Below are 82,887 nucleotides of genomic sequence, written 5' to 3' on the forward strand. Positions count from 1 at the left end.
ATCTTCACCTTCTGGATTGTTAGCATCATCAACGATAGCACTCACTGGACACTCATCAATACAAGAACCACAAGCAATACATATATCTGTAATTTTTACAGCCATTTTTTCTCCTTTTTAATATTAATATTTAAAAGATTTTAGCATAAAATTCTTAAATAATGTAAATTTTGATAATCAAAAATTTACATTATTTGATAATAATTATAACTTTCTTAAATTTTTAATATTATTTTAGATATTTAAAAAAAAATAAAGATTTAAACGATATAATTTCGTTATCAATAAAATTTATTATTTAGGAGAAAATATGATAGTTACTAAAAAAGCTTTAGATTTTACTGCTCCAGCAGTATTGGGAAACAATGAAATTGTTCAAGATTTTAATCTTTATAAAAACATAGGTCCAAAAGGAGCGGTAGTATTCTTTTATCCAAAAGATTTTACTTTTGTTTGTCCTTCAGAAATTATAGCTTTTGACAAAAGATATCAAGAATTTAAAAATCGTGGCATTGAAGTAATTGGAATTTCAGGAGATAATGAATTTTCACATTTTGCTTGGAAAAATACTCCAGTAAATCAAGGTGGTATTGGTCAGGTTAAATTTCCGCTTGTTGCTGACTTAACTAAGCAGATTGCTAGAAATTTTGATGTACTTTATGCAGAAGCAGTTGCCCTTCGTGGTTCGTTCTTGCTTGATGCTGATGGAACAGTTCGCCATGCTGTGGTTAATGATTTACCACTAGGTAGAAATATAGATGAAATGTTAAGAATGGTTGATACCATGCTTTTTACAAATGAGCATGGTGAAGTTTGTCCTGCAGGATGGAATAAGGGCGATGAAGGTATGAAAGCTAACCCTAAAGGCGTGGCTGAATATCTTGGCAAAAACGAAGCTAAACTTTAATTTCTTAGTATAAAGCCTCTTTACGAGGCTTTTTCTTCATTTTTATTCTTTAATTGAAATTCATAAATTTTCTACTATAATTTTACACACATATTAAAATTTTTATTTAGGCTAAAATATGGCAGGCGAAGATCAAGAAAAAACAGAAGAACCCACGTCCAAAAAGATAGAAGATGCGCGTAAAGAAGGTAATGTTCCAAAGTCTCAAGATGCGGCAGCTATTGTAACTTTGATAATTGGAGTAACTATAACTTTATTTATGATGAGTTTTATGGGCGAGAGAATTGTAAATTTATATAGATACTATCAAAGTTTTATTGGTGTTGAATTTGATTTGCGTATTATTCAAGCCATTATGATTAAAAGCATTTTTGAGGTTTTAATTATTCTTGCACCTATTGTTTTAAGTATTATGATTGCTGGGGTTTTGGGAAATATTATGCAATTTGGTTTTATTTTTACAACTAAACCTATTATGCCAAATTTAGGAAAAATCAATCCTCTAAAAGGTTTAAAAAACCTTTTTTCATTGAAAAAAATTGTTGAAAGTATAAAAATTATTTTAAAAGTGGGTATTGTTTTTACTATAGCTTTTATAGTTTTACTTAAATTTATGCAAGAGCTTCCAAGAGTTGAGCTTTATACTATGGTTGCACAGCTTACTTGGCTAAGAGACAGAGCTATTGTTTTAGCAGCTATTGTTATAGTTGCTTTTTTAATTATTGCTGTTTTAGATGTTTTTTTGGTGCGTTTTCAGTATTTTAAAGGTTTGCGTATGAGCAAACAAGAAATAAAAGATGAGTATAAACAAATGGAAGGAGATCCTCAGGTTAAAGGTAGAATTCGTAGACTTCAAATGGAAGCTGCGCGTCGTCGTATGGTTCAAGATGTTGCAGGTGCGGATGTGGTGATCACAAACCCAACGCATTATGCCGTAGCTATTCGTTATGATACAAGTAAAGAACAAGCCCCTAGGGTTGTTGCCAAAGGAGTGGATTTTCTCGCTCTTCGCATAAAACAAGTAGCCTATGAAAATAATGTTGTGGTTTATGAAAATCCTCCTTTAGCAAGAGAGCTTTATAAAGCTTGTGATGTTAATGATCTTATTCCTAGGGAAATGTTTAAAGCTGTAGCTGAGGTGCTAGGATTTGTTTATAATACAAATAATAAGAGTCGTTTAGCTGATCAAGTAAAAAAAGGAAACTAAAACTTTTAAGGTGTTTTAGTTCCTATTTTGTTAATAAGCTCAAGAACCGATTTTTGAGTACTTGTATCTGCTGTATCGACTTTAAAATATATTTCTACTCTATTATTTTCTAAGGCTTGCGGATTTCCATTGATGGGATTATTAAGCCCGTAGCTTTTAATGCTAATATTTTTCAAATTTGCTCCACCTTCTATAAAATATTTCAATACATTTTCTGCTCTTTGGTAGGCGAGTTCATAACTTCTTATAATAGAGTCGCTATTGTCTGTATAGCCTCTAATTTCTATTTTTGCTTGAGGTGGCAAATATGTTGTTAGTTCAGCCATACGTTTTAAGTAATCTTGTATATCAGCTGAAACGATTTGAGCACTACCTCTTTCAAATTCAACTTTAGATGGAAGATTAAGAGCAATCTGATTGTCGCTTTGATCTAGAGCCGCTTGAAGACGTTTGATGGTTTCTTGCTGTGTCATAGTCATTTGTTTTAACGATTTGAGTTCATCGCTTTCTTCTTTTGCTGCACCCTTGTATTTTTCTTGAGTTTTACTCTCTTCTTTGACTGTTTGAGTAGAGGTATAATCAAAGATTTTAACAAATTCGGTTTTTAAAGCCTCTACTTTAGCAGGATTTGTTTTAGAAATTGCCCAAAGAGCAATAAAAAGTGCCAAAAGCAAACTTAGAAAGTCTGCATAAGGTACAGCCCATTTTTCACCTGCGGGACATTCTGGACATTTATGTTTCTTGGCCATTTTTAACCTTTGTCAAATTGTGAAATTTTTGGATCATCGTGACTTAAGAAATTAAAAAGCTTAGCTTCCAAATCTCTAGGATTCGCACCTTCTGCAATTCCTTTTATGGCTTCAGTGATGACAATTTGCTCTTTTACAAGATCCATTCCATTAGCTTTCATTTTTCTTCCCCAAGGTGCAAAAAGCGCATAAGCACCAAAAATCCCAGTAACCGTAGCTGTAAAAGCACCTGAAATACCCGCTGCCATTGCTTGGGGATTGTCTAGCAATTTAAGAGCTAGAATAAGACCAAAAACCGCTCCAACAAGTCCCATGGTAGGGCAAGTTTCTCCAAATACTATCCAATATTCTGCACATTCTTTATAATGCTCTTCAAGTTGTTCGGTTTGTATTTCCATGCTTTCGTGAATTTCTTCAAAGCTTTTACCATCTACAAGCATCATCATAGCATTTTTTAAAAATTCATTTTCAATCTCATTGGTTCTTGATTCTAATGCTAAAAGCCCATCTCTTCTTGCAATAATGGCAAATTCTATTAACTGGGCTATCCTTTCAGGTAGATTTACTCCAGAACCTTTAAAGACAACTTTGAGTTCTTTATAAGCTGCTTTTACGATTTTTTTATGTGTAGAAGTCATTGCACAAAATGCAGCCGTTGGCATAACTATAAGAAAGGAAGAAAGATGCACAACATGTAAAGGATTACCACCTTCTAGTATATCTCCTACTGAAATACTAGTAACTGCAAGCACCATTCCCAGTATGGTTGAAAGATCCATATAAATATCTCCTTGATTATTTTAAATCGCCCCAATTTTTGGCAATACTTGAGCTTGTTTTTAATTTTACTTTTAATTTTACTATATTTTCCATAATATCTCTAGTTTTTTTTACAAAATTTTCACATAAATCATCTTTTACTTCAAAAATTAATTCATCATGAATTTGTAAAATAAGCTTTTTGTCTTCATTTAATTCTTTATCGATTTCTAACATAGCAAGTTTAATTACATCTGCTGCTGAGCCTTGTAAGATTGAATTAATACTTTCTCTTTCATACATGGCAATTTGCATAGGTTTTGCATTTTCAAAATCAAAATAACGCTTGCGACTGTTTAAAGTAGTGATAAAACCATTTTGTTTAGCTTCGTTTTTAACTGTTTCAAAATATTTTTTAATGCTAGTAAAATTTTCAAAATATTTTTCTATATAAGATTTGGCTAAATGAGCTTCTATTTTTAAATTTTGACTTAAAGTTTTATAGCCCATGCCATAAATAAGTCCAAAATTTATACTTTTTGCAACACTTCTGGTTTCATAATTGCTTTCTCCAAAAATCATTATAGCTGTTCTTGCATGTATATCTTCATCGTTAGCAAAAGCATTTAAAAGTTTTTCATCTTCGCTAAAATGTGCAAGCATTCTCAGTTCGATTTGAGAATAATCAAGAGAGATAAAACTAAATCCATCTTTAGCTACAAAGCAAGATTTATAATCTTTTGCGTATTGTCCGTGTGCAGGAATATTTTGCAAATTTGGATCTTTAGATGAAAGGCGACCCGTTGCAGTTCCAGTTTGTAAAAAACTTGAGTAAATGCGTGAATTTTCATCTTTTAACGCTAGTTTTAACAAAGGTTCGCAATAAGTGGAATAAAGTTTGGCAAGTTCTCTATAATCTAAAATTTTGGCAATTACAGGATGTTTATCTAAAAGTGCATTTAAAACTTTTTCATCGGTAGAATATCCTGTTTTTCCTTTTTTTCCACTTGGAAGTTTAAGTTTTTCAAAAAGTATATCACCTACTTGTTTAGGTGAGTTTAGGTTAAATCTATCCTCACAAAGAGTATAAATTTCTTCACTTAAATTTTTGATTTCATTTTCAAATTTTTTCATAAGGGCTTCAAGTGCATTTGTATCAAGCTTTATGCCATTTTCTTCCATCATCATAATGATTTTAATGAAATTAAATTCACAGTTTTTAGCAAGTTCTAATAAAGGAGTTTCAAGATTTTTTAAAAAATAAAGATAAAATCTTAACGTGATATAAGCATCTTCTGCGGCGTATTTGCAAGCTTTTTCAAGTTCTACACTTGCAAAATTTTCTCCTTTTTTAACAAGGCTTTCAAAATGTAAGGTTTCATAATTAAAAAGTCTTAAGGCTAAATCATCCATATTTACTCTTAAAGAAGGATTTTTAAGCCATGCTAAAATCATTGTATCTGCGTATTTTTGAGGTAAATTTAATCCAAAATTGTTTTGAATGATTTTAAAATCATATTTGAGATTGTGTCCTATAACAAAATGATTAAAGATTAGCTCTATAGCTTTTTTGGCACTTTGCAATGAAATTTGCTCACCTACTCCAAGATAGTTATGAGTTAAAGGCACGTAAAAAGCTTCATTTTCACTCATGCAAAAACTAAAACCAACAATTTTTGCTTCTTTTGTATCAAGTCCTGTGGTTTCGGTATCAAAAGCAATAATACTTTCTTTATCAAGGGTATTTAAAATTTCAAAAAGTTTGTTTTCATCTTGTATTAAAGTGGCTTTAAAACCTAAATTTTTATCTTTATTATCAGGATTTTGACGCAGTTTTTTAAGTAAAGTATTAAGTTCGTAATGTTCTAAAATTTCAAGTATTTTTAAAAGAGGTTCTTCATTAGGATAAGTTGCTTTTTCTATAAGATCTTGCACTTCTAAATTTTCATACAAAGAGGCTAATTTTTTGCTTAAAAATGCATTTTCCTTACCCTCTAAAAGCAAGTTACGACTTCTTTCATTGCGTATTAGAGTTAAATTTCCATAAATTCCTTCTATGCTACCAAATTCATCAAGTAAGGTTTTAGCCCCTTTTGCACCTATACCTTTAACGCCTGGAATATTATCAGAACTATCTCCGCAAAGAGCTAAAAAATCTCTGATTTGATGAGGTTTTACTCCGTATTTTTCTAAACACGCTGCTTCATCATAGTCGTTTTTAGAAATAGGGCTATAAATGCTCGTTTTGCCATCTTTTATGAGCTGATAAAGATCTTTATCTTGAGTGATAATGCGTACAAAAATATCCCTATCTTCACAAGTTTTTACAAAAGAAGCGATGATATCATCGGCTTCATAACCTTCCCTAGAAACGCTTATAAAACCCATTTTTTCTATCATCTCTATGCAAATTGGAATTTGTTCTAGAAGTTCAGGTGGTGGTGGAGTGCGATTTTGTTTATAGTTTGGATCAATTTCGCTACGAAAAGTTTTTCCTTTGGAGTCTAATGCAAAAACAATATAATCACTTTTATGTTCATTTTTTAAGCTATAAATAAAATTTGCAAAACCGCTAATCATTCCACTAGCTTGTCCTTGTGAATTTTTAAAACCTTTTAATGCGTAGTAAAGTCTGAAAAAAAATCCAAAAGTATCGATAATAGTTAAAGTTTTCATAATAATTTCTTCTTTTGATAAAATATATTTTTAAGTTGTATTATTTCAAAATTTTGCTTAAAATGTCTACAATTTAAGATCTTTAAGCAAAAACACTGCAATTTTTAGCCATAATTACAAATTATTTATAAAAAAATATATTAAAATATAAGGATAATGTAATGACAAATCAGCAAATTGATGGAATTGCGGATAAGAATTTTAACACACCTGAAGGTAGGAAAGTTTTTAAAAAGGCAGTTTTTTCTTGCTGGTTGGGAACTGCTATGGAATATGCAGATTTTGCACTTTATGGTTTAGCAGCTGCAACAATTTTTCAGAAGTGTTTTTTCCTGAGCAAACTCCAGTAATTGCACTTTTGCTTAGTTTTGTAACTTATGGCATAGGTTTTATTGCAAGACCTATTGGGGCTTTGTTTTTTGGCTATTTAGGCGATAAACATGGAAGGAAAAATGTTATGATGGCTACAATAGCTTTAATGGGAATTTCAACTACTCTTATAGGTTTTATCCCAAGCTATGCAGTAATTGGTGTTTGGGCGCCTATTTGTTTGGTTATATTACGTTTTATGCAGGGTTTTGGTGCAGGAGCTGAACTTTCAGGTGGAACAGTTATGCTTGGAGAATATGCTCCTAGCAAGAGAAGAGGGCTTGTTTCTTCTGTGATTGCTTTAGGATCAAATAGCGGAACTTTGCTTGCGTCTTTTGTATGGCTTTTGATGGTACAAATGGATGAAGCAAGTTTTAAAGAATGGGGTTGGAGAGTTCCTTTTATGGGAAGTATTTTAATCGCTCTTTTTGCTGTATATATTCGTTTTCATGTCAAAGAAACCCCTGTTTTTGAAAAGCAAAAAAATGAAATGATGAAATTGCGTCTTAATAACGAAAAGCATATAAAAAAAAGATGAAAGAAGTTTTTGGCAAAGAAGTCGTGCTTTTTGGACTATGGTGGGTTTAAGAATAGGCGAAAATGGACCTTCTTATCTTGCGCAAGGTTTTATTGTAGGTTATGTGACTAAAATTTTACTTTTAGACAAATCAGTTGCTACTACAGCGGTAATGATAGCTTCATTGGTAGGGTTTTTAGTTATTCCTTTGGCGGGTTATTTAAGTGATAAATTTGGAAGACGTATTACTTATAGAATGTTTTGTTTGCTTTTAATGATTTATGCTTTTCCTGCTTTTATACTTTTAGATAGTAAAAATGAAATTATTGTGATTTTAACTATTATTGTAGGTATGTCTTTAGCATCTTTAGGGATTTTTGGTGTGCAAGCGGCTTGGGGTGTGGAGCTTTTTGGGGTAAAAAACCGTTATACAAAAATGGCTTTTGCTAAGGAGCTAGGTTCTATTCTTTCAGGAGGAACAGCGCCTATGGTGGCTTCTGCTTTACTTGCGTATTATGGCACTTGGTGGCCTATTGCAACATATTTTGTATTAACTGCAAGTATAGGTTTTGTGACTACATTTTTTGCGCCAGAAACTAGAGGTAGAGATTTAAATAAAATAGAAGATGCGATATGAGACTTATTTTAGACACGGACATAGGCAATGCTATTGCAGGAGCAAATACTGATGATGGTTTAGCACTTGCTTTGATTTTGTCATCTAAAGAAATCAAACTTGAAATGCTAAGCACAGTTTGCGGTAATGTTCCAAGCCTTGTTGCCTATAGTGTGGCTAAGGATTTATTTAAATGTTTAAATTTAAATATCCCCGTTTATTTGGGAGCGAATGAAGCCTTAAAAGAATCAAGTAAAGCTTGGCGTCAAAGACTTGATGAAAGTGTAAAAAATTTTAAACTTGAATATCTTTGGGAAAATATAAAAAGTCCTGAAATTTTAGAAAATATAAATCCTGATGCGATTTTTAAAATGGGTGAGTTAGTGAGTAAAAATCCTAAAGAAATTTCTATTTGTGCGATAGGACCTTTGACAAATATCGCTATGGCTATGAAAATTTTTAAAGATTTTGATATAAATCTTAAAGAGCTTTTTATTATGGGAGGCAGTTTTGATATGCCTTATTACACTAAAGATACAAATTTTGGTTTTGATCCTGAGGCGGCTAGTATAGTGCTAAATTCAAGAGCTAAAATTACACTTGTACCTTATAATGCAACCATGCAGACTTTATTAACACACGAGGATTTAAAAGAGTTGCAAGGTAAGAATATTTTATGTGATTTTATCGTTGAAACTTTAGGTGTTTGGATTGATTATGCCTCTAAAACACGTGGTACAAAGGGAACTTGGATACATGACGCTTTAACGATAGCTTACGCACTAGATTCTAGTATTGCAGATTTTGATGAGTGTTATGCTGATATTATTTGCGATAGTTCTTTGGCAAGAGGTATGAGTTGGCGTTGTTTTAAAGAACCAAAAATGAGTATGGGGGTGGATTTAAGCACTAAAAATTGTGTTAAAATTTTAAAAAATGTTAATAATGCAAAGCTTTTAGAGTTGATAAAAATGAGGCTTTTAAAAGGAGTTTGCTATGAAAATTATGAAAGCATAACGACTTAATTTTCCAAGTAAGATAAAAAATATAGTTTTTAAAAAAGAATATTTTGCAAAACCAAGTCCCAAGGCAAAAAGATCTCCTACTAAAGGCAAAAAAGTAAAAAAAGCAAATATACTTCCAAATTTAGCAAAATTAGCATTGAAATTTTCTAATTTTTTCAAGGATTTGCTAAAGTATTTTTCTAAAATTTTTTCTTTTCCAAAATACGCTAAAGCATAAGTACTTAAACTTCCTAAGGTATTACCCAAAGTGGCTACGATAAGTACCAAATTTGGATTAAAATCAAGTTTTATAAAGCCTAAAACAAAGGCTTCACTTGCTAAGGGTAATAGTGTGCTTGAAAGAAAACACACTATAAAAAGTCCTAAATAACTTATATCACTATATAAAAAATCAAACATTAAAACTCTTTTTTACGCATTAAAATAAACAAAATAAAAAGATGGATAGGAAATAAAAAAGATTTGATAATTTCAAAATACAAATTTAAATTTCCAAGATCTAATCTTAAAAAAATAGCACCTATAATGATAAAAATAAAATAAATTTTGAAAAGATGGCTTTGAAAAAATTTATCTAAAAGAAATATATAAATAAAAGAAAGAATAAAAGCTAAATAAATGAAAAATTGCCATAAGTTAGCGTTTTCTAGATGAAAATACATATCAATACAACAAGCAAACATTATATAAATAAAACAAAAAGCCAAAGGAAATATCAATTTTTCTTTTCTAAAAAGAAAAAAATAAAATAAATGTATAAAACAAAATAAAATTAGCAGTAAAAAAGTTAAAATAGAATTTAAAAAATGCAAATTTTCTCTTAGATAAAGCTTTTGATCGGCTAAATTTAGCATTTGAAGGTTTTGCGGTGGTAATTCATAAAGGCTATAATCAATGGTTAAATAGTGATTAAAAACAAAAACTAAGGTGATTTGACTTAGGCTTAAAAAGATAACAAATAAAATACTATAGTTAATTATTTTCTTTTTCATTGGATAAAAGCTTTAAATTTGGGATAAATTTGATATTTTGGTTTTTACTAAGTGCGAAAGCAAATAGGGCGTAATAAATGACAAACAATAAACCTGTAAAGAAAAAAAACATAAACAAAGTTATGGCTAAAGCAAGTGAAGGCTTGCTATGAATTAAAAAAAACATAAATATAAAAACAATTATCAAAATCATACTTTTAAAAATAAAACATAAGAGAAAATAAATTTGATTTTCACATAAAGCTCTTAGTGTTTTAAAAAATATAAAAGTACAAAAAATGGCTACTATAAGACATAAAAAAGAAAAGCTATATAGAGCAATACGCGATATCTGACTGAGAGGATAAGAAGCACTCATAATAAGAATTAAGTTAAACAAAGTGATAAATTGAGTGCTTGCACCTATAAAAAAACTTATCAACAAAACTTTACTTTTACTTGTAAAATAAAGTTTTAAAATCATAATTGAATAAGAAATTAAAAAAATCACACAAAAAATTATAGTTAGAATGTTAGCGATAGAATCAAAATTATACAATTTTAAATCATAGATAAAATCAAGAACGATAGGTAAAAAATAAAAACAAATTGAAAGTAAAAAACTTATAAAAACTATCCAAGCAAACTTTTTAACGCTTTTAAAATCATTTTGTCTTCGAATTTCAAACATTTGATGAAAGTTTAAATTTGACACTTTTCTTCTTTAAAATATTTCAATCTAGCTTTTTTAAAATTTTATACCTTTCAAAGGCATAAGCAAAACTCAAAAAATGCAAAGTAAGGAAAAGAAATAAAAGGCTTGATTTATAGACAAATATAAAAGATAAAAATGCCAAAAGCATGCACAAAAATGCAAATAAAAAAGACATTTTCACCTCTTTAAAAAGCAAAGCAAGGGTAAGTGAAAATAAAAAATAAAAAACGAAAAATAAAGCTAAAAGCCCTAAAAATAAAATTTTATTTTCCAAAAGAAAAAAAGATGCACCAAGGTTTATAATGGCAAGCAAAAAATAAATTAAAATCTTATTAGAAGAAAATAAAAAATGAATTCTGACCACCATAAAAATAAAAGCAAGAACTATGTAAATACAAGAAAAGAAGCATAAAAATATACCGCCAATATAAAGAATTTCGTTCCCAGCTTCATATGAACTTGTCACCCCTTCATAAGAAAAAAAGTAATAAAAATTATATAAAGCACAGAAAAATATATAAACACTTAATCTTTTAATCTTAAAAAATGCAATTTTTTGTTCGTGTGTCATTTCAACTCCTTGCGTTTTTAAGCTCTAGATCTAAATAATATCCTGTATAGGATTTTGTTTTCTTATGCTCTTTAGCGACTTTTTCCACGCTTCCTGTGCTTATAACTTTTCCACCTTTAACTCCGCCTTCAGGCCCCATATCGATAATATAATCAGCATTTTTAATCACATCTAAATTATGTTCTATCACAAAAACAGAATTTTTAAGATCAACCAAATGTTGTAAAACTAAGATGAGTTTATTGACATCTTCAAAATGTAGTCCTGTTGTAGGTTCATCAAGTATATAAAGAGTTTTTCCTGTATCGCTACGGCTTAGTTCTTTAGCAAGTTTGATTCTTTGTGCTTCACCCCCGCTTAAGGTGGTGGCATTTTGTCCTAGGGTTAGATAGTCTAAGCCCACTTTTACTAGAGTGTCTAATTTTTGTTTGATTTTAGGAACGGCTGTAAAAAATTCACTCGCTTCTAAAACACTCATATTTAAAATTTCGCTGATATTTTTACCCTTATATTTGATTTCTAGCGTGGCATCATTGTAGCGTTTGCCCTGACAAGTATCGCAAACTACCATAACATCAGGTAAAAAATGCATTTCTATTTTGATTTCTCCATCTCCACTACATTTCTCACATCTTCCACCCTTGACATTAAAAGAAAAGCGTCCGGCTTTATAACCACGCATTTTGGCTTCTTTAGTGGCGGCAAAAAGATTTCTGATTTCATCCATAGCGCCTGTATAGGTGGCAGGATTTGAACGTGGTGTGCGCCCAATTGGGCTTTGATCAAGATAAATGACTTTATCAAGTTTTTCAAGTCCTTCTATTTGCACTCCACCAAGTTTTTTAACTTTTTTCGCACGGTTTAATTCCTCTTGCGCAAAAGGAAGTAGGGTTTGAAGTATCAAAGAACTTTTTCCAGAACCTGAAACTCCCGTTATAGCGACTAAATTTTGCAAAGGAAATTTTACGCTTAAATCTTGGATATTGTTAATATTTACATTTTTAAGCTCTAGCCATTCTTTTTGCTCTCTATTTTTAAGCTGTGAAATTCGCTTTTTACCATTCATATAAAGTGCAGTTTCGCTTTTGCTTTTTAAAAGTTCTTTATAAGTTCCACTAAATACAACCTCACCCCCAAATTTTCCTGCTTTTGGACCAATATCTACAATAAAATCTGCTTCTTCTATAGTCATTTTATCATGTTCTACGACAATTAGGGTATTGCCCTTTTGTTGTAAATTTCTTAAAGTTTTAATCAGTTTTGCAGTATCTCTTTCATGAAGTCCTATGCTAGGCTCATCTAAGACATACATCACTCCGCTTAAACCACTGCCAATTTGTGAAGCTATGCGGATTCTTTGTGCTTCACCCCCACTAATCGTTCTTGCATCGCGCCCTAAGGAAAGATAGCCTAGCCCCACATCATACAAGAAAAACAATCTTTCGTTGATTTCTTTTAGGATAGGTTTAGAAATAAGTTTTTGTTGCTCGCTTAAATAAGAAAAATTTTTCTCATCTGCAAAAAAGGCCGTACTATCTTCTATGCTCATATCTAAAATTTCACCCAAGCCTTTTTTGGCTACTTTCACGGCTAAACTTTCGGGTTTTAAACGATGCCCACCGCAGTCTTTGCAAATTTTTTCACTCATATATTCGGCTAAATCTTTTTCATCTTTTAGCATTTCATAAGCCATTTTAACCACGCCTTCAAAAGTGCGTTTTAGACGATTTCTTTTCCAAAGAAATTCTATAGTTTTGGCATTACCATACAATACAAGGCGTTTTTGTTCTTCGCTTAATTGCATAAAAGGTATTTTGATAGGAATTTCATTTTGTTCGCAAAAGGCGATTAGGAATTTATAATAATAACTTTTATTAAAACCATACATGATTTTAACAGCACCGTTTTCGAGACTTAAATTTTCATCGATGATTTTTTTCATATCTAAAGTATAACGAATTCCAAGTCCATCGCAAGCTTCACATGCTCCTTTTGGAGAATTAAAAGAAAAGCTTAAAGGCTCGAGTGGAACAAAAGAAATTTTACAATCAAAACAAGCGCAGTGCTCGCTAAAATGATAGTGTTTATTAAGATTTATTTCTTCGTGATTTAAAACTTCTATTTCTATTTCTCCAAAGCTTTCTTGTAAGCCTTTTTCTATATCGCTTGCAAGGCGAGAGAGTAAATCTTCTTGAATTTCAAGCCTATCTATGACAAGTTTAATGGTGTGTTTTTTGGTTTTAGCCAGTTCAATTTCTTCATCAAGCCTTACTAAAACTCCATCAATTTGAGCTCTTACATAGCCTTTGTTACGTAAATTTTCAAGTAAATCTGAATAAGTTCCTTTTTTTTCTCGTATGAGTGGAGCGTAGATAATGATTTTTGCACCTTTTGGAAATTTTAAAATTTCACTGACTATATCACTTACGCTCATAGATGAGATTTTTTGTCCACATTGATGACAATGTTGAATGCCAACTCTTGCATATAAAAGTCTTAGATAATCATAAATTTCAGTGATGGTTCCTACAGTAGAGCGTGGATTTTTAGAAGTAGTTTTTTGATCTATAGCAATGGCTGGAGTTAAACCTTCGATTTTATCGACATCAGGTTTGCCTACCTTATCTAAAAATTGTCTGGCATAAGCACTTAAACTTTCTATATAACGGCGTTGTCCTTCAGCATAAAGAGTGCCAAAAGCAAGGGTTGATTTTCCACTTCCACTCAGTCCTGTAAAAACAATGAGTTTGTTTTTGGGAATTTCAAGGTGGATATTTTTTAGGTTATTTTCTCTTGCACCAATGATTTTGATGGTATCGTTCATAGTCTTTCCTAAACATTAAAATAAATTTAAGATTTTAGCATAATAATATTAAAAGAACTTGGATAAATCCAAGTTAAAAATTTATAAGATTTAGCTTATTAAGCAAAGAGTGGGTGGTTCCAAGTATTGATAAGGCATATACGCAAAGTAAAATTTTTCTATGAGCTGAAATATGCATTTTTTCTATGATTTTAATTCCTATAAAAACTCCAACCATAGAAGCTATACCTACTAGTATTCCTTTATGAATAACTTCAGAGTCTATAACTCCAGAATTTGAAAAAGATATAATACCAGAGACTGAAGCAAAAATAACAAAAAACAAGGATAAGGAAACAACTTTTTTACTATCATAGCCTAAAAAATAAGCTAAAATTGGAGCAATTAAAAGTCCACCACCAATTCCCAAAGAAATAGCAAAAATACCAGTAAAAGCTCCAGCAATAAATAAAATGATATTCTTTACCCAAACGCTTCTTTGAATTTGCATAATGTTTTCTTTAATTCCAAAAGCATATTTGATAAAAAATATACAACTTACCGCCAAAAATACGCTAGTAAGAGCTACATCGCTTAAAGCTTTTAAAAGCATTCCGCTAAAGCTTGCCCCTATGAGCCCTCCAAAACCTATCATAACACCATCTTTAAGATTTAGATTTTTTTTCTTATAATTAATATAAGAGCCAAAAACTGCTGCAAAAATCATTTGCAATACTGAAATTCCGATAGCATGGTGAGCGCTTGCTCCAAGTGCGAACATAGAAGGAACGATAATCATACCTCCACCAATGCCAAAAAGTCCAGAAGCAATACCTGAAATGATTCCTATGATTAGATAAGGTAAATCTGTGATTTCCATAGCTTTTCCTAAAAAATATTAAATATTTCAAATACGGAATAATTTTATCTTATTAAGCTAAGTATTATCTTAGTTTTTTAAAACAATAGAATATTTTTTTGGTAACTTTAAGCATCGTAAAAATGTTTCAAAATATTATAAAATATAAAGATTTTATAATATTTATTTTAAATTTAAAGCAAAATTTATATTTATTGATTAAAATTAACTTAGACTTTAAAAATTTTCATAAAAGTCTTAATTTTTGAAATATTTTATAAGAAAGGTAAAAGATGAGTGAAAATGATTTTTTTGGTAATTCTTTGATTTTAAAACTTACACACACTCTTCGCTCTTGGCGTTTCTAAACTTCTTTTTATCTAAATTTTTTCTTTAGTATTATTTTTATTTATTTTATTTTTTTAAAAAAGGCCTATTATGTTTGTTAAAAATGTAAATTTTTATTACAGACAAATCCTTGAAAAATTTGAAAATTCTTATTTTGCAGAGGATTTGACTAAGGTAATTATAGGGATTGATTGTGATTATTTAGATGCTAATGAATTATCATTTAGCGAGTTTAAGGCAAAATATTATGAAGCTTTAAGTAAGAATAAAATTTGCGACTTTGCTGGATTTTTTGGAGTTTTTAGTGCGAATTTTGTATCTTTGTTTGAGAAAATTCCACTTTCTTCTAAGAAAAATTATGATTTTCCTTTATTTTTATTTGCCAATGCTAAAGCTTATTTGATTTATGAGAAAAATAGTAAGATGTTTTTTAAATTTGGCGCTTCAAAATATTTTGAATATTTAAAAGATGATATTGAACCAATTAAAAAGAAACAAAAAAATGCTTTTGAAATTTTAAATTCTTTAGAAGATGAAAAAAATGATTTTTTAAAAATGTGTGAAAAAGCTAAAGAATATCTTTTAAGTGGAGATATTTTTCAAGTGGTCTTAAGTAAGCAACTTTGTATCAAGCATCAAGTAAATGCTTTTGATTATTATGAGAGTTTAAGTGCTTTAAATCCAAGCGCTTATATGTATTATTTTCCAAGTAAATATGGTGTTGTTTTGGGTTCTTCTCCAGAGTTTTTATTGAAAATTAAAAAAAGAGAGATTTATTTAGCCCCTATTGCTGGAACTAGAAATTTGGAAAATAACTGTGATCTTTTAGCTTTAGAAAAAGATCTTTTAAGTGATGAAAAAGAACTTAGTGAACATAAGATGCTTGTAGATTTAGCAAGAAATGATGCTTGTAAATTTGGCGCTCAAACAAGAGTGGAAAATCTTTTTTCTATTATTAAAAATAAATTTGTAATGCACATAGTGAGTGAAGTGTATGCCAATATGAAAGAAGATGCGAGTATTTTCGATGTGATTGAAGCAGTTTTTCCAGCGGGAACTTTAAGCGGAGCTCCTAAAATAAGAGCTTTAGAGATCATTAGTGAGCTTGAAGATTGCGATCGTGGAATTTATGGTGGTGCGGTAGGATTTTTAAATTTTAACGAAGACATAACTTTAGCGATTTTAATTCGTTGCGCTTTTTTTACTCAAGATAAGGCTTATTTGGCAAGTGGGGCGGGTATTGTTTTGCAAAGTGAGAGTCAAAAAGAATATGCAGAAATTTGTGCTAAACGCAAGGCGCTTTTGGTAGCTTTTGAAAATTTAAAAAAGGAAAATCAATGATACTTTTAATTGATAATTATGATTCTTTTGTTTTTAATGTCAAAAGCATGTTAGAGCAACTCAGCAATGATGAAATTTTAGTAAGAAGAAATGATGAAATTTCTCTGAGTGAAATTAAAAATTTAAATCCTACTCATATTATTTTAAGTCCTGGTCCAAAGCATCCAAGTCAAAGTGGGATTTGTCTTGAAATTTTTAAAGCAAGGCTTAATATCCCTGTTTTGGGCATTTGTTTGGGACATCAAGCTTTAGCTTTAGCTTTTGATTCTTTAGTGGTTAAGATGCAAGAGCCTATGCATGCAAAAAATTCTTTGATAAAACAGTGCAGGGAAAATGAATTATTTTCTAATTTACCTTTAAATTTTAGCGTGATGCGTTATCATTCTTTAGAGGTTAAACAGCTTAGTGATGAGCTTGAAATTTTAGCCCTTGATGAGAAGGGTGTGATTATGGCTTTGGGACATAAAAATTTACCTTATTATGGTGTGCAATTTCATCCTGAAAGCTATTTTAGTGAATATGGCTTACAACTTTTTTCTAATTTTTTAAAACAAGATATAAAAAAATCACAAAAACAGGAAAATCCTTTAAGTTTTTATTTGCAAAAAATGAGTGAAAATCATTTTTTACAAAGCGATGATTTTGAGCAAATTTGTAAGATTATTATGTCTAAAGATTATGAAATTTTGCAAGTGGCGGCTTTGTTGATTTTAATCACTGAAAAGTCTTTAAACGAAAAATCTTTAAGTGCTTTTGTAAGACAAATTTTAAGATATTCTCAAACTTTTAGTGATGAGAGTGAGATGATTGATATTTGTGGAACAGGTGGAGATGGTTTTAAAAGTATCAATGTTTCTACGACTAGTGCTTTTATTTTAGCAGCTTTAGGAGTAAAAGTAGCCAAACACGGAAATCGTGCCATTTCAAGTTCTAGTGGAAGTACAGATGTGTTAGAAGCTTTAAATATAACTACTCCAAACACTTTAGAATCAGCTTTAAAACAACTAAACAATCAAGGGCTTAGTTTTTTACATGCTCCATTTTTCCATCCTTTAGTAGGAGAACTTAAAGAGATCAGATCAAGGCTTGGAGTAAGAACGGTTTTTAATGTTTTAGGTCCTTTATTGCACCCTAATTTAAAGTTAAAATATCAACTTATGGGAAATTATCACGCACCTGTGCATAGGCTTTTGATAGAGGTTTTAAAAAATTTAGGACGCAAAAAAGCTTTAGTGGTAAGAGGAAATGATGGTATGGATGAGCTTAGTATTTGCGATGAAAGTAAAATTTATGAGCTTTGTGAAGGAGAAATTTTAGAGTATTCTATCTGTCCTGAACAATTTGGTTTTAAAAGAGCTTTTCATAGTGAAATCATAGGATCTAGTGCATATGAAAACGCTAAGGATTTAAAAGATATTTTAAGTGGTAAAATGCAAGGGGCAAAATTTGATTTAGTAGTTTTAAATGCTATGTTTGCACTTTATACAGCCAATAAAGCAAGTTCGCCTTTAGTGGCTAAAGATATGATTTTAGAAGCCATTTATTCAGGTAAAGTTATAGAGTATTTTAAGGAGTATCAAGCTTATGCTAAAGCTTAAAATTTGTGGCATTAAAGATGAAAAAAATGCTAAAGATTTAGCTTTTTTAAATATTGATTTTTTTGGACTTATTTTTGCTAAAAGTCCAAGAAGAGTGAGTTTAGAACAAGCAAGAAATTTAAGTGCAATTTTTCATGAGAAAGATAAAAAAGTTGTCGGTGTTTTTGTAGATGAAAATTTGGAACAAATTTTAAGATGTATTAAAGAAGTTAAGCTTGATGGGATACAAATTTATCGCACTATTACCAAAGAAGAATTTGAAATTTTAAAGGTGCAAAATGTTTTTGTTTGGCAGGTGATAAGTGTGGAAAATAGTTTAGATTTAAAAAGTGAAATTTTTGCTGATTTAGTGCTTTTTGATGCTAAGGGAATTTTAAAAGGCGGTAATGGAATAAGTTTTAATTGGACTTTATTAAGTTCTTATACTAAAGATTTTGCATTAGCTGGAGGCATAGATTTGGATAATATTCATAAGGCTGTAAAAACAGGAGCTAAAATTTTAGATCTTAATTCAAAACTTGAAGATGAAAAAGGCTTAAAAGATATCAACAAAATAAAACAAATTTTAAAGGAGCTGAAAAAATGAAAAAAGCGTATTATGGGGATTTTGGTGGGCAGTTTTTGCCTGAAAGTGCAATGTTTGCTTTAAATGAGCTAGAAAGTGCTTTTTTGAAATTTTCTAAAGATAAACTCTTTAAAAAAGAATTAAACGATCTTTTAAAAACTTATGTGGGGCGTCCTACTCCGCTTTATTTTGCTAGAAATTTAAGCAAAAAATATCAGCATGAAATTTATTTAAAACGCGAGGATTTAAATCATACTGGAGCACATAAAATCAATAATGCTATCGCTCAAGCCCTTTTAGCAAAAAAAATGGGAAAGAAAAAAATCATAGCAGAAACAGGAGCAGGTCAACACGGGCTTGCAACAGCCACTGCAGCAGCACTTTTAGGACTTGAATGTGAAATTTATATGGGGGCAACCGATGTGCAAAGACAGGCTTTAAATGTTTATAAAATGGAGCTTTTGGGTGCTAAAATTCATGCAGTACAAAGTGGGCTTAAAACTCTAAAAGAAGCTACTACTGCAGCTATTCAAGCTTGGGTTGGAGATATTAAAAATATTTTTTATGTGGTTGGAAGTGCGGTAGGTCCTTATCCTTATCCTAAAATGGTAACCCATTTTCAAAGCATTATAGGAAAAGAATGCAAAATGCAACTTCAAAAACTCAATAAAAAAGTAGATTATATTATCGCAGCTGTTGGGGGTGGAAGCAATGCAGCTGGGATTTTTTATGATTTTATCAAAGATGAAAATGTTAAACTTATAGGTATTGAAGCAGGGGGGCTTGGCATTGATACGCCTTATCATGCAGCGACTTTAAATAAGGGAAAAACAGGCATTATTCACGGTATGAAAACCAAGGTTTTACAAGATGATTTAGGCAATATCTTGCCTGTACATAGTGTTTCTGCAGGGCTTGATTATCCAGGAATTGGGCCTTTGCATGCTTTTTTATTTGAAAGTAAAAGAGCGCAATATCATGCTATAAGTGATGAAGAATGTATGCAAGCTTTAAAATTACTTTGCAAAGAAGAAGGTATTATTGCAGCGATTGAAAGTTCGCATGCTTTAGCGTTTTTAGAAAAACTTTGTCCAACTTTAAAAAAGAAAAGCGTGATAGTAGTAAATCTTTCAGGCAGGGGAGATAAAGATATGCAAATGATTAGAGATTATAAAAAAGGGGTGATTTATGGTTGATTTTAGAAAATTTTATAAAGAAAATGCAAATGTGGCTTATACGGTTTTAGGTTATCCAAATCTTCAAACAAGTGAAGCTTTTTTGCAAAGATTAGATCAAAGCCCTATTGATATTTTAGAACTTGGTGTTGCTTATAGTGATCCTATTGCCGATGGTGAGATTATTGCAGATGCGGCAAAAATAGCTCTTAATCAAGGCGTGGATATTCATAGTGTTTTTGAGCTTTTAGTTAGGATAAAAACTAAAAAAGCTTTGGTTTTTATGGTTTATTATAATTTAATTTTTTCTTATGGCTTGGAAAAATTTGTGAAAAAAGCAAAATCTTTAGGGATTTGTGCTTTGATTGTGCCTGAATTGAGTTTTGAAGAAAGTGATGATTTAATTAAAGAGTGTGAAAGATATAATATAGCTTTAATCACACTTGTAAGCGTTACAACCCCTAAAGAAAGGGTTAAAAAATTAGTAAAACATGCTAAAGGTTTTATTTATTTATTAGCAAGCATAGGTATTACAGGTACTAAAAGTGTCGAAGAAGCAGTCTTACAAGATAAAGTAAAAGAAATCAGATCTTTTACAAATTTGCCTATTTTTGTAGGTTTTGGCATTCAAAATAATCAAGATGTAAAAAGAATGAGAAAAGTTGCTGATGGAGTGATTGTGGGAACTAGCATAGTAAAGTGTTTTAAACAAGGAAATTTGGATATAATAATGAAAGATATTGAAGAAATTTTCAAAAAATAAAATTTTAAAACATATTTTTATTTTATATTTACTATAATTTTAAATTAAGTTTTTTATAAAGGTGGTAGCTATGTTAAAGATTCTTGAGTATTCCATCACTCATTTTTGCGAGCATATCTTAAGACTTCGCATTGAAGCAGCTCAAGATATAAGCGGTGAACTTTATGGAGCGAGTATTTCTATCATGGGCAAAAGCGAAGGAGAAAGTAATTTTTATTTATTTTTTCCAAAAGAATTTTTAAAAAAAATTGCAGAAATTTTAATTAATGATGAAAAATTTAAAGAAGATGACTGGTGCGATTTAACTAAAGAATGTGCCAATCAGATTATAGGTTATGCTAAAAATTTGTTAAATGATGCCAAGGGTGATGACGAGTATAAACTCGGAATTCCGGAATATTTAGGAAAAGTTGATTTTTCTGAAATAGTTCTAGATGAAGCTTTAACTTATAAATTTGAAAATTGTTATTTTAGAATAGGATATTGCAAATAATGAGCGATGATATAGAGTTTAACATTCATCATGGGCTTTTACAATCTTATGAAGATATCTTAGATATTACAGTAGATTTTGTAAGCGAGCTTGGAACTACAAATATGAGTGTAGCGGAGCTTTTAAAACTTGAAGTAGGTTCGGTTATTGATCTTGAAAAGCCTGCTGGAGAAAGCGTTGAGCTTTATATCAATAAAAGAATTTTTGGCAAAGGCGAGGTTATGGTTTATGAAAAAAATCTCGCTATAAGAATTAATGAAATTTTGGATTCTAAGACTGTGCTTCAATACTTTAAAAAAGAAATTTAAATGAGATTACTAGTATTATTTTTTTTAATTTTACCTTTATATAGTGTTGAGTTGATTAGTTATAATATCTACGATAGAAATGACCGAGTAGATTTAATGCTTTCTTTTGATAATGCTTATAATGGCAAGATTTCTCAAAAAAAAGAAAAAAATTTAACTCTTTTAACTTTTAGTGATTTAACGTATTCTAAAGATGAATTAAAAGAACTTAACTCTCAACTTGTAGATAAAATTAGTATTAGTTCTAAAAATAATAATACCTATATTATGCTACAAAACAAACAAAATATTAATTTAGAACTTAGCTCTATCAATGATAAATTTGGAGTAAGAATACGAGCTATAGAGCAAGGAAAAGCAAATATCGAATCTGTACCTACAACTACTGCGAATAATTCTCAAGAATTAATGCCTAAACCAAAAAGTACAAGTTTAGAAGGGTATGATTATACAAATTATATCTTGGTAATGCTGATTTTAGTTATTTTGTTAATAGTGCTTTGGTGGTTTAAAAAGACTATGGTTTATAAAAATAACAATGTTTCTAGAGATTTTACTATGATTTTCCAGAGATTTTTAGATAAAAATAATCAACTTGTTGTTTTTGATCACGCTAATAAACGTTATACAATGATAATAGGTAATTCCAATGTGCTTTTAGAAAGTGTTGAAATTCCAGAGGAACAAACAATAAAACATACAGAAAAAACAGAGAAAAATTTTGACTCTTTTTTTGAAGAAAATAAAAAAAGAATTCAAAATCTTATAGAGCAGCGTCAAAAAGGTAAAAAATCTTAAATTTTTTGATTGATTGCTAATGCTATGGTAGCTGGTTTTGCAATTTTTTTGAGCTCATCTTTGGGTAAATTAAGAATTTTGTTTTCTTGATATATATAAAGAGTATTGTTTGCAAAAGCAAAATCAATCTTATCTTCATTTGTGCTTAAAGTTTTAGCTAAGCACAAAATAAAATTAAGCCATGAAATGGTATGAATATTGGGTAAAAGTTGTTTATAGGGTTCAAGATTATAAGGATTAACTTTTTTTCCATTAAGCTTAATAATGCTAGCAATTAAAGCTTTTTCTTTATGCGAAAATCCATAATTTAATCCACCTAGTACAAAATGAGCAGAGTGTTCATTAGCAAAATAGAAATTTAAATATTCTCCAATATGGCATAATTTAGCAGCATTTAGTAAAGTATGTTTGTAGTTATCGTTAAGTCTATGAAGATTTTTAAGGGCTGTAAAAATTTGCAGAGCAAAATGTGGAGTTTTATTTTTTTGTTTTGATTGTAAAAATTTATCTTGTAAACATTTTAAACTAGGATTGAAATTTGATGGAAATGTGATTTTAGGACGAAGCAAATCTTGTAAATAAACTCCTTCTCTGATTCCAACTCCACTCGTGATAACTTGTTTGGCTTTTATTTTTTCCGCAATCTTTAAAAAAATAAATATACCTTCTTTAATGGTATCAAAACGATCCTTTTTTATGCCAAAATTGATTAAAGAGTCTAAGTTTGAATTAAAAATTTTTAAAATATGTCCTTTTTCTTCATCTAGCATATAGCGAAAATCATGTAAATTTTTCAGTGGATAGGAATTTTTTTGCATGATGGAATTAGATATTGCTCTTAAGCTTCCACCTATTGCAATAAGGTTTTGATTGCAAAATTCTTTAGGAATTTGTTCTAAAATTGGTTTTATAAATTCTTCTAAAGAATCTATTTTTCCAGTATCATAGAATAATTCTTTTAGCCTAACAGTGCCAATATCAAGAGATATGCAAGAAATAATTCTATTATTTTTTATTAAACACAATTCACTAGAACCACCACCTATGTCTAAAGTGGTTCCATCCTTAAAAGGACTTAATAAATTTAAAGCCGCAAGACCACCTAAGTAGCTTTCGCTTTTTCCATCTATACAGCGTATATTTAAAGACAGATTATCTTTGATTCTCTTAATGAAATTTTTTGAATTTGGGGCATCTCTTAAGGCTGATGTGCCTACTATAAATATTTTTTTGCACTTATGCTTTAAAGCACATTGTTTGAAAAAAGCTAAGGCATCTTCGGCTCTTTGCATGGCTTCTTCTTGGAGAATTTTGCCATTATTATAAGCATTTTCTCCAAGTCTTACTTTGCGTTTGTATTCGCAAGTTGTATAAAAACCATATCTAGAAGTTTTTTCAAAAATCACCATTCTAATGGAGTTTGAGCCAAGATCAACAACGGCTGTTTTTTTTGCCATTAAAATTCTCTATCTCTATGTTTGAGTTTTAATTCTTCTATAGTTTCTACATTATCAGGATCAGGAATGATACATTCATATGGGCAAGCAACAATACAGGCAGGCTCTGAAAAATCATTAACGCACTCTGAACAAAGATCAGGGTCTATTACATAAATTGGACTATTTTCATAAATAGCTTCATCAGGACATTCTTCTCTGCAAGCATCACAACATACGCAGTCTTTTGTAATTAAAAGAGACATCATAACCTTTCAAAAATTTAAAAAATAATTTTAGTTTATACAATAACCAAACTTAAATAAAATATAAAAATAGAAATAAAGATAAATTTTTTGCACCGAAGGTGCAAAATTGTTAAGATTTTTTAGGGAAGCAGAAACGGTATCCTCTACGACGAACTGTTTCTATGGTAGATATGTTTAATGGTTTATCCATTTTTTGACGAATTTGATTGATAGCTACTTCGATAACATTTGGAGTTACTAGCTCAGGTTCTTCCCAGATAGCATCTAAAAGTTGTTCTTTGGATACAATTTGATCCGAATGTCTTGCTAAGTGCGTTAAAACTTCAAAAGGTTTTCCTTTAAGTTCTATATCTTGACCTTTATAAGTAATTTTTTCCTCATCTGGATCAATAACTAAGTCTTCAATTTTAATAACATTGGTTCCGCCAAGTCTTAGTCTTGCTTCAATTCTTGCGAGTAGAATATCAAAATCTAAAGGTTTTTTAACAAAATCATCAGCTCCAGCTTTCAAAGCTTTGATTTCTGTTTCTTTGTCTGTTTTTGAAGACATAATCATAACTGAAGTTCTTGGAGATTTATGTTTAATAGTGTTAACAAGTTCCGCTCCATCTCCATCAGGTAAAGTCCAGTTTGCTAAAACTAAATCATAATGTCTAATGCCGATAAAGTATTCTCCATCTTTAAAATTTTCAGAAGAATCGGTTTGATAACCAAATTCATTAAGATTGTCTATAATTGTTTTATTTAGGCTAATCTCATCTTCTATAACTAAAATTCTCATTTGTTCTATCCTTATTAAGAAAAATTTAAAGAATTATATCATAGCTTAAGTAAATGTTTAGATATCTTTAAAAAAAAATTAATATTTTTTTTTCAATTTAACCCCAACTGTAGCATTTTTTATTATATGGGGTTTGAAAATTTTTATGTTAAGATTGGTTAAATTAGGAAAATCTTTTTTTAAATTTAAGCTTACAAAGTCTAAAGACTCTTCAAGGGTGTAAAATTCTTCTTTTTTATACCATTTTTTAATTTTGGTAATTACCTCTGCATAATTTAAAAATTCATTTGCTTTAGCTTTAAGCTTGATAATAATTTTTTGTTTTTTTCTTCTTTCGAAATCTAATATACCAATGATACACTTAAAGTGAAATTTTATTTTTATATGACTTTGCATTCTTCTTTAAAAATCAATCTTTTAATATTAGGTAGATGTTTATATACTATAATAAAAGCGATAATAAAAACGGGTGCATGTGTATGAATTTCTAAGTCATAATTAAATATAAAAGAACTTACAACAAAAGCAAGTAACGCTGCTAAAGAAGCTAGCGAAGATATTTTAAAAATTTTTCCAATAACTACCCACACAATAAATGCTGTAAGCACTTCCAATGGAAGTAAAACTATCATAGCGCCTGCTCCTGTTGCTATGCCTTTTCCTCCTTCAAATAACAAGTAAATTGAAAAACAGTGTCCAAAAATAGCCAAAACTGCCACGCTCCAAAGCAAAGCTTGATCATAATGAAGAAATTTCAAGATTAGTAAAGGAATAGCTGCTTTTGCAAAATCTAAAATTATTGTAGCAATGGCAAGTTTTTTTGCTAGTTTGGGATTTTTTTCTTTTACTACTCTTAAAACATTGGTTGCCCCTATACTTTTTGAACCTTCTTTTTTGATATCAGTTTTAGCAAAAAATTTAGCTAGGATTAGCCCAAAAGGGATTGAACCTAAAAGATATATAAAAGCGTAAATTATTAAATTTTCCATAATATCCTTTTCAAATCATCTTAAAATTTTAAGATTTATAACTAAAAATTATATCTTATGAAAATAAATAAACAAAAAATAATTTTTAAGATAAAAATAGTATTAATTAATTATAAATATTTTTTAATAATATTTATTTTTATTTAAGCTCTAAATGATTATTATTTTATTTTAATTTATCTTTAATAGGAGTTTGTAAATGAAAGTAAAATCATTGCTAATCGCATCCTTAGTTGCTTTTTCAAGCTTAAATGCTGCAAGTCTTATAGATGAAGCTAAAAATTCAGGTCTTGTTGCCTTACCAAAAGATCAAAAAGGCGTTGATGAAATTTTAAAACAAAATGGAGTAAAGGTTAGTGAATTTACTCTTGAAAAAGCAGAGCTTGGTAAAAAGCTTTATTTTGAACCACGCCTTTCAAAAAGTGGTATCATTTCTTGTAATACCTGTCATAATGTAGGACTTGGTGGAACAGATGGAGTCAGTACTGCAATAGGTCATAAATGGACAGCAAATCCTCATCATTTAAATTCACCAACAGTTTATAATGCAGTTTTAAATAATACTCAATTTTGGGATGGTCGTGCAGGAACATTAGCCGATCAAGCTAAAGGTCCAATCCAAGCTGATCCTGAAATGGCAACTCCTGCTAAACTTGCAGTAGAAAAAATTTCATCTTTGCCTGAATACGTTAGTGAGTTTAAAAAAATCTATGGTAAAAGCGGTGTAAATTTTGACAATATTGCTGATGCAATTGCAAATTTTGAAAGAACTTTGATCACTCCATCTCGTTTTGATAAATTTTTAGAAGGCGATGAAAAAGCTTTAACAAAAGAAGAACAAAAAGGCTTAAAGCTTTTTATAGACAAGGGTTGTGTAGCTTGTCATAATGGTGTGAATTTAGGTGGCAATATGCAAGCGTTTGAAGTTGCTGGTAAATATAAATTTGCAAATTTAGGTGATTTTAAAGGTGATGCAAATGGCATGGTAAAAACTCCAACTTTAAGAAATGTTGCTGAAACTGCTCCATATTTTCATAATGGCGCTATTTGGAATCTAAAAGATGCTATTAAGGAAATGGGTAGTGTGCAACTTGGCATTAAAATTTCTGATAAAGAAGCAAAAAGTATTGAAACTTTCTTAAAATCTTTAACAGGAACAAAACCAGCAATTGTTTATCCACAACTTCCTATTTCTACTGAAAAAACTCCTAAACCTGAACTATAAGGTTCCAAACAAGCTCTATTTTTAGAGCTTGTTTAAATTTCTTTATCTTAGCTTTGTTATAATTGTCTTTAAATTTTGCTAGAAAGGTTTGCAATGAAACTTTTTGGAACCGATGGAGTTCGTGGAAAAGCGGGTGAATTTTTAGATAGTTTTTTGGCTATGCGTTTAGCAATGGCTGCGGGTATTTATTTTAAAGATAAAAGTATTACTAATAATATCTTAGTAGGAAAAGATACAAGAAGAAGCGGCTATATGATAGAAAATGCTATTGTTTCAGGGCTTACTTCTATAGGATATAATGTTATACAAATTGGTCCTATGCCAACTCCTGCGATTGCATTCTTAACTGAAGATATGCGTTGTGATGCAGGGATTATGATTTCAGCTTCTCACAATCCTTATTATGATAATGGTATTAAATTTTTTGATGCTCATGGAAATAAACTCAGTGAAGATATAGAGAAAAGAATAGAAGAAATTTATTTTGATGATAAGCTTATACAAGCCTCTAAGGTGGATATGGAAAAAATTGGTCAAGCAAAAAGAATTGATGATGTTATAGGAAGGTATATTGTTTCTATTAAAAATTCTTTTCCAAAAGATCTTACTTTAAAGTCTTTGCGTGTGGTTTTAGATGTGGCTCATGGGGCAGCTTATAAGGTAGCACCTACTGTTTTTAAGGAATTAGGTGCTGAAGTTATAGTAATGAGCGATAAACCTAATGGACTTAATATCAATGAAAATTGTGGAGCTTTACATCCTGCAAATTTAGCTGCTGAGGTAAAGCGTTTGCGTGCAGATGTGGGCTTTGCTTTTGATGGTGATGCAGATCGTTTGGTGGTTGTAGATGAAAAAGGAGAAGTGGCTAATGGAGATAGTTTATTAGGGGTTTTAGCGCTTTATCTTAAAGAACAAGGTAAATTACAATCAAGTGTTGTGGCTACTATAATGAGTAATGGTGCTTTAAAAGAGTTTTTAAATAAACATGGCATAGAACTTGATACTTGTAATGTGGGCGATAAATATGTGCTTGAAAAATTAAAAGCTAATGGTGGAAATTTTGGCGGAGAGCAAAGCGGACATATTATTTTTAGCGATTATGCAAAAACTGGAGATGGTTTGATAGCTGCTTTGCAATTTAGCGCTTTAATGCTTTCTAAGAAAAAATCTGCAAGCTCTATTTTGGGTCAAGTCAAACCTTATCCTCAGCTTTTAACCAATCTTAAAATTGCAGAAAAAAAAGATTTAGATAAAATTAAAGGTTTAAAAGAATTAAAAAAAGATTTAGAAAATAAAAATATTAATACCTTATTTCGCTATTCTGGAACAGAAAATTTGATAAGACTTTTGCTAGAAGCTAAAGATATTAAGCTCTTAGAAAAAGAAATGAAAAATGTTGTGGAGTTTTTTAAGAAAGCTTTAAATGGCTAAAACTTTTAAATTTATTTTTTATTTTTGGGGTGCCTTTGTTTTGGTTTTTACTCTTGATCAATGGGTAAAATCCTTAACTTTAGCAGGACTTAGATGGCAGAGTGAATACTTAGATTTAACTTATGCTCTAAATACAGGCGTAGCTTTTTCAATGTTGAGTTTTTTAGAACATAATTTAAAATATTTACATCTTGCTTTAATTGGCGTGCTTTTTATTTATCTTTTTTGGCAAAAAACACTTTTAAAAACTCATAATATAGCTTTTGGAATGATGCTTGGTGCTGGTGTTTCAAATTTATTGGATCGTTTTATACATGGAGGTGTAGTGGATATGTTTTTTTGGCATAAATGGTTTAATTTTGCTATTTTTAATGTTGCAGATGTCATGATAAATATAAGTGTGGCTTTGATTTTAATACAAGAAATATTTAAAAAAAGGAAAAAAGATGACAGAATGGATTAATGATTATTATTTTTGGATTAAATGGGTGCATTATTTGGCATTTGTTTCTTGGATGGCGGGTCTTTTTTATTTACCTCGTCTTTTTGTGTATCATGCTGAACATAAAGACAATAAAGGTTTTGTCGAGATTGTAAAAATTCAAGAAAGAAAACTTTATTTTTATATACAAACTCCTGCAATGATTGTGACTTTAATCACAGGAAGTTTAATGTTGCATGCTCATAAGGAAGTTTTAATGGTAGGTTCGGGTTTTATGCATGTTAAACTTACCTGTGTTACACTTTTGATTATTTTCCATATACATAATTATTATTGTTTAAAAGCTTTAGCAAATGATACTTCTGCTAAAAGCGGGAAATATTTTAGAATTTATAATGAATTTCCAACCATAATGTTTATTATTATCGCTCTAATGATGGTTGTTCGCCCCTTTTAGTTTGCCTCCGCTTTAAATTCCATACTAGCGGAGTTAAGCGGATCAATATTTTCTTTCATGATATCGATATAATCTTTATTTTTAAGACGCTTATCATCTCTAAATACTGCACGCACAAGATCCATTCCTGTGTAAAAATCTTTCATTAAAACCACAAAAAGATATTGACCAAATTCGGTTGCGATTAAAGCATTTTGATCTTTTATGATGGCACTGCTTGTTTTAAGCCCTAAAAGTTCTATGAAAAGTTCTTTTTCGAGATTGCAATTTAGAGTTTTATTAAATTTATCAATTTCTATTTTTCCTGAAAAAATTTCAGTTAAAAAGACATATTTGATAATCTCTTTTTTATCAAAACAAGCTTTGGCTATATTAGCATTTTGTTTTTCTTGTATAAATTTAGCATAATCATTTAGATTAAATGCATTAATTAAAAGCTCCCCATCTAAAAAGCTAAAAGCCCCACTGCCCACTCCTAGGTATTCATGATGAGAACTGACATATTCGTCATTAAGCTTGTTTTTTTCTAAAGAAAAACTCCAACCATTGTTTTGGGTATAGTCTTTAAAAAATTCGCGTATGATTTGATAATAAGTAAATTCATTATCTTTAATGCTCACTCCTAGACTTTTAGCGATATTATCTTTGGTAAGATTTGATTTCATTAAAGGATAGGTTGTGATTTGTTGCGGGGCTAAATTTTTAGCAATTTCTAAGTCATTTAAAAGTTGTTTTTCGCTTTGTCCTGGAAGATTGAAAATAAGATCTATACTAAAAATAGGTAAAATTCCTAAAGCTTTTGAAATTTTTTCTTGAAGTTCTTTAGATGAACCAAATTTATTATATCTTGCCACTTTTTTTAAAGTTCCATCATCAAAACTTTGAATTCCGCAACTTAAACGATCAATTATACCTTTAAACATAGAAAGCTTATTTGGATCAATATGATTTGGATCACTTTCGCATGAAATTTCTTTTATATTAAATAATTTTTTACAAAGTTCTAAGGTTTTTAATAATTCCTCTTCGTTAATCAGTGTTGTACCGCCACCCACATACATGGAAGTAAAATCAAAACCTTTATCTTTCATGATTTTAATTTCTTCTCTAAGATTTTGAAAATACACTTTGGCTAAATTTTCATCATAATAATATTTATGAAAGCTACAATAAGGACAAAAAGTATGGCAAAAAGGTACATGAGCATAAAGCATATAGCTTTTGTCTTGTTTTGGAATTTTTTCTTTGGGTTGTTTTAAAAGTTCGACATTGAAACCTTTTTGGAGGGATTTTTCCATCATAGTATGAGAGTATTTTAAAGCTAAATTTTGAAATAAATTCATAAGTGGCCTATATATTAAAATATTTAAGATATAACTTTATCAATTTTTAGCTAAAATAGGAGTAAATTTTTTATTTCTTAAATAAAAAATGGGATTAAGTTTTTAAATTATTTAAAAAGGATATAAAATGGATAAAGCCAAAATTGTTCAAAATTTAAATGCTTTGTTTAAACAAAGAGCAGAGTTTTACTCTTATTTTGATGAAAATATTGCCAAAATCAATAATACTGAAGTATTTGATTTTAAGAATGCTAAAAATTTAAATCCAGAAGAGGTATATAGGCAATTTTATCATTTTGATTATGCTATAAGAAAATTATTGCCTGCTATTTACAAGGCTTATGAAATTACAGATGCAGATTTAGACAAAGATTTTTAATTTATTTAGAGAATAGAATAAACTATTCTCTAAAAGACATATCTAAATTTTTTGATTCTTCTTTTATATTTTTGCCTGTATCTTCGCTTTGCTCAAATCCTCCACCAAATGCTTTGATTACATCTACTATGGAATTAGCATAAGAATATTTAGTATTATTAAAAGCAACCGCAGCATTAAGCCAATTTTGACGTGACTCTAAATAATCTTGCAAAGACATTTCTCCTATATCATAGCGTTCTTTAGCAATTTCATAGATTCTTTTGTAAGATTGTTCGCTTGCTTGTGCATTATCGTATTGTAAGCGTATAGTTTTTCTAGCTACTAAAGCATAGCGAATTTCTCCAAAAGCAGTAATCAAAGTATTTTGATAATTTACAAAAGCTTCATCTTTATTAAGCTTAGCTAAATTTACATTTTGGTAAATTTCACCCCAATGAAAAATAGGCAGAGTAAAGTTTCCACCTATATTCCAAGTCTTAGAACCTCCTTTAACCAAGGTATCTAAATCCCCACTTTCAAATCCCAATAATCCTGTTAAAGAAAGGCTAGGTAAGAAAGCCGTGCGAGCTACTCCAACAAGATAATTTTGCTGAGTTAATTTTTCTAAAGAAGAGCCAATATCTGGACGTTGAAGCAAGATGGTACTTGAAATTCCAGTTGGAATGTCAAATTCTTTAAGATTAAAAACTTGATAGTTTTGATTTTTGTAAAGTATGTCATTTAAATCATTTGAAGTTAAAATTTTTAAAGCTTTAAGGTAATTTTCTTTATTTAATTTTGCTTCATTATATTGCAAAGCCATACTTTCTAAGTTGGCTCTTGCTTGAGCAAGTTCATATTCACCTACAGCGCCAACTTGAAATTTTTCATCATTAATCCTATAAATTTCTTTTGCAGATTCATAGGCTTCTTTAAGAGCATTTTCATTTTCATAAGCATTTACAAGATTAAAATAAGTTTGAACCGTATTTGAAATAACAGAAAGTCTTGCAGCTTCATAATCATACTCACTTGCTTTAAAGCCTGATTTTGAGGCGCGATATGTATCGCGATATTTTCCCCAAAGATCGATTTCATAGCTTAAATTAAGCCCCATTTTAAAATCATTACCGTAACTTACCTCCCCAGTTCGATTGCTTGGAGCATTTATAGCTGTTTTTGCACGATTACCGCTTGCGTTACCATCAAATTTTGGCAACAAACTGCTAAAATCTATGCCTAATTGAGCAGCAGCTTGTTCCATGTGTATGAAGGCAAGTTTTAAATCATTATTATTTTTAAGTGCTAAATCAACCACTTTATTTAAATTTTCATCATCAAAATCTTTCCACCAATTTTTTGTGATAGAGCTATTGTTTTCTTTTTCCCAGGATAAGGCTCCAAACTTATTATCAATGCTATAGTTTGCTTCGGGAATATTTAAATTTGGACTTAAAGAGCAAGCTGAAATCAAAAGAGTAAAACTTGCTATAGCGCTAATTGAAATTATTTTATTCATGAACCTTACCTCTTTTTTTATCTAGCCATTCATTAAAATTTTCTAAAAGATAGAAAAATAAAGGCACAAAGAATATCGCTAAAGTTGATGCTGCGATCATTCCACCAATAAGCCCTGTTCCTAAAGAGTGTCTTGAAGCACTTCCTGCTCCTGTTGCGAAAATCATTGGCAAGACCCCAAAAGTAAATGCCAAAGAAGTCATTATGATAGGACGAAAACGAAGTTTTGCTGCTGCAACAGCTGCTTCAAAAACTCCTTTGCCTTTTTTAAAGCGCTCTTCCATTGCAAATTCTACGATCAAGATAGCATTTTTAGCTGAAAGTCCAATCAAGAGCAAAAGTCCTGTTTGAAAATATATATCATTGCTAAATCCTCTTAAATATACCAATAAAAATGATCCAAATACCGCAAAAGGCACAGCTGTTACAACTGCTAAAGGTATAAGCCATCTTTCATATTGGGCAGCTAGAATTAAGAAGACAAATATCATCCCTAAAGCAAAAGCATAGCTTGCTGTTCCTTTGCTAGAAACTTCTTGATAGGCTGATCCACTCCAAGCTATGGAATAATCATCCCCTAAAGTTTCTTTTGCTACTTGAGCAATCGCTTCTATAGCTTGACCTGAAGTATAACCTGGTGCGGGTTGACCTTGAACTTGTGCCGCTGGGAAAAGGTTGAATCGTTTTACATCATCAGGCCCTGAACTTCTTTGTAAAGTTAAGAAAGAATCAAGTGGTATCATTTTTCCATCGTTTGATCTTACAAAAATATTTTTTAATGCATCTTGTGTATTTCTAAAATCACCTTTTGCACGGATATTTACTTGGAAGTTTTTGCCTAACATAGAAAAATCATTAACATAATAAGTGCCTATAGTTGCATTCATTGTGTTAAAAACATCTTGCATGTTAAGATTGTAGTGTTTTAATTTATCTCTATCAATTATAAGCTTGTATTGAGGGAAAGTTGTATCAAGGGTTGTTCTTACTCTTGATAGTTCTTTTCTTTGGTTGGCTACAGCAACAAGTTTATTTACATCTTTTTGTATTTCATCATAACTTTTTCCACTTTTGTTTTGAACATACATTTCAAAACCACCTGTGATGCTTAATCCAGGTATAGGAGGTAGGCCTATAAATATACTTGAAGCGTTGCGATCAAAAGCAAATTTTTTATTAAGTTCCATGGCGATTTCATCAGCACTCACATTTCTATCTTTCCAATCTTGCAAGCCTATAAACATTGCAGCAGCGTTTTCTTTTAATGAGCTTGTAAAAAGATCAAATCCTATCATAGCCATTGCATCTTTAATTCCATTGGTTTTTAAAACTTCTTGACTTATATGATCAACTTCTGAGATTGTTCTATGAAGTGCTGAAGCCGAAGGAAGATTAATAATGCCAATCATCAAACCTTGATCTTCTTCAGGAACTAAAGAGCTTGGTACAGCTTTATAAAGATAAAAAATTGCCCCAAGCATAATACAAAAAATTAAAACAAAGCGAATGGTTCTTTTTAAAATATATGCTACTCCTGTGCTAAATACAGAAGTACTCCAATCAAAAAAATCATTAAATTTCTTTACAAATTTAAATGGCTCTCCTTCATTACGTCGTAAAAAGAGTGCACATAAAGAAGGTGTTAAAGTAAGAGCAACAAAACCTGATATGGCTACAGATATTGCTAAGGTAAGGGCAAATTGTCTTTGAATTTCTCCAACAAAACCTGATATAAAAGAAACGGGTATAAAAACAGCACAAAGTACAAGAACAATTGAAATAACCGGAGAGCTAACTTCTTGCATCGCTTGGATAGCAGCATCTTTTACGCTTATTTGTTCATTTTCGTGTAAAATCCTATCGATATTTTCCACAACTATAATCGCATCATCTACAACAATCCCTATAGCTAAAATCAAGGCAAAAAGCGTAAGCAAGTTAATACTAAAGCCTAAAACATAAAGTCCAGCAAAAGTTCCTAATAATGAAACAGGTACTGCTATCATAGGAATAAGCGTTGCACGGAAATTCTTTAAGAACATATACATAACAATGATAACTAAAATTAGAGCTTCAACAAAAGTTTTAATTACTTCTTTGATTGATTCTATCACAAATTTTGTTGTGTCGTAAGGAATTTTATATGTTAAACCTTTTGGGAAATTTTTTGAAAGTTCTTGCATTTTAGCCTGGACAAGTTCTGCTGTATGCAATGCGTTTGCCCCTGATTGAAGATTGATTATAATCGGAACTGCATCATTGCCATTTAATCGTCCTTGTGAGCTGTATTGCTGTGATCCTATTTCTACATCAGCTATATCTTTAAGTCTTAAAAATGATCCATCATCATTTGTTCTTAAAATAATATTTTCAAATTCGCTAGGATTTTGTAGTCTTCCTTGCATAGTGATTGAATAAACATAAGGGGATTTTTGAGTTACGGGCTCTTCGCCAATTTTACCAGTTGCGTATTGAGCATTTTGGTCATTAACCGCAGAAATTACATCAGTAGCTGTGATTCCAAATTTATTTAATAAATCAGGTTTTAGCCAAATTCTTAAAGAATAATTACGATTTCCTATAGCGTTTGCATCCCCAACTCCCGGAACCCTTTTTAACTCATCTAAAACATTTAAAGCGATGTAGTTGTATACATCCACTGCACTCATTGAACCATCATTTGAATACATAGAAATTGCAGCAAGTGTTGCTGAAGAAGTTTTTCTAACAGTTACTCCAAGTTTTTTAACTGCATCTGGCATTTTTGCAGTTGCAGCTGAAATTCTATTATTAACATCTATAGTGGCTTGATCGGGATCTGTGCCGATATCAAAATAGACAGTCAAACTCATAGTTCCTGAAGAACTTGAAGTTGAATCCATATAAATCATATTATCTGCACCATTGATTGCATCTTCGATAGGACTTGCAACCGTTGAAGCAATGGTTTGTGCATCAGCTCCTGTGTAAGTTGCGCTTACCTTAACTGTAGGAGGAGTTAAAGAAGGATATTGTTCTATGGGTAAATTTGTAAGACCGATGACTCCAGCTAAAGAAATGATAATTGCAACAACTGAAGCAAAAACAGGTCTTTCGATAAAAAATTTAGAAAACATTATTGTGCTCCAATTTCTTTAACTTCGCTACCAACTTGAATTTTTTTAAAGTTATCTAAAATGATTTTATCGCCATTTTGTAATCCTTTGTCAATGATAGCGTATTCATTGTTTTGGTAGCTTATATGTACAGAAGATTTTTCTACTTTTCCATTTTTAACAAGAAGAACATAAACATCATTTTGATCTTGTTTAATAGCTATTTGAGGCACTTTAAAGCCATTTTTTTGTATAAAACCTTCTGAAGTAATTGTTGCAAAAGCACCCGGTAAAAGTGTTGAGTTGTTGTTATCAAATACAGCTTTGGCTTTTACTGTTCCACTATTAGCATCTATAACGGAATCAATAAAATAAAGTTTGCCTTGAACGGTTTCTCCATTAAGATTTAAATTTGCATGAATGCTGTCTAAATCCCATTTTCCACTTTGAGTATTGCGGACTAAATTTAGTTTATCTGTATCTGAAATAAAGAAATCTGCGTAAATAGGATTTAAATTTGTAACTCTAACTAGTTCAGTTGTTGAAGCACTTACATAATCCCCTATATTAACTAAAGCATCTCCTATAGTACCATCAAAAGGAGCTTTTATTTCGGTATGATCTAGATCAATTCTTGCATTTGCAAGTTGTGCTCTAGCAGTTGTTAGACTAGCTTTTGCATTATTAAATGTAGCAAGAGAAGAGTCGTATTCTTTTTGAGAGATTGCATTTTTGCTAAAAAGAGCCTTGGAACGATTAAAATCCTTGCTCGCGTTTTCAAAAGTTGCCTTAGCCATTAAAGCTTGTCCGTAAGCTGAATCAACGCTAGCTTTAAATTTATCTTGCTCTACAATAAATAATGTTTGTCCTTTTTTTACCTTATCTCCAGCCTTAAAAAGTTTATTTACTATTACGCCACTAACTTGAGGTTTTATAATAACATCATAATCACTGACAAGTTTAGCAGGATAAGTAAAACTAAGTGGCAAATCTTCAGATTTAGCACTCATTGTTGTTACAGGTTGAGGCGGCATTTGTATTTTTGGTGCTTCTTCTTTGCTACAAGCAGTGAGTAAAAGCACAACACTTAAAGCTAAAATAGTATTGTTTTGAAATAATTTCATGGTTTTGCCTTGAAAAATTAAATTAAAAATTGTAATATTTATTACAAAAATTTTTGGCTAATTATATCTTAATTTTGGTTAATAAAATTATTTTTTAAGCTTTGGAGCCATTGATCCCATTTAGAAAAACGTTTACAACAAATTCAACATGTTCTTTTTGTTCTTTTTTATTTTTCACAGGAGCATTAATTAAAACATTAAGATGATGATAAGGTTCTTTTAACATAGTACAAAAAAGAACAGCAAGTTTTTCTGCATTTTTTTTCATGTAAGAATTATTTTGTTGCTTAAAAAAATCCATAAGTATGTTATAGGAAAAATTTTGTTGATTGTTTTCTATCCAATTAGCAAGATGTCTGTCTTTATCATAAACTTGAGAATAAACAATTTTACCAAAAGCTACAGCTTCTGGTTGATTAAAAATTTCTATAAAAGTTAAACCAAAAGAAGTTAAAATTTCTTTTAAAGTGCCATTTTCAATTTCTTGTGTTTTGGAATAAATAAGATGAAAATGTTTTTTACATATGTCATCTAAAATTTCAAAGAATAATCCTTCTTTGCTTTTAAAACTATTATAAATATTAGAATAAGATCCTCCGGATAATTTAATAATATCACTCAAACTTGTTTCTTGGTAACCTTTTGTTAAAAAAAGCTCTAAGGCTACTGCTTTGATTTTTTCTTGTCTGGCTAAAACTTTTTGTGACGGTGTTTTATTTGAGTTCATTTTTTATCCTTTGTAAGAGTGTTTTTGGGGTATACAAATATACTTTTTCTAAAAACCGAAATTTTTTCATTATCTTTTGCATAAGCTTTTATATGTAAAGGAAAGATTACATCTTTTTTATCGTTGTTTGCTAAATTTTTTGTAGCTTTGATAACAACTATTTTTTTAACTTGCTCTCCCGCTTTTAATTTAAAAGGTTTGTTTGGTCTTATGATTTCAATTCCATCATTTATTCCTTCTAAATTTGCTGTAAAATAATATTCATGAGGTTTAGAATCTGTATTTTGAAACAAAAAGGTATAAGCATTTGAAATGACTAATTCACCTTTAACATTTGAAATATTATATAATTCACTGCTACGATTGATATTTAAAAGCATGCTTTCTTTTTTGCTTCCCATGATAATTAAAGCCAATAAAGCAATTAAAAGAACTATAAAATATGCTATCGTTCTAAATCTTAAATAATGAACCTTAGAACGCATTTCAATAGCTTTTGCACTTGTCCAATTAATCAAACTTGGACGATTAAATTTGCTTTGTACCTTAGAACAAGCATCGGCACATTCAAGACAATTAATACATTCAAGTTGCATTCCTTTGCGTATGTCAATATGAGTTGGACAGATGCTAACACAGGCTTCACAACCTATGCATTCTCCTTCAGGCGGTTTTTTATGAAGTTTGGTGTGTCCATCATAAATCAAACCCCCGCGTTTTTCATCGTAGATAACTTGCATTGTATCATGATCAAACATTACAGATTGTATTCTTGCATAAGGACAGACATAAACACAAAATTTTTCTTGTAAATAGGTAATATCCAAAGTAAAAAGTAAGCTAGCACAAGATAAAATTCCAAGTAAAAGTAAATGCTCGCCAGGATTTTGAATATAATTGAAAAAATCTTCAGGAGGAATAAAGTACCAAAGTAAATTACTAATAGCAACTAAAGATATAAAATAAAAAATTATTACTCCAAGAAATTTTTTAAAATATTGTCCCTCATATTCTTTTTGTTTGTTATTAATATTTTTGCGAATTTTAAGAATTTTAGTTTGTATGATATCTCTATATATAACTCTAAAAATTGTTTGTGGACAACTCCAAGCACACCAAATTCTTCCACCTAAAGTTGTAATAAAAAAAATAAATAAAAAAAGAAATATAAGAACAAAAGGCATGAGATAAAATTCTTGTGTTGAAAAAGAAATAAAAAATAGGTTTAATTTAGAGTGATCAAAACTTAAAAGAAAAAAACGATTTTCATTAATTCTTATGAAAGGTAGAGCAAATATGATAATACTTGCAATTAAATATACAAAATATCGTTTTTTTGTATAGTTTGTAATGTGTCCTTGCATTTTTAGACCTTAATTATAATTTTTAGCACTTTGTAACTAAGGATTATAGCCGATAAAAACTAAAACAATTTTTAAATGCTTTCTAAGTTAGAATTAATAAGAAGTGTTTTATAATTATATTTCACAACAAAAATTTACACAGAAAGGTGGTGAGGACTGTGCCAGGAATCAAGGTGCATCCTAACGAGTCTTTTGATGAAGCGTATCGTAAATTCAAAAAACAAGTAGATAGAAATCTAGTTGTGACTGAAGTAAGAGCAAGAAGATTTTTCGAGCCTATGACTGAAATTCGCAAAAAACAAAAAATTTCAGCACGCAAAAAAATGCTTAAAAGACTTTATATGCTTAGACGCTACGAGTCAAGACTCTAACCCAAAAGCCCGAAAGGGCTTTTTTTATACCTACAAATCTTCATTCGGTATTAAAAAGTATTTATTATTTTTTGTTAAAATTTCTAATTTAAATTTTCTGTTTTTAGGATAAACTTATGAAAAAAATCAAAAAAATCATTCAAATTGGTATGATAGGTGGTTTAGCAGCTGTTGCTGGAGGTGCTTTAGCAGGTTGTGGAAGTAATAATGACAATGCAGATACTTTAAATCAAGCAGCTAATGTTCAAGGAGCTTTTGTAATTATCGAAGAAACAGCTCCAGGGCAGTATAAAATCAAAGATCAATATCCAAGTGATGAAACAAGGGTAGTTTTAAAAGATCTTAATGGTACAGAAAGAATTTTATCCAAAGAAGAAATGGATGCTTTGATTAAAGAAGAAGCAGCTAAAATTGATAATGGAACTTCAAATTTAACTAAAGACAATGGACAAATCAGTAGTGGAGGATTGAGTTTGGGAGAAACTTTACTCGCAAGTGCTGCAGGCGCTATTTTGGGAAGTTGGATAGGTTCAAAACTTTTCAATAATCAAAATTTTGCCAACCAACAACGCGGTGCTTTTTCAAATCAAAGTGCTTATCAAAGGAGTGTTAATAGTTTTAATAAAGCAGGTACAACAAGCTCCGCTTCAAGTGCTAAAAAATCAGGTTTTTTTAGTGGAGGCTCTAAAGCCACAAGTTCTAGTTCTTCTTTTGGTTCTTAAGGATAAATAATGCAATTATTACAAGTAGACAAACTTCAAAAAGATTATTTAGAAAATATAGGTTTTTCTTGGCATACAGATGAAGATGGAAGTGATTATATTAGCAATAAGTTAGTTTGTGTTAAGGAAAGTGAAGCTAATGCTTATTATGAAGCGGTAAATGAGCTTTATGATATGTTTATTGCTGCAGCGCAAGAAGTGATTGACAATGATCGTTTTGATGAGCTTGGAATCCCTTTTAATCTTATTGATGCGATTAAAATGAGTTGGGAAAATGAGGTTCATTGGCATTTATATGGGCGTTTTGATTTAGCGGGTGGGCTTGATGGTAAGCCTATAAAACTTATAGAATTTAATGCTGATACCCCTACTGCTCTTTTTGAAAGTGCGATTTTACAATGGGCACTTTTAAAACAAAATGGAATGGATGAAAGCGCACAATTTAATAGCATTTATGAAAGTTTGATGGATAATTTTAAAAGACTTATTACCCTTGATGAAAGTGTTGAAGGGTTTGAAGAGCATTACCAAGGGTGGAAAATTCTTTTTTCAAGTGTTGCAGGAAGCAAAGAAGAAGAAATCACTACAAAATTACTTTCCCATATAGCCAATGAAGCAGGTTTTCAAACTAATTTTTCCTTTGTAGATGAGGTAGAATTTAGTGAAGAAGGAATTTTTAAAGAGGGTGAAAATTATGAGTATTGGTTTAAGCTTATTCCTTGGGAAGATATAGCTATAGAAGAGGGTGAACTTGCTATGCTTTTAACTCAGATCATGCGTAATCAAAGAGCGATTATTTTAAATCCTGCTTATACGCTTTTATTTCAATCTAAGGGAATTTTAAAAATTTTATGGGAGCTTTATCCAAATCATCCATTACTTTTAGAAACAAAAGATACTCCTTTAGAGGGTAAAAATTATGTTAAAAAACCTGTTTTTGGTAGAGAAGGCGCAAATATAAGTATAATTAAAGATGGAAAAACTTTGCATGAAAATGTAGGTCCTTATGGGAATAATAAGGCTATTTATCAAGAATATGTAGAGTTTAATTCATGTGAAAACGAATACTATCAAGCAGGTGTTTTCTTTGCCTATGAAGGGTGTGGCTTAGGATTTAGAAAAGGTGGTCTTGTGCTTGATAATTATTCTAAATTTGTAGGACATATTATAAAGGATTAGAAATGAAAATTGTTTGTTTAGATGCGGCAACTTTAGGGGATTATGATTTAAGTGTTTTTGAAAAATTTGGTTCTTTACAAATTTATACTACAACAAATAAAGAGCAAACTATAGAGCGTTTAAAAGATGCTAATGTTGCCATGACAAACAAGGTTGTAATTGATAAAGATGTGATTGATGCTTGTAAAAATTTAAAACTCATTTTAGAAACTGCCACAGGGGTTAATAATATCGATATTGAGTATGCTAAAGAAAAAGGTATTATTGTAAAAAATGCTGCTGGGTATTCTACTATGAGCGTTGTGCAACATACTTTTGCGTTTATGTTTGCTTTTTTAAATCAAGTGCTTTATTATGACAAATGGAGTAAAGAGGGTAAATGGTGTGAAAGTCCTATTTTTACAGATTATAGCAGAATTTTAAATACCTTAAGCGGTAAAAAACATGGTATTATAGGCTTAGGAGCTATAGGTAAAGAAGTGGCAAAAATTTCAAAGGCTTTTGGAGCTGAAATTTATTATTATTCTACGAGTGGAGCTAATAAAAACGCAGATTTTGTACATTTGGAATTAAAAGATTTATTAAAAACTTGCAATATTATAAGTATTCACGCACCTCTAAGTGAAAAAACTAAAAATTTACTCACCTTTGAAAAATTAAAGCTTTTAAAAGATAATGCGATTTTGATTAATGTAGGAAGAGGTGGGATTATCAATGAAAATGATTTAGCTAAAATCATAGATGAAAAAAATATTCGTGTAGGGCTTGATGTTTTAGAAATTGAACCTATGATGAAAAATCATCCGCTTTTAAGCATTAAAAATAAAGAAAATCTTATTATCACCCCTCATGTTGCATGGGCGAGCAAGGAAGCTTTAAATGCTTTAATGGATATAGTTTATAATAATTTAAAAGAATGGATAGAAAATGGCAAGTGAACATAGTTTTGATATTTCAGCAGCTTTAGATAAGCAAGAATTAAAAAATGCTTTTGAACAAGCTAAAAAAGAACTTGATAGTCGTTATGACTTAAAAGGAATTAAGTGCGAGATTGATTTAAGTGAAAAAGAGAGTATTTTTAAACTCAGTTCTTCTAGCGAAGGAAAGCTTGATGTTTTAAAAGATATAGTGATTTCTAAACTTATCAAAAGAGGAATTAATCCTAATGCTATTAAAGAGCTTTCTCGTGAAAGTGGAGCAATGTTTCGTTTAAATTTGAAAGCAAACGATGCTATTGATAGTGAAAATGCTAAAAAAATCAATAAAGCTATTAAAGATAGCAAGCTTAAAGTTAACTCTTCGATTCGCGGTGAAGAAATTCGTGTTGTAGCAAAACAAATCGATGATTTACAAGCTGTGATGAAGCTTGTAAAAGAGCTTGATTTAGAGTTAAATATCAGTTTTAAAAATCTCAAATAAGGTTAAATTTGAAACATTGTTTAGCTCTATGTTTTGTTTTTTTTCTTTGTGCTTGTAGTGTGAAAAATCAAAATTTTTCAAGTCAAAGCTTGATGGTTTTGATTGCTTCTCCTATGATAAAAATCAATGATGCAGCTTTTTTAAAAAAAGAAAATAATGCTTTAAATTTAGAAGTTTATAAACTAGGGCAAGCTTTTTTTGAACTCAAAATCAAAGATAAAATTTGCATCAATGCAGTGTGTTATGATAAAAAAGTGTTTAATCAAAAATTTTTTAAAAATGTATATTATGATGATATTTTAAGTGATGTTTTAAAGGCAAATGCTTTATGGCAGGGTAGAAATTTAGAAAAAACTGATTGTGGTTTTGAACAAAATTTAAAAGCAAAAAATTATGAAATTTTTTATCAAGTTTGTGATAATAAAGTAAGTTTTTTTGATAAAATTTCACATACTAAAATCATCTTAACGCATATTCAAAATTGAAGGATAGAGTTTGAAATTTTTTTTACTGGTATTTTGCTTTGTAAATCTAGCTTTAGCGCAAGTTTATAAAGGCGAATTGTATTTTTATCATTTACAGGATAAAGAAATTTTTGCCATAGTTTATGATAATGCGCCTATGACTCCACTTTTTGACAGGGATAAAAATCAAACAAGTTCTAGCTTTTTAATTGTTGATGATATAAATGGAAATTTAGAGATTCCGCTCGTTAAGACAAATGATTTTTGGCAGGATGAGCGTAAAAAATATAAAATCAATTCTTCTAAAATGCTTACATATGATAATAAAAATTTTCAAGGAGAAAATTTAGGAACAACTACTTTAGAACTTATTGAAACGCAAGATGGTGTTCGTATAAAGCGTAGTCTTGATTTTATAGGTTTTAATGATGATTTTAAAGAATTTCATCCTATTCATAAGGGTGTATTTAGTTTTGAACAAATTCGCCAAAAACCTATTTTTTTACAAGATGGAAAAATTAGTTTTGAAGAATGGTATTATTTTTATGAAGATGGTATGAGTCGTGCTATTTTAGAGTTAAATAATTTTGTTTATGATATTAATACTCACACGTTTGTAAAACTAAATGATTTGTATAATACTGAAAATCAAAAATTTCAAAATCTTTTACATGGGAGGCTTAAAAATACATGTGATGAGTGTTTTGAAGATCTGCAAAATTTACAATTTAATAATAATTTTTTGCTTAATAATGGAAAACTAAAAATTTGTTATCTACCTTTTGAAGGTCATTTTTTAGATGAAAATATTTGCGTAGAATTTAACGAAGATGAGCTTAAGGAATTTAAAAAATAATGGAAAAATTAAAAAATTTTTTAAGTTTGAAAAATATAGAAGATACTCAAATTTATAAAGAGCTTAAGTGTGCTAAAAATGAGGCTTTGATTCTTAGAGAGCTCTGTAGAAATTATGTCGTTTCTATTTCTTCTATCAATGCCTTTACTTTATTATCGACAATTTTTGGAAATGATAAGTATCTTTATCTTGATGCTTTGGAGGATTTAAAAAAACTTATCGAAAGAGGTTTTGTAAATCAAAATTCGAGTTTTTTTAAAAGTTTAGAAAATAATAAAACTCAAACATTAACTCTTGCCTTATTGCAAAGTGAGCTTAGTCTAAGTGAATATTTTTTAGAATTTTTAGAAGCAAAACCTCGTTTAAACTTTGAGAAACAAGAGGCTTATGCAGATTATTTAGAATATTTAAAAGATGAATTTGTGCGTATTCAATTATACGAAAGATTAAGTTTTATACAAAAAAGTGCTTATAATAGTGAAATAAAAAACCAAATTAAACTTTATGAAAAACATATCAAAGAAAGACTAAAAAAAAGTAAATTTTATAATGTATTAGCTGATATTTTTAAAGAATACAATCTTGAACATAAAGAACAAATTATTTTTCTAGCACTTTTAAAAGAAGAATACGCCTTAAGTAATGAAAGTTCGATTTCTAGAGAAATGAATTCTTTACTTTCTTTAATCAGTGAAAATGATTTAGAAAGGCATAAAAATAAAAAACTATTACAAGAAAATGCTCCTCTTTTAAACTTAATCGAGTATGATGAATATTTAAATGCTTTTGGAGATATTTCTAAAAGTTTTTTTATTATCGATGAAATTTTACAAAGAATTATAAATTTTGAACCAAAACAAAGTAAAAAAATCAAAATTGAAAGTGTTTTAAAAGATCAAGATATTTTCGAGCTTATAGAACCAAGCACTGACATCAATGATATTATTATGCCTGAAAATACAAAAGAGCTTTTAGAAAATATTTTAAAACAACAAGATAAAAAAGTCCTAGAAAGACTTCATTCTTGGGGTATAAAGAGTAATAAAAATATAGAAGCTAAAATTATTTTTTATGGTCCTGCTGGTACTGGAAAAACTATGTCAGCTTTAGCTATGGCTAAATCAATGAAAAAATCTGTTCTTAGTTTTGACTGTTCTAAAATTTTGAGCAAATGGGTTGGAGAGAGTGAGCAAAATGTAAGAAAAATTTTTGATACTTATAAAAATATCGTGCAAACTTGTAAACAAAGTCCTATTTTACTTCTCAATGAAGCCGATCAGTTTTTAAGTACGCGTGTAGATGGAAGTAGTGGTAGCGATAAAATGCATAATCAAATGCAAAATATATTCTTAGAGCAAATTGAGCGTTTTAGTGGTGTGATTATCGCTACGACAAATTTTTTAGAAAGTTTAGATAGTGCATTTTCAAGAAGATTTGATTATAAGATAGAATTTAAAAAACCTGATTTTAAAGATAGGCTTAAAATTTGGGAAAAATTTCTACCTAAAAAAGCATTATTCGAAAAAGATTTTGATATAAATATTTTATCAAATTATGAATTAAGTGGAGCACAAATTTTAATGGTAGTAAAGAATACAGCTTTGAAAGTAGCTGTATCACAAGATGGGGTTTTTAAAATGCAAGATTTTATAGAAAGCATACAAAAAGAATTAAATTCAAGTTTTGATAAAAGTAAGATTGTTGGATTTTAACTTTTTTAATGTTTTTGTATAGCGAACTATAAAATAAAACAAAGCTATAATTAAAGCACTCCATTCCCAAAACATAGGAACTTTTGGGGTTAAAAAATAATGATAACTTGCCAAAACTAAGCATAAATATCCTAGTTTTCTGATTTTACTAAGTTTTTTAAAGATTTTAAAAGAACTTAAAAGCATTAAAAATATGATTAAAAATGCGATAAATCCACTTGCTTCTAATAAACGATGTGAAATATCATCGAAAAGCCTTGAAATTTGAGCATTTCTATCAAAAATAAAATAATTTAAAAAGTGCAAAATCGCCCAAAAAACTGCAAAAATACCTAAAATTTTAGGATAATTTTTTGTTTTTTTAAATTTAAGTAAAGAAAATAAAAGACTTAAATTTAAAAAGATTAAAGCAAATATTCCGGTGTAAATATAGGCTTCTTTTACAAAATCAAAGGCTTTTATGATATGATAAAATCCATAGATTAAACTTATGATGAAGCTAAAATAAGCAAGAAATTTAAAGTATTTTGTCTGCATTAAAAATTCACTTTCAAGTCCATGTTTTTATATAAACTTGCCACTTCTTTTTCATAGCCATTAAACATTAAAGTAGGTTTGGTAAAGAAGTCTCCTAAAGCCCTCTCGTTAGCTTGAGACCATCTAGGATGAGAAACATTAGGATTGACATTGGCATAAAAACCATATTCACTTGGAGCGTAACTTTCCCAAGTGGATTTAGGCTGTTCTTTGGTAAATTCTATTTTAACTATAGATTTAATACTTTTAAAGCCATATTTCCAAGGAACAACAAGGCGTATTGGAGCGCCATTTTGAGGCTTTAAGGCTTTTTTATACATTCCTACTGCAAGCAAGGTAAGAGGATGCATAGCTTCATCCATGCGAAGTCCTTCTACATAAGGATAGTCTATAGTTGGAAATAAAGCGTCTTGATCGGGAAATTGACTCTTATCTAAAAGAGTGGTAAATTTAACAAATTTTGCTTCGCTTGTAGGCTTTGCCATTTCAATCAAACGACGCAATTCAAAGCCTACCCAAGGTACCACCATAGACCAAGTTTCAACACAGCGAAAACGATAAATTCTTTCTTCTAGAGGGAATTTTAAAATATCTTCCATGCTTAGAGTTAAAGGTTTTTCTATTTCTCCACTGATATCGATTTTCCAATTTTGAGTGTTGAAATTTTGTGCTAATGATACAGCCTTTTTTTTGTCTGTTGAAAATTCATAAAAATTGACATAATTTGTAGCCAGTTCTTCATCGCTGATTTCAAGTTTGTTTGGATTAGTATCGTTTGTGAAATTTAAAGCAGATAGTTTAGAAGCAAGCACACTTGAACTTATTAAAGCACCTGCTCCAAGTTTTAAAAAATCTCTTCTTTTTTTATATAAATTCTCAGGAGTTATAATCATAATTTTTCCTTATTAAAAATTTTTATTATTAAAATATAACAAGGATAATGATTATTAAATTTCTTGTAGAATTTTTTCACAAATTTTTCTAGGGTTATTATCTTTATAAATAGGGCGTCCAACTACTATAAAATCGCTTAAATTTTCTCTAGCCATTGTTAAATTAGCGACGCGTTTTTGATCATCATTTTTCTCTCCAAATGGACGAATTCCTGGAGTGAGAGTTAAGAAATTTCTTTGGGTGTGTTCTTTGATGATTTTACTTTCAAAAACAGAGCATACCATACCATCAAGTCCATTTTCATAGGATATTTTTGAAAAATTAATTACAGCTTCTTCGATTTTTTGTCTATAAATACTAAAGAAATTTTCTTCATTAAAACTCGTAAGAGCAGAAACTGCTAAAACTAATGGTCTTTTTGAAAATTTGCTAAGCCGTGTCATAACTTCTTGCATGGCTATTTTTCCAGCACTTGCGTGGATATTGATCATATCAACACCAAGTTTTGATATTTCTTCGCAAGCATCTGCCATAGTGTTGGGAATATCATGAATTTTAAGATCAAGAAATATTTTAAAATCATCAACTTTTTTAAGTTCTTCTATGAATTTAAAACCATCTCTTAAATATGCTCTTAAACCTACTTTTAACCATATGTCTAAATTTTTTAATTCTTTAGCAAGTTGTAAGCATTCTTCTTTTGTAGAAAGATCAAGTGCGACACAAAGCTTCATTTTTTAGCCTTTATTAAGGCATCTAAAACTCCATTTATAAATTTTGGAGAATTGTCATTAGCAAGTTCTTTGGCAAGTTCTATAGCCTCATTGATGACAATAGCACTAGGAGTATCGGTAAAAAGTAACTCATAAGCTCCAAGTCTTAGTATAGCTCTTTCTACATGTCCTAAAGCTGTAATTTGATTATCATTTAGAAATGAATTTAAGGTTTCATCAATATTGTTTAAATTATCTAAAATTCCATGATATAAATTTAAAGTAAAATTTTTTTGTTCATTGCGTATTTTTTTTTCATCTAAAATTTCATCTACAAAAACGTTGTTTTGAGAATTTAATTCAAAAGCATAAAGTAAGGAGATGACGCTTTGGCGAACTTGATGACGCGTTGCCATTAAAGCTCCTTGCTTAAATTTAACATCTCAATTACAGTTGCCATAGCTTCAAAGCCTTTATTACCTGCCTTGCTTCCAGCTCTTTCTATGGCTTGTTCTATTGTATCTGTAGTTAAAACACCAAAGCTTACAGGGATATTATAATTTAAACTCACATTGGCTATGCCTTTGGTGGTTTCTGCTGAAACATAGTCAAAATGCGGAGTTGAGCCACGAATTACTGCGCCTACGCAACAAATTGCATCAAACTTTTTGCTTTCTATAGCTTTTTTTAACGCATACGGAAGCTCAAAAGCACCAGGAACAAGTATAAGGCTTAGATTTTCCTCTTTGCCTCCGTGTCTTAAAAAAGCATCTTTTGCTCCTTCTACAAGGCGATCTGTGATGATATGATTAAATCTTGCATTAATGATAGCAATTTTTGTATTTGAGTCTAAATTTAATTTTCCTTCAATAATATTCATTTGTTTTCCTTTATGATATTTTGTATTTCTAGTAATGTATTAACGCAATTTTTAAGGCGTGTAAGATTAAGCATATTAGGTCCATCGCATAAAGCCTCGCAAGGATTAATATGTGTTTCAAAGAAAAAGCCATCTATGCCTACGGCTGCTGCCGCTCTTGCTAAAGGTTCTACAAATTCGCTTTTCCCTCCGCTACTTCCACCTGCAGCCCCTGGCGTTTGTACGCTATGGGTAGCATCAAAAATAACTGGAGCAAATTCACGCATGATAACTAAAGAACGCATATCTACTACTAAATTTCCATAGCCAAAGCTAGCTCCTCTTTCAGCTACAAAAACACCATTTTTTTGAGCAGCTTCATAGCCTTCATCTTCTATACCACGGGTTTGTAGAACTTTTTTAACGCTGTATTTGATATCGCTTGGGTTTAAAAATTGTCCTTTTTTGATATTAACTTTTGCCTTAGTTTTTGCTGCGGCTATAAGTAAATCGGTTTGACGACATAAAAAAGCAGGAATTTGCAAGACATCAGCTACTTCACTTACAGGGTTTGCTTGATTGCTTTCGTGTATATCGGTTAAGATTTTCATACCAAATTCATCTTTTACGCTTTGTAAAATTTTTAATCCTTCTTCAAGACCAGGACCTCGAAAAGAATTAATACTTGTGCGATTGGCCTTATCAAAACTTGATTTGAAATAAAATTCTATATTTGGGTTTTCATTAAAATTTTTTAATTGTTCGGCAACTTTAAAAATCAAATCTTTGCTTTCTATCACGCAAGGACCAGCAATGAGTATCATTTTTTTCATTTTTTTCCTTTGTTCTTAACTAAAATTAATCCACCAAAAATAATGCCTATTATACCTAAAAAAACCATAGTACTTGGTAAATTATCTCCTAAAATTATCCCAACTATCATACTAAATACCACATCAAGATAACTAACTCCAGCAACTACTCCTGCTTGTTTAGCGATACCATAAGCTTTAGTGATATGAATTTGATAAATGGTGCCTAAAGTTCCCATAATGGCAATGATAAGCCAAGCTATAAGACTTGGCATCACAAAAGGTGCTAGAATGAAATCTAAATGTAAAGAATCAAGATGCTGTGGTTCAAAAAATTCAGCACTGATCATAGAAATTAAAGGCATTAAGGTTCCTAAAAGGATAAAAGAAAAGGCAATTTGTTCTGTAGTGTAAGATTTTCTAAGTTCTCTTACACTTGTAAGAGCTAAAGCGGCTAAAAATCCACTCGTGATACCTATAACTGAATTTTTTAAATCAAAGCCTGAATGATTTAAATTATGAGCCCAAGGCTGAGCAATTAAAAGTACTCCACTAAATGCTATTAAAATTCCTATCCAGCCTTTGATGCCAATATTTTCTTTAAAAACAACAAAAGCTATTAAAGTAATAAAAATAGGAGAGGTTTTTTGAAAAGCAAAAGCTCCACCTAGTGTAATATTTGAAACATTATAGAAAAACATATATAGTGAAAGCGTGCCTACTACTCCACGAAATACCAAGAGCCAAAAATGTCCCCCTTCTTTATGTGCCTTAGATCGTTTTAAAAGATAGACTATGAAAAAAATTCCTATGATATTTCTAAAAAACATAATTTCTATAGAACTCATTTCCTTGCTAAGAATTTTTGCACAAGCTCCCATAAGTGCAAAATCCAAACATGCTAAAATCATGAAATAAATTCCTAAATTATGCTTGATTACTTTTAGCATTTTTTTTCCTTGACTAAAATCTGGGCTAATTCTAGTCTTTTTTTGCTTAATATTAAGCCAAATTTTATATAATTTTAAAAATATAATTTTCTAGGAAAAAAATGCAAAGCATTATACTTATAGGTAAGCCAAATGTGGGAAAATCAAGTCTTTTTAATAGAATGGCAAGACAAAGAATAGCTATTACAAGTGATATTTCAGGCACAACTAGAGATACAAATAAAACAGAAATTCATATTAATTCAAAAAAAGCCATGCTTATTGATAGTGGAGGGCTTGATGAAAGTGATGAACTTTTTAAAAATGTGAAAAAAAACACTTTAAAAGTAGCCAAAGAAAGCGATATCATACTTTATCTAGTTGATGGAAAATTAGCACCTGATGATGAGGATAGACAGTTTTTTTATTCTTTAAAAAAACTTGGAAAACCTATAGCCTTAGTGATTAATAAAGTAGATAATAAAAAAGATGAAGAAAGGGCTTGGGAGTTTGTAAATTTTGGCGTAAAGGAAATCTTTAATCTTTCAGTAACTCATAATGTAGGCTTAGATGAACTTTATGAATGGCTTGAAAAATTTTTACATGAAGAGTTTTTAATCCCCGATGAAGAAGAAAATTTAGAAGATTTTTTAGAGCATTATGAAGAAGGAAAAGAATTTCAATTTAAAGAAGTCGATCAAAATCATATCAGAGTGGGTATTGTAGGGCGTGTAAATGTTGGAAAATCAAGTCTTTTAAATGCTTTGGTTAAGCAAGAACGCAGTGTTGTAAGTTCTATCGCAGGAACTACTATAGATCCTGTTAATGAAAGTGTAGTTCATAAAGATAAAGTGATAGAATTTGTTGATACTGCAGGTATTAGAAAAAGGGGTAAAATTCAAGGACTCGAACGCTTTGCCCTAAATCGCACGGAAAAAATTTTATCTCATTCTCAAATAGCACTTTTGGTTTTAGATGTGCATGAGGGCTTTAACGAGCTTGATGAACGCATTGCTGGGCTTGTGGCTAAGCATTATTTGGGTGTGATTATTGTTTTAAATAAATGGGATAAAAGTGAGATGGATTTTGATAAGACTGTAAAAGAATTGCGTCTTGATCGTTTTAAATTTCTAGCTTACGCACCCGTGATTAGTGTATCAGCTTTAAGTGGAAAAAGGGTGCATGTTTTACTCGATAAAATTTTGCAAATTTTTGAAAATTTCACTCAGAAAATCCAAACTTCTAAGCTTAATACCTTGATAGAAAATGCCACAAGATCACATCCTTTGCCGCATGATTATGGGAAATTGGTTAAAATTTATTATGCAGTACAATACGACTTAGCACCGCCAAAAATTGCACTTATTATGAATCGTCCTAAGGCCTTGCATTTTAGCTATAAGCGTTATTTACAAAATCAAATTAGAAAAGAATTTAATTTTGAAGGTGTGCCTTTAGTGATTGCTTCGCGTAAAAAGGGCAGTAAAGAAAATGATGAAAGCTAAAAATATCGTTTTTATAGGATTTATGGGTTCTGGAAAAAGCACTTTAGCAAGAGCTTTAGCTAGGGATTTAGATCTTGTTTTTTTAGATAGTGATTTTTTAATAGAACAAAAATTTAATCAAAAAGTCAGTGAAATTTTTGCGCAAAAAGGGGAGAATTTTTTTAGAGAACAAGAGCAAAAAATGGCTGATTTTTTTAGTTCTTGTGAGAAAACTTGTATTGCTACAGGTGGGGGTTTTGTTAATGTTTCAAATTTAGAAAAATCAGGTTTTTGTATTTATTTAAAAGCAGATTTTGAATATTTAAAAAAGCGTTTAGATGAAAATGAAATTTCTAAAAGACCTTTGTTTTATGATGAAATTAAAGCAAAAAAATTATATAATGAGCGTTTAAGCAAGTATGAACAAAAGGCAAATTTTGTTTTAAATATAGAAAATAAAAATATAGATGAGCTTTTAAGCGAGATTAAAAAGGTGATAAAATGAGAGTATTAACAGGGCTTCAGCCAAGTGGCGATTTGCATATAGGTAATTATTTTGGTGCGATTAAACAAATGGTAGGTGCACAAGAAAAAAGCCAAATGTTTATGTTTATTGCTAATTATCATGCCATGACTTCTTCTCAAGATGGAGAAAAACTTAAACAAAATTCCTTAAAAGCTGCTGCGGCTTTTTTAAGCCTTGGTATAGATCCTCAAAAAAGCGTTTTTTGGTTGCAAAGTGACGTTAAGGAAGTTATGGAGCTTTATTGGATTTTATCGCAATTTACTCCTATGGGTTTATTAGAGCGTGCGCATAGTTACAAGGATAAAGTTGCCAAGGGGCTTAGTGCTTCACATGGGCTTTTTTCTTATCCTGTTTTAATGGCAGCTGATATTTTACTTTTTGATACACAAATTGTCCCTGTAGGAAAAGATCAAATCCAGCATGTTGAAATCGCACGCGATATTGCTTTAAAAGTTAATAATGAATGGGGTGAAATTTTTACCCTTCCAGAGGCTAAAGTTAATGAAGAAGTAGCTGTAGTTGTAGGCACTGATGGAGCAAAAATGAGTAAATCTTATCAAAATACTATAGATATTTTTAGCAGTGAAAAAACCTTAAAAAAACAAATTTCTTCCATAGTTACAGATAGTACCGCTTTAGAAGATCCAAAAGATCATGAAAACTGCAATGTTTTTAAAATCGCAAAGCTTTTTTTAGATGAAGCAGGGCAAAAAGAATTACAAATACGCTATGAAAAAGGTGGTGAGGGTTATGGACATTTTAAAATGTATTTAAACGAGCTTGTAAATGCTTATTTTAAAGAAGCAAGAGAAAAATACAATGAGCTTTTAGAAAAGCCTTCGCATTTAAAAGAAATTTTAGATTTTGGTGCGACAAAAGCAAGAAAAATTGCCCAAGAAAAAATGCAAAAAATTTATGAAAAAATCGGATTTTAAGGAGTAGAAAATGCTAGATTTAAAAAATTTGCAAAATAATTTTGATGAAGTGGCTAAAAAGTTAAAAAATAAAAAAGTTGATGAAAATATCTTAAAAAAACTTGCTGAACTTTTTGCAAGTTTAAAAAAAGAAAAAACAGCTTTAGAAGAATTTCAAGCTTTTCAAAATAAATTCAGCAAAGAGCTTGCTACAGCCGAAGATAAAGAAAGTTTAAAAGCAAAATTAAGCGAAAATAAAAGCAAAATTAATGAGCAAAGCGCTAAAGTAAATGCTTTAGAAAATGAGCTTGAAGAAATCGCTCATGCCATCCCAAATATCCCTGATGAGTCTGTGCCTGTAGGTGAAGATGAAGATGAAAATGTGGAGCTTAAAAAAATATTAAATCCGCCTAGCTTTGATTTTATTCCAAAAGAACATTTTGAATTGGGTGAGAGTTTAAATTGGCTTGATTTTGTGCGTGGGGTAAAAATTTCACAAAGTCGTTTTTGTGTACTTAAAAACGAAGGAGCTTTATTAAGCCGTGCTTTGGTAAATTATATGATAGATTTTAATAGAAGTCGTGGATTTGAATTTGTTAATGTGCCTTTTTTGGTAAATGGTGCTACTATGTTTGGGACAGGTCAGTTGCCAAAATTTAAAGAAGATATGTATAAAGTAGATGATGAGGATTTATATTTGATCTCAACTTCTGAAATTCCAGTAACCAATCTTTATAGTGGAGAAATTTTAGCGAGTGAAACTTTACCGATAAAAATGACTTGTTATAGTGCTTGTTTTAGAAAAGAAGCAGGCAGTGCAGGGCGTGATACAAGAGGTATTATAAGACAACACCAGTTTGAAAAAGTAGAGCTTGTAAGTATCACTAAACCTGAGCAAAGTGATAGCGTGTTTAATGAAATGCTTGAGTGTGCAAGTGATTTACTGAGTTCTTTAGGTTTAGCGCATAGACATTTGATGCTTTGTACCGGAGATTTGGGTTTTAGTGCAGCAAAAACTGTAGATCTTGAAGTGTGGCTTCCAGGACAAAATAAATATCGTGAGATCAGCTCGGTTTCAAATTGTCGTGATTTTCAAGCAAGACGCGCTAAAATTCGCTATAAAAACGAACAAGGAAAAAATGAACTCGTCCATACTCTTAATGGCTCATCTTTAGCGGTAGGAAGAACTTTGGTAGCAATTATGGAAAATTATCAAGATAAAGAAGGAAAAATTCATATTCCTGATGCTTTGAAAAAATATTTTTAAAGAGTATAGATGGCTGAACAAGAAGATATAATACTAGAAAAACCTGAAGATGGCTTAAATCAACCAAGACTCGATGAGAGTTTAGAGGGATTTAAGGGGCAAGAGGGGCAAGCTCCAGAAGATGAAGAATTTGCATCATTGCCAGAAGAATTACCTCAAGAAAATAGTGAGAGTGGTTTTAAATTTACAAGAGAAAGTGCGCCTGAAGATGTATCAACTTTTGAAGAAGTTGAAAGTCAAGAGCTTACGCCTTGGTATAAAGATCGTAAGTTTATGTCTCTTGTGGGTTTATCTTTGGGGATTATTTGTATTTTAGTTTTTACACTTTTTTATTTAACTTTTAGTGAAGGAAAAATTAAACCAGATATTATAGCTTCTAAGCCTTTAGAACAACCTGTTGTTATGCCTGATGAATCATATAAATACAATGATATGCAAAGAATTGATGGTATGATCCAAAAAGCAAATGCTTTATATTTAAAGGGTGAAGTTGAACAGGCTTTAAAAGTTTATGAGCAAGTTGCCGTATATAATGAATCTTTATCTAATTATAATTTAGGCGTTTCTCAAATGAATGAGAATAAATTCCAAGAAGCTTTTGAAAGCTTCAAGAAAGCTATAGCCAATGGAGAAAATCAAAGTGTAGCTGCTATCAATGCTGCTGTTTGTGCTTTAAAGCTTAATGATAAGGAAAAATTTAGATATTATATTGATTTAGCTCAAGTGTATCTTCCAAAAGAAGGAAAATCAAAATTATATGATTATTATTTAAGCTTGATTAATTATTACAAAGGATATTACCCTGAGGCCTTACAAATGTTACAAAGAACAGATGTGGAGCCGTATTCTGATGTTGCAAAGTATTTGTCTGCTAAAATTTATGCAAAAATGGACTTTGATTCCAAGGCTATACAGCAATTAAATTCTCAAGGCAATTTTGAATCTAGTTTATCTTTAGGTCTTTTATACGCTAGAATAGGAGAATATGCTAAAGCTAAAGTCGCTTTAAGTACAGCGATGAAAATTGAAAGAGATTTTAATCAGAGTTTGGCGGCTTTAACATTGGTTGATATTAAAACAGGAAATTATCAAGATATGTTAGCACGCTTGCAAAATTCTTATGATAATGATAAAGATAGATATAAGATTTTAGATACTTATAAAATTCAAGTTCGTTTAAATAAGGATCTTTTTAATATAGCAGTTGCTCAAAATTCTTTTTCAAAAGATTTGTTAAAAAAACAAAAAGATCAATTCGATTTACTTTTTTATTTTGCACCTTATCAAGTGTTTGATAGTAAGCAGGCTGCTTTGTATATTAAAAAAGCTAATGTTACAGATTTCGTAGATGATAGTACTGATGCGGGAATTTATCTTAATGCAAGCAAAGCTCTTTCATCTACCAATGTAAAAATTGCCAATATTATTAACTATGCATTAAATCAGAAGTTACGCCTTGCTAACCAAGAATTTCAAAAACTTATCAAGGATTATCCAGAACATAGTATTTTACATTATAATTTGGCTTTAACCTATGCCCAAATGCAAAATTATGAACTTGCTTATAAGCATTTTTCAAGTTCATATCATCTTAATCCTAAAAATTACTTAGCAGGTGCTTTTGCTATGTTTTGTGCAAAATTAATTGATATTGATACAACTAAACTTTACAATGAAATTCTTGATAATATAGCTGCTGATTCTAATTTTAAAGCTAATATGCAAAAAAGTATGTTGTTTTTAGTTAATAATAATTATATTTCTATGCTTCCTTATTTAGATGAAACAAAAAAAGACACGCCTTTGAGTTTGATTTTTGAAGCTATTGTTGCTAAAAATAATAACCTTAATAATCAAGTAGATGTGAAAATTGCTAAATTGCGTTCAGAGTTACCTGAAGATATTTTGGCAAATATTTTGTATTTTAATTCTTTAAATTCAAATTTAAATATTAAAGAATATGCTCAAAATGCTCAAATTCATTTTAAAAATTTAAAGCTTGATTATCGTAGTGTTTTTGGTGGGCCAAATATAGCTAGGGAATTTTATGTTAATTTAATGCATATTGCAGGGCTTTTAAATTTAGAAAGACAGAAATTTAAAGAGTTGATTAATGTTTCAGGAGCAAAAGATGAGGGTATTTTACAAACTTTAGCTTATTTGGATATTTTTGCACAGCAATACGAGGAGGCTTATGCGCTTTATAATTCTTTGATTGATGATTATGGAGCTAAAGATACTAAAACTTTATTTTTAGCAGCCGTAGCAGCCGTAGGTGCAAATAATCCAAATTCAGCTATAGCGCTTTTGCAGCTTTCTAAACTTACAGATAAAAATAACAAAGAAAGTAAAGCAGCTCTTGGTATGTTGTATCAAGAAGTAAAGAACTATGAAGCTGCGATATCTCAGTATAAAACTTTACCTAATAATTTTAAGAGTGAATTTTTTACTTTTGATATCAATAACAACTAAAAATGCTTAGAACTTTCTAAGCATTTTTAGTTAAGCTTGAAGATCTAGAGTTTTTCCGCCTAGTTCATCGATGCGATCGCTAACTTTTTTAAGTGCCGCATCTATTGTATTTTGACTGATTTGAGGAAGTTCTCCGCCCCACATTTTTTCTGCTTGCTCAAATCCTTTTTTCATACCTTCAAGACCTTTTTTCAATTTTTCAACATCATCGCCACCGCCTTTAATAACAAAATCCGCGATGCGACTGGCTGTATTTTCCACTCCAAAAAAACCATCTTCACTTACAAGTTGTTGAAGTTCATCTGTATTCATATCAAGTGGATTTTTGCCACTGTAGCCCAAGGATGCAAAATCAATATTTTTAAGTATAGATTTCGCAGTATCTAAATTGGCACCATTTAAAAGACTATCTAGTCCAGTTTGGGCATTGCTCGAACCTATTACAGTATTCATTGTTTGCTGTTGAAACTGAACTAGGTAAATTTGTGTAATGCCCTTTCCACCAAGTGCATTTAATTTTTCAAGGGTATTTTTATCTACATCCTTGCTAGAATTAGCACTTTGAACATTTTTGTCTTTTGTGTTTTCCTTAGCATCATCTGCCTTCTTATTGCTAACTTGTGTTTGTGCCATGCTAGCGATATTTGAAAAAGTATTCACTTGCATATTTGCTCCTTTGTGTGAGGCTTTAATTTATATCGACTTTTGACTTAAAAAATTTATAAGGACATTAAATTCCTTATTTTCAAAGGAATTTAATGTTTTATTGTAGATAATAAGTAATTTGCTCTTTATTGAGAATGCGGATAAGATTGCTAGTGCCTTCTACTCCTGCTGGAAAGCCTGCGGTTAGAAGATAGCATTTATCTTCATTCACAAAACCTTTTTCAACACTTGATCTTACAGAGTCTTTTAATAATTCTGTAAGTTCATTACTTTTGTTAACCAAGATCGCAGGATTAACTCCCCAAACTATACTTAAAGAGTTTAAGGTTTTTTCAGAATGTCCTACTGCTATGATTTCTATATTTGGACGATATCTTGCAATCTTAATAGCAGATTTTCCGCTACTTGTTAAAGAAAAAATAGCATCAGCGTTAAGATCTGTTGCAAGATGAGCTGAAGAACGCATGATTTTATCTGTATTGTCTAAATCATTAAAATCATTAAATTTGTTATATGGATAGCGTTTTTCTGTTTCTATTATAGTTTGGCACATTATATCAACAGCATTTGCAGGATCTATACCAACGGCACTTTCTTCACTTAGCATTACTGCATCTGTTCCATCTAAAACAGCATTTGCAACATCTGAAATTTCAGCTCTTGTGGCGGTTTTGCTTTTGGCTAATGAAAAAAGCATTTGAGTCGCAGTAATAACAGGCTTAGAGGCATTGTTTGCTTTTTGTATAATTTCTTTTTGGATATTAGGAACTTTATAATAAGGCACCTCAATACCTAAGTCTCCTCTTGCAACCATTATACCATCGCTAGATTTAATAATCTCATCAATATTTTCTACTGCATCAAATTTTTCAATTTTTGCAAAAATGGATATTTTTGCGTTATTTTGTGCTAAAATTTCACGAACTTCATCAATATCGTGCGCATTTTGTACGAAAGATATTGCTAAAAAATCTACTTCATTTTTTATACCCCAAAGTAAATCATTTTTATCTTTTTGTGTAATAACATCAATATTGATTTTAGTGTTCGGAAAATTAATACCTTTATTTGAGTTTAAAAAACCATCATTTTCTATAATGGTTTCAATTTTTTGATCATCTATGCTTACTACTTTAGCACGAATTGATCCATCGTATAGATAAATATATTCATCAATTTTTAACATATCTAAAATAGATTTTTGATTGATACTGATTTTATAATGATTTTGAGCAATCTTCTCCCCTAAAATTGTTTCACGATAAAAATCAATTCTATCACCCTTTTTTAATTCAAATGGTTCTTTAAGTTCGCCTGTACGAATTTTAGGACCACTAATATCTTGTAAAATTCCAATACGAGTATGCAATTCTTTAGCTACTCTTCTTATGGTATCTAAGTTTTTTTTATGATACTCATGTGTTCCATGAGAAAAGTTTAAACGGAAAACATTTACACCATTGATAATCATTTGGCGTAGAATTTCTTCCTTTTCACTTGCTGGACCTACTGTGGCTACAATTTTTGTTTTTTTAAGCATAGCAAACTCCTTTTGAAATTATTGTAGCTAAAAATAGAAACAAAATGATTACAATAATTCTGAAGAAAATTTATCTTCGTTAAATTCCATTCCTAAGTAATTACATATAAGTTTTGCGTCTCTTTCAGCATTTCCTAAACAACTTGTTGCCCCAGGACTTGGAGTCATATTGAAAATAATACCAGGGGTTTCTGTGATGCTTGCTTCACCTAGCATTAATTCTCCTTTAGTTTTATCAATAACTTGTGGTCTTACGCCTCCAAAACCTTTTGCATAATAAATATCACTTGCTTTAAGACTTGGGACTATTTTTTTGGCATCTTTAACAAATAAGCTTTTATCAATAAAAGGTAGTTCAAAAAGATAATTATAAAAGATGTAATTTCTAATTGTTGCATCTTTAAACATATTAAAAGTTACTTTAAAAACAGTTTTATCAAGTTTTAGTGCTTCAAAAAATTCTGGAACTGATTTTAGACCATGATAACGTTCTAGTTTTGGAATAACAAGTGCGGTAGGTCCAAAGCGAGTGTTCATATCAGCAAGTAAATCAGGATCTCCATGAAGAGCTGCAAATGGAAGTTTAGGATTTTGCACCATATAAACCTTACCGTTTAAAAGTTTTTGTTTGGTTAAATAAAAACTTCCTGCAACAGGCCAACAAGACTTATCCATACCTAAGTTCATTTTATGTGCTAAATATAAAGAGTGTGCCCCAGCATTGACAACTACGCTTTTGGCATGGTATTCTTGATGATTTGAGGTTTTTAATATAAAAATATCTTCCTTTTTTTCTATGTGAATAATTTCTTGATTAAAGGCAACAAAAGTATTTTTATTTTGTTTTTGCGCTTGTTCTATTAGATTTATACTCATTTTCCCAAAATCTACAGTTGTAAAAACCTCGCCGCTTTCAACACCCATGGCACAGATATTTTCAGGTCTATCTTGATTGCAATCTTCTCCTAAAACAACCTTGGGTTCAATTTGTTTGATTTTTGCTTTATCGAAAAATTTTATATAAGGATAAAGTTCTTTAAATTCTTCATAGCGTTTTTTCATATAATCACATTCTATATCTCCAACAGCTAGGGCCATTTTTTGATGAGAAAACATGAAATTATTTTGCGCATTTTGCATGAGTCCATATTTAACTATCATATCAGCTGTTCTTTTTACTTTTCGCGCTTTTTCTAAAGTATAATTGGTTTCAATATCTCCACAATGAATGGTTTGAGAATTACTCGTTCCCTTAGAATTTAATGTTGCAGCTGTATTATATTTTTCTATCAAAGCAATATTTTTAATATTTGTATATCTTGCAAGCTCGTAAAATAATGCTGCTCCTGAAATTCCAGCTCCGATGACAAGCACATCAAATTCTTGTTGGCTCATTGTTTTTCCTTTTTTTATTTTAATAAACTTTTTTCTAAATAGAAGTTTAATTGAATTTGTTTTACAAAAAGTTAAATTTCATTAAGGTTTGATATCAATGAGAATTTTTGTAACATTTTTAATAAAGTAAATTGGGATTTTCTTTTATAATCTTTTTCATTCCTCGAAAGATTAAAAGTTTATCATAAATTGCGTGATCGAAAAAATTTGCTAAAAATTGTCCATCTCCACCAGTGAAATAAAGCTTTTTATTTTGAGTGGCATCTTTTATCAGTAGGTAAATTCCTTTAAAAACACCATAACTTAAAGCATCCATGGTTTTTTGTGGGAATGCATCAAGACTAACTTGAGTGTTAAATTCACTTTTTAATCGTGGTGAAATATGGCTATAAATTTTTTTATAATTTGCAATACCTGGCAAGATAAAACCACCAAGATGTATAGAATTAGAAATAATATCAATTGTAATAGCACTACCTGCATCTACAACAACTCCATCTTCAATAGTATAACAAGCTGCTATGCGATCGATTCCTAATCCTTGATAAATTGTGTCAAATAAAAAATAAGGTTCAAGATTGATAAAATTTTTTTGATTTTTTAAATGTTCTTTGAGATGTTCATTGACATTGATATAAAAAATTTTTTGTTCATTTTTAAATTCTAAAAACTGATCTATACTAAGAGTAAAATATTTGTTATCATCTAGGAAATTAGCATTTGAATTCCCAATGTCACAGAGCAGCATAGATATTAAATCCTTTCATTTCTAGATGATTTTTTGCTTTAGAGCAAAGAGAAGCCATGCTAAAAAAATATTTGTTATTTATGTTAATTTGCTGTGCTAGATTTTCTAAAAATAAGGCATCTTTCATTAAAAATTTTGTTTTTCCTGTATACATAAAAAGAATGTTATTTTGATCTTTAGCGCAAATATAACTTTTTTTTCTAGTCAACATACTTAAGTCATAGGGCTTTAAATTTAATTTTAAAGCCTTTATTGTTTGTTCTAAAATTTTTATCATAGCAAATCTAAAATTTTATCTCCGTAGTAAAATTTACCATTCCCCATGAAAGAAATTTTATCAACAGCTTCTGAAAGTTTAAATACTTGCGTATTATCTAAATTTAGATTCATTTTGATAAGATAGCCTGTTTTTTCAAAAATATATAAATAATTATTGTATATATTGCTTTTTACAAAAATAGCAAATTCAAATTTTTTTTCCGCAATTTTTCTTAAGTTATAATCAGTTTTAATAATAGTGCCATCTTTTTCTAGAATAAAAATACTATCATCACTAAGTGCAACATCTTTTATGTCAGCGTCAAGATAAAGAGTTCTAGCAGGGCTTACAACAATGATTTTTTTAGCTGTTGCTGCTATAAGTTTATCTCCGATTACGCTTAGATGGATTACATTGTTGAAAAAATTTTCTGCTGAAATAACCACATCTTTAATGACTTGAAGATTGTTTCTTGAAAGAATTAAAATTTTGCCATCCAGTGTTGGATATACGATGATATTGTCTAAAAATATAGGATTAGCGGTACGACTATCTTGAGCTGGAGCTGAGGTTAGGGTTTGAGTGAATTTAATACCCAAAGAACGATTTGCAAGAACTATAGTATTGTTTGCAAGTACAAGGGCTAAATCATCTCCATTAGAAGCTACTCCTACAACACTAGCGTCAAATTGAAAATTATAAATTTCATTATAAGAATTGTCAAAAATTTTTAAATTTCCATTATTATCTGCAGTAAAATATTCCCCATCTTGATAAGCTAGAAGCATATAATTTTTAGGAAGTTTAAACTTGTCTATGGAGATATTATTTTTTAAGATAGCTGTATTATTGCTAAGTTTTGCAGAAACTAGATTCCAATCAACAATTTTACTTTTTAAATTGCTATTATGACTTAAATCTCCATCGGTTTGTTTTGGTTCAAAATATTGTCTTTTGGTGCCACAAGCACATAGAAATATTAAACAAAATAGTGTTAAAAATATTTTTTTCATTGTGTAATGCCTTGATAATGTTTGAGGTTTTTAGCTATTTGATTTAAACTTGAATTTTCTTTTATCTGAGAAAGTAAAACATTAGCTTCTTCGATTTTATTTTGCTCTAAAAGTTTGTAAGCTTCTAATAATTTATCATAATTTTTTAAAAATATCGATTTATCTCCTAAAGATAATGCGATAATATTTTTAAGTAAAGTGTTTGTTTGAGCATTATTATAAATTTGTTTTAGTTCATTTTGGAGAGTTGTATTATTGAAATCATTAATATTTTCTTTTAGTAAAAAGATAGCGTAAAGATTGGTATTTTTATTTTTAAGTTGTTCTAAAAGATTTTTATTGCTAGGATCTTGTATTAGATTGGCATAAATTTCATTTGCTTCTTTTGTTTTATAATCGTTTATTTTTGAGATTATAAAATTTCCAGCAAACCAAGCAACTAAAATTATCACAACAGCAGATATGTAAAATTTATACTTGCGTATAAATCTCTCTCCTTTGATAAAATTTTCTATAAATTGTTCTTCTGTGTTAAGTTCGTTTTTAACAACTTTTAAATTATCTTTTAGTCCCAAAATTTATCCTTGAAAAAAATATTTTTATTTTTGTATAGAAAAATTATGATATTGTATCATATAAATTGCAAAATATCCTAAACAATTTAAAGCTTTTTATGATATAATTTTCAAAATTTTAACTTTTTTATTAAGGTTTAAGAAATGCAAATAGATGAGAAATTATTAAGCAAGCTTGAAAAATTAAGTGCTTTACAAATAATAAAAAACAGAAATGAAACCATTGCACAGTTAAGTGAAATTGTGAATTTTGTTGAAAAGTTAAACGAACTTGATTTAAACTCCCAAGAGATTACTGTGAGTACTATAAAAGGTGGAGCTCCTTTGAGGATTGATGAGATAAGAAATAGCAATGTTATTGATGAGGTTTTAGATTGTGCTCCAAAAAAACAAGAACATTTTTTTGTTGTTCCTAAAATCATAGAATGATTAACTTAGCATTTAGTGCTTATTTGTAGAATAAATTTAAAACAAAAAATCAGAGAGTGTATTGAAATGAATTTTTATTGGTTTGATGCTTTTATTTTAGGATTTACCTTGCTTTTAGGGCTTAAGGGTATTATCAATGGTTTGATAAAAGAAATTTTTGGACTTTTGGGTATTATTGGTGGTGTTTTTATTGCTTCAAAATATGCAACTCAAGCAGCTGAATTTATACAAAGTACTTTTTATAAGATAGAAAATCAAAGCTTAGCTGGATTTGCTGGATTTTTAGCCATATTAATTATTTTTTGGATAGTTTGTTTATTGGTGGGTAATTTTCTTTCTAAGTTGATTAAATTAAGTGGCTTAGGTTTTTTAGATCGTATTGGTGGCTTTATATTTGGCGGAGCAAAAATCTTTTTAATTTTTGCAATTTTGGTTTTTTGTGTAGCAAGAATCGATTTTTTAAATGACAAATTAGGTAATTTTGCTAAAAATAGCTATACTTTAAATTTGCTTAAAGAAACGGGATCTTTTATTATGAATCAACCTTTAGCAGAAAATAGTCTAGATCATGCTAGTGAAAAGTTGCAAGATATTGTAAGTGATTTAAACAATACTCAAAAAGGGGAGTGATATGCTGATAGAAAATGTGGAATATGATGTTTTACTTGAGAGATTTAAAAAAATATTAAGACAAGGCGGACTTAAATATACCAAGCAAAGAGAAGTGCTTTTAAAAACCCTTTATCACAGTGATACTCATTACACGCCCGAAAGTTTATATATGGAAATCAAACAAGCTGAACCTGATTTAAATGTAGGAATTGCAACTGTTTATCGTACTTTAAATTTGCTTGAAGAAGCAGAAATGGTAACTTCCATTTCTTTTGGTTCAGCAGGTAAAAAATATGAGCTTGCCAATAAACCTCATCATGATCATATGATATGTAAAAATTGCGGAAAAATTATAGAGTTCGAAAATCCTATTATAGAAAGACAGCAAGCCTTGATTGCAAAAGAACATGGTTTTAAACTTACAGGGCATTTGATGCAGCTTTATGGTGTTTGTGGCGATTGTAATAATCAAAAAGCAAAGGTAAAAATATAAATGTTTGATAATATTTTAGAGCAGCAAAGAATAGAAAAAGCTAAAGAGTTAAAAAAATTAGGGATTAATCCTTATCCTCATTTTTTAGAAAAAGAAATGTCTTTAAAGACTTTTAAGGATAAATTTTCTTATATTTTAGAGCAAATTGAAAAAAGAGATGAAAGTGTCAATGCTGTTGTTGCAGGACGTTTGAAACTTTTGCGTATAGCTGGGAAATCGATTTTTGCAAACATTGAAGATGAGGATACAAATTTACAAATTTATTTTAGTAGAGATAGCGTAGGTGAAGAACTTTATACGATTTTAAAAAAGAATTTAGAGGTGGGTGATATTGTTTTGGTTAAAGGTTTTCCTTTTGTAACTAAAACAGGTGAGTTTAGTTTGCATGCAAGCAAAGTAAAACTCGCTACAAAAGCTATTGTTCCTTTACCTGAAAAATATCATGGATTAACAGATATTGAGCAAAGATATCGCAAACGTTATGTTGATATGATAATGAATGCAGAAGTTAGAAAAGATTTTTTAGTGCGTTCTAAAGTGGTGAGTTTGATTCGTCATTTTTTTGAAAATAAAGGCTTTTTAGAAGTAGAAACTCCTATGATGCATCCGATTGCAGGTGGAGCAAACGCTAAGCCTTTTATAACTTTTCATAATTCTTTAGGTGTAGAAAGATTTTTAAGAATTGCTCCAGAACTTTATCTTAAAAGACTTATAGTGGGTGGTTTTGAGGCGGTTTTTGAAATCAATCGTTGTTTTAGAAACGAAGGTATGGATTTAACTCATAATCCCGAATTTACAACTATAGAATTTTATTGGGCTTATCATAATTATAAAGATTTAATGGATTTAACTGAAGAACTTTTTGCTTTACTTTTGGATAAACTTAATTTAGGAAAAACAATAGAATTTGATGGAAAAATGATAGATTTTTCCAAACCTTTTGAAAGAATAACCTATAAAGATGCACTTTGTAAGTATGGTGGTTTAGATAGGGATTTAATCGAAGATAAGGAAAAAATTCTTACTAAATTAAAAGCAGATGGTTTTGAAGCGAATGAAAAGCTTGAACTTGGACATTTACAAGCTGAACTTTTTGACAATTATGTGGAAGAAAAATTGATCAATCCTACTTTTGTGATTGATTTTCCTATTTCCATAAGTCCTTTATCAAGACGTAGTGATGAGGATTCTCAGATTGCTGAGAGATTTGAGTTGTTTATTTGTGGAAGAGAATTGGCAAATGGTTTTAATGAGCTTAATGATCCTCTTGATCAATATGAGAGATTTTTAAAACAAATTGAAGCTAAAAATGCAGGCGATGAAGAGGCTTGTGAAATGGATGAAGATTTTGTAAATGCTTTGGGTTATGGAATGCCCCCAACGGCAGGGCAGGGCATAGGCATAGATAGACTTGTTATGCTTTTGACAAACAAAAAATCTATTCGAGATGTGATATTGTTTCCTGCAATGCGTCCATTAAAATCAGAACTAAAGGAGAAGGAATGAGTTTAGAAATGTTTGATAAAGAAATTTTTGATTTAACAAACAAAGAGTTAGAGCGTCAATGTGAAGGTCTTGAAATGATAGCGAGTGAAAATTTCACTTTACCTGAAGTAATGGAAGTTATGGGAAGTATCTTGACAAATAAATACGCAGAAGGTTATCCGAGTAAAAGATATTATGGTGGTTGTGAATTTGTTGATGAGATTGAAACTCTAGCCATTGAAAGATGTAAAAAACTTTTTAATTGCAAATTTGCTAATGTTCAGCCTAATTCGGGTTCTCAAGCTAATCAAGGTGTTTATGCGGCTTTGATTAATCCAGGTGATAAAATTTTAGGAATGGATTTAAGTCATGGTGGACATTTAACTCATGGCGCAAAAGTAAGTTCTTCAGGTAAAATGTACGAAAGTTGTTTTTACGGTGTAGAACTTGATGGAAGAATTGATTATGAAAAAGTAAGAGAAATTGCTAAAAAAGAAAAGCCAAAACTTATAGTTTGTGGAGCTAGTGCTTATGCAAGAGTGATTGATTTTGCTAAATTTAGAGAAATTGCCGATGAAATAGGTGCTTATCTTTTTGCTGACATAGCTCATATTGCAGGCCTTGTTGTAGCAGGGGAGCATCCAAGTCCTTTTCCGCACGCTCATGTAGTAAGCTCAACTACACATAAAACTTTGCGTGGTCCAAGAGGTGGTATTATTATGACAAATGATGAAGAGCTTGCTAAAAAAATTAATTCTGCGATTTTTCCAGGTATTCAAGGTGGTCCTTTGATGCATGTAATTGCTGCAAAAGCAGTAGGATTTAAATTTAATCTTAGCGATGAGTGGAAAGTTTATGCAAAACAAGTAAGAACCAATGCTCAGGTTTTAGCTAATGTTTTAATGGATAGAAAATTTAAACTTGTTAGCGATGGAACAGATAATCACCTTGTTTTAATGAGTTTTTTAGATCGTGAATTTAGTGGAAAAGATGCAGATTTAGCTCTTGGAAATGCAGGTATTACTGCAAATAAAAATACCGTTCCAGGAGAGATTAGAAGTCCTTTTATCACAAGTGGATTAAGACTTGGAACTCCAGCCCTTACTGCCAGAGGTTTTAAAGAAAAAGAAATGGAAACTGTGTCAAATTATATTGCAGATATTTTAGATGATATTAATAATGAAAAATTACAAGAGAATATTAAACAAGAATTAAAAAAACTTGCAAGTAATTTTATTATTTATGAAAGGGCTATGTTTTGATTACACCAATGGATATGTCGCTAATTAAAATAATTGGCGATCATTATTATATAAGACGCGATAAAATTGTAAATAAAACTACACATAGAGGTCGCTTATTTTTTGATAAATTTGAAAGAGTTGATGCTCCTTTAAATTTAAATGTCATGAGAGAACACGCTGCTAAAAAAATTGTTGTCGCTCATGATTTAATAACAAAAGATAATAAAGTAGAAAATATTGTCTTTGATTATAATGGTTTTAATGCTGAAAGATTTTATCACCGTGCACAACTTATTTTAAGAGAAGAAGGTTTTATAAATTTCACAGCCTATAAGACTAAAACTCCAGGACATTTACATCTTTATATTCACAAAGGACACACGGCGTTAAACGAAGGTTATTCTTTAGCGTCTAAACTTTCAATGATGTTTGCAAGTAAAATGCCAGTAGAATGGAAGGTGTTTCCTAGTATGGATGTACCTAGGGAATTTAATATTTTAATATTGCCTTATGAGGTTTATCAAAAAGAACGAGGAAGTTCTTGGTCTAAGCACATGTAAGAAAGGACAAATTATGGAAAATCAAAAAAATGAATTTGATGATATTATTTTAGAAAAAAGTAATAAAAGTGAAAAAGTAAAAAAAATTCTTTTACGAGTTATTGCTTTAGTTATTTTGTTTTTAGCTATCATGATAGTTATGAAACTTATTAATGGTAGTGGTGATGAAAATACGCAAAATCAAAGTGTATTACCAAGTGAACCTATAGCAACTCAAGACAATAACAATGATACTTCTTTTGAAAGTATGCCAATTACAGATAATACTTCAGCAGAAGATCAATTTGAGGCATTAAGAAAACAATTTCAAGATGAACAAAATACAACTCAAAATACAACAACCTCTAGTTCAAATAACAATGATACTACAAATTTTGCTATGCCTGATCAAGAAGTTCCAGCAGAACCAACAGCAACTACTTCAGAAAATACCACTCCGCAAGCAAGTGCTCCCAAACAAGAAGTAAAACAAACTGCAAAACCTAAAGAAGAAGTAAAAAAACAAACAGAAAGCACAAAACAAACTCCTAAAAAAGAACAAAATGCAAATGATTTATTTAAAAATGTTGATGCTAAACCTGTACATCCAAGTGGTTTAGCATCGGGTATTTATGTGCAAATTTTCTCAGTAAGTAATTTGGATCAAAAATCAAAAGAACTTGCTTCTGTAAAACAAAAAGGTTATGATTATAAACTTTATAAAACTACAGTTGGAGGTAAAGAAATTACTAAGGTTTTAATAGGACCATTTGAAAAGGCAAATATTGCAGTAGAACTTGCTAAAATCCGTAAGGATATTGCAAAAGATGCTTTTTCTTTTACTTTAAAATGAAATTTTTAGCAGTTATAGGCGATCCTATTTCTCACTCTAAATCGCCTAGAATGCATAATAATGCTATTAAAGCCTTAGGGCTTGATAGTATTTATACACGCTATCATTTAAGAAATGCTAACTGTTTAAGAGAAGATTTTTTTAAATTAGGACTTAGTGGAGCTAATATTACTTTGCCTTTTAAGGAAAAAGCTTTAGATATTGCTGATGTGAAGGATGATTTTGCTAGAAATATTGGCTCTGCAAATACTTTATGCTTAAAAGAAGACAAAATTTACGCTTACAATACTGATGCTTTAGGTTTTTTAGAAGCTATTAAGGATTTTGATAATATAAAAAAAGCTTTGATTTTAGGTGCTGGAGGTACAGCTTTGGCACTTGCTTATACATTAAAACAAAAAGGCATAGAGGTGTATATAGCTAATCGCAGCAAAGAAAGATTTAAAGATTTTTTAGCTTATCGAACTTATCTTTATAAAGACTTGCAAGATTTTGATTTTGATTTGGTTATAAATTCAACTTCTGCTGGATTAAAAGATGAAAATTTACCTTGTGATAGGGAGCTTTTAGGTAGAATTTTACCTAAAGCTAAATTTGCTTTTGAGGTAATTTATGGCAGAGAAACACCTTTTTATAGATTGTGTAAAGAGTATCATTTAAAAATTAAAGATGGACTTGATATGCTTTTATGGCAAGGGGTTTTTGCTTTTGAGCTTTTTTTTGAAATACAAGATAAAAGAGAGATGATAAAAAATGCAATGCAACAAGCATTGATTTTAAAGTAGAATGATAGTTATTTTTTTGTATGAGAAAATTTAATTTTCTCACAAGTTTTATCATTCAAATATTTCTACCCCATCTTGATTTTTACTTTGATTATTTTGATTTGTTGAAGACGGATTTGTAGGAATATTTTGCGTAGGTGTGTTTTCAATTGTATTATTTTGATTAAAATTTGTTTGAGGTAAGCTTTCTTCAAAGGTAGCATTGCCATCAAAACTATTAAAACTACTGTTTGTATTAGGTATAGTTTTGCCTATGTCTGTTGCTTTTGGAAGATTGTTATAAAGTGTATTTAATGTATTTTTATAAAAAGCTAAAATACTTTTATCAATTTCAAAAGCAGGTTGCTCCAAACCTTTATTGAGTTGAGTTGGTACGGTGGAGATAGTAGTTTTAAACATATTAACCCCATCATCATTTTTAATAGGATAGTTAAGCGCAACTAAAGAATCCAGTTTGGTGCTGCTTGAAAGATTGGTTGAATTTTGTGGATTGTGTGCATCTATAAAATCTATTTTACCTTTAAAATTTATACCTAAATTGGATTTTACATAATCTCCACTCATAAAATTGCTTGTTTTTTGTGCATTTTTTTCTTCTGTATAAATACTGATTGAACTTTTAAGAGTGTAGTCTGGATTAGTAGTAACTATTTTATAGCCTTTTAGTTGAGCGATGGTTTTGATCTGCTCTTCTAAATTTTGTTTTAAAAGATCAATTTCTTTTTCTATGCGAATTTTAAGCACTGAATTTTCAAAATAATCAGAATAATTGTTATTTTGTTCTATATTAATAGGCTCAAGAGCAATGCTTACTCCAGAATCAATAGGTTCAACCTTTGTTGGAACTTGGGGTTTAAAATTTGGCATAGAAACATTGACAAAATTACTACTTGTGCCTCCACAAGCTGCTAAAATTAACATACTGCTAGCAAGTAAAATATATTTTTTCATTTTTTACCTTTATTTAATGTGTTTGTGTTAATTATAGCAAGTTAAAGTTTTTTTGTTATATTTTTATAAAAGAAAATTAGGAAAGATATATGGAATTTTGGCAGCATATTTATTCAAATTTTAATGTTATAGCTTTTAGCATCTTTGGTTTAAAGGTGCATTGGTATGGCATTATGTATGTTATAGCTTTGCTTTTAGCTTTGCTTTTAGCTAAATTTTTTGTAAGAAAATTTCAACTAGACATTAATGAAAAACATTTGGATAGTTATTTTATATGGGTTGAAATAGGGGTTATTTTAGGTGCAAGACTTGGATATATTTTGATTTATGATGCAAATACTATGTATTATATTACTCATCCTTGGCAAATTTTTAATCCTTATATTAATGGTGAATTTGTAGGTATTCGAGGTATGAGTTATCATGGAGCAATTATAGGATTTTTGATAGCTACTTTATTGTTTTGTAAAAAATATAAAACAAATCCTTGGATTTTTCTTGATTTGGTTGCTTTAAGTGTTCCATTGGCTTATGTTTTTGGTCGTATAGGAAATTTTTTAAATCAAGAGCTTTTTGGTCGCATTACAAATGTGCCTTGGGGAATTTATGTTGATGGAGTATTGCGCCATCCATCGCAACTTTATGAAGCATTTTTAGAAGGTATTGTTGTTTTTATTATAGTTTATTTAGCAAGATTTAAGCAAAGTTTTCAAGGGGAATTGATTCTTGTGTATGCTGGTGCTTATTCATTGGCAAGATTTATATGTGAATTTTATCGCGAGCCTGATTTTGGTATAGGTTTTGTTTTATGGGGTATGAGTATGGGGCAAATTTTAAGTTTTATAATGTTTATAACAACTTTGTTAGTTTATATTTGTATAAAGTTTAAAAAAGTAAATATTTAATCTATCTTAAAGACTTTTGTAATATAATGAAATGGATTTTTTTAATTTCTTTTTACAAAGGAGTAAAGATGCGTGAGCTTATCGAAGGTTATTTGGGTAAGAGCATTGAGGGCAAAAAAAGTAAAATGCCTGCGAAATTAGACTTTATCCAAAGTGCCTCAGGGCTTTTTTTAGGTCTTTTTATGTGGGTGCATATGCTTTTTGTTTCTACAATTTTAGTCAGTGAGGATTTTTTTAATTCTGTGGTACATTTTTTAGAATTAAAATTTGTTTACGATAATCCTGTTATGAGTTATCTTACTTCATTTTTAGCCGCCTGTGTTTTAGTGGTTTTTTTCGTTCATGCTTTACTTGCAATGAGAAAATTTCCTATTAATTACCGTCAGTATCAAATACTAAGAACACACAGTAAAAAAATGAATCACAGCGATACTTCGTTATGGTGGGTTCAAGCTTTTACAGGTTTTATTATGTTTTTCTTAGGTTCTGCTCATCTTATTTTTATTGTAACCAATGCAGATAAAATCAGCGGCGATATGTCAGGAGATAGGGTTGTAAGTCATTTTATGTGGCTTTTTTATGCTGTTCTTTTAGTCTGTGTTGAACTTCATGGAAGCATAGGGCTTTATAGACTTTGTGTTAAATGGGGTTGGTTTGAAGGAAAAAATGTAAAAGAAAGTCGTAAAAAGCTTAAAACTGCTAAATGGATAATCAGTATTTTCTTCCTAGTTTTAGGTGTGTTAAGTCTTGCAGCATTTATAAAAATAGGTTATGAAAACTACCAAAATCAAACCCAAACTACTGCGATGATAAAAAACTACAATGGAGCAAATTATGAATATACAATATAGTGATGCTTTAGTAATAGGCGGAGGATTAGCAGGTCTTAGAGCGGCTATTGAAGTAGCAAAGAGTGGCCAAAGTGTAACACTTTTAAGTATTTGTCCAGTGAAGCGTTCTCACTCTGCAGCGGTGCAAGGAGGTATGCAGGCAAGCTTAGCAAATGGGGCAAAAGGTGAGGGTGATAATGAAGATCTTCACTTCGCAGATACAGTAAAAGGAAGTGATTGGGGCTGTGATCAAGAAGTAGCAAGAATGTTTGCTCAAACTGCACCAAAAGCAGTGCGTGAACTTGCGGCTTGGGGTGTGCCTTGGACTAGAGTTACTAAAGGTCCAAGAACTGTTGTAATCAATGCACAAAAAACTGTGATTGAAGAAAAAGAAGAAGCGCACGGGCTTATTAATGCTAGAGATTTTGGTGGAACTAAAAAATGGAGAACTTGCTATATCGCAGATGCAACAGGGCATTGTATGCTTTATGGTGTAGCAAATGAAGCTATTAAACATCAAGTAAAAATTATTGATAGAATGGAAGCAGTAAGAATTATCCATGATGGTAAAAAATGCTTAGGTGTGATCGCTAGAGATTTAACTAATGGACAACTTATTGCTTATATTGCAAGAGGAACCATGATAGCAACAGGGGGCTATGGTAGAATTTATAAGCAAACTACAAATGCGGTAATTTGCGAAGGAACGGGCGCAGCCATCGCTCTTGAAACAGGGCTTTGCAGACTTTCAAATATGGAAGCAGTGCAATTTCATCCAACTCCTATTGTACCAAGCGGTATTTTGCTTACCGAAGGTTGTCGTGGTGATGGCGGAATTTTGCGTGATGTGGATGGATATCGTTTTATGCCTGATTATGAACCAGAGAAAAAAGAACTTGCAAGCCGTGATGTGGTAAGTCGTAGAATGATGGAGCATATTCGCAAAGGTAAAGGTGTAAAAAGTCCTTATGGGGATCATTTATGGCTTGATATTTCTATATTGGGTCGTGCTCATGTGGAAAAAAATCTCCGCGATGTACAAGATATTTGCAAAACTTTCAATGGTATTGATCCAGCAGATGAAGGTCCAAAAGGTTGGGCGCCAGTTCTTCCAATGCAGCATTATTCTATGGGTGGAATTAGAACTAAACCAACAGGTGAAAGTCAATGGTTAAACGGACTTTTTGCTTGTGGAGAAGCAGCTTGCTGGGATATGCACGGATTTAATCGTTTAGGTGGAAATTCATGTGCTGAAACTGTTGTAGCAGGTATGATAGTGGGAGATTATTTTGCAGATTATTGTAAAAATAATGGTGAAGTAATTGACACAAATGTAGTAAAAGACTTCTTAACTAAAGAGTATCAATATTTAAAATCTTTAGTAGATAAAGAAGGTAAATATAATGTTTTTGAAATCAAAAACAGAATGAAAGAAATCATGTGGGATAAGGTGGCCATCTTTAGAACAGGTGAAGGTTTGAAAGAAGCAGTAGATGAACTTGAAAAACTTTATAAAGATTCTCAAGACGTTAAAGTACATTGTAAAGAACTTGATTGTGCAAATCCAGAGCTTGAAGAAGCGTATAGAGTGCCAAGAATGTTAAAAATAGCACTTTGTGTAGCTTATGGAGCGCTTTTAAGAACAGAAAGTCGTGGGGCGCATTATAGAGAAGATTATCCAAAAAGAGATGATTTAAATTGGATGAAAAGAACCAATACTTTTTGGGTAGAAGGCGAAACCTTACCACGCATAGAATACGAAGAGCTTGATATTATGAAAATGGAAATTCCACCAGCATTCCGTGGATATGGAGCTAAAGGAAATATTATAGAAAATCCTTTAAGTGAAAAACGCCAAGCTGAAGTGGATGCTATCCGTGAAAAAATGGAAGCTGAAGGCAAAGGTCGTTATGAAATTCAAAACGCTTTAATGCCTTATGAATTGCAAGCTAAATATAAAGCACCAAACCAAAGAATAGGAGTTGATTATGAGTAGAAAATTGACAATAAAGGCATTTAAATATAATCCTTTAAGCAAAATTTCTAAACCACATTTTGTGACTTATGAGCTTGAAGAAACTCCTTTTATGACAGTTTTTGTATGTTTGACTTTGATCCGTGAAAAAATGGATGCGGATCTGAGTTTTGACTTTGTTTGTCGTGCAGGGATTTGCGGATCTTGTGCAATGATGATTAATGGAGTGCCAAAACTTGCTTGTAAAACTTTAACTAAAGATTATCCTGATGGAGTGATAGAGCTTATGCCTATGCCTGCATTTAGACATATTAAAGATTTAAGCGTGAATACAGGCGAGTGGTTTGAAGACATGTGTAAGCGTGTTGAAAGCTGGGTGCATAATGAAAAAGAAACTGATATTTCTAAACTTGAAGAACGCATTGAGCCAGAGGTTGCGGATGAAACTTTTGAACTTGATCGTTGTATAGAGTGTGGAATTTGTGTAGCTTCTTGTGCAACTAAACTTATGCGTCCAAATTTCATAGCTGCTACAGGACTTTTAAGAACAGCTAGATATTTACAAGATCCGCATGACCATAGAAGTGTGGAAGATTTTTATGAATTAGTGGGCGATGATGATGGTGTTTTTGGTTGTATGTCATTGCTTGCTTGTGAAGATAATTGCCCTAAAGAATTACCTTTGCAAAGTAAAATTGCTTATATGAGAAGACAACTTGTGGCTCAAAGAAATAAATAAATCTTTCCCCTTTTTAAGGGGAAGATTATGAAAGAATTATTCCAAAAAATTTGGCAAAATGAACTCCAATTTTTAAATTTTGATGCTAAATTTCAAAATAAAAGCAAACTTGATACGGCCGAGTGTGCGATTATTTTAAGTGTCAATAAAGACAATTATGAAAGATATTTTCTCTTAAAAGAATTTCAAGAGCTTTGCAAAAAAATTGATTTAAGAGTGGATATTTTTAGTATACAAAATGCTCAAATTTGTATTTTAAATCTTTTTAAATCAGGTTTTATTTCAAAGCAAGATTTGCTTAAGGCTCTAAAAATTTTAGAAAAAATTTCAAAAAATACCGAAATGCTTGATTTTATTTCACAAGAAAAAGTTCAAAGTATAGATCAAAAAGCTTTATTTCAAAATGATTTTAAAGAATTAAACACCATTAATTTAGAGCTTCAAAAGCTAAGTTTTGATGAAAATTTAAAATCAAGACTTCAAAAAACTTTGGAAAAATTTCAAAATTTAGAGTTTAATATAGCCATCACTGGCGTGATGAATGCAGGAAAATCAAGCCTTTTAAATGCTCTTTTAAAAGAAGATTTTTTAGGGGTTTCAAACATACCTGAAACAGCTAATTTAACAGTATTAAGTTATGGTAAGAGTGAAGAAGCAAAGATATATTTTTGGGATAAAAAAGAATGGCAAAATATACTTGAAAGTTCGCACTTTAATGCAGATTTAAAAGAATTTATTGATAAGCTGGATAAGAGTGTAAATATAGAGGATTTTATCAAAGATAAACCTTTAATACAAAATATCGCACTTTGTGAGCTTAAAAATTTCAGTTCAGCTAAAAATAAAATTTCAGCTTTAATTAAAAAAATAGAAATTAAAAGTCATTTAGATTTTTTAAAAAATAATATTTCTATAGTTGATACTCCAGGGCTTGATGATGTTGTAGTTCAAAGAGAAATTGTTACAAATGAGTATCTTAGAGAAAGTGATTTTTTAATTCATTTAATGAATGCTTCTCAAAGCTTGACTCAAAAGGATGCGGACTTTTTGGTGCATTGTCTTTTAAACTCAAGGCTGAGTAAGTTTTTAATTGTTTTAACTAAAGCGGATTTGTTAAGCAAAAAGGATTTAGAAGAAGTCATTGTTTATACCAAAGAAAGCTTAAAATCAAGACTTGTGGATTTAGATGAAAATTTGGTGGAAAAGATTGATTTTTTATGTGTGAGTGCTAAAATGGCAAGTGATTTTTATAAGGGTTTAGCGCCTAAGGAAAGTTTGCAAAAAAGTGGTATGCAAGAATTTGAAAACTATCTTTTTAACGAGCTTTATGCAGGAGAAAAAAGTAAGATTGCCTTAAGAGCTTACAAAAAAGAATTACATTTAGAGCTCAAAAATATTCTAAGCGAATATGAAATGCAAAATCGTCTTATTAAGGAGAATAAACAAGGTGTAAGTGAAGAAAATCAAAAGCTTTTACTTGAACTTCAAAAGCAAAATACCTTGTTAAAAGAAGCACAAGATGAAATTTCAAATTCCATTGCAAAACTTAAAAATATAGATAGTGGCATAGATAATCTTGTTTTACTTTTGGCTAAAAAATTAAAAGAACGCTTGATAGATGAGTTTAAATATCTGAAAAATAATGCACAAAAGCTTAATCTTTCTCGTATTTTAAATATAGTTGATATTACTACAAAAGATGGAATTAATGATATTTTAAGAGAAATTAAATTTGAAAATATTAAAAAAATCGAGGAGCTTAAAACAAATTTATCTTTAAAATATGATTTTTTAAAAGATGATTTTGATAATGGTTTTGAAGGTTTTAAAGATGGAATTTCAAAAAATATAGATAGTATTTTTCAAAGCGAAAAATTTGCACTTTTAAGATTGAAAATTGAAAAATTAAGCAATCTAAAATCAGATTTATATGAGCTTGAAACGAATTTAGATACGGTTATTTTTGATACTTTTAAAGAATTTAAAATGAGCGAAATTTTAAATTCTTTAAATATCAATGGAGTATTTTTTGAGTTTTTAAATGATAAATTAAAATATTATGAAAAAAATCAAAAATCAAAATTAGAAAGTCTTGAAAAAGTTTTACAGAGTCTGAAAAATCAAGATATTAATATTTTAAATTCTTTTGAAGAAAATTTAGAAAAAATTGAAAAATTAAAACAACTTGAAATGGGGCTTTTAAATGCAGATTAATCTTTTAAATGATTTTATAAAAGCCTATGAAAATACTTATAGTGTGAGTTTTGATGATAGTTTTAAAGGTCGTATTCAAGAGCTTTGTAAGGAACTTAATGAGCCTTTTATGCACGCAAGTTATGCTTTAGAAAATGAATTAAAAGAGCTTGTGTTTTCTTTAGATAAGAATGTTAATATTGCTATTATAGGACAGTTTTCAAGTGGTAAATCAAGTTTGCTAAATTTGATCTTGGGGTGTGATTGTTTGCCTACGGGTGTTGTTCCTGTTACTTTTAAACCTACTTTTTTACGCTATGCAAAAGAATATTTTTTAAGAGTAGAATTTGAAGATGGAAGTGATATTATCACAAATATAGAAAAATTAGCCTTTTATACGGATCAAAGAAATGAAGTAAAACAAGCAAAAAGTTTGCATATTTTTGCACCCATTCCTTTACTTGAAAAAATTACTCTTGTAGATACTCCAGGTTTAAATGCAAATGAAAATGATACTTTAACAACTCTTGATGAGCTTAAAAATATTCATGGGGCGATTTGGTTAAGTTTGATTGATAATGCAGGAAAAAAAAGCGAAGAAGATGCCATAAAAGCAAATTTAGAACTTTTAGGAGAAAATAGCATTTGTGTATTAAATCAAAAAGATAAATTAAATACAGAAGAGCTAGATAATGTTTTAAATTATGCAAAAAGTGTATTTTTAAAATATTTTGATAAGCTTATTGCCATTTCTTGTAAAGAAGCTAAAGATGGGCAAAGCTATGAAAAATCTAATTTTCAATCTTTGCTTGATTTTTTAACTCAGCTAGATACAACAGCTTTAAAAGAAAAATTTGTTAAAAGAAAAATTTTAAATTTATGCGAAATTTTAGAAGATGAAAACCAACTTTTTGTAGGTATTTTTGATCGTTTATTAAATCAATTTCAAAGTTATGAAAAGCATTTACTTTTAGCGTATGAAAATTTTTTAAAAGAGATTGAAATTTTAAACCATCAGATTTTAGAACAGCTTAAAAGCATTAGCGAAAGAATTTCTAGTGAAATTTTTGCAAGTGTTAAGGAAAAAGATGCTTATTTTTACAAAGAAAGCAAAGGATTTTTAAAGAAAGATTTATACACAAGATATGATTATAAAGCGCCTTATATTTCAAGTGACGATGCTTTTTTGGCAATGTTTTATAATTGTGATGTGATGAGTAAAGAGTTTAAAAAAATCAAAAATGAACTTTATAAATCTTTTGAAGAAATCAAGATGAAATTAAAAGACTTTGTAAACATACTTGAGAGAGAAATTTTGCTTTTTAAAGCAGAATTTTCAAACATACAAAAAGATCACATTTTCCAAAGTGATAAAAATTTTAGTGAATTAAGAGCTTTTTGCAATGCAAGTGATGAGTACTTTTTGAAAGATTTTAAAGAGCTTTTATTTAGAAGTATTTTAGAGCTTGATTTATTTTTTGAAAAATTAAATCTTAAGGCTTTTACAAATTATGAAAATGCTACGAAACTAAGCCTTGCATTTTTTAGTCGTAAAATCAATGAAAGCCGTGTTCTTTATGAGCTTGATAGTTCTGAATTTGTACTTTTTTATCCCAAAAAAAGTGAAATTTATGAAAGAGTTTTAAATGAATTAAATGTTTATGAGTTTGAAGCTTTGCTTATTAATAAGCCTATTTTGACAAAAATTGCAAAAAATTTTTTAGAACAAATTCAAAATTTAATCCAAGAAAAAAATAAATTTTTAGATCTTAAAAAAGCAGAACTTCAAAAAAGAAGAGCACAGATTTTAAATGTTAGAGAAAATATAAAGGAAGATTAATGAGAATATTTTTAGCTTTATTTTTATTTTTTAATTCATTATTTGCATTAAGTGAATTAGAAGAGGGTTTAAAACTTTACGAGGCAAATAAATTTGATAAAGCTTATGAAATTTTTAAGAATCTTTGTGAAAAAGATATTTCTAAAGCTTGTTTTTCTTTAGCTTTTATGCATGAGAGTGCTAAGGGTGTGAGCAAAGATTTAAATCAAGCTTATAAATTTTATGATAAAGCTTGTAAATTAGGTTTAGCAAATGCGTGTTCTAATATGGCTTTGCTTTTGCAAAATCAAGGTTATAAAAATGAAGCTCTTTTGGCTTTTAATAAAGCTTGTGCTTTAGGAGAATCGTTAAGTTGTAATAATATAGCTTTATTTTATGAAAAAGAAAAAGATGGACAAATGGCCTCAAGTTTTTATAAAAGATCTTGTGATTTAAAAAATGCAAGAGCTTGTTATCAGTTAGGATCTTTATATGATAAAGGAGAACTTGTTAAGGCAAGTGTAAAATCTGCCCTTGCTTTTTATTCTAAATCTTGCACTTTAGGTTTTGGTGAGGCTTGTTATTTGTTAGGACGCTATAATCAACTAGAAAAACAAGATCTAACAAAGGCAAAAAGATATTTTGGCATGGCTTGTGATCAAAAACATCAAGAAGCTTGCGCAGCTTATAAAGAACTTAATTCTAAAGATATAGAGCTTTATTAAAAGTTCTATTTTCATTACTTTCAAAGATATACTTAAATAAAATTAAGAATAACACAAAATTTATCGCTTTTTAAAGTTAAATTTATATTAATAGGACTAATATAGTCTTGTTTAAATTATTATCAAGGAGAAGTAATGCAAGACAATATTATTGATCGCAGAAGCTTTTTTAAACTAGGGCTTCTAGGTGGTTCTGTAGTAGCAGCTAGCACTATAGGTGGCGGTGCTGTTTTAAAGGCAGCAGAACTTACGCATTCGCATCAAGCTTCACAAGGGAAATCAAATAAAGTTAGAGGTAGAATGTTTTTTCAAACTCAAACTGAATTTGATACCTTAAGTGCAGCCTGTGAAAGAATTTATCCTAAAGATGAGCAAGGAGAAGGAGCTATAGGTTTAGGCGTGCCTTATTTTATCGATAATCAGCTAGCTAGTGCTTATGGTTATAATGATAGAGAATATATGCAAGGGCCTTTCATGGAGGGTAAAGCTGAACAAGGCTATCAAACTCCTATGCAACGCAAAGATATTTTTTTAGAAGGCGTGCATGCTCTTGAAGAAAATGCTCAAAAGCGTTATAAAAAATCTTTTTCTTTGCTTAAAGGTGGAGATCAGGATAAAATTTTAAGCGATTTTGAAAAAGGAAAAATTCAAACTACAGGTTTTAAATCTTCTTATTTTTTCACACTTTTAAGAGATATGACAGTAGCTGGAGTTTTAGCTGATCCAATTTATGGCGGAAATGATAATAAAAATGGTTGGAGAATGATGCAATATCCAGGCGCACAAATGAGCTATGTGGATAAAATTGCAAGTGATGAATTTTTTAACATTGAACCTATGGGTTTAGCAGATATGGAGAGTTAAAATGGCTGAAGTATTAAAAAAAGTAGATGTGGTAACAGTTGGAGCAGGATGGACTGGAGGTATAGTGGCTGCAGAGCTTACTAAAGCAGGTTTGAATGTACTTAGTTTAGAACGCGGACATATGCAAAGTACTGAAAATTTTAATTTTATCCATGATGAGTGGAGATATGGGATTAATTATGGTTTGATGCAAGATTGCTCGAAAGACACTGTGACTTTTCGCCATGATCCTAGTGGTTTAGCCTTGCCTTATCGTAAAATGGGTTCGTTTTTATTGGGTAATAATGTTGGCGGTGCAGGGGTGCATTGGAATGGTTGGACTTTTAGGTTTATGCCTTATGACTTTGAAATTCAAACCCTAAGCAAACAAAGATATGGTAATAAATTAGGTAATGATTATACCTTGCAAGATTGGGGTGTGACTTATAAGGATATGGAGCCTTATTATGATAAATTTGAAAAAACCTGTGGGGTATCAGGTGAGCCAAATCCTTTAGCAGAAAAAATGGGAGCTTTTAGATCTAGTCCTTATCCACAAGAACCTCTTGAAAATACTAAAATGCTTAAACGATTTGAAAGTGCAGCAAAAAGTTCAAATTTACACACTTATCGTTTGCCAGCTTCAAATTCTAAAGGTGGCTATACAAACCCTGATGGTCAAGATTTAGCTCCTTGTCAATACTGTGCGTATTGTGAACGCTTTGGTTGTGAGTATGGCGCAAAAGCAAGTCCTTTAAACACAGTAATTCCAAAGGCTATGAGCACAGGTAAATACACCATACGCACTTATAGCAATGTAACGCAAATTCTTAAAAAAGATGGAAAAGTAACAGGGGTAAAATTTGTCGATACTAGAACGATGAAAGAGTATATCCAGCCTGCTGATATAGTTGTGCTTACAAGTTATATGTTTAACAATGCTAAGCTTTTAATGGTAAGCAACATAGGTGAGCAATACGATCCAAAAACAGGTAAAGGAACTTTAGGTAGAAATTATTGTTACCAAATGAATATGGGTACAACAGCTTTCTTTGATGAGCAATTTAACACCTTCATGGGTTCAGGTGCTTTAGGAACTACGAGTGATGATTTTAACGGAGATAATTTTGATCATTCTAAGGAAAAATTCCTTCATGGAGCTATGATTTATAGCGTTCAGCTTGGAACTCGCCCTATACAATCAGCCCCACTTCCAGCAGGAGCTCCAACTTGGGGTGCTGAATTTAAAAAAGCATTAAACTATAATTTCACAAGAGCTATTACCGTAGCAGGACAAGGTGCTTCTTTGCCTCATAAGAATAATTATTTAAGTCTTGATCCAACTTATAAAGATGCTTTTGGTATGCCACTTTTACGCTTAACTTATAATTTCACCGATCAAGATAGAGCTTTGCATAAATTTATTACAGATAAAACAGCTGAGGTAGCAAAAAGAATGCAAGGAGTAAAATCAATCAAAAAAGGTGCTTATCTTAAGGATTATAGCGTTGTGCCTTATCAATCTACTCATAACACAGGTGGAACAACCATGGGCGCAGATAGAGAAACTAGTGTGGTTAATACTTATTTACAACACTGGGATGCGGATAATCTTTTTGTTGTAGGAGCAGGAAATTTCCAACACAATAGTGGATATAATCCAACTGATACTGTGGGAGCTTTGGCTTATCGCTGTGCTGAAGGTATTTTAAAATATCATAAAAGTGGAAAAAGCTTAGCTTGATAATAACTTGAGAGTTTTTGAAAACTCTCAAGATTATAAATTTTTAATTTTTTTCCGATATAGTATATAATATCAAGGAAGGCAAAAATGATTAATGGTGTAAATTTAAATTATAATTATAACACTTCAAATTTTAAGCAAGATAAAAATATTGATTTTAAAATCAACAAACACGGAGTAGCCGTTATAACAGGAGAAGGTGCTTTGCCTTATCGTGGAAAAAAATTTGAGTATAATCCTAAAATATTCGGACTTGATGAAAGTATTAGCAAAAAAGATATGCAAGAATTTAACAACTTTATGAAGTCAAATGCTTTAAAAGACCCCAATAAAATAGAAAAATCCCCTTTAAAAGATTTTAATCCTGCTTATACAAAATGGGACCCAACTACGGAGAAAATGATGTTAGGTTTTTTTGTTTCTTATTCTAAGATGTTTCATTTGGGCTACGACATCATCAAAAAAGCCGATGAATTTTATAAAGAATTTGACGCACTTATAAGTAAAGATTTAAGCTTAAATGAGTTTAAAACTAAATACATAGATTTTAAGCAAAGACACGATGAATTTGTGAAAGAATACGAAATGGCTATGGGTGATAAAATGTTACTTGTTAATAATAATGATAACACGAACAATAAAAAATCTGTGCTTAAAAACGATGATGATTATTTTAATTCCGTGATAAAAAAATTTAATTTC

Annotated in this window: 83 protein-coding genes and 2 pseudogenes (1 of these 85 only partly in view); 49 read left to right on the plus strand and 36 right to left on the minus strand. The window is 30.2% G+C overall.

Annotated features, from left to right (window positions below):
* Window positions 1-105, minus strand: the beginning of a protein-coding gene (locus ELQ12_RS03750) for a 4Fe-4S dicluster domain-containing protein (RefSeq protein ID WP_002854354.1). 180 nt of this gene lie to the left of the window's left edge; the window shows 105 of its 285 coding nt (coding positions 1-105); its start codon is at window positions 103-105; its stop codon lies off the left edge, out of view.
* A gap of 205 nt (window positions 106-310) precedes the next feature.
* On the opposite strand from ELQ12_RS03750, the gene ELQ12_RS03755 reads away from it, so the two are divergent.
* The gene (locus tag ELQ12_RS03755) at window positions 311-907 is read left to right on the plus strand and encodes a peroxiredoxin (protein ID WP_002854219.1); all 597 of its coding nucleotides are present in this window, start codon (window positions 311-313) and stop codon (window positions 905-907) included.
* A 118-nt stretch (window positions 908-1,025) separates the two neighbouring features.
* On the plus strand, window positions 1,026-2,114 hold the full coding sequence (flhB, locus tag ELQ12_RS03760) for a flagellar biosynthesis protein FlhB (RefSeq protein ID WP_070243301.1): 1,089 nt from the start codon (window positions 1,026-1,028) through the stop codon (window positions 2,112-2,114).
* A 5-nt stretch (window positions 2,115-2,119) separates the two neighbouring features.
* Here the strand turns inward: flhB and motB are convergent, their stop codons facing one another.
* From motB to polA, 3 genes are read right to left on the minus strand one after another with little or no spacing between them, the layout of a single operon-like run.
* Window positions 2,120-2,863, minus strand: a complete 744-nt coding sequence (gene motB, locus ELQ12_RS03765; RefSeq protein WP_070243300.1) for a flagellar motor protein MotB — start codon at window positions 2,861-2,863, stop codon at window positions 2,120-2,122.
* 2 nt (window positions 2,864-2,865) lie between these two features.
* The gene (gene motA / locus ELQ12_RS03770) at window positions 2,866-3,642 is read right to left on the minus strand and encodes a flagellar motor stator protein MotA (protein ID WP_002854170.1); all 777 of its coding nucleotides are present in this window, start codon (window positions 3,640-3,642) and stop codon (window positions 2,866-2,868) included.
* Between the two features lie 16 nt (window positions 3,643-3,658).
* Entirely contained in the window at window positions 3,659-6,298 is a 2,640-nt protein-coding gene (gene polA, locus ELQ12_RS03775) for a DNA polymerase I (RefSeq protein WP_070243299.1), read from the minus strand.
* Between the two features lie 161 nt (window positions 6,299-6,459).
* Between polA and ELQ12_RS03780 the strand changes: the two are divergent.
* A pseudogene (locus ELQ12_RS03780) lies at window positions 6,460-7,821 on the plus strand (MFS transporter).
* Complete coding sequence (locus tag ELQ12_RS03785) at window positions 7,818-8,825, plus strand: nucleoside hydrolase (RefSeq protein ID WP_070243298.1); 1,008 nt, start codon at window positions 7,818-7,820, stop codon at window positions 8,823-8,825. The pseudogene ELQ12_RS03780 and the gene ELQ12_RS03785 overlap by 4 nt, the downstream one beginning before the upstream one ends.
* Here ELQ12_RS03785 and ELQ12_RS03790 read toward each other — a convergent pair.
* From ELQ12_RS03790 to ELQ12_RS03815, 6 genes are all read right to left on the minus strand, one after another.
* Window positions 8,781-9,224: a YqaA family protein gene (locus tag ELQ12_RS03790; RefSeq protein ID WP_002870753.1), complete on the minus strand. Its 444-nt coding sequence runs from the start codon at window positions 9,222-9,224 to the stop codon at window positions 8,781-8,783. The genes ELQ12_RS03785 and ELQ12_RS03790 overlap by 45 nt on opposite strands.
* Entirely contained in the window at window positions 9,224-9,817 is a 594-nt protein-coding gene (locus tag ELQ12_RS03795; protein ID WP_134264574.1) for a hypothetical protein, read from the minus strand. The genes ELQ12_RS03790 and ELQ12_RS03795 overlap by 1 nt, the downstream gene beginning before the upstream one ends.
* Complete coding sequence (locus tag ELQ12_RS03800; protein WP_002870755.1) at window positions 9,798-10,511, minus strand: hypothetical protein; 714 nt, start codon at window positions 10,509-10,511, stop codon at window positions 9,798-9,800. The genes ELQ12_RS03795 and ELQ12_RS03800 overlap by 20 nt, the downstream gene beginning before the upstream one ends.
* A gap of 19 nt (window positions 10,512-10,530) precedes the next feature.
* Window positions 10,531-11,082, minus strand: a complete 552-nt coding sequence (locus ELQ12_RS03805) for a hypothetical protein (RefSeq protein WP_002870756.1) — start codon at window positions 11,080-11,082, stop codon at window positions 10,531-10,533.
* 1 nt (window position 11,083) lies between these two features.
* Window positions 11,084-13,906, minus strand: coding sequence for an excinuclease ABC subunit UvrA (uvrA, locus tag ELQ12_RS03810; RefSeq protein WP_070243296.1), 2,823 nt, complete (start codon window positions 13,904-13,906; stop codon window positions 11,084-11,086).
* Window positions 13,907-13,979: 73 nt separating this feature from the next.
* The gene (locus ELQ12_RS03815; RefSeq protein ID WP_070243295.1) at window positions 13,980-14,765 is read right to left on the minus strand and encodes a sulfite exporter TauE/SafE family protein; all 786 of its coding nucleotides are present in this window, start codon (window positions 14,763-14,765) and stop codon (window positions 13,980-13,982) included.
* A 122-nt stretch (window positions 14,766-14,887) separates the two neighbouring features.
* On the opposite strand from ELQ12_RS03815, the gene ELQ12_RS03820 reads away from it, so the two are divergent.
* The 9 genes from ELQ12_RS03820 to ELQ12_RS03860 all read left to right on the plus strand — a co-directional run bounded on the left by ELQ12_RS03820 (window position 14,888) and on the right by ELQ12_RS03860 (window position 22,133).
* A complete protein-coding gene (locus ELQ12_RS03820) occupies window positions 14,888-15,013 on the plus strand; it encodes a hypothetical protein (RefSeq protein WP_002854718.1) in 126 nt (41 codons plus the stop codon).
* A gap of 169 nt (window positions 15,014-15,182) precedes the next feature.
* The gene (locus ELQ12_RS03825; RefSeq protein WP_134264575.1) at window positions 15,183-16,433 is read left to right on the plus strand and encodes an anthranilate synthase component I family protein; all 1,251 of its coding nucleotides are present in this window, start codon (window positions 15,183-15,185) and stop codon (window positions 16,431-16,433) included.
* Window positions 16,430-18,031: an anthranilate phosphoribosyltransferase gene (gene trpD, locus ELQ12_RS03830; RefSeq protein WP_074469059.1), complete on the plus strand. Its 1,602-nt coding sequence runs from the start codon at window positions 16,430-16,432 to the stop codon at window positions 18,029-18,031. The genes ELQ12_RS03825 and trpD overlap by 4 nt, the downstream gene beginning before the upstream one ends.
* Complete coding sequence (locus tag ELQ12_RS03835) at window positions 18,018-18,617, plus strand: phosphoribosylanthranilate isomerase (RefSeq protein ID WP_134264576.1); 600 nt, start codon at window positions 18,018-18,020, stop codon at window positions 18,615-18,617. Before trpD ends, ELQ12_RS03835 begins: the two co-directional genes overlap by 14 nt.
* Entirely contained in the window at window positions 18,614-19,792 is a 1,179-nt protein-coding gene (gene trpB / locus ELQ12_RS03840) for a tryptophan synthase subunit beta (protein WP_002861118.1), read from the plus strand. The genes ELQ12_RS03835 and trpB overlap by 4 nt, the downstream gene beginning before the upstream one ends.
* Complete coding sequence (gene trpA / locus ELQ12_RS03845) at window positions 19,785-20,534, plus strand: tryptophan synthase subunit alpha (protein WP_044780437.1); 750 nt, start codon at window positions 19,785-19,787, stop codon at window positions 20,532-20,534. Before trpB ends, trpA begins: the two co-directional genes overlap by 8 nt.
* 70 nt (window positions 20,535-20,604) lie before the next feature.
* Window positions 20,605-21,027: a chemotaxis protein CheX gene (locus tag ELQ12_RS03850; RefSeq protein WP_044780438.1), complete on the plus strand. Its 423-nt coding sequence runs from the start codon at window positions 20,605-20,607 to the stop codon at window positions 21,025-21,027.
* Window positions 21,027-21,335, plus strand: a complete 309-nt coding sequence (gene fliN / locus ELQ12_RS03855) for a flagellar motor switch protein FliN (protein ID WP_002824739.1) — start codon at window positions 21,027-21,029, stop codon at window positions 21,333-21,335. Before ELQ12_RS03850 ends, fliN begins: the two co-directional genes overlap by 1 nt.
* Window positions 21,336-22,133 carry a hypothetical protein gene (locus ELQ12_RS03860; RefSeq protein ID WP_002868919.1) on the plus strand — a complete coding sequence of 266 codons (798 nt, stop codon included), beginning with the start codon at window positions 21,336-21,338 and terminating at the stop codon, window positions 22,131-22,133. It begins immediately after the preceding gene.
* On the opposite strand, the gene ELQ12_RS03865 is transcribed toward ELQ12_RS03860, so the two are convergent.
* The 5 genes from ELQ12_RS03865 to plsY form a co-directional block, all read right to left on the minus strand.
* Window positions 22,130-23,590: a Ppx/GppA phosphatase family protein gene (locus ELQ12_RS03865; protein ID WP_126213700.1), complete on the minus strand. Its 1,461-nt coding sequence runs from the start codon at window positions 23,588-23,590 to the stop codon at window positions 22,130-22,132. The genes ELQ12_RS03860 and ELQ12_RS03865 overlap by 4 nt on opposite strands.
* Complete coding sequence (locus tag ELQ12_RS03870) at window positions 23,590-23,835, minus strand: YfhL family 4Fe-4S dicluster ferredoxin (protein WP_002854647.1); 246 nt, start codon at window positions 23,833-23,835, stop codon at window positions 23,590-23,592. Before ELQ12_RS03870 ends, ELQ12_RS03865 begins: the two co-directional genes overlap by 1 nt.
* A gap of 112 nt (window positions 23,836-23,947) precedes the next feature.
* Complete coding sequence (hsrA, locus tag ELQ12_RS03875) at window positions 23,948-24,619, minus strand: homeostatic response regulator transcription factor HsrA (RefSeq protein ID WP_002857553.1); 672 nt, start codon at window positions 24,617-24,619, stop codon at window positions 23,948-23,950.
* Window positions 24,620-24,697: 78 nt separating this feature from the next.
* Window positions 24,698-25,015: a dihydroneopterin aldolase gene (locus tag ELQ12_RS03880; protein ID WP_002857609.1), complete on the minus strand. Its 318-nt coding sequence runs from the start codon at window positions 25,013-25,015 to the stop codon at window positions 24,698-24,700.
* On the minus strand, window positions 25,000-25,608 hold the full coding sequence (gene plsY, locus ELQ12_RS03885) for a glycerol-3-phosphate 1-O-acyltransferase PlsY (protein ID WP_002921511.1): 609 nt from the start codon (window positions 25,606-25,608) through the stop codon (window positions 25,000-25,002). Before plsY ends, ELQ12_RS03880 begins: the two co-directional genes overlap by 16 nt.
* Window positions 25,609-25,807: 199 nt before the next feature.
* On the opposite strand from plsY, the gene ELQ12_RS03890 reads away from it, so the two are divergent.
* The 4 genes from ELQ12_RS03890 to hemJ all read left to right on the plus strand — a co-directional run bounded on the left by ELQ12_RS03890 (window position 25,808) and on the right by hemJ (window position 29,163).
* Window positions 25,808-26,833 carry a cytochrome-c peroxidase gene (locus ELQ12_RS03890; RefSeq protein WP_126213699.1) on the plus strand — a complete coding sequence of 342 codons (1,026 nt, stop codon included), beginning with the start codon at window positions 25,808-25,810 and terminating at the stop codon, window positions 26,831-26,833.
* Between the two features lie 93 nt (window positions 26,834-26,926).
* Complete coding sequence (glmM, locus tag ELQ12_RS03895) at window positions 26,927-28,264, plus strand: phosphoglucosamine mutase (RefSeq protein WP_002870766.1); 1,338 nt, start codon at window positions 26,927-26,929, stop codon at window positions 28,262-28,264.
* Window positions 28,257-28,727: a signal peptidase II gene (gene lspA / locus ELQ12_RS03900; protein ID WP_126213698.1), complete on the plus strand. Its 471-nt coding sequence runs from the start codon at window positions 28,257-28,259 to the stop codon at window positions 28,725-28,727. Before glmM ends, lspA begins: the two co-directional genes overlap by 8 nt.
* Window positions 28,711-29,163, plus strand: coding sequence for a protoporphyrinogen oxidase HemJ (gene hemJ, locus ELQ12_RS03905; protein ID WP_002861126.1), 453 nt, complete (start codon window positions 28,711-28,713; stop codon window positions 29,161-29,163). The genes lspA and hemJ overlap by 17 nt, the downstream gene beginning before the upstream one ends.
* On the opposite strand, the gene ELQ12_RS03910 is transcribed toward hemJ, so the two are convergent.
* On the minus strand, window positions 29,160-30,506 hold the full coding sequence (locus ELQ12_RS03910; RefSeq protein ID WP_126213697.1) for a coproporphyrinogen III oxidase family protein: 1,347 nt from the start codon (window positions 30,504-30,506) through the stop codon (window positions 29,160-29,162). The genes hemJ and ELQ12_RS03910 overlap by 4 nt on opposite strands.
* A 127-nt stretch (window positions 30,507-30,633) precedes the next feature.
* Here ELQ12_RS03910 and cmeU point away from each other — a divergent pair, with 127 nt between their 5' ends.
* A complete protein-coding gene (cmeU, locus tag ELQ12_RS03915; protein ID WP_002861128.1) occupies window positions 30,634-30,885 on the plus strand; it encodes a CmeU family protein in 252 nt (83 codons plus the stop codon).
* 22 nt (window positions 30,886-30,907) lie between these two features.
* Here the strand turns inward: cmeU and cmeC are convergent, their stop codons facing one another.
* The 5 genes from cmeC to ccoG all read right to left on the minus strand — a co-directional run bounded on the left by cmeC (window position 30,908) and on the right by ccoG (window position 38,695).
* Complete coding sequence (cmeC, locus tag ELQ12_RS03920; RefSeq protein ID WP_088261509.1) at window positions 30,908-32,386, minus strand: multidrug efflux transporter outer membrane subunit CmeC; 1,479 nt, start codon at window positions 32,384-32,386, stop codon at window positions 30,908-30,910.
* Complete coding sequence (gene cmeB / locus ELQ12_RS03925) at window positions 32,379-35,501, minus strand: multidrug efflux RND transporter permease subunit CmeB (RefSeq protein WP_002861130.1); 3,123 nt, start codon at window positions 35,499-35,501, stop codon at window positions 32,379-32,381. Before cmeB ends, cmeC begins: the two co-directional genes overlap by 8 nt.
* On the minus strand, window positions 35,501-36,604 hold the full coding sequence (gene cmeA / locus ELQ12_RS03930; RefSeq protein ID WP_044778501.1) for a multidrug efflux RND transporter periplasmic adaptor subunit CmeA: 1,104 nt from the start codon (window positions 36,602-36,604) through the stop codon (window positions 35,501-35,503). The genes cmeB and cmeA overlap by 1 nt, the downstream gene beginning before the upstream one ends.
* A gap of 94 nt (window positions 36,605-36,698) precedes the next feature.
* The gene (gene cmeR / locus ELQ12_RS03935; protein ID WP_134264577.1) at window positions 36,699-37,331 is read right to left on the minus strand and encodes a multidrug efflux system transcriptional regulator CmeR; all 633 of its coding nucleotides are present in this window, start codon (window positions 37,329-37,331) and stop codon (window positions 36,699-36,701) included.
* Window positions 37,328-38,695 carry a cytochrome c oxidase accessory protein CcoG gene (ccoG, locus tag ELQ12_RS03940; protein ID WP_134264578.1) on the minus strand — a complete coding sequence of 456 codons (1,368 nt, stop codon included), beginning with the start codon at window positions 38,693-38,695 and terminating at the stop codon, window positions 37,328-37,330. The genes cmeR and ccoG overlap by 4 nt, the downstream gene beginning before the upstream one ends.
* 158 nt (window positions 38,696-38,853) lie before the next feature.
* Between ccoG and rpsU the strand changes: the two genes are divergently transcribed.
* From rpsU to ELQ12_RS03985, 8 genes are all read left to right on the plus strand, one after another.
* Window positions 38,854-39,066, plus strand: coding sequence for a 30S ribosomal protein S21 (gene rpsU, locus ELQ12_RS03945; RefSeq protein ID WP_002780697.1), 213 nt, complete (start codon window positions 38,854-38,856; stop codon window positions 39,064-39,066).
* 116 nt (window positions 39,067-39,182) lie between these two features.
* On the plus strand, window positions 39,183-39,788 hold the full coding sequence (locus ELQ12_RS03955) for a UPF0323 family lipoprotein (protein WP_002870776.1): 606 nt from the start codon (window positions 39,183-39,185) through the stop codon (window positions 39,786-39,788).
* 9 nt (window positions 39,789-39,797) lie between these two features.
* Window positions 39,798-40,967: a glutathionylspermidine synthase family protein gene (locus ELQ12_RS03960; protein WP_002831077.1), complete on the plus strand. Its 1,170-nt coding sequence runs from the start codon at window positions 39,798-39,800 to the stop codon at window positions 40,965-40,967.
* Between the two features lie 2 nt (window positions 40,968-40,969).
* Window positions 40,970-41,905, plus strand: coding sequence for a D-2-hydroxyacid dehydrogenase (locus ELQ12_RS03965; protein WP_134264579.1), 936 nt, complete (start codon window positions 40,970-40,972; stop codon window positions 41,903-41,905).
* A complete protein-coding gene (locus ELQ12_RS03970; protein WP_002854188.1) occupies window positions 41,895-42,386 on the plus strand; it encodes a YajQ family cyclic di-GMP-binding protein in 492 nt (163 codons plus the stop codon). The genes ELQ12_RS03965 and ELQ12_RS03970 overlap by 11 nt, the downstream gene beginning before the upstream one ends.
* Before the next feature lie 8 nt (window positions 42,387-42,394).
* Window positions 42,395-42,871, plus strand: a complete 477-nt coding sequence (locus ELQ12_RS03975; protein WP_002933969.1) for a hypothetical protein — start codon at window positions 42,395-42,397, stop codon at window positions 42,869-42,871.
* Window positions 42,872-42,881: 10 nt separating this feature from the next.
* A complete protein-coding gene (locus ELQ12_RS03980) occupies window positions 42,882-43,706 on the plus strand; it encodes a hypothetical protein (RefSeq protein ID WP_134264580.1) in 825 nt (274 codons plus the stop codon).
* Entirely contained in the window at window positions 43,706-45,418 is a 1,713-nt protein-coding gene (locus ELQ12_RS03985) for an ATP-binding protein (protein ID WP_002861139.1), read from the plus strand. The genes ELQ12_RS03980 and ELQ12_RS03985 overlap by 1 nt, the downstream gene beginning before the upstream one ends.
* On the opposite strand, the gene ELQ12_RS03990 is transcribed toward ELQ12_RS03985, so the two are convergent.
* From ELQ12_RS03990 to ELQ12_RS04020, 7 genes and pseudogenes are all read right to left on the minus strand, one after another.
* Window positions 45,383-45,955: a sulfite oxidase heme-binding subunit YedZ gene (locus tag ELQ12_RS03990; protein ID WP_052949532.1), complete on the minus strand. Its 573-nt coding sequence runs from the start codon at window positions 45,953-45,955 to the stop codon at window positions 45,383-45,385. The genes ELQ12_RS03985 and ELQ12_RS03990 overlap by 36 nt on opposite strands.
* Window positions 45,955-46,848 (minus strand): protein-methionine-sulfoxide reductase catalytic subunit MsrP, encoded by an 894-nt coding sequence (gene msrP / locus ELQ12_RS03995; RefSeq protein ID WP_052949534.1) that lies wholly within the window; start codon window positions 46,846-46,848, stop codon window positions 45,955-45,957. Before msrP ends, ELQ12_RS03990 begins: the two co-directional genes overlap by 1 nt.
* Window positions 46,849-46,905: 57 nt before the next feature.
* Window positions 46,906-47,583: pseudogene (pyrF, locus tag ELQ12_RS04000) on the minus strand (orotidine-5'-phosphate decarboxylase); the annotation flags it as partial.
* On the minus strand, window positions 47,580-47,978 hold the full coding sequence (gene nusB / locus ELQ12_RS04005) for a transcription antitermination factor NusB (protein WP_002854405.1): 399 nt from the start codon (window positions 47,976-47,978) through the stop codon (window positions 47,580-47,582). The gene nusB and the pseudogene pyrF, both read right to left, overlap by 4 nt.
* On the minus strand, window positions 47,978-48,442 hold the full coding sequence (gene ribE / locus ELQ12_RS04010) for a 6,7-dimethyl-8-ribityllumazine synthase (protein WP_070298045.1): 465 nt from the start codon (window positions 48,440-48,442) through the stop codon (window positions 47,978-47,980). The genes nusB and ribE overlap by 1 nt, the downstream gene beginning before the upstream one ends.
* The gene (gene kdsA, locus ELQ12_RS04015; protein ID WP_126229073.1) at window positions 48,439-49,254 is read right to left on the minus strand and encodes a 3-deoxy-8-phosphooctulonate synthase; all 816 of its coding nucleotides are present in this window, start codon (window positions 49,252-49,254) and stop codon (window positions 48,439-48,441) included. The genes ribE and kdsA overlap by 4 nt, the downstream gene beginning before the upstream one ends.
* Window positions 49,251-50,183, minus strand: coding sequence for a DMT family transporter (locus ELQ12_RS04020; protein WP_134264581.1), 933 nt, complete (start codon window positions 50,181-50,183; stop codon window positions 49,251-49,253). Before ELQ12_RS04020 ends, kdsA begins: the two co-directional genes overlap by 4 nt.
* A 101-nt stretch (window positions 50,184-50,284) precedes the next feature.
* Between ELQ12_RS04020 and der the strand changes: the two genes are divergently transcribed.
* Genes der through pflB form a run of 5 tightly spaced genes read left to right on the plus strand, consistent with a single transcriptional unit; the run spans window position 50,285 to window position 56,825 of the window.
* Window positions 50,285-51,667, plus strand: coding sequence for a ribosome biogenesis GTPase Der (gene der, locus ELQ12_RS04025; protein ID WP_070261172.1), 1,383 nt, complete (start codon window positions 50,285-50,287; stop codon window positions 51,665-51,667).
* On the plus strand, window positions 51,654-52,151 hold the full coding sequence (locus tag ELQ12_RS04030) for a shikimate kinase (RefSeq protein ID WP_088261501.1): 498 nt from the start codon (window positions 51,654-51,656) through the stop codon (window positions 52,149-52,151). Before der ends, ELQ12_RS04030 begins: the two co-directional genes overlap by 14 nt.
* Window positions 52,148-53,107 (plus strand): tryptophan--tRNA ligase, encoded by a 960-nt coding sequence (gene trpS / locus ELQ12_RS04035; protein WP_070261170.1) that lies wholly within the window; start codon window positions 52,148-52,150, stop codon window positions 53,105-53,107. Before ELQ12_RS04030 ends, trpS begins: the two co-directional genes overlap by 4 nt.
* A gap of 10 nt (window positions 53,108-53,117) precedes the next feature.
* Complete coding sequence (serS, locus tag ELQ12_RS04040) at window positions 53,118-54,353, plus strand: serine--tRNA ligase (RefSeq protein ID WP_134264582.1); 1,236 nt, start codon at window positions 53,118-53,120, stop codon at window positions 54,351-54,353.
* Window positions 54,354-54,362: 9 nt separating this feature from the next.
* Complete coding sequence (pflB, locus tag ELQ12_RS04045; protein ID WP_052949549.1) at window positions 54,363-56,825, plus strand: motility protein PflB; 2,463 nt, start codon at window positions 54,363-54,365, stop codon at window positions 56,823-56,825.
* Window positions 56,826-56,855: 30 nt separating this feature from the next.
* Here the strand turns inward: pflB and ELQ12_RS04050 are convergent, their stop codons facing one another.
* The 7 genes from ELQ12_RS04050 to ELQ12_RS04080 all read right to left on the minus strand — a co-directional run bounded on the left by ELQ12_RS04050 (window position 56,856) and on the right by ELQ12_RS04080 (window position 63,021).
* Window positions 56,856-57,491, minus strand: a complete 636-nt coding sequence (locus ELQ12_RS04050) for a hypothetical protein (RefSeq protein ID WP_070233639.1) — start codon at window positions 57,489-57,491, stop codon at window positions 56,856-56,858.
* A 97-nt stretch (window positions 57,492-57,588) separates the two neighbouring features.
* A complete protein-coding gene (pyk, locus tag ELQ12_RS04055; protein ID WP_070261169.1) occupies window positions 57,589-59,031 on the minus strand; it encodes a pyruvate kinase in 1,443 nt (480 codons plus the stop codon).
* A 48-nt stretch (window positions 59,032-59,079) separates the two neighbouring features.
* The gene (locus tag ELQ12_RS04060) at window positions 59,080-60,426 is read right to left on the minus strand and encodes an FAD-dependent oxidoreductase (RefSeq protein ID WP_070261168.1); all 1,347 of its coding nucleotides are present in this window, start codon (window positions 60,424-60,426) and stop codon (window positions 59,080-59,082) included.
* A gap of 118 nt (window positions 60,427-60,544) precedes the next feature.
* Window positions 60,545-61,174, minus strand: coding sequence for a type III pantothenate kinase (locus ELQ12_RS04065; protein WP_002870796.1), 630 nt, complete (start codon window positions 61,172-61,174; stop codon window positions 60,545-60,547).
* Window positions 61,161-61,451 carry a hypothetical protein gene (locus tag ELQ12_RS04070; RefSeq protein WP_002854689.1) on the minus strand — a complete coding sequence of 97 codons (291 nt, stop codon included), beginning with the start codon at window positions 61,449-61,451 and terminating at the stop codon, window positions 61,161-61,163. The genes ELQ12_RS04065 and ELQ12_RS04070 overlap by 14 nt, the downstream gene beginning before the upstream one ends.
* A complete protein-coding gene (locus tag ELQ12_RS04075) occupies window positions 61,448-62,446 on the minus strand; it encodes a hypothetical protein (protein WP_002870797.1) in 999 nt (332 codons plus the stop codon). Before ELQ12_RS04075 ends, ELQ12_RS04070 begins: the two co-directional genes overlap by 4 nt.
* Window positions 62,443-63,021, minus strand: a complete 579-nt coding sequence (locus tag ELQ12_RS04080; RefSeq protein WP_002870798.1) for a hypothetical protein — start codon at window positions 63,019-63,021, stop codon at window positions 62,443-62,445. The genes ELQ12_RS04075 and ELQ12_RS04080 overlap by 4 nt, the downstream gene beginning before the upstream one ends.
* A gap of 144 nt (window positions 63,022-63,165) precedes the next feature.
* Here ELQ12_RS04080 and gatC point away from each other — a divergent pair, with 144 nt between their 5' ends.
* The 8 genes from gatC to ELQ12_RS04120 all read left to right on the plus strand — a co-directional run bounded on the left by gatC (window position 63,166) and on the right by ELQ12_RS04120 (window position 69,461).
* The gene (gene gatC, locus ELQ12_RS04085; protein ID WP_052858558.1) at window positions 63,166-63,450 is read left to right on the plus strand and encodes an Asp-tRNA(Asn)/Glu-tRNA(Gln) amidotransferase subunit GatC; all 285 of its coding nucleotides are present in this window, start codon (window positions 63,166-63,168) and stop codon (window positions 63,448-63,450) included.
* 66 nt (window positions 63,451-63,516) lie between these two features.
* Window positions 63,517-64,080, plus strand: a complete 564-nt coding sequence (locus ELQ12_RS04090) for a CvpA family protein (protein WP_070261204.1) — start codon at window positions 63,517-63,519, stop codon at window positions 64,078-64,080.
* Between the two features lies 1 nt (window position 64,081).
* A complete protein-coding gene (locus ELQ12_RS04095; RefSeq protein WP_002854230.1) occupies window positions 64,082-64,555 on the plus strand; it encodes a Fur family transcriptional regulator in 474 nt (157 codons plus the stop codon).
* Entirely contained in the window at window positions 64,556-66,061 is a 1,506-nt protein-coding gene (lysS, locus tag ELQ12_RS04100) for a lysine--tRNA ligase (RefSeq protein ID WP_070243268.1), read from the plus strand.
* Complete coding sequence (locus tag ELQ12_RS04105; protein WP_070261167.1) at window positions 66,058-67,302, plus strand: serine hydroxymethyltransferase; 1,245 nt, start codon at window positions 66,058-66,060, stop codon at window positions 67,300-67,302. Before lysS ends, ELQ12_RS04105 begins: the two co-directional genes overlap by 4 nt.
* Window positions 67,299-67,844 carry a DUF1882 domain-containing protein gene (locus ELQ12_RS04110; RefSeq protein WP_070261166.1) on the plus strand — a complete coding sequence of 182 codons (546 nt, stop codon included), beginning with the start codon at window positions 67,299-67,301 and terminating at the stop codon, window positions 67,842-67,844. The genes ELQ12_RS04105 and ELQ12_RS04110 overlap by 4 nt, the downstream gene beginning before the upstream one ends.
* Window positions 67,845-67,857: 13 nt before the next feature.
* Window positions 67,858-68,676: an SPOR domain-containing protein gene (locus ELQ12_RS04115; protein WP_070261165.1), complete on the plus strand. Its 819-nt coding sequence runs from the start codon at window positions 67,858-67,860 to the stop codon at window positions 68,674-68,676.
* Window positions 68,673-69,461, plus strand: a complete 789-nt coding sequence (locus tag ELQ12_RS04120; protein WP_002870805.1) for a shikimate dehydrogenase — start codon at window positions 68,673-68,675, stop codon at window positions 69,459-69,461. Before ELQ12_RS04115 ends, ELQ12_RS04120 begins: the two co-directional genes overlap by 4 nt.
* A gap of 51 nt (window positions 69,462-69,512) precedes the next feature.
* On the opposite strand, the gene ELQ12_RS04125 is transcribed toward ELQ12_RS04120, so the two are convergent.
* A complete protein-coding gene (locus ELQ12_RS04125) occupies window positions 69,513-70,412 on the minus strand; it encodes a membrane lipoprotein lipid attachment site-containing protein (RefSeq protein WP_052858564.1) in 900 nt (299 codons plus the stop codon).
* An 89-nt stretch (window positions 70,413-70,501) separates the two neighbouring features.
* Here ELQ12_RS04125 and lgt point away from each other — a divergent pair, with 89 nt between their 5' ends.
* From lgt to ELQ12_RS04175, 10 genes are all read left to right on the plus strand, one after another.
* Window positions 70,502-71,317, plus strand: coding sequence for a prolipoprotein diacylglyceryl transferase (gene lgt / locus ELQ12_RS04130; RefSeq protein WP_002861158.1), 816 nt, complete (start codon window positions 70,502-70,504; stop codon window positions 71,315-71,317).
* Between the two features lie 68 nt (window positions 71,318-71,385).
* Window positions 71,386-72,168: a fumarate reductase cytochrome b subunit gene (locus ELQ12_RS04135; protein WP_002854660.1), complete on the plus strand. Its 783-nt coding sequence runs from the start codon at window positions 71,386-71,388 to the stop codon at window positions 72,166-72,168.
* Window positions 72,152-74,143, plus strand: coding sequence for a fumarate reductase flavoprotein subunit (locus tag ELQ12_RS04140; RefSeq protein ID WP_002861159.1), 1,992 nt, complete (start codon window positions 72,152-72,154; stop codon window positions 74,141-74,143). The genes ELQ12_RS04135 and ELQ12_RS04140 overlap by 17 nt, the downstream gene beginning before the upstream one ends.
* Complete coding sequence (locus tag ELQ12_RS04145; RefSeq protein ID WP_002854302.1) at window positions 74,136-74,861, plus strand: fumarate reductase iron-sulfur subunit; 726 nt, start codon at window positions 74,136-74,138, stop codon at window positions 74,859-74,861. Before ELQ12_RS04140 ends, ELQ12_RS04145 begins: the two co-directional genes overlap by 8 nt.
* 27 nt (window positions 74,862-74,888) lie before the next feature.
* Window positions 74,889-77,075 (plus strand): dynamin family protein, encoded by a 2,187-nt coding sequence (locus ELQ12_RS04150; protein WP_070261164.1) that lies wholly within the window; start codon window positions 74,889-74,891, stop codon window positions 77,073-77,075.
* The gene (locus ELQ12_RS04155) at window positions 77,065-78,894 is read left to right on the plus strand and encodes a dynamin family protein (RefSeq protein ID WP_052949566.1); all 1,830 of its coding nucleotides are present in this window, start codon (window positions 77,065-77,067) and stop codon (window positions 78,892-78,894) included. The genes ELQ12_RS04150 and ELQ12_RS04155 overlap by 11 nt, the downstream gene beginning before the upstream one ends.
* Entirely contained in the window at window positions 78,894-79,598 is a 705-nt protein-coding gene (locus ELQ12_RS04160; protein WP_002870809.1) for a tetratricopeptide repeat protein, read from the plus strand. Before ELQ12_RS04155 ends, ELQ12_RS04160 begins: the two co-directional genes overlap by 1 nt.
* Window positions 79,599-79,733: 135 nt before the next feature.
* Window positions 79,734-80,462, plus strand: coding sequence for a gluconate 2-dehydrogenase subunit 3 family protein (locus tag ELQ12_RS04165; protein ID WP_002870810.1), 729 nt, complete (start codon window positions 79,734-79,736; stop codon window positions 80,460-80,462).
* A gap of 1 nt (window position 80,463) precedes the next feature.
* Window positions 80,464-82,185 carry a GMC family oxidoreductase gene (locus ELQ12_RS04170; RefSeq protein WP_070210148.1) on the plus strand — a complete coding sequence of 574 codons (1,722 nt, stop codon included), beginning with the start codon at window positions 80,464-80,466 and terminating at the stop codon, window positions 82,183-82,185.
* A gap of 87 nt (window positions 82,186-82,272) precedes the next feature.
* Window positions 82,273-82,887 (plus strand): hypothetical protein (locus ELQ12_RS04175; protein WP_243834122.1); only part of this gene is annotated, 615 nt, incomplete at its 3' end.

Source organism: Campylobacter sp. US25a (assembly GCF_004379075.1).
Classification (GTDB): Bacteria; Campylobacterota; Campylobacteria; order Campylobacterales; family Campylobacteraceae; genus Campylobacter_D; species Campylobacter_D jejuni.

What these genes read in the sequence shown, in the direction of transcription:
- ELQ12_RS03755 (WP_002854219.1), top strand. Translation starts at nt 311, where the DNA reads ATGATAGTTACTAAAAAAGCTTTAGATTTTACTGCTCCAGCAGTATTG.
- flhB (WP_070243301.1), top strand. Translation starts at nt 1,026, where the DNA reads ATGGCAGGCGAAGATCAAGAAAAAACAGAAGAACCCACGTCCAAAAAG.
- motB (WP_070243300.1), bottom strand. Translation starts at nt 2,863, where the DNA reads ATGGCCAAGAAACATAAATGTCCAGAATGTCCCGCAGGTGAAAAATGG.
- motA (WP_002854170.1), bottom strand. Translation starts at nt 3,642, where the DNA reads ATGGATCTTTCAACCATACTGGGAATGGTGCTTGCAGTTACTAGTATT.
- polA (WP_070243299.1), bottom strand. Translation starts at nt 6,298, where the DNA reads ATGAAAACTTTAACTATTATCGATACTTTTGGATTTTTTTTCAGACTT.
- ELQ12_RS03785 (WP_070243298.1), top strand. Translation starts at nt 7,818, where the DNA reads ATGAGACTTATTTTAGACACGGACATAGGCAATGCTATTGCAGGAGCA.
- ELQ12_RS03790 (WP_002870753.1), bottom strand. Translation starts at nt 9,224, where the DNA reads ATGTTTGATTTTTTATATAGTGATATAAGTTATTTAGGACTTTTTATA.
- ELQ12_RS03795 (WP_134264574.1), bottom strand. Translation starts at nt 9,817, where the DNA reads ATGAAAAAGAAAATAATTAACTATAGTATTTTATTTGTTATCTTTTTA.
- ELQ12_RS03805 (WP_002870756.1), bottom strand. Translation starts at nt 11,082, where the DNA reads ATGACACACGAACAAAAAATTGCATTTTTTAAGATTAAAAGATTAAGT.
- uvrA (WP_070243296.1), bottom strand. Translation starts at nt 13,906, where the DNA reads ATGAACGATACCATCAAAATCATTGGTGCAAGAGAAAATAACCTAAAA.
- ELQ12_RS03815 (WP_070243295.1), bottom strand. Translation starts at nt 14,765, where the DNA reads ATGGAAATCACAGATTTACCTTATCTAATCATAGGAATCATTTCAGGT.
- ELQ12_RS03820 (WP_002854718.1), top strand. Translation starts at nt 14,888, where the DNA reads ATGTTTCAAAATATTATAAAATATAAAGATTTTATAATATTTATTTTA.
- ELQ12_RS03825 (WP_134264575.1), top strand. Translation starts at nt 15,183, where the DNA reads ATGTTTGTTAAAAATGTAAATTTTTATTACAGACAAATCCTTGAAAAA.
- trpD (WP_074469059.1), top strand. Translation starts at nt 16,430, where the DNA reads ATGATACTTTTAATTGATAATTATGATTCTTTTGTTTTTAATGTCAAA.
- ELQ12_RS03835 (WP_134264576.1), top strand. Translation starts at nt 18,018, where the DNA reads ATGCTAAAGCTTAAAATTTGTGGCATTAAAGATGAAAAAAATGCTAAA.
- trpB (WP_002861118.1), top strand. Translation starts at nt 18,614, where the DNA reads ATGAAAAAAGCGTATTATGGGGATTTTGGTGGGCAGTTTTTGCCTGAA.
- trpA (WP_044780437.1), top strand. Translation starts at nt 19,785, where the DNA reads ATGGTTGATTTTAGAAAATTTTATAAAGAAAATGCAAATGTGGCTTAT.
- ELQ12_RS03850 (WP_044780438.1), top strand. Translation starts at nt 20,605, where the DNA reads ATGTTAAAGATTCTTGAGTATTCCATCACTCATTTTTGCGAGCATATC.
- fliN (WP_002824739.1), top strand. Translation starts at nt 21,027, where the DNA reads ATGAGCGATGATATAGAGTTTAACATTCATCATGGGCTTTTACAATCT.
- ELQ12_RS03860 (WP_002868919.1), top strand. Translation starts at nt 21,336, where the DNA reads ATGAGATTACTAGTATTATTTTTTTTAATTTTACCTTTATATAGTGTT.
- ELQ12_RS03865 (WP_126213700.1), bottom strand. Translation starts at nt 23,590, where the DNA reads ATGGCAAAAAAAACAGCCGTTGTTGATCTTGGCTCAAACTCCATTAGA.
- ELQ12_RS03870 (WP_002854647.1), bottom strand. Translation starts at nt 23,835, where the DNA reads ATGTCTCTTTTAATTACAAAAGACTGCGTATGTTGTGATGCTTGCAGA.
- hsrA (WP_002857553.1), bottom strand. Translation starts at nt 24,619, where the DNA reads ATGAGAATTTTAGTTATAGAAGATGAGATTAGCCTAAATAAAACAATT.
- ELQ12_RS03880 (WP_002857609.1), bottom strand. Translation starts at nt 25,015, where the DNA reads ATGCAAAGTCATATAAAAATAAAATTTCACTTTAAGTGTATCATTGGT.
- plsY (WP_002921511.1), bottom strand. Translation starts at nt 25,608, where the DNA reads ATGGAAAATTTAATAATTTACGCTTTTATATATCTTTTAGGTTCAATC.
- ELQ12_RS03890 (WP_126213699.1), top strand. Translation starts at nt 25,808, where the DNA reads ATGAAAGTAAAATCATTGCTAATCGCATCCTTAGTTGCTTTTTCAAGC.
- glmM (WP_002870766.1), top strand. Translation starts at nt 26,927, where the DNA reads ATGAAACTTTTTGGAACCGATGGAGTTCGTGGAAAAGCGGGTGAATTT.
- lspA (WP_126213698.1), top strand. Translation starts at nt 28,257, where the DNA reads ATGGCTAAAACTTTTAAATTTATTTTTTATTTTTGGGGTGCCTTTGTT.
- hemJ (WP_002861126.1), top strand. Translation starts at nt 28,711, where the DNA reads ATGACAGAATGGATTAATGATTATTATTTTTGGATTAAATGGGTGCAT.
- ELQ12_RS03910 (WP_126213697.1), bottom strand. Translation starts at nt 30,506, where the DNA reads ATGAATTTATTTCAAAATTTAGCTTTAAAATACTCTCATACTATGATG.
- cmeU (WP_002861128.1), top strand. Translation starts at nt 30,634, where the DNA reads ATGGATAAAGCCAAAATTGTTCAAAATTTAAATGCTTTGTTTAAACAA.
- cmeC (WP_088261509.1), bottom strand. Translation starts at nt 32,386, where the DNA reads ATGAATAAAATAATTTCAATTAGCGCTATAGCAAGTTTTACTCTTTTG.
- cmeB (WP_002861130.1), bottom strand. Translation starts at nt 35,501, where the DNA reads ATGTTTTCTAAATTTTTTATCGAAAGACCTGTTTTTGCTTCAGTTGTT.
- cmeA (WP_044778501.1), bottom strand. Translation starts at nt 36,604, where the DNA reads ATGAAATTATTTCAAAACAATACTATTTTAGCTTTAAGTGTTGTGCTT.
- cmeR (WP_134264577.1), bottom strand. Translation starts at nt 37,331, where the DNA reads ATGAACTCAAATAAAACACCGTCACAAAAAGTTTTAGCCAGACAAGAA.
- ccoG (WP_134264578.1), bottom strand. Translation starts at nt 38,695, where the DNA reads ATGCAAGGACACATTACAAACTATACAAAAAAACGATATTTTGTATAT.
- ELQ12_RS03955 (WP_002870776.1), top strand. Translation starts at nt 39,183, where the DNA reads ATGAAAAAAATCAAAAAAATCATTCAAATTGGTATGATAGGTGGTTTA.
- ELQ12_RS03960 (WP_002831077.1), top strand. Translation starts at nt 39,798, where the DNA reads ATGCAATTATTACAAGTAGACAAACTTCAAAAAGATTATTTAGAAAAT.
- ELQ12_RS03965 (WP_134264579.1), top strand. Translation starts at nt 40,970, where the DNA reads ATGAAAATTGTTTGTTTAGATGCGGCAACTTTAGGGGATTATGATTTA.
- ELQ12_RS03970 (WP_002854188.1), top strand. Translation starts at nt 41,895, where the DNA reads ATGGCAAGTGAACATAGTTTTGATATTTCAGCAGCTTTAGATAAGCAA.
- ELQ12_RS03985 (WP_002861139.1), top strand. Translation starts at nt 43,706, where the DNA reads ATGGAAAAATTAAAAAATTTTTTAAGTTTGAAAAATATAGAAGATACT.
- ELQ12_RS03990 (WP_052949532.1), bottom strand. Translation starts at nt 45,955, where the DNA reads ATGCAGACAAAATACTTTAAATTTCTTGCTTATTTTAGCTTCATCATA.
- msrP (WP_052949534.1), bottom strand. Translation starts at nt 46,848, where the DNA reads ATGATTATAACTCCTGAGAATTTATATAAAAAAAGAAGAGATTTTTTA.
- nusB (WP_002854405.1), bottom strand. Translation starts at nt 47,978, where the DNA reads ATGGCAACGCGTCATCAAGTTCGCCAAAGCGTCATCTCCTTACTTTAT.
- ribE (WP_070298045.1), bottom strand. Translation starts at nt 48,442, where the DNA reads ATGAATATTATTGAAGGAAAATTAAATTTAGACTCAAATACAAAAATT.
- kdsA (WP_126229073.1), bottom strand. Translation starts at nt 49,254, where the DNA reads ATGAAAAAAATGATACTCATTGCTGGTCCTTGCGTGATAGAAAGCAAA.
- ELQ12_RS04020 (WP_134264581.1), bottom strand. Translation starts at nt 50,183, where the DNA reads ATGCTAAAAGTAATCAAGCATAATTTAGGAATTTATTTCATGATTTTA.
- der (WP_070261172.1), top strand. Translation starts at nt 50,285, where the DNA reads ATGCAAAGCATTATACTTATAGGTAAGCCAAATGTGGGAAAATCAAGT.
- ELQ12_RS04030 (WP_088261501.1), top strand. Translation starts at nt 51,654, where the DNA reads ATGATGAAAGCTAAAAATATCGTTTTTATAGGATTTATGGGTTCTGGA.
- trpS (WP_070261170.1), top strand. Translation starts at nt 52,148, where the DNA reads ATGAGAGTATTAACAGGGCTTCAGCCAAGTGGCGATTTGCATATAGGT.
- serS (WP_134264582.1), top strand. Translation starts at nt 53,118, where the DNA reads ATGCTAGATTTAAAAAATTTGCAAAATAATTTTGATGAAGTGGCTAAA.
- pflB (WP_052949549.1), top strand. Translation starts at nt 54,363, where the DNA reads ATGGCTGAACAAGAAGATATAATACTAGAAAAACCTGAAGATGGCTTA.
- ELQ12_RS04050 (WP_070233639.1), bottom strand. Translation starts at nt 57,491, where the DNA reads ATGCAAGTGAATACTTTTTCAAATATCGCTAGCATGGCACAAACACAA.
- pyk (WP_070261169.1), bottom strand. Translation starts at nt 59,031, where the DNA reads ATGCTTAAAAAAACAAAAATTGTAGCCACAGTAGGTCCAGCAAGTGAA.
- ELQ12_RS04060 (WP_070261168.1), bottom strand. Translation starts at nt 60,426, where the DNA reads ATGAGCCAACAAGAATTTGATGTGCTTGTCATCGGAGCTGGAATTTCA.
- ELQ12_RS04065 (WP_002870796.1), bottom strand. Translation starts at nt 61,174, where the DNA reads ATGCTGCTCTGTGACATTGGGAATTCAAATGCTAATTTCCTAGATGAT.
- ELQ12_RS04070 (WP_002854689.1), bottom strand. Translation starts at nt 61,451, where the DNA reads ATGATAAAAATTTTAGAACAAACAATAAAGGCTTTAAAATTAAATTTA.
- ELQ12_RS04075 (WP_002870797.1), bottom strand. Translation starts at nt 62,446, where the DNA reads ATGAAAAAAATATTTTTAACACTATTTTGTTTAATATTTCTATGTGCT.
- gatC (WP_052858558.1), top strand. Translation starts at nt 63,166, where the DNA reads ATGCAAATAGATGAGAAATTATTAAGCAAGCTTGAAAAATTAAGTGCT.
- ELQ12_RS04090 (WP_070261204.1), top strand. Translation starts at nt 63,517, where the DNA reads ATGAATTTTTATTGGTTTGATGCTTTTATTTTAGGATTTACCTTGCTT.
- ELQ12_RS04095 (WP_002854230.1), top strand. Translation starts at nt 64,082, where the DNA reads ATGCTGATAGAAAATGTGGAATATGATGTTTTACTTGAGAGATTTAAA.
- lysS (WP_070243268.1), top strand. Translation starts at nt 64,556, where the DNA reads ATGTTTGATAATATTTTAGAGCAGCAAAGAATAGAAAAAGCTAAAGAG.
- ELQ12_RS04105 (WP_070261167.1), top strand. Translation starts at nt 66,058, where the DNA reads ATGAGTTTAGAAATGTTTGATAAAGAAATTTTTGATTTAACAAACAAA.
- ELQ12_RS04115 (WP_070261165.1), top strand. Translation starts at nt 67,858, where the DNA reads ATGGAAAATCAAAAAAATGAATTTGATGATATTATTTTAGAAAAAAGT.
- ELQ12_RS04120 (WP_002870805.1), top strand. Translation starts at nt 68,673, where the DNA reads ATGAAATTTTTAGCAGTTATAGGCGATCCTATTTCTCACTCTAAATCG.
- ELQ12_RS04125 (WP_052858564.1), bottom strand. Translation starts at nt 70,412, where the DNA reads ATGAAAAAATATATTTTACTTGCTAGCAGTATGTTAATTTTAGCAGCT.
- lgt (WP_002861158.1), top strand. Translation starts at nt 70,502, where the DNA reads ATGGAATTTTGGCAGCATATTTATTCAAATTTTAATGTTATAGCTTTT.
- ELQ12_RS04135 (WP_002854660.1), top strand. Translation starts at nt 71,386, where the DNA reads ATGCGTGAGCTTATCGAAGGTTATTTGGGTAAGAGCATTGAGGGCAAA.
- ELQ12_RS04140 (WP_002861159.1), top strand. Translation starts at nt 72,152, where the DNA reads ATGAATATACAATATAGTGATGCTTTAGTAATAGGCGGAGGATTAGCA.
- ELQ12_RS04145 (WP_002854302.1), top strand. Translation starts at nt 74,136, where the DNA reads ATGAGTAGAAAATTGACAATAAAGGCATTTAAATATAATCCTTTAAGC.
- ELQ12_RS04150 (WP_070261164.1), top strand. Translation starts at nt 74,889, where the DNA reads ATGAAAGAATTATTCCAAAAAATTTGGCAAAATGAACTCCAATTTTTA.
- ELQ12_RS04155 (WP_052949566.1), top strand. Translation starts at nt 77,065, where the DNA reads ATGCAGATTAATCTTTTAAATGATTTTATAAAAGCCTATGAAAATACT.
- ELQ12_RS04160 (WP_002870809.1), top strand. Translation starts at nt 78,894, where the DNA reads ATGAGAATATTTTTAGCTTTATTTTTATTTTTTAATTCATTATTTGCA.
- ELQ12_RS04165 (WP_002870810.1), top strand. Translation starts at nt 79,734, where the DNA reads ATGCAAGACAATATTATTGATCGCAGAAGCTTTTTTAAACTAGGGCTT.
- ELQ12_RS04170 (WP_070210148.1), top strand. Translation starts at nt 80,464, where the DNA reads ATGGCTGAAGTATTAAAAAAAGTAGATGTGGTAACAGTTGGAGCAGGA.